We start from the raw sequence: 113826 nt of genomic DNA, 5'->3' as shown, positions 1-113826 counted from the left end.
GGAGACATCGAGCTTGTGATAAATGTTCTTCCGGTGATTTTTCACGGTACCGGGCGCGATGGCGAGATGCCGCGCAATCGAGCCGCTGGAGTGGCCCTGAAGGACGAGCGAGGTGATCTCGATTTCGCGCGGCGTCAGGATGCCGTCGGTCATGCGGGTGAGGGGCTCGCCGATCGGATCGCGCGCCACCTCCGCATCCCATCCCGCCGGTGTTGCGATGGCGGCGTTCCGCCGCCAGTGGCGGTCGGCCAGCGTCTGGATCACCGGCTGGGAAGCGCGGATCGCCGCGATGTCCTGACGCCCGAAGGCCGGGGCAGCCACCGGCCGGGTAAAGCTGATGACGACGCCGGTCCAGCCGTCGGGCCTGCAGATAATGCCGACCTCGTCGCGGATCCCCGTCAGCTTGTAATGGCGCCGGAAATATTCCGACTTGTGGAACTGGTCGGGCGCCATGTCGCGCAGCCGCTTAACGCCCGTGGCCTGCGGATCGGTCGCCGTGTTGTAGAACGGATCCAGGATGTAGGGCCCTGACACATAGGCATCCACCACAGTCCGGGCACGCCTGGAATCGATATTGTGGTAGAGGCAGACTGGCTTCTCCGATCCGGAATAGGCGAACACCATCAGGATATCGAAATCGACGATGCTGCCGAGTGCGGCTTCGAGCCTGTGGGCGAATTCAGCGGTGCCGACCGCGCCGATCGCCTTCGCAATCGCCTCGTTCCACGCTGAAAACGCCTTGTCCACGGACATGCCTATCCTCATCCTGCGCCGAACGGAGCATGGCCGCACCGGCCCGTCTATCCCCATCGGGCTATTTTCTTGCACCGGAACCGGCCCTAACCTCGACAGACGTCGCAATGAGAAACCAGGCCAGGCGCAAGACAAATGCCGATCAATCTGCAGACTGCACTTCAGAAGATCAATGCCGGATCGGTTCATATCGGCATGGTCGACCCGGAAGGCGAGTTCCGGGACAAGCTGGTCTCCGCGGACAAGGCTGTCAAACTTGGCGAGGCCGGCTATCCGTTCTGCGAGGTCCTGTATTTCTGGGACGTTGCGGAAAAGGCCTACAGGGACGGCGCCTTCGTCGACCGACCCGCCACGCTGTTCGCCGACACCGTGCGCAAATATCCGTTTGCCGAGGACAGCGCCATCTGCCTCGCGGATTTTTCCGGCGAGTTCGGCAAACGGTCGCCGCGCAATGTCTGCCTGCGGCTGATGGCCGAGGCCGCGGAAATGGGTTTCGACGTCCTCTCCGCGTTCGAGTTCGAGTTCTTCATCTTCGACGAGACGCCCGAAAGCCTGCGCGCCAAGTCCTACCGGGACCTCACGCATTTCGCGCCCGGCAACCGCACCTATTCGCTGCAGACCTCCGCCCTGCATGGGGCGCTGCTGGAAGGGCTGGATGCCACCATGAAGACCATGGGCATAGGGCTCGACGCGATCCATACCGAGCTGGGCCCGGGCTGCTTCGAGGCGCCGCTGACCTACGCCAAGGGCATCAAGTCCGCCGACGACGCGATGCTGTTCAAGAATTTCGCAAAGGCCTATTTCTCGCGCCACGACCTGACGGCGAGCTTCATGTCCAAGCTGTCGCCATCGCTGTCGGGGCAATCGGGACATCTCCATGTGTCGCTGCGCGACAGTGGCGGCAATCCGGTCTTCGCCAGCCCCGACGCACCCGACGGGTTGAGCCGGACGGGGCGTCATTTCATCGGCGGCCTGCTCAGGCTGATGCCCGAGCTGCTGGCGCTCTGCTCCTCCACCGTCAATGCCTACAAGAGGCTGGTGCCCGGCGCCTGGGCCCCGACATCGGCCAATTGGGGCGTTCAGAACCGGACGGCGGCCATTCGCGTCATCAACGACGTGCCCGAGGCCACCCGGGTGGAATTCCGCGTGCCCTCGGCCGACACCAACCCCTATCTGGCGCTGGCGCTGTGCCTGGGCGCGGGGCTTTACGGCATCCGCAACGAGATCGAGCCGCCAGCCGGCAGCGACGAGAATTTCTATGCCTCCAGGCCCTCCGCCGAAACCGCCTTTCCGCGCGATCTCGGCGAGGCCGCCGCGCGGCTCGACCGCAGCGATGTCGCCCGCGACATCTTCGGGGCCGATTTCGTCGAGTGGTTCGTCGGCGCCCGGCAGTTCGAATATGCCGAGTATCAGCGGCATGTGAGTGAATGGGAAATCAGGCGCTACCTGGGGGTGGTCTGATACCTTTGGGACTTTGTGTTGGACGACAGAAAGGAACGGACATGAAAAAGGGAACAGCAGAGATGAACAAGCTAGCAAACGATATGAACCGCCGGTCGGTTCTCAAGGGCATGGGCGGCATGGGACTTGCCGCCGCAGGCGCCGCCTTCCTGGGGATGCCGCGCGGCGCCCAGGCGGCCGAAAGCCTGAACTACATGTGCTGGGAAGGCTACAACGCGCCGTCGATTCTTGATCCGTTCCAGGCGGCCAACGATGCGACCATTGCCATCGACCTGATCACCGACTCGGCCGGCGGCTTCGCCAAGCTCGCCGCCGGCGCCTCGCGCGATTTCGATCTCGTCTCCTCCGACAGCCCGTGGATCCAGCGCATGGGTCCCGCCGGATTCTGCCGCTTCCTCGACGACGCCGATTTCGCCGAGCAATATGCCGATTTCTATCCCCAGTTCGCCGCGCCCTTCGGGCCGCTGCAGTTCGAGGGCAAGGCCACCGGCCTGCCGACGCGCTGGGGCTGGGTCGGCCCGACCGTCAACACCAAGTTCGACACGCTGGAAGCCTGGTCGAGCTATGCGCCGGTCTTCGACAGCGCCTACAAGGACAAGATCTGCCTGCTCGACTGGGGTGACTGGCCGATCATGCCGCTTGCCCTTTACGCCGGCGTCAACCCCTATGAAGAACTCGACGAGGCCGCCCTTGGCGAAGTCCGCAAGGTGCTTCGCGCGGCCTTCAAGAACACGCGCGCCATCGTCGGCGACCTCGCCATCGCCCAGAAGGGCCTGCTCGACGGCTCGTTCCGGGCGTTGATCGGCGGCGGCACCTATTGCACCTCGTCGCTGCGGCTGAAGGGACACGACTACATCCAGTCGATCGTGCCCGAGCCGAAGGATGGCCTCAAGCAGGGCATCATCTGGATGGAGGCGACGGGCCTCATCGACAACGGCAGGAATTCCGCCATCGCGGCCGACTTCCTCAAATACATCGTCTCGCCGGAAGTCGCCAAGCAACTGGCGATCACCGAGGCCACCTGCAACCTGGTTCCCAACAGCAAGGCCGAAGCGCTGTTCTCCGAGGAAGAGAAGAAGGCGCTGCAGATGGACTACATGTGGACGGCCTGGGAAAACAGCCAGTTCCACACGGTCGCGCCGAACATCGATGATATGCTGGCCATCTGGCAGGAAGAACTCGCCGCCCGCTGATCGGCGACACCGCAAAGCAAGCCGCCCGCTTTCGAGCGGGCGGAGCCCCTGTTGAATGGACTTTACGGCGAGGAAAGCTGGCATTGGCAACCCCGATCATCGACGCGTCTCACATCGTCAAGGATTACGGCAGGGTCCGCGCGCTTCACGGCGTCTCGCTGGAAGTGGGCGCCGGCGAATTCGTCGCCCTGGTCGGCCCGTCCGGCTGCGGCAAGACAACGCTTCTGAAGATCCTCGCCGGCTTCGAGGACATCACCGAAGGACGCCTCGAAATCGAGGGCAAGGACATGCGCGGCGTTCCGGCGGCAAGCCGGCCGACCCGCATGGTGTTCCAGAAACTGGCGCTGTTCCCGCACAAGACCGTTGCCCAGAACATCGGCTTTCCCCTGAAACTGCAGAAGTTCGACAGGGCCGAAATCGACCGGCGGGTCGTCGCCATGCTCGAGCTGATGCATCTCAACCCCGATTATCTCGATCGCTTTCCGGCCCAGTTGTCCGGCGGCGAACAGCAGCGCGTCGCGCTGGCGCGGGCGCTCGTGTCGCACCCGGGCGTGCTTCTGCTCGACGAGCCGATGAGTGCGCTCGATGCGAAACTGAAGAAATCGCTGCAGGCCGAGCTCAAGAAGCTCCACCGCGAACTCGGCACCAGTTTCGTGCTGGTGACCCATGATCTGGAGGAGGCGATGATGCTGGCCGACAAGATCTGCGTGATGCGCGCCGGCCGCATGGTGCAGATAGGCACCCCCACGGATATCTATTACCGCCCGGCCAACATGTTTGTGGCAGGCTTCATCGGCGAGACGAACTTCCTCCCCGTCGATGTCTCCGGCACGCTCGAGGGCGGATTGACGGTGGGATCCCCGCTCGTGGCGGGCCAGCCGGTCGTCATGGAGTCCGGCAATGTCTCGGAGTTCCTCGGCGAGGGCAACAAGGCGTTGCTGATCCGGCCGGAGTCCATCGGGTTCCTCGCGGGCGAACCCGGTCCGGGCCAGTGGATGCTGACCGGGGTGGTCGAGGAGTATTTCATCAAGGGATCGTCGACCCAGTACCGCGTCCGGGTGGCGGGTCTCGACGCTCCCGTCGTCATGGACCTGCCCGGGTCGTTCGAACTTCCGGCGCAGGTCGGCGAAGAGGTCCGCATCGGCTTCGAGCCCATGCGCGCCTTCCTGTTGTCGGAGTGAGCATGAAGAGCCAGTCCAAGACATGGAACGATCCGGTGCTGGTGGCGGCCGTGGCGCCGCTGGCGATCGTCATGCTGGTCTTCTTTCTTGTTCCCCTGGCGATGACCGCGCTTCTGACCTTCCAGACCACGCAATATTACCGGCTGCAATGGACCTGGGACCTGACGATCTGGACCGAGATCTTCTCCAAGCCGCACTACTGGACGATCATGCTGCGCACCGTGGGGATGGCGCTGATCTGCGTGGTGATCTCCATCCTGATCGCCTTCCCGACGGCCTATGCGCTGACCACCCGTTTGAAGACCTACAGCGCGCAGATCCAGATCCTGATCATCTTCGCCTTCCTCACCGATGCGGTGCTCAAGACCTTCGGTTGGATCCTGGTGCTCGACCGGCAGGGCGTGGCCAACTGGCTGCTGTCCTATCTGGGGCTGGGGCCGGAGGCGATGGACATCCTGTTCACGCCGACGGGAACCATGATCGGCATGGTCTACAATCTCGCCGTCTATCCGATGTTCACGATCTATCTCTCGCTGGCGCGGATCGACCGGGATCTCGTCCTGGCCTCCTATGACGCCGGCGCGTCGCGGATCCGCACCTTTTTCGAGGTGACGCTGCCGCTGTCGCGGCCGGGCCTCTATTCCGGCGCCGTGCTTGTCTTCGTGCTCAGCCTCGGCGCTTTCCTGGAGCCCAAGGTGCTGGGCGGCGGCACCTCGCCGCTGGCCTCGGAATTGATCCGGCAGAGTTTCGAGACGCGGGTCAACTGGCCGCTCGGAGCAGCCCTGACGATCGTGCTGATCGTCATCGGCGCCCTGACTCTGGCGCTGGCGGCAGCCTTCGTGTTCCGCCGCACGCCTGCGGCCAGAAGGGAGCTGGCATGATGTCGCAACACTTCAGGAACGCCGTTGTCGACACCGCGCTCGTCGGCAGCGTCGTCCTGCTCCTCCTGTTCTTCTACGCGCCGATCGTGACGCTGGTCGCCTTCTCGTTCACCTCGAGCCGCGTGCTGACGTTCCCGATCGACGGGTTCTCGCTGCAATGGTACGGCGAGCTGATCCGCAAGCCGGACTTCTTCCCCGCCGTCATCAATTCCGCGACGGTGGCCGCCGTCTCGACGATCCTCGCCACGGTGCTCGGAACGGCCGGCGCGATCGCCTGGATCCGCTACCGGTTCCGCTTCCAGAACCTGTTCCGCGTCGTGACCTTCGCGCCGCTGCTTTTCCCGCAACTGCTGCTCGGCGTCGTCATGCTGCTGTGGTTTTCGGTTCTGGGCAACTGGCTGGATTTCTCGACCGGGCTGGCGACCGTGATCATCGGCCATGTCGTCTACATCACGCCTTTCGCGCTGGTGATCGTCGCCGTGCAGGTCTACGGATTCGACGAGACGCTCGAGGATGCGGCGCGCGACGCCGGCGCCAGCCGGTGGGAGGTGTTCCGCGAGATCACCTTCCCGCTGCTGTGGCCGGGCATATTCTCCGCCGCCATCTTCGCCTTCCTGCTGTCCTGGGGCAATTTCTATGTCTCGTACTCGCTTTCGGGCACCGCCCGGACGCTGCCGATCTTCGTCTACAGCGGCATCGCCGTCGGCTCCTCGCCGATCTATCCGGCGCTCGCGACCCTGAATTTCATTCCGGCGCTGCTGCTGGTGGGGCTGGCCGAGTTCATGCGCCGCCGCGCGCTGAAAAGGCAGAATGCCGCCCAACCCGTCTCCTGAAGTCTCGCAACAAGGCACTCCTCATGTTCACGACCAAAGCCGTATCCAGCAACTGGAGCTTTCCTACCGCGGTGCGCTTCGGCAATGGCCGGATCGCGGAGCTTCATGACATCGTCCGCGACCTCGGCTCCAGCCGGCCGCTGGTGGTGACCGACTCCGGCCTCAAGGATCTTCCGCCGGTGCATCGGTCCATGGAGGTGCTGCGCAGCGGAGGGCTGGAGGCGGCCCTGTTCCACGGCGTCAAGCCGAACCCGACGGGAACCAATGTCGCCGACGGCGTCTCGATGTTCCATGCGGGCGGGCACGATCTGGTTGTCGCCGTCGGCGGCGGCAGCGCGCTCGATGCGGCCAAGGCCATCGCGCTGATGGCGCGCCAGACCATCCCGATGTGGGACCTGGAGGATATCGGCGACAACTGGAAGCGGGCCGACACGTCCCGCCCGGTGCCCGTGATCGCCATTCCCACGACCGCCGGAACCGGGTCTGAGCTCGGCCGCTCCTCGGTGATCACCAACGAAGCCGAGAAGCGCAAGGTGATCGTCTTTCATCCGAGAATGATGCCGGACGTGGTGGTGATGGATCCCGAGCTCACCACCGGTCTGCCCGCCGCCATCACCGCCGCCACCGGCATGGACGCGCTGTCCCATGCGCTCGAGGCCTATTGCGCGCCGTCCTTTCATCCGATGGCGGAAGGCGTGGCCCTCAATGCCGTGCGGCTCATCAAGCAGTGGCTGCCCGTCGCCACGCGGGACGGGGGCAATCTCGAGGCCCGGGGGCAGATGCTGATTGCGTCCGGGATGGGGTGCCTGGCGCTGCAGAAAGGGTTGGGCGCCATTCACGCGCTCGCCCATCCCCTCGGCGCGCTCCATGACGCCCATCACGGCCTGCTCAATGCCGTGCTGATGCCTTATGTCGTCGAGTTCAACGCCCCCGCGATCACCGACAAGCTCAATTTCCTCGCGCGTTTTCTCGACCTGCCGAACCCGTCCGCGGCGGGTCTGATCGAATGGATCTACGAGTTGCGCGAGATGCTCGCCATCCCGGGCACGCTTGCCGGCATGGGGGTGCGCGATATCGACATCGACACGGTGGCGCGCATGGGCGTGGCCGATCCCTGCGCGGGCGGAAACCCGGTGCCGCTCGACGAGGCGGCGCTCACGCAGATCCTTCTCGCCGCGAGGGGATGAGGCGGTCCGGCGGCGGGAACCCGCGGGCCCTGGCGAAGCGCCGGGTTTGCGGGGCAGGGCCAAATTTGCAGTATAGTCCTCCGAGGAGCCTCTCATGATCCGGATTTCCGCCTTGCAGATGCAGACCGCCGGCCCCGACACGGCGGCCAATCTCGCCCGTATCGAGATGGCCGCGCGTCAGGCCGCGGACGCGGGCGCGACGCTGCTGGTGACGCCCGAACTTGGCGTGACCAGCTATGGCGGGGGCGCGGCCCTGCTCGATCTGGCCGAACCCGCCGACGGGCCGATCGTCCTCCGGCTGGGCGAGATTGCCCGCCAGACCGGCGTCGCCATCGTCGCCGGATTTGTCGAGACGGCGGGCGGGACGATCTACAATTCCGCCGTCCACACCAATGGGGCGGACAGGCCTTCGGTCTACCGCAAGTCCCATCTCTATGGCGATTATGAGCGCCGCCTGTTCACGCCCGCACCGCCTGCGACCTGCCTGTTTCGCCATCGCGGCATGACGGTCGGCATGCTGATCTGCTACGATGTCGAGTTTCCGGAAAACGTGCGGCGCCTTGCGCTGGCCGGCGCCGAGATGATCCTGGTACCGACCGCCACGCCGCAAGGGGCGTCAGGCACATTCATCGCCGAGAAGATGGTCCCGGTGCGGGCCTTCGAGAACCAGATCTTCATCGCCTATGTCAACAATATCGGCCGTGACGGCGCCTTCACCTATGCCGGCCGGTCCATCCTAACGGCTCCGGACGGATCGGCGCTGGCGACGGCGGGCCTGTCCGAGGCGTTTCTGACGGCAGATATCGAGCCGGGTCTCTATGATCAGTGCCGGAGCGAGAACACCTACCTGAGAGACCTCTAGCCCACGCGTCGCCTATGTTTCTGTGACCCGGTCTTCGAGCGGCGCTTTGCGCAGCCGGGGGAGAGACACGGGCCGTTTCAGCTTCCGGCGAGCAAGGCGTCGATCTCGGCCGCGGAGGGCATGGACGGAGCGGTGCCGGCGCGGGTGACGGAGATCCCCGCCGTGGCGCAGCCGTACCTGACGGCGGATTGCGGATCGAGGCCGCGGGCAAGGGCTGCGGCAAAGCCGCCGTTGAAGGCGTCGCCCGCCCCGGTGGTCTCCATCACCGGTCCGGCGTCAAAGGCGGGCACGTGCGTGCTCGTCCTGCCATCATGGTAGAGCGCACCTTTCTCCCCGAGCGTGATAACCGCGGCGGACGCGCCCATCTCGATCAGCTTCTCCGCGGCGCGGGCCGCCTCCTCGAGCGTGGTCACAGCAAGCCCGGTAAGGGCTTCGGCCTCGGATTCATTGGGCGTCACGTAGTCGCACAGCGCCAGCATGCCGTCTGGCAGGTCCGCCGCCGGCGCGGGGTTGAGGATCGTGATTGCGCCGCCCTCCCTGGCGATCTCGAGCGCGCGCTGCGCGGCATCCATCGGCTGCTCGAGCTGGGTCACGAACACCGATGCCGAGCCGATCAGGTCGGCGCGGGCATCTATGTCTGCGGGCGAGATCTGGCCTGCCACGCCGGGGCAGACGATGATCGCGTTGTTGCCGGTGCCGGCCTCGACGAAGATGTAGGCGGCGCCGGTGTAGCCATCGTCATGCTGGGTGACGGCCGGCGTGACCCCGGCCTCCGCCCAGGTCCTGAGCGCCATCTCGGCGAAGGTGTCGCGCCCCAGCCTGGTTATGAAATGGGTCTCAGCCCCTGCCTTCGCCGCCGCCACCGCCTGGTTCGAGCCCTTGCCGCCGGGTCCCAGCGCGAAGCTCTCGCCCAGGATGGTTTCGCCCATGCGCGGCGGCCGGGCGGCGCGGTAGGCGGTGTCGGCGACGAACACGCCGAGGATCACGACTTTGGACATGCAGGCCTCCTTCTCATCTGGCCGTGACATTCAGGCGTCGGGGCCGATCACGCCCTTGCGGAACATGAAGCAGCCGTAGAACCGCCGCTCGCCGGTCTGGATCACCGCATAGGCCTGCTTGGCAATGTCATAGAAGGCGAAGCGCTCGATGCCGACCATCGGCCGCGGCTTGCCTTCCGCGGCATCGATGGCGCGCTGCACCTCCATCTGCACCGGCGGGACTTCGCCGGGACTGCCGACGATCTCCATCCGCCCGGCGAAATCGTCGACGAAACTGTCGAGCGGCAACACCGACAGCACCGCTTCGGCGGCCTCGCCGGCGGTCAGGTTGTCCATCCGCAGCAAATCGCCCAGCACCGTCTGGCGGGCGATGGAATCGGAGGGAAAGTTGGTGTCGGCGATGATCAGCATGTCGCCGTGCCCCATGGCGCGAAGCGCATAGAGCACCTCGGCGTTCAGGCGTGGATCCAGTCCCTTGAGCATAGTGTCCTCCCGTTGCAGGTCCGGCCGCCGCGCGCGGCCCGTCGTGTCTCATTGCCCCGATCCGGCGTCCCTTTGTCACGCCGGGCACTTCCTTCGGGCCGCGCCGGGCTCCCGCCGATCCTGGGGGCGGGCAGGGCGCCTCCCGCCGTCACCCGATCCGCAGACCCGTCCCCGCGTCGAACAGATGCGCCATCTCCGGCTGGGGCCTGAGCCGGATCATGTCGCCCGGACGGATCATCTGGCGCTCGCGCAGCACGGCGATGAGCTCGCGTCCGGCCGCGCGCAGCACCAGATGGATTTCAGGCCCGGTCGGCTCGACGACGGCCACCGTCGCCTCGAAGCCGCTGTCGTCGATCAGCAGGTGCTCGGGGCGGATGCCGTAGATCACGCTGCGGCCCTCGTCGAGCCCCGGCAGGTCCGGGGCGGCGAGCGACACGCCGTTGGCGAGGACGCTGGCCGCGCCGTCCCCGCGCGTGACGACGCCCTCGACCAGGTTCATGGAGGGCGAGCCGATGAAGCCCGCCACGAACACATTGGCCGGCCGGTCGTAGAGCTCCAGCGGTGCGCCCTGCTGGGAAATATGGCCGTCGCGCATGACCACGATCTGGTCGGCCATGGTCATGGCCTCGATCTGGTCATGGGTGACGTACACCGTCGTGGTCGACAGCCGCTGATGCAGTTCGCGGATCTCGGTGCGCATCTGAACCCGGAGCTTGGCGTCGAGATTGGACAGGGGCTCGTCGAACAGGAACACCTGCGGCTCGCGCACGATGGCGCGGCCCATGGCGACGCGCTGGCGCTGGCCGCCCGAAAGCTCGCGCGGGTAGCGCGCCAGATAGGGCTGAAGGCCGAGGATCTCCGCGGCAGTGGCGACTTTCCGGTCGATCTCGGCCTTGGGCATGCGCTGCATCTTGAGCGCAAATCCCATGTTGGCTGCCACGGTCTTGTGCGGATAGAGCGCGTAATTCTGGAACACCATGGCGATGTTCCGCTCGGCGGGCGGCAGATTGTTGACCACCCGATCGCCGATGATGATCCTGCCCGCCGTCACGCCCTCGAGCCCGGCAATCATGCGCAACAGGGTCGACTTGCCGCAGCCGGAGGGGCCGACGAGGACCACGAACTGCCCGTCCGGAATGTCGACATCCACCCCGTGGATCACTTCCACCGTTCCGTAAGCCTTGTAGAGCTTCTCGATCCTGACGTCCGCCATGCCGTCCCCGTGGTTTGCGCTGCTCCGGTCCCGCCAAGTGGTAACGCAGGTCCTTGCCGCTGTCTATCATCTAGTCATACTAGCATGTTAGATGCTTGACAGCTCCGCGGAAGGCTGAAATGTTTTGCCTCTGTCCGGTGTGTCCGGACCCGGCCGTTGGGAAGACAAGGCGTTCAACGACCAAATCCTGGTCCCGCCGCCTCCCTGGACCGGACCGCGCGAGGAGCGTGTAACGCTTGGGAGGGTGTTTCATGAAAGTTGATCTGTTTGAACATGCAGTCCGGGTGGCGATGAGCCGCCGCAGGCTGCTGCAGGGAGCCGCCGCCGTGGGCGGCCTGGCCGCCATGGGCGGGCTTGGCATGAAGAGTGCCGCCGCACAGGACAATGTGCGCGCCGAAATCCTGAAGATTCCGGGCGTGGGCGCCGGATCGCCCACCGATGCCGACTGGCAGAAGGTCGGCGAGATGTGCCTTGCCGCCACCAAGGCCAATGTGGCCGAGGGCGAGTTCGCCGGCGTGGAGCTCACCTTCATGGGGCTCAACAACCAGAACCTGCACAATTTCCTGTTCCGCGGCTTCCTCAAGCCGTGGGAAGCCTATACCGGCGCGAAGATCAACTGGATCGATCTGGCGCAGGCGGACTACAATGCGCGCCTGCAGCAGTCGATCGCCACCGGCACGGTGGACTTCGACATTCTCGAGATGGGCGCTCCGTTCGAGGGCGACACCGCCGGCCGCGGCCTGCTCGACGAGATGCCGGCCTGGGTGGCCGAGCAGATCGAGGCCGACGATCTGGTGGACTACCTCAAGGCGCCGGTCGGCACCTGGGACGGCAAGGCCTACCGCGTGACCATCGACGGCGACTGCCACACCTTCGCCTACCGGACCGATTATTTCGGCCCCGAGGGCATCGGCGGCGCCGAAGTGCCCAAGACCTGGCAGCAGATCAACGCCGTCACCAAGGAACTCGCCGGCAAGACAGACCCGCTGACCGGGCTGCCGGCCCACGGCTATCTCGACCCGCTCAAGGGCTGGGGCGGCTTCGGCTTCTACTTCGTCGCCAACCGCGCCACCGCCTATGTCAAGCATCCCGACGAGGCCGCCTGGCTGTTCGAGCCGGACACCATGAAGCCGCTGGTCAACAATCCGGGTTGGGTGCAGGCGTTCCAGGACGTGATGGACCTGATCGCCACGCCCGGCGCCTATCCGGCCGACCAGATCAACGCCGACCCGGGCACCACGGCCTTCAGCCAGTTCCTGGCCGGCACCGGCTCGATGCTGATGTGGTGGGGCGACGTGGGATCCTCGGCGCGCACCTCCGACACGTCGGTGGTGGGCGACGTGGTCGGCTTCGGCATCAACCCGGCCTCCGACCGGCGCTACAACTGGCGCAGCGGAGCCTGGGAAGAGGAGATGAACGAGGCGCCGAACATGGCCTATATCGGCTGGGGCATCTATGTCACCAACCGGGTCTCGGGCGACGAGAAGAAGCGCAAGGCGGCCTGGTCGGCGGCGGCGCATCTCGGCGGCAAGGACCTGTCGCTGTGGACCTCGGCCTATCCGTCCGGCTTCCAGCCCTACCGCAACAGCCACTTCAACTACGAGGAGTGGGAAGCGGCGGGCTATGACCGGGCCTTCATCGAGGATTATCTCGGCTCGAACCTCGACAGCTACAACCACCCCAACGCCGCCATCGAGCCGCGCATCCCCGGAATCTTCCAGTACTACTCGGTGGCCGAGGACGAACTGGCCAAGGGCTTTGCCGGCCAGTACGGCTCGGCCCAGGAAACCGCCGACGCGATTGCCGCAGCCTGGGAGAAGATCACCGACCAGATCGGCCGCGAGAGCCAGATCGCGCTCTACAAGGCCTCGCTCGGCATGTAGCCCGAGGGTCCGATCCTGACGCCGGCGGTCATACCGCCGGCGTCTTCATGCAATCCGGGACATGCGCAGTGGCCGAGCAGGGCGATTTCCTCCACGTTGTCACCAATGACAATATCACCCAACGCAGGATGGCGTTCGGGAGGGCGCTGATGTGGGGCTCGGCGCTGGTGCTGGGGCTGGTGGCGCTCGCGCAGACGCTGCAGGAAACCGGCCACGCCGATTTCGGCTTTTCCACCTGGCGGCCGACGCTCTACGCCTATGTGCTCTGGGCGATCTGCCTCTGCTGGGGCCAGGTGCTGATCCGTGGCGAACGGGGCAAGCGGGTGCTGTTCGTGCTGCCGGCGGCGCTGTTCGTCGTCTCCATGGTGGTCTTCCCGCTGCTGTTCGGGCTGGTGATCGCGTTTTCGGACTGGAACCTGTCCTCGCCGACGGGACGGGCCTTCAACGGCCTCGACAATCTTCGCCAGATGTGGACCGACGGCTTCTACTGGAACGCGCTCGCCAACATGGTGCGCTACACGCTGGCCATCATCGTCGAATACGCCATCGCCTTCGGGCTGGCGCTGCTGCTCAACTCGCAGATCCGGGCGCGCAAGTTCTTCCGCGTCGCTTTCCTGATGCCGCTGATGCTGTCGCCGGTGGCCGTGAGCTGGATGATCGGCAAGTCGATGATGGAGGCGCGCTTCGGCCCGCTCGCGCGGCTCGCCCGCGAACTCGGCTGGGAGAACCCCTCGTTCTTCGGAACGCCGGAAATGGCGCGGCTGACGATCATGGTGATGGACGCCTGGACCTATATCCCGTTCATGATGATCATGATCCTCGCCGGGCTGCAGGCGATCCCGAAGGACATCCAGGAAGCCGCCAAGGTGGATGGCGCAAAGGCCTGGCGCGGCTTCTGGGAAGTGACATTCCCGCTGATGCTGCCGGTGTCGATCACGGTGATCCTGATCCGCATCATCTTCAAGCTGAAGCTCGCCGACATCATCATCAACGTCACCGCGGGCGGGCCGGGGGGCGCGACCGACAGCGTCACCAGCTTCATCTTCCGCGAATACCGCGACCGCTCGAATGTCGGCTACGGCACACTTCTGGCGATGGTCTACCTGGTGCTGATCGTGATCGCGATCACGATCGTCATGAAACTCACCGACCGCTGGGCGCGGCCGCGCTACTGACCGGGGAGGCGGGAGAATGAGCCAGCAGATCTTTCACGACAGTCCCGACGATCTCGCCGTCAAGGCGAAATGGTTCTCGGGCCGCGTGGCGATCTACGGCGTGCTGATCCTCTGGGCGATCATCTGCCTGTTTCCGATCTACTGGACCATCACCACCTCGTTCAAGATGGCACCGGACGTGATGAAGGGAAACCTGATCCCGTACTGGGACTACCAGCCGAAATCCTTGGGCTGGAGATCGCTCGGCCTGTCGCCAGACACGATCTGGGCCGAATCCACCGTGCGCGAAGAATTCCTCAAGCGCTTCTACAATTCGGTCATCACCGCGCTCTGCTCTTCGGGGCTGGCGGTGTTCCTGGGTTCGCTCGCGGCCTACGGCCTGTCGCGCTTTTCCTATCGCTTCGGCTTCATGCGCAATTCCGACATCTCGTTCTTCTTCCTGAGCCAGTTGATCCTGCCGCCGGTGGTTCTGGCTCTGCCCTTCCTGGTGCTCTACAAGTCGCTGGCGCTGCTCGACACGCGGATCGGCCTGATCCTGCTCTATACATTGACGGTCCTGCCGATCGTCATCTGGATCATGCGCGACCAGTTCGCGGGCATCCCAAAGGAGCTCGAGGAGGCAGCCCTCGTCGACGGGCTGTCGATCTGGGGGGCGTTCGCCACCATCGTGCTGCCGATCGCGCTGCCCGGCATGGTGGCGGCCTTCATCCTGTCGCTGGTGCTGACCTGGAACGAGTATTTTTTCGCCGCGCTGCTGACCTCGACCCACGCCAACACGCTGCCGGTGATGGTGGCGAGCCAGACCGGCAGCCAGGGGATCAGCTGGTGGTCGATGGCGGCGCTGTCCTTCGCGGCGATCCTGCCGCTGATCGCCATCGGCATCGTACTCGAGCGCTACATCATCAAGGGCATGGCCGCCGGCGCGGTGAAATGAGCCACGGACGGAGGCGGCGAAGCGCGCTTTCTTCGTGCGCAGCTCCCTCTGCGAGGTCTATTCCATGTTGGTGTGCCGCGCCCGCATGGTCTCGCTGGTTTCGCCCAGGCGATCCCTGAGCCGCAGCACCAGGATCTCGAACAGCACGAACAGCGCGCCTTCATAGACCGATCCCATCGGCAGGGTGGAGCTCCCGCCCACGTCCCGCGCCATGGTCTGCGCCGGAACGTTCAGGACCAGATCGGCAAGGCGCGCGGCGGCGCATTCGGGTTCGGCGGTCAGGAACAGGATCCGGGCGCCCGCCGCGCGCGCGACCCGCATCAGCGCGCTAACAGTTGAGAGCTCGCCCGGGCCGGCCGAGCAGAGGAACAGGTCGCCGGACCCGAGCGGCGGCGTGGTCATCGCGTCCTGCATCGAAGCCCTGAGCCCCAGATGATAGAGCCGCATGACGAAGCCCTGGATCTGCAGGCTTTCGCGTCCGCAGCCATAGGCGACAATGGTGTTCGCGGAGGCGATCATCTCCGTGACGCGTTCGATGTCGTCGTCGCGCATGCGTTCCAGCACCGAACCGATTTCATGCAGGGCCTGCTCAAACTGGCTCATGTGTCATGTCCCAAGGCTGCCATGATGTCCCTGGTCCGCTCATAGAGCTGGAGAAACAAGGGGTACTGCCGCGCATAGGCCGCGTGCTCCTGGGCCGCGATGGTCTCGCCCGCCGGGTTCCAGCTCTCGATGTCGTCCGGTTTGACCTGGCCGACGGCGAGCGCCGCGAGAAAGGCGTCGCCATAGGAGGCGCCGGTGGTGACCGAACAGACGATCTGGTCGAGGCCGGTGAGGTCGGATGTCGCCTGCAGCCAGGGCCGGTTCTTGGTGCCGCCGCCCACCGCAAGCACGCGGGCCGGCGTTTGCCCGGCATCCGCATAGGTGTCGGCGATGTGGCGCGTGGCGGAGGCGATGCCCTCGAGCACGGCGCGGTACATGTCGCCCCGGTCATGGGTGAGATCGAGGCCGAAGAAGGTTCCCTTGGCGCTGGAATCATGGATCGGGGTGCGCTCGCCGGAAAAATAGGGCAGGCAGATCAGCCCCCTGGCGCCGGGCGGCGAGGCTTCCGCCTCCCGGGCCAGAACGCCGAAGGCGCCGTCCCGGTCGAGCTCGCGGGCAAAGCGGTCACGGAACCAGTGGGTCAGGGTGCCGGAGGTGGCAAGGCCCGCCATCGCCGCGTGCTGGCCCTGAAACAGCCAGGGCGCATGCCAGAGCCGCGGGTCCGACAGGGGCTTGTCTGACAGCAGGATGATGAAGATGGTCGAGCCATACATCATCATCATGTCGCCCGGTCCCCGGACGCCGACGCTGACGGCTTCCGCCGCCGCATCGATGGTGCCGCAGGTGACCGGCGTGCCCGCGGCAAGTCCGGTCTCGCGCGCCGCCGCTTCGGTGACGTGGCCCGCGATGTCGGTCGACCACATCAGCTTGGGCAGCATCTCCGGCGGGCAGATGTCGCTGAGATCAAAGCACCAGTCCTGCCGCGCCATGTCGTAGAGCGGCGAGAAATTCGCGGCCGTATAGTGGTCGATCACATACTCCCCGGTGAGCCTGGAAGTGATGTAGCTGGTGGACGTCAGGATCCGCGCGGTGCGCACCCAGAGGTCCGGGTGGTTACGCCTGAACCAGAGGATCTTCGGGCCGACCGACTGCGAGGTCAGCGCATTGCCGCAGCGGGCGAGGATCGTGTCCGCGCCGATTTCGGCGTTGAGATCCTCGATCTCGCGGGCCGCGCGCGTGTCGACGCCGTAGAGCACGCCGTTGATGAGCGGCGCGCCGTCCGCGTCGACCGGCAGCATGCAGGGTCCGATCGCCGATGTGGCCACCGCGCGGATCTTCGAAGGGTCGATGCCGCTGTCGGCGATCAGCCTGCGGGTGATGAAGACGAAGTCGCCCCACCAGTTCTCCTCGGCCCGGTGCTCGGCCCAGCCGGCGCGGGGGACGATCATCTCATGCGCGCGGGACGCCTGCGCGACGATGCGTCCGCCATCCTCGACCAGCACGCCCTTGGATTCGAAGGTGCCGATGTCGACGCCCAGCGTGTAGCCCATCTCAGGTCTCCCGCGTCAGCTTGAAGTCCGGGCCGATGCGGCCGATCGCCGCCAGCGCCAGCCTGGTAATCGCCTCGAGATCGCCCAGATCGCAGCATTCGACGGTCGAGTGCGAATGGCGCATCGGAAATCCGATGTCGATCGAGGCCACGCCTTCGCCCACAAGCTGGACATGGGAGAGGTCGGTCAGAACGCCCACCTGGGCCGAGCGCTGCAACGGCATCGCCAGGCTTTCGGAGGTCTGCTCGAACAGCTCGACCATCGCCGGATGGGGGATCACGCCGTTGAGCGTGCCGCGGCCATGGAACGAATAGAGGCTGATGCCGGGCCCGCCGCCGAGCCGCATCTCGCCCCTGTCTTCCATGTCCGGCGTGTCAGTGGCGAGCATCAGGTCGATCTGGATGGCGATGTCGGGCTTGAGCGCCTGGGCCGCCACGAGCGCGCCGCGCAGGTTGAATTCCTCCTGCACGCTGAACACCACATGCACGGACGGTCCATTGCCGTCGCGCGTGGCGAGGCCGCGGGCGATCTCCAGAAGGGAAGCGCAGCCGGCGCGGTCGTCGACCGAGGTTCCGGCGATCCTGTCGCCGGCGAGCTCGATGACCCGGGGCAGGTAGACCACCGGGGTGCCGATCCGGACTCCTGCCGCTTCCACCGCCTGTTTCGAGCCATGGCCGGTGTCGATCCTGATGTCGGGCGCGGTCAGCACCTTGTACTTCTCGTCGGGCGGGGTGGCGTGATGCGCCTTGTTCAAGATGATGCCCGGCACGTCGCGGCCTTCGCCCACGCACAGCGTCACCGCCTGCGCCGCCATCGCGCGTTCGGAAACGCCGCCCATCCGCTCGACCCGGATCAGCCCGTCCGCCTCGATCCTGCGCACGAAGAAGCCCAACTGGTCCATGTGGGTGAAGATCATCACAGAAGGGGAGGACGCGTCGCCCTCGAAGCTGGCGATGACATTGCCCATGCGGTCCACTCGGCTCGAGATGCCCGCATCGGAAAGCCGGCTTCGGATCAGCTTCGCCACCCGTTCCTCGTGGCCCGAAAGGCCCGGCGTCATCATCAGGTCGATCAGGTCCTGCCGCAATCTTTGCCGCATCATGCGCCGCCCCGCGCCGCGCGCGCCCGGTCCATCAGGTCCTGGGCGCGGTGGGGGTCGATCGCCTTCCAGGTGTCGCCGTCGATCTTGAGCGCCGAGCCGATGATGCAGCCGTCGGCAACTGCAAGCACATCGGCGATGGTCGCGTGCTTGACGCCGGTGTTGGCGAGCACAGGGGTGTTGGGCAGCACCTTCTTGACCGCCTCGAGATCGGACAGCGCCGCCGCCTCGCCAGTGATCTGGCCGGAGACAAGCACCGCATCGGGGATCGAGGAGAACACGGCGCTGCGCGCCCGGTCGGCGAGCGGCCGCCGGTCGAGGCTGTCGGCGAATTCGGCCGAGACATTGTAGAGCATCGCCAGGTCGCGCCGGCCGAGGCGATCGCGGTAGCGCATCGCCTTGCCCGCATCCGGCGTCCACGGCCCCATGTCGCTGGCATAGGTTCCGGTGAAGATCTCGCGCACGAAGCGGGCGCCGGTCGCCGCCGCAAGTGCGATCGTGCTCATCGGGTCCCACAGCACATTGACGCCGAACGGTACCGTGATCTCGCCGCGGAGCTGGCCGATCACATAGGCCATGGTGGCGGTCGAGGCGGTGTCGACAGCGAATTCGTAAGGCCGGTCGTTCTCGTTTCCGAACATGACCGCGTCGAATCCGGCCGCTTGAAGCGCCGTGAGGTCGGCGCGGGCGGCGGCCAACAGCCCGTCGAGTCCCGCCTCGCCATCATGGAGCGGCGAGCCCGGCAGCGCGCCCAGATGCACCATGCCGATCACCGGCTTGCCCGGCCCGAACACCTGTCTGAAATTGTCCAAAATACCCCCCTTGCGCCGAAGTCCGCACGCGGGACTATGCAGCCGATCCACAATTATACTAGCATGTTAGCAGGCAGGGAGGTGCGGATGCAATTGAAGACACGACATTGGGACAGGCTCGGACATGGCGGGCTGACCTTCACCGAACTCGGCTTCGGCACGGCGCCGCTGGGCAATCTCTACAGGGCGATTGGCGAGGAGGAGGCCGATGCGGTGCTCTCCCGCGCCTGGGATCTCGGCGTGCGCTATTTCGACACTGCCCCGCTTTACGGCCTGGGTCTGGCGGAGACGCGGATGAACCGGTTCCTGCGGGGAAAGCCCCGCGGCGACTATGTGCTGTCGACCAAGATCGGGCGGTTGCTCAGGCGCTGCGAGGCGGGCGAGGAGCGCGACTGCATCGGCAAGTTCTTCGACGTGCCGGCGCGCAAGGAGGTCTACGACTACAGCTATGACGGGGTGATGCGGTCGCTCGAAGCCTCGCTCGAGCGGCTCGGCGTCGACCGCATCGACATCCTGTTCGCCCATGATCTCGACATCTTCAACCACGGCAGCCAGCAGGCGCTGGACGCGAAGCTCGACGAGCTGATGAACGGCGGTTACCGGGCTCTGGTGGAACTGCGCGAGCAGGGCGTGATCGCCGCCTTCGGTGCCGGCGTCAATGAATGGCAGCCCTGTCAGTGGATGGCCGAGCGGGGAGATTTCGACCTGTTCCTGCTGGCCGGCCGCTACACGCTGCTCGAGCAGGAGGCGCTCGAGAGCTTCCTGCCGCTGGCGGCCGAGCGCGGCATCGGCATCATCATCGGTGGCCCCTACAATTCCGGGATCCTCGCCACCGGCCCCAAGCCCGGAGCCTTCTACAATTACGATCCGGCGCCGCAGGACATCCTCGACCGGGTCGCCCGCATCGAGGCCGTGTGCGATCGGCACAAGGTGCGGATGGTGGATGCGGCGTTCCAGTTTCCACTCGGGCATCCCGCGGTGGTCTCGGTCATTCCCGGCGGCCAGGGGGTCGCCGAAGTCGAAGCCAATCTCAAGGCGGCCACGGCGAAGATCCCCGCCGCGCTCTGGGCGGAGCTCAAATCCGAGGGGCTGATGCGCGCGGACGCACCGGTCGCACACTGAGGGTCGTGCAGGAGACCGATGCGCATCGCTTGTCCCCGTAGGGCGTCGGCGGCGGGTCGTGGCGTACGGGGGGCGGCGCGGCGGCCCGATCCTACCGGCTTGCCGCCTCGGCGATCAGCGTTTCGACGGCTTTGCGCGTGATCACCCGGCGCTGGTCGACTGTGGAGGCGACATGCAGCGCGGCCGCCGCCTGGCCGAAGCGGGCGGCCGCCGTGAGCGCCTTGCCCGAGGCGCTGGCGGCTGCCAGCGCGCCCAGAAACGCGTCGCCCGCGCCATGGGTCGAGACGACCCCGACCGCGTGGCCGGGATGGTGGGTCACCACGCCGGATTCGTAGAGCACCAGACCGTCGCCTCCGAGCGTGACGATGACCGCATGCGGGCCGAGACGGCTCAAGGCCTTCGCGGCCGCAAGCGGATCGAGGGCGGCCTCCGGCTGCGCCAGCAGGTCCGCCGCCTCCACCCGGTTGACCACCAGGATGTCGACCGCGTCCATCAGATCCGGGCCCATCGCCCGGGCGGGGGCCGCGTTCAGAAACACACATGCGCCGGCGTTGCGGCCCTTGAGCGCGACGGCGAGGTTGACCGCTTCGGGCACTTCGTTTTGCAGCAGAACCGTGGTCGCGCCTGACGGGATCTCGATCCGGGACGGATCGATCTCGAGGTTCGCGGCCGAGACGATCACCGCGCCGTAGCCGCCCGAAGGCTCGACGATGGCGACGCTCATTCCCGACGCGCCAGGGTCGCGCTGCACCTGGCTCACATCGACGCCAGCCTCGATCAGGCCCTGCAGCAGCACCTCTCCGGACGCGTCGCCGCCCACCCTGCCGGCGAAGGCCGTGGATGCCCCCATCCGCGCCGCGGCGACGGCCTGGTTGCCGCCCTTTCCGCCGGTCACGTAGCTCACCGCGGAGCCCGCCACCGTTTCGTCGAGCCGCGGCAAATGCGGGGCGTTGACGATGACGTCGTAATGCAGCGAGCCGCAGACGAAAACGCTCACCGGCCCGCCCTGTAGAGCGCGTCGGCGACAATGCCGAGGGAGGCGGTGGCGTCCTGGCGGGCAATGGCCTCGGCGAGCCCCTTGTGACCCGAGAGGCTGGCGGCCACGGCACGCAGCCGCTCGGCCATCTGGATGTTGGCGCGCGCCTCGGCGCGAGGGTCGAGCCCGCCATGATCGGGGAAGGTGTCGAAATAGATGACACCGTCATAGCCCATGCGGTCGAGCTCGACGAACAGCTCCACCGTCTGCACCGGATGCACGGAGCCCACCATCAGGCCGTCGTCGCGCTTGCCGTAGCCGTCGTTGAGATGTACGCCCATGAGTTTCGCGTGGCGGCCGATCAGCCGCGCCGACTGGGCCGGGATCTCGTCGGCATAGAGCACATGGGCGAAATCCAGCGTCACGCCGAGATTGGGCCGTCCGGCTTCGCGGATCGCCAGCAGCGTCGTGCCGATATCGGGCATGAGGGCGAAGGCGCGGGGTTCGTTCGGCTTGTACTCGATGGCGATGTCGAGATCGGGATTGTGGTCGGCCACCGCCTGGATCGCGGCGATGGTGTCGTCCCACATCCGCGCATAGTCGCCCTGGAAGGAATAGTCGACGCCGTCCTGGCCCATCCACAGCGTCATCAGCCTGCCGCCCATCCGGGCCAGCGCGTCGAGGCCGCTTTTGGTGATATCGACCGCCGCCTGGCGGACCTTCGCATCGGGATGGGTGAAGGCGCCGAGCCGGAAGCCGGGATCGGTGTAATAGCGCATCGCCAGTCCGTTGAGCGCCATGCCGTGGGAGGAGAGGATCGCGGAGAGCTCATCCGGCGAATGATCCGCGAAATGGTCCGGATAATTGAGGTCTGCGGCGTCGAGCCCCTCGACCCCGGCGGCGCGGGCGATCAGGTCCGCGGCCGTCGGCTTGCCCGGCAGGCCGGTCTTGAAGGCGTTGAGCCGGGCGGCATAGCGCGGGCGATTGGGAAGATCGGGCATGGCGGGCCTTTCAGAGCTGGGACGCGGCTTCTCCGCCATCAGCCTTTGGTGTCGAACCAGTCCGGATGAGTCTCGACCAGCGGCTCGAGAAACGTGATGAGCTGGCGCAGATGATGCCGCGTCGCCGTGCGCGCAGCCTCGGGGTCGTGCGCCTCGAGTGCCGAGACGATCGCCTTGTGTTCCTCGAGCGTCGCCTCGATGCGGCCGGGCGCCGGCAGGATGAGCTGCCGGGCGCGGTTGACATGCACCCAGGCGGTTTCGGCCATCGTCGCAAGCCGTTTGTAGGTGGTGAACGACAGGATCAGCTCATGCATCTTGGCGTCCATCTGGTAGAAGCCGGCATTGTCGCCGTCCTGCATCAGCGCTTCCTGGATCCGCAGGTTGCGGCGGAGCAGGACCAGTTGCTCCTCGCTGATCGTGGCCGCGACGATCTCGACCGCCGCAAGCTCCAGCGCCTCGCGCAGGAACGCGCCCTCGCGGATCTCGTCCATCGACAGCCGGGCGACGAAGGTGCCGGCCTGCGGCATCACATTGACCAGGCCCTCAGCCGCCAGCCGCGCCACGGCTTCGGACACCGGCGAGCGGGATACGCCGAGCTCGGCGCAGATCTCCTGCTTCTGCATGATTTCGCCCGGCCGGAAGGTCAGCCCCAGGATCGCCTGCTTGAACGACAGGTAGACCTTCTGGGCGAGCGTGCCGGAAAATTCATCCAGCGCTGGCAATGCGGGCCGTGGAGTCGGGGTCTCGGACAGGGGTGCATCCTTCGTTCGGGGCATTCTAAAATGTTAGTCGCATGCCTGATCTGTCAAGCCGGCGGCGGCCGCCGCGGCTAGACCGAGTCCCGCTCGACGATCGTGCATTCCACCTTCAACTGGTCATGGCTGCTCTTGAGGCCGCCGGCGATGTCGTGGATCATTTCCACTGCCATCGCCCCCATCTGGAACAGGGGAAGATGCAGCGTCGTCAGCGGCGGCCGGATGAACTGGGCGATGTCGCGATTGTCGAAGCCGATCACCGACACGTCCCCGGGGACGGACTTGCCGCGCTCCTTGAGCGCCTCGATGCAGCCCAACGCCATCAGGTCGTTGGCGCAGAAGATGGCATCGGGCGGATTGGGCAGGTCCATCAGCACATGCGTTTCCGAATAGCCCGACGACGGTTCCCAGTTGCCGTGGCGCACCAGCTCGGGATCGAAGGTGAAGTCGTTGCTCGCCAACGCCTGCTTGTAGCCGCGCAGCCGGTCGCGCGGATTGTCGAGGCCTTCCTGGCCGTTGATCAGGCCGATCCGGCGACGGCCGGCCTGGATCAGCCGCTCGGTCGCCGTCCGGCCGCCGGCGACGTCGCCCGGCAGGATCGAGGGCAGGCGCCGGTTCTGGTCGTAGCAATTGACCAGCACCGACGGCAGCTTGAACAGCGCCTCCGGCGGGTCAATCTTGCGGGTCAGGATGGTGCCGAAGATATAGCCCATGAGCGGCTGCCGCTGGCATAGCGAGAATACGTCCTCGTTCGGATCCTCGCCTTCGCGGAAAATGCCGAGCGTGACGATGACGCCCAGCTCCAGCGCCTTTTCGCGGGCGCCCTCGAAGGCGAGCGCCATCCAGGGGTCGGTGGTCAATTCGTCGGTGAGGAAGGCGATGACCCGGCTTTCGGACGGATCGGCGGCCACCGACCTGTTGGGAAGCCGGTAGCCCAGCTCGTTGACCGCATCCATCACCTTCTTGCGCGTCGCCTCGCTGAACCGGGCTCCCGAACTGCCGTTGAGAATCAGCGATACCGTGGCCTGCGACACGCCCGCCCGCGCGGCGACATCCATCATTGTCGGTTTCAAGGCATTCTCCATGCTGCGTGCCCTGGCAACCCAACCTCACGCCAACCTAGGTTCGGAAATTCCGGAATCGGTCGAATGCCACGGCCACGATGATGAAGGTACCTATGAACATTCCCTGCCAGAAAGTCGAGATGCCGAGCAGGATGAGGGAGTTGCGGATCACCTCTATCAACAGGGCGCCGACGACCGCGCCGAGCGCGGTGCCCTCGCCGCCGGCCAGATTGGCGCCACCGATCACCGCCGCGGCGATCACCGTGAGCTCCATCGCCTGGCCCAGATTGGTGGTGACGCTACCGAGCCAGCCGGCCATCAGGATGCCGGCCAGGCCCGCCGTGAAGGCGGAAAACATGTAGATGCTCACCTTGAGCCGCTTGACCGGAATCCCGGTCAGCACGGCCGCATTCTCGTTGCTGCCGATGGCGAAGAGATGCTGGCCCCAGCGGGTCCATTTGAAGGCGAGCGACATGACGATGGTCAGGGCGGTGAGAACATAGAGCGGATGCGGCAGGCCGAGCGTGGAGCCGCCGCCGACCCAGAGCAGGATGTCGTGGTCGGGCCCGAACTCCCAGATCATCTTGTTGTCGGATAGCACCATGGCGAGCGAGCGGGCCGCCGAGAGGGTGCCGAGCGTCACCACGAAGGCGGGCATACCCGCATAGGCGATGAGAATGCCGTTGAGCAGGCCGACCAGCAGCGCCGCGCCAAGCGCCAGCAGCGCCGAGAGCCAGAACGGCAGGCCGCCCGACATGGCGACGCTGATCACCATGGCGCTGAGCACGACGGATGAACCCACCGACAGGTCGATCCCGCCCGAGGCGATGACGGCGGTCATGCCGATGGCGATGATGGCGACAAAGGCGAAATTGCGGGCGACGTTGAACAGGTTGCGCTCGCTGGCGAAGGTGTCGGTGAGCAGGCTGAGCGCCAGGCAGGCAAGCACCGCGGCGGTGAAGACCCAGAAGACCTGGAGCCCCCGGATGCGGGAGAACAGGCTGTCGTGCTGGGATCTGCCGATGATGTCGTCGAGTGAAGTCATAGTCTTTCCCCCTCAAGCTGCGTCGATGGCGCCGGTGATGAGCCCGGTCACTTCTTCCGGAGACGATCGGGCTGCCGCCTTGCTGCTGACCAATTCGCCGCGGCGCAGGACGGCGATCCTGTCGGACACGGAGAAGACATCGGGCATGCGGTGGCTGATCAGGATCACGCTGATGCCGCGGTCGCGGAGCCGGCGGATGAGATCGAGGACCTCGGCGACCTGGCGCACGGAAATGGCGGCGGTGGGCTCGTCCATCATCACGATCTTGGGTTCGGACAGCAGCGTGCGCGCGATGGCGACCGCCTGGCGCTGGCCGCCAGACATTTTCCGCACCTGGTCGCGCGGCCGTGTCTCCGACTTGAGCACCTTGAACAGGTCGGCGGAGACCGTGTTCATGCGCCTGTAGTCGATATATCTGAACGGGCCGAGGCGGCGCAGCGGCTCCCTGCCGAGGAAGACATTGGAGGCCGCCGACAGATTGTCGGCGAGCGCCAGGTCCTGGTAGACCATCTCGATGCCTTCGCGCTGCGCGTCGATCGGCTTGTGGAAATGCACCTCTTTTCCGTCGATCCGGAGTTCACCGCCCGATGGCCTAAAATTGCCGGCGATGATCTTCACCAGGGTCGACTTGCCCGCCCCGTTGTCGCCCATCAGGCCGAGCACCTCTCCCGGTTCGATCGACAGCGACACTCCGGACAGCGCCTGAATCGCCCCGAAGTTCTTCGATAAGCCCTTGATAACAAGCCGCGACATTCTTCCTCCTCGTCATGTTCGCCCTCAGGGTGCGGCGTCTCCGCGCCGTTCCCCACACTCCTCCGCCGCGCATTCTAGCACAGTGTATCACTAATAGCTTGACTTAATATTATTAGTAAACAACACTTGTCGATGAACTGACAGACCTTGGAGGACTGGATGAGGCTGCTCGTGACGGGGGCTGCGGGAAAGGTGGGGCAGGTGTTCCTGCCTGCGTTGCTTGCGGATCCGCGGTTTGCCGATTGGGAGATCGTGGCGCTGTGCCACAACCGGCTCGTCGAGGCGGACCACCGCGTCGCCATCGTCTCCGGCTCGATTTCCGACGCGGCAGTTGTCGCCGAGGCCATGGAAGGGGTCACGCATGTGCTGCATCTGGCCGCCGTCAAGGAATCGCCCGACCTGGTCTTCGACGTCGCGCTGAAGGGCCTCTATCTGCTGCTCGAGGCGTTCCGCGGCTTGGCGGATGCGCGCCAGTTCCTCCTGCTCAGCGGCGATTGCGTCGTCGGCCACATCTTCCAGCCCTATGGGGAGCCGATCACGGAGGCATCCCCGCGCAAGGCCTATCCGGGCTGCTACGCGCTGACCAAGGTGCTCGAGGAGACGATGCTGGAGCAATACGGCGTCCAGTACGGCGTGACCTGGACGACGCTGCGCGCGCCCTGGATCATGGAGAAGGACGATTTCCGCTTCGCGCTCGATTTCGGCGACGGCCAGTTCGGCGGTCCGGCCTGGACGGAGATCGTCGACGAGGCGGCGCTCGCGCGCTACCGCAACGGGCGCTACGTGCCGGTGCTGCGCGATGCCGGCGGGGACTACCTGAAGCGCAACTTCGTCCATGTCGACGATCTTGTTGCCGCGATCCTGGCATCGATCGCCAATCCGCGGGCCTATGGCCAGTTGTTCAACATCTCGATGGACCGGCCGGTGGATTACGGCGCGGTGGGGCGGATCCTCAAGGCCAGCAACGAGCTGGAGCCGATCGAGATCGACACCCCGTTTCACAGCAACTGGCTCGACAATTCGAAGGCGCGGATGGTGCTCGGATGGGCGCCGGAGGTGGGGCTCGAACAGCTTGCCGACCGCGCCTGGCGCTACGAACGCAAGGAGAATGACCCGCGCGTCGTTTGGTATCCCGGCTAGGGCAGGAGGCCCGCCGGAGTAAGTGGAGGAGAGAACATTATGAAAACCAAACTGATGGCTGTGACAGCCCTATCCGTGATGATGCTGGCGGCCGGATCGGCCGCCGCGCAGGAAAAGAAGACCCTGGCGATCGTCGTCAAGGGCCTGGACAACCCCTTCTTCGAGCAGATCAATCTGGGCTGCCAGAAGTGGATGTCGGAAAATGCCGACAGCGAATATGAATGTCTCTACACCGGTCCGGCCTCGTCGGCAGACGAAGCCGGGGAAGTGCAGATCGTCGACGACCTGCTGACCCGTGGCGTGGCGGCGATCGCCATCTCGCCATCGAACGCGCCGGCCATGGCCAACCGCATCCGGGACATTGCGCCGAGTGTTCCGGTGATGACGCTGGACGCGGATTTCCTCGAGCAGGACCGCGATCTGCGCAAGACCTATCTCGGCACCGACAACTATCTGATGGGCGTGAAGATGGCCGAGCAGGCGGCCATGCTCAAGCCCGACGGCGGCACGGTCTGCCTGCAGCTCGGCAATGTCGCCGCCGACAACATCAATGCCCGCGCGCAAGGGTTCCGCGACACCGCGGGCGGCGAGAAGGGCATCGACCGCCTGACCGGGCAGGGCGGCTGGACCGAGATCGAGGGGTGCCCGGTGTTCACCAACGACCAGGCCGATCTCGCCAACCAGCAGATGTCGGACGTGTTCACGGCGAACCCGGACCTCGATGCCTTCATCCTGATCGGCGGCTGGGCGCAGTTCGCGCCGCAGGCCTATGCCCAGGTGACCGACCAGGTGATGGACAAGCTCAAGAGCAAGGAGCTGATCATCATCGCCGGCGACACCCTGCCGCCGCAGACGCAGGCCTTCCGCGATGGCCGCAGCCATTCCCAGGTCGGCCAGCGCCCGTTCGAGATGGGCTACCGGGCGCCGGATGTCATGATCCAGCTCATCAACGGCGAGACGGTGGAGGATCCGCTGTTTACCGGTCTCGATGTCTGCAATCTCGAGGATCCGGGCTTCTGCGCCGGCAACTAGGGTCTCCCGAGGGCGATGGGGTTGGCTTGCAAAAGCCGCCCCGTCGTTTCCCCTGACGGGACCGGGAATCATTAATAATATTACTGATTCCCGATGATCAAGCTCACGTATCAATCGCGGCCCGGGAGGAAAAGGGCTGCAGGGAGGAAAGTCATGTACAATCTGAAGTCGATACTCATCGCGAGCGCGGCCGTCCTGGCTTCCAGCGCCGCATTCGCACAGGAAAAGCCCGCGCTCGCCTTCGTGGTCAACGCGGCGTCCGATTTCTGGAAGCTGTCCGAAGCCGGCGTGAAGGCGGCGCAGGCGGAGCTTCCGGGCTATGAGCTGCAGTTCCGCTATCCGGCTCAGGGCACCGCGGCGCTGCAGAACGCGCTGATGGACGACCTGGTCGCCGCGGGCACCGATGCGATCATGATCTCGTCGGCCGATCCGAAGAACTCGATTGATGCGTTCAACCGCATCGCCGCCCAGGTGCCGCTGTTCACCACCGACAGCGATGCGCCGGACAGCAACCGCATCGCCTATCTCGGATCGTCCAACACGGCGGCCGGCGTGCAGGCGGGCGAGATCGCCGTCGAGGCGATGCCCGATGGCGGCAAATGCATGGGCTTCGTCGGCTTTCTCGGTGCCGACAACGCCGTCGAGCGCATCGCCGGCTTCCGCCAGGCCGTCGAGGGCAAGGGCATAGAGCTGGTCGACGTGCGCGGCGACGACGTGGATTTCGCCCGGGCGCGCTCCAATGTTGACGACGTGCTGGCGGCCAATCCGGACATCACCTGCATGGTCGGGTTCTATTCCTACAACCCGCCCAAGATCTATGAGGCCCTGCAGGCCGCCGGCAAGCTCGGCCAGATCACCGTGGTCGCCTTCGACGAGGATCCGATCACGCTCGGCGCCGTCCGCGAAGGCAGCTTCGCGGGCACCGTGGTTCAGGATCCCTATCAGTGGGGCTACCAGGGCATGAAGCTGATGGCCGCCTATCTGGAGGGCGACAAGTCCCAGATCCCGGCCGACGGCCTGATCATTGTTCCCACCAAGAAGATCAACAAGGACAATGTCGACGCATTCGAGGCGGAGCTGAAATCCCGCGTCGGAGGATAATGCGGGTCATCCTACCGCGTTGTCCGAGGCTGCACGCGCCTTCCGGGTTCGTGCAGCCTTCTCCTGCGCCCGTCCCATCCGGAAAGCCCATGCCTGACGTCAGAGACAGACAGATATCGCTCGAACTTTCCGGGATCACCAAGGTGTTTCCCGGGGCTGTCGCGCTCAACAGGGTTTCCCTCACGATCCGCGGCGGCGAGGTGGTCGGATTGATCGGAGAGAACGGCGCCGGCAAATCGACGCTGATGAAAGTGCTCGGGGGGGCGATCGAGCCGGATCAGGGAAGCCTCGTCATCGATGGCGAGACGGTCACGGCGCTGACGCCGGCGCGGGCCACAAGGCTCGGCATCGCCTTCGTGCACCAGGAGCTCAACCCGTTTTCCAACCTCGACGTGACGGCAAACGTGCTGCTCGGGCGCGAGATGCGCAGCGGCATGCTGGGGCTTCTCGACCGCTCCTCCATGGAGAAGAAGGTTGCTCCCATCCTGGAACTGCTGGGGACGCGGTTCGGGCCAAGGGATCCGGTGTCCGCACTTTCGCTCGCCGACCTGCAACTGCTCGAGATCGCGCGCGCCCTGTCGATCAATGTGCGCCTGCTGATCCTGGACGAACCCACGTCGAGCCTGACGATCTCGGAAACCAGCCGGCTGCTGGAGGTCGTGCGCAAACTGCGCGCCGACGGTGTTGCGGTGCTGTTCATCACCCACCGGCTCACGGAAATCGTTGACGTGGCCGACCGGGTGGTGGCGCTGCGCGACGGCTGCAACGCCGGCGAATTGTCTCGCGGGGAGATTACCAGGGACAGGATGGTGCGGATGATGATCGGGCGCGATGTGAGCCAGTTCTACGAGACATCGGATCATGCCGCCGGCCGGCCGGTGCTCGAACTCAAGGGGCTGCGCACCCGGGCCTATCCGCACCAGGCCGTGGATCTGTGCCTGCGCGCGGGCGAAATCCTGTGCCTGGCCGGACTTGTCGGCGCCGGGCGCACCGAGCTGGCGCGGGCCATATTCGGCATCGATCCGGTGGAGGGGGGACGCATCGAGATCGACGGCAAACCGCTCGCCGGCAACTCGGTTCCCCACGCCATCGCCGCGGGCATCTGCCTTGTCCCGGAAGACCGCAAGACCGAGGGACTGTTTCTCGACTTCGCTATCCTGGAGAACATCGCCATGCCGAGCCATGCGGCGCTGTCTCGTAAGGGCTTTGTCGATCTCGGCGCGGAAACCCGGCTGGCCGACGCCGCGAAGCGAAAGCTCCGGATCAAGGCGTCGAGCCTCGGGCGCGCTGTGGCGGAACTGTCGGGCGGCAACCAGCAGAAGGTGGTTCTCGCCAAATGGCTGGCGATGAAGCCGAAGCTGATCATCCTGGACGAGCCCACGCGCGGGATCGATGTCGGCGCGAAGGCGGAAGTCTATCATCTCATGCAGCAACTGGCGGCCGAAGGCGTGGCCCTGCTGATGATCTCGTCGGACATGGAGGAGGTCATCGGCATTTCCGACCGGGTGGCGGTCATGTGCCGGGGCCGGATCGCCGGCGTCCTGGGCCGGGGCGACCTCACCGAGGAAAACATTCTCCGGCTTGCCGTGGAATAGAAAGAGGGGACGATGCAGAAGAAAGACATTGGCCTTGCCACGCTTGTCGTCACCGTCGGCGCCATCGTCGCGATGGTCAATCCACGGTTTCTGTCGCCCGTCAATCTGGCCAATACGGCAAACCTGATCGGCCTGTTCGGCCTGTTCTCCATCGCCGAGGCGTTCGTCATCGTCACCGCAGGCATCGAGCTGTCGATCGGATCGGTGATCGCGTTGATCGGCGTCATCTTCGTCGATCTGATCGCGAGCCACGGCGTGCCCTGGCCCATCGCGCTCTTAATCATCATGGCGCTGTCGGTGCTGATCGGCCTGCTACACGGCTGGCTGATCACCCGCCTCAGGCTGCAGCCCTTCGTCGTCACGCTGTGCGGCCTGCTGATCTATCGCGGCGTTGCCCGATTCTACACCAGGGACGGCACCGCCGGCTTCACCTTCGGATCGGATTTTCCGATACTGGAGTTCCTGGTGTCGGGGCGCACCGCCGGGGTGCCGCATTCGGTGATTGCCTTCGGGCTGGTGGCGGTGGTTGCCTGGTTTCTCCTCCATCGCACCGTCTTCGGCCGGCACCTGTTCGCGGTGGGCAAGAATGCGGAAGCCGCGCGCTATTCCGGCATCAACACCAACCGCGTCATCATCCAGGCCTATGTGCTGTGCATCTTTCTCACCGGCATCTCGGCGGTGTTCTTTGCCATGTACACGCGCTCGGTGCAGCCGTCCTCGCACGGAAACTTCTACGAACTCTACGGCATCGCCGCCGCGGTGCTCGGCGGATTCTCGCTGCGCGGCGGCGAGGGGTCGGTCGTCGGCGTGGTGCTGGGGGTGATCCTGCTGCAGATCCTGCAGAACCTGGTCAACCTGCTGGGCATTCCGTCGTCCTTGAACTTCGCCGTCATGGGCAGCGTCATTCTCGCGGGCGTGATCGCCGACACGCAGTTTTCCCGCTACCGCGAGGCGCGCCGCCAGCAGCTTGCGATGTCGGCAATTCGGGACAGCAAGGAGGACTGATGGGCTCGCGCGGGGCAGTCCCGGCGAGCTCACCCGCCGCGCGTCTTGTTCGGTTCCTCGCCATTGAGCTTCAGCGCGCTGGACCCGAACGGCGATGATCGGCTGCCGGATGCCGTTCTGTGCAATTCAGAGGGTAAGCGACGCGGTCAAGCGGTCTGCGTCCAGGGCGTCGAGCCGGGGAACGGCGCGACCCCGTCAGGGCTCAGGCGCTGGACGGAGAGGAGCTGCTTGAGAAAGGCGGCGCTCCAGCGTCCGACATTGTGCTGGTCGAGATGGGCATAGAGGGCACTGTGCCGCCCGATGCGTTCGGCGAGCGGCATCTCCAGCGCGGTCTTGATGGCCCTGGCGATATCCTCGGGATCGTGCGGATTGATGATCAGCGCCTCCGTCATCTCCTCCGCCGCGCCGGCGAATTGCGACAGGATCAGCACGCCGGGATCGGTTTCGTCCTGGGCGGCGACATATTCCTTGGCGACCAGATTCATGCCGTCAAACAAGGGCGTGACCAGCCCGACACGGGAGAAGCGGAACAACACCGCCAGTTCGTTGCGGGGCATGGCGCGATGGATATATTGCACCGGCGTCCACTCGACGGTGCCGAAGCGACCGTTGATATGGCCGGAAAGATGCTCCAGTTCGGACCGGATCGCCTTGTAGGCATCGACATCGTCGCGCGTCGGCGGCGCGATCTGCAACAGCGCCACCTTGCTGCGGAACTCCGGATGCCTGGCCAGGAAAGCCTCGTAGCCGGCGAGGCGCTGCGGCAAGCCCTTGGAATAGTCCAGTCGGTCAACGCCGATAAGCCGCGGCAGGGGCGCTGGCTCGGTGTTCTCGGCGCCCTTGGCGGCAAGTCGCCTGAAGCCGGACACGTCGATGGAAATCGGGAAGCTGCCCAACGCCACTTCGCGCCCGGCAATCCCCATGGTTCCGTTGGCGCGCAATTCGCCGCGCATGGTGTGACGGAAGATGTTGATCATGTGGCCGAGATCGCGGCGGGTCTGGAAGCCGATCAGATCGTAGTCCGACAACCATTTCGCCAGGTCCTTCCAGTCGGGAATGGCCTTGAAGGTCTGCAGGTCGGGAAGCGGGATGTGCAGGAAGAAGCCGATCCGGCACTTCACGTTGAGCTCCTTGAGCTCGTGGGCGAGCGGGATCATCTGGTAATCATGCACCCAGATCAGGTCGTCGTCGCGCGCCGTCTTGGCGATCAGGGCGGCCAGGCGCTTGGCCACCTCGCGGTAGGCCTTGGCGTAGCGGGGCTGCACGTCGATGAGATCGACCCGGCCATGCAGGGCCGGCCAGAGCACCGAATTGGAATAGCCGAGATAATAGTCGCGGTAGAGCTCCGGCTCCAGCTCGAACAGGCCGATGTCGAAATCCGGACGCTGATGAAAGACGAGATCCTCGGTGGGCGTGTCGCTTTGCTCGGGCGCGCAGCCGATCCACAATCCGCCATTCTTGGCGAGCGCCTCGATGAGCGCCACGACCAGACCGCCGGAATCGCTTGAGCCGTCGACGGATGGGGCGCGGTTGGATACGACGATCAGGCGCCCCACCTCAGGCCTCCCGCCTGGACGCGTCAGGCTGCGAGCGCAGCCATTTCTTGAGCGTGGTGGGGCTCGCGGTCCGGTACTGGGCAATGGTCGGACCGTCGCCGATCTTCACCGACAGGCCGCCATGGGCGTTGACCCAGCCGAAGGCGGTTTCATCGGTCTCGTCGTCGCCGGCGAACAGGATCGTGCGGCCCGCGAATTCCTCGAACTGCATGATGCGCTCGATCGCCTTGGCCTTGGAAATGCCCTTGGGCTTGATCTCGAACGCCATCTTGGCGGACTGCAACTCGAAACCGTCTTCTTCATTGACGAGGCAGGCGAGGAAGTCGTGGACCTTGCTTTCGAGTTCGGGGTGCTGGCGGAAATGCAGCACGATGCCGAAGCTCTTGTCCTCGGCAATGACGCGCGGATCGATGATGGCGAATTCCATCACCGCGTTCTTGATGTGCTCAAGCCGCTCGAAGTCGCAGTCGATGCCGGGAAAATGCTCTCCGGCGTGACGCAGTTCGGCGCCGTGGCCGCCGGAGATGGTTCCTGAAAAATCCTGGAGGAACTTCTCTATCTCATGCAGGTTCCGGCCCGAAATGATGGCCACGGCGTTGGCGTGGCGGCGGCCCAACTGATCCAGCAGCAGTCCGTCGCGGGCGCTGACGGTCACCGCGCTCGGGGTCTCGGCGATGTCGACGAGGGTTCCATCAAAATCGAGAAAGAGGGCCGTGTCATGGGCCGGGACGGCAAGCGTGCCGAGATCTTCCGGCGCTTCCGTTTCGGGCGCGAAACCAATCAGTGTGTAATAATCCAATCTCTGTTCCATGGCCGAAAAAGCTCTCGTTGTTTGGTGTTTCAACGGTCTGGCGGTGCGATCGTTCCTTAATGAAGAGGAAATTTTCCGTTCAACGGCCGGAGCCAGCGCCACATTTGGGGCTGACGGCGCGGGCGAAGCGCATCTGTCCTGGCGGGATGCGGCGACGCCCCTATTTGCGGGAGATGACCCCGCGCGGGCCCTCGCCCGGATCATCGCTCTCCAGCACGACGTGATAGAGCTTGTCGTCGCGAAAGGCGCTGGCGAAATCGGTGGTCGTGCCGTCGCCCGGCTTTGCGCCGATATCCAGAAAATCGATCTCGGCCTGGGCGGCGACAATGCGGGCATCCGCAGGCGACAGCGCCCGAACCAGGATCTCGCCATGGCCGGGGGCATTGTCCCACCGGGGATCATTGGGTTCAGCGCTCGGCGTCAGGCGGTAGAGCTTGAGGTCGCCGCCGATCTGGCCGGTCGAAGCCGACGCGTCGAGCTTGCCCACCGCGGACTGCTGAGTTTCGTCACTCATGGTCATGCGCCTCCATGCGAATGTCTCGAATGCATGGGAAACGCCTGAAGGAGATTTTGGTTGCGGAAGCCGATTCCGGGTCCTCGGAAATTGCACGGAACTTTTTTGCAGGATGCGCGTTTCCAGCTTTCACGCCAGAATTTAGGCTTTCACGCCAGAATTTAGGGGAGACAAGGCATGCGAGTGGACACGTCAGACACCGGCGCTCGCACGCCCGACCCTTATTCGGGTCCGGAGAAGCCTTCAATGTCCTTTGGCTCCATCTACATCACCGTGATTGGCGTTCTCGTGCTGGGCCTGGGGCTCGTCCTCGGCGCCGGCGGCGTCTGGCTGATGGTTCTGGGCGGCTCCTGGTATTACGCCATCGCCGGCCTCGGGCTGGTTCTCAGCGGCGCCCTGCTCACGCGCCGGAATGTGGTCGGCGTGGGCGTCTACCTGCTGGTCTGGATCGGCACGCTGATCTGGGCGGTGTGGGAGGTCGGCTTCGAGATGTGGCCCTTGGTGCCGAGGGTCGTGGCGCCCACGATCATCCTGGTGCTCGTGGCGCTGACCATCCCGGCTTTCGCCGCCCGGCCAGGATCACGCAAATACATCGCCCGCCACGGCAGAGCCTATCAGCCGCTCGCGCTTCTGGCCGCGGCCGGTCTGGCATTTACGGCCCTGGCGCAGGATCCGGCCGCTGCGCAATCGCAGAGGCTCGAGGTCGGTGCGGTCGCGGCCAGTCTCCACGAGGGATGACACCTCCAGGGGATGACATTCGCCTTTCGTCCATCGCGCACGGAGTTCACTCCTTGCGCCGCCTCGCCGATAGGCTGGTGGTCGGCGGCGGCATGGTCTTCCCGTTCTTCCTGATCTCCGGATCGCTCCTCTCCGCCCTGTCGATCATGGCCGGCCAGACGGACGAGGGGGAGGTCGTCCTGGTTATGGCGGCGGGGGAGTGATCTCCTGGTGCACCTGGGCCCAGGCCAGGAAGGTGAAGATCAGGGTTCCGCCGACGACATTGCCCGCCAGCACGGGCAGGAAGAACCCGGTCAGGCCCTGCGTCACACCGATCTGCCCGGTGACCAGCATCCAGGCCATCTCCACCGAGCCCGCGACGATGTGGGTAAATCCGCAGACGCCGATCAGCCAGGTGAACAGCGTGATCAGCCAGAAGCTCGACCCCTCGGCCTGCGGCAGCATCCAGACCAGCGCCGCGATCAGGATCCCGGCGGGAATGGCGCGGGCGAAGCCTTCCATGGCGGGAATGGCCATGGCGTGATGGGCGAGCCCGTCGAACGCAGGTAAGAACGCCTCCGGCAGGACGTGGCCATGGGCAATGGTGATCGCCGCGATGAAGCAGCCGATGAGGTTTGCCAGCAGCACCAGTCCCCAAAGGCGTGCCAGCCGGGCAAACCGGCGGCGGGATGGCTTGGCCACCACCGGCAGGACGGTCATGATCGTGTTCTCAGTGAAAAGCTGCATGCGGCCCAGCATGACCAGCAGGAAGCCGAAGCTGTAGCCGAAATTCTCGACCAGCGGCCGCCAGTCGGTGTCCGGCAGGTAGGTGCGCAGCATCGCCTTGCCGACGATCGAAAAGCTGATGAGGATGCCCGCGGCGATGCCCGCCCAAAACAGCGACCGGAACGGCCGCCGCAGTTCCTCCTCGCCGTCGCGGCGGATCACCTCGTGGATCAGCCGGGGCGAGAGTTTGGCGGCCTTGCCGACGGATTTTTCCTTGGCCTCGTCGACGAGCTCCGCCACGTTGCCGGCTCCATCGCCGGGCGGTCCGTCATTCATGAGACAGCGGTGTCTGCATCTCGCATCCGCGCGTGAGCGGAGTGTCTGGCGCCGAGCTGTTCGCGCAGGATCGCGATGTTGCGCAGATTTGCCTTGAAGCCGATGTCGAAGATGTCGCCGATTACCGGGATCGAGCCGATCACGTAGTCGATGCCGCTGTTGCCGATCATGCGGGCGAGATGCCGCCGGCGGACCCCCATCTTGTATCCGCGCCAGATGATCCAGGCGGAAGGTGCTGCCGTCAGCGTGTCGCCGATGCCGGGAATCAGGCCGACGATCGTATCCAGGCCCAGCCGGATCGAGGTGCCGGGCAGGCGGAAGCGGCTGTCGAGCGTCCTCGCCAACCGGTCCAGGTTGGCAAGTTCCCGTTCAATCGAAATCAGGTCGTGGTCAAGCGTCGAGGTGGCTGCGGACATGGCGTATCAACCCCCTTGCGGGCCTTTGGTTCCGTCTCTTCACGGAACAAAATGTCGGCAAGGAGCGTTGAGTTTCCGACCAGCCAGCCACCCGCGCGGGCCGCCGCCGCTGCGGGCGGGGTCCGTATCTTCCGTCCGGGCGCAGGTTCAGGGACGCGTCCGGGGAGGGCAAGCCTCTCCGACCTAACAACCGAACAGCCATCAGGAGCACCCCATGTCCATCCGAACATTCCGACGCGACACCCTCACGCGGCCAATCTTCGGGTGGGCGCGCACACAGCTTCCGAGCCTGTCCGAGACCGAGCGCGATGCGATCGATGCCGGCGAGGTCTGGTGGGACGCGGATCTGTTCAGCGGCAACCCCGATTGGAACAAGCTTCTCACGGTTACGCCGGCTTCGCTGTCGGAGAAGGAGCAGGCCTTTCTCGACGGCCCGTGCGAAGAGCTGTGCTCCATGCTCGATGACTGGGAAATCACCCGGGCCGGCGACCTGCCGGACTCCGTCTGGACCTTCCTGAAGACGAACCGCTTCTTCGGCATGATCATTCCGGAAAAGTATGGCGGGCTGGGGTTTTCCAACTACGCCCATTCCGAGGTTGTGCGGCGCATCTCCACCTGCTCGGTCACCGCCGGCGTCACGGTGATGGTGCCCAATTCTCTCGGGCCGGGCGAGTTGCTGCTGCAGTTCGGCACGGACGAGCAGCGGGATTACTGGCTGCCCCGGCTCGCAGGCGGCCAGGAGATTCCCGCCTTTGCGCTCACCAGCGAGGATGCGGGCTCTGATGCCTCGGCCATGCGCGACACCGGCGTCGTCTGCAAGGGCAAGTGGAAGGGCAAGGAGACGCTGGGCCTGCGCCTCAACTGGTCCAAGCGCTACATCACGCTGGGGCCGGTCTCCACCGTGCTGGGGCTGGCCTTCAAGCTCGAGGATCCCGAGGGTCTTCTCGGCAATGCCGAGGCTGAGGGCATCACTTGCGCGCTGATCCCGACTGATCTCAAGGGTGTCAACATCGGACGCCGGCATATTCCCTGCGGCCAGGTTTTCCAGAATGGTCCCAACTCCGGCAAGGACGTGTTCGTGCCGCTCGATCACATCATCGGCGGGCCGGACTTCGCCGGCAAGGGCTGGATGATGCTGATGAGCGCGCTGGCCGCCGGTCGCGGGATCTCGCTGCCGTCGCTGTCCTGCGCTGCGGCCTCGCTGTCGGCGCACGCCACCGGCGCCTATGCCCGCATCCGCCAGCAGTTCGGCATCCCGGTCGGCAAGTTCGAGGGCGTGCAGCAGCATCTCGGCCGCCTCGCCGCCAACGCCTATACGCTCGATTCCGCCAGGAAGCTGACCTGCGCCGGGCTGGACGGAGGCCGCAGGCTTGCCGTCATCTCCGGCATCATGAAATCGAACGCCACCTACCGCATGCGCGAGGCGGTCGACGACGCCATGGACATCCATGCCGGCAAGACGGTGATCGACGGGCCGAACAACTATCTCGGCAACCTGCACAAGTCGGTGCCGGTCGGCATCACCGTCGAGGGCGCCAATATCCTCACCCGCAACATGATCATCTTCGGCCAGGGCGCGATCCGCTGCCATCCCTATCTGCTCGATGAAGTTCTGGCGCTCGACACCAAGGACGACGACAAGGCGCTCGACCAGTTCGACAAGGTCTTCTGGGCTCATGTCGGCCATTCCATCAAGACCCTTTTCCGCGCGTGGGGCAGGGCATGGACCGGAGGCGCCTTCGCCCCCGCGCCCACCCATGGCGGCGCGGCCGCGGCAAGCATCTACCGGCGGATGTCGCGCTATGCCGCCGCCTTCGCGCTGATCTCCGATTTCGCGCTGCTGACTCTCGGCGGCTCGCTCAAGCGCAAGGAGATGCTGTCGGCCCGGCTCGGCGACGTGCTGTCCGAACTCTATCTGCTTTCGGCCGTGATGAAGCGCTGGCACGACGACGGACACATGGCCGCCGATTTTCCGCTGGTCGAATGGACGGCGGAGGACTCCTTCGCCAAGATCGCGTCGAGCCTCGACGCGGTTCTCGCCAACCTTCCCAACCGCGCCGCGGCGTTCTTCCTGCGGATGGTCACGCTGCCCGGCGGGTCCAACCGGGGAGCGCCCGACGACCTGACCCGCGAATGCGCCGAATTGCTGCTGACCCCGTCGCCGACGCGCGACCGGCTCACCAGGGGCGTGCGCGCCGTCAGCGGGGACGGGGCGCTCAGGAAGCTCGAAGAAGCGTTCGCCCTGGTCGTCGCGACCGAGCCGCTGCGCCGCAAGCTGCGCGATGCCAAGCTTTCGATCGCTGACGCCGTCGCCAATGGCACGCTGAGCGAGAAGGAAGCGGACCAGTTGCGCAAGACAGAACAGATGGTTGACGCGGTGGTCGCCGTCGATGATTTCGATCCGTCCGAGATCCTGCGCGACGAGAGTCGAGAGCAGCCGCGGGAGGCGGCGCAATGAGCGACCGCCGTCCGGTCTACATCGTCGACGGCGCGCGCACGCCGTTCCTCAAGGCGCGGAGCGGGCCGGGTCCGTTCACGCCGGTGGATCTCGCCGTTCAATGCGGCCGCCCGTTGCTCGCCCGCCAACCGGTGCGGCCGGATGCCTATGACCTGGTGATCCTCGGCTGCGTCAACGTCATCGCCGACGAGATGAACCCGGCGCGCGTCGCCGCCCTTCGCCTGGGCATGGGCGAGGACATGGTCGCCTTCACCGTGCAGATCAATTGCGGCTCCGGCATGCAGTCCATCGACACCGCCTACCGCTATATCCGCGACGGCTCCGCCGACCTGGTGCTCGCCGGCGGCGCCGAAGCGCTCAGCCACGCGCCGCTGGTGCTCCGTCGCGAGGCGGTGGAATGGTATGCCGGCATGGCGCGGGCTAAGGGTCCGCTCGAGCGCATGGCGATGATGACCGGCGTCAAGGCCGATTTCTTCAAGCCGGTGATCGGTCTGAAGCGTGGTCTCACCGACCCGATCACCGATCTCAACATGGGGCAGACCGCCGAGATCCTGGCACATCGCTTCGATATCAGCCGCGAGCAGGCGGATGCCTACGCGATGGAAAGCCATCACCGGCTGGCGAAGGCGCAGGAGGAGGGATGGCTCGAGGGCGAGGTGGAGCCGGCCTTCGACCGCGACGGAAAGGCCTATGCCAAGGATGACGGCGTCCGCCCCGACAGTACCATGGAGAGCCTGGCGAAGCTCTCGCCGGCCTTCGAAAAGCCCTACGGCAAGGTGACGCCCGGCAATTCCTCGCAGATCACCGATGGCGCCTCGTGGGTGATCCTGGCGAGCGAGGACGCGGTCGCGCAACACGGGCTGGAACCGCTGGCGGTGATCCGCGACAGTGAGTGGTCCGCGCTCGATCCCTCCGTCATGGGCCTCGGCCCGGTGCTGTGCTCGACCGAGATGATGCGGCGCAACGGGCTGACGCGCGAGTCGATCGACCTTTGGGAAATCAACGAGGCCTTCGCCGCGCAGGTGCTCGCCTGTCTTGCCGCCTGGGAGGACGAGAGCTTCTGCCGCGAGGTGCTCGATCTGCCGGAGGCTTTCGGCCGGATCGACCGCGACCGTCTCAATGTTGATGGCGGCGCCATCGCGCTCGGCCATCCGGTCGGCACCAGCGGCAATCGGATCGTCCTGCACCTTGTCCAGGCGATGTCCCGGCTCGGCAAGACGCGCGGCATTGCAACCGAATGCATCGGCGGCGGCCTGGGCGGCGCCATGCTCGTGGAGATTGTCTGATGGCCAAACCTGTCCTGTCCGCCCTCGGCGAGATGAAACTCGAACTCGGATCCGGCAAGGAAAAAGCCTTCGGCACCTGGCGGCTCCGCCGGGACGATGACGGAATCGCCTGGGCGATCCTCGATTGCAAGGGCGGCGGCGCCAACACGCTGTCGCAGGCGGTCCTGACCGACCTCTCGAAGCTTCTCGACGCCGTGGAAGGGGACCTGCCCAAGCTTCTGGTGCTGCGGTCGGCCAAGCCCGGCGGCTTCGCCGCCGGCGCCGACATAACCGAATTCCGCGAGGCCAGGGACGAAGCCTCCGTGGCCGAGCGGCTGCGTGCGGGCCACGGCGTGATCGACCGGCTGGAAGCGCTCGGCTGCCCGACGGTCGCCGTGATCCATGGCTATGCGCTCGGCGGCGGCTTCGAGCTGGCGCTCGCCTGCGATCACCGCATCGCCGTCAAGGGCGCGTTCTTCGGATTTCCGGAAGTGCGGCTCGGCCTGCATCCTGGCCTCGGCGGCACGTTCCGCCTGTCCGAGCTGATCGATCCGACCGAGGCCATGACGATGATGCTGACCGGCAAGTCGGCCCATACGAAGAAGGCCAGGGACTTGGGCATCGTCGACACGGTGGTAGAGGAACGCCATGTCCGCGCGGCGGTCGCGGCACTTGTCGGCAAGGGCGAAGACGCCAAGGGCCGCGGGCTCAAGGCCGCCCTCTTCGACATCGGGCCTGCGCGCAAGCTCGCCGCCGGGCGCATGCGCTCGCAGACGGAAAGCAAGGCGCCGCAGGAGCATTATCCCGCCCCGCATGCCCTGATTGACCTGTGGGAAAGCCATGGCGGCGACCGCGACGCGATGCAGGCAGGCGAGATCAAATCCTTCGCCCGGCTGCTGACCAGCGACACGGCGCAGAACCTCATTCGGGCCTTCTTCCTGCGCGAGGGTCTGAAGAAGAATGGCGCCGGCAAGAGTGACATCGAGCGGGTCCATGTCGTGGGCGCCGGGACCATGGGCGCGGAGATCGCGGCCATATGCGCGATCAAGGGCCTCCGGGTCACGATCAGCGACGTCAAGCTCGAGCCGCTGGCGAAGGCGGTCAAGGCGGCGGCCCGGATCGCCCGCGAGGCGCATCTGTCGGATATCGAGATCCGCGATGCGCTCGACCGGCTGATGCCCGACCCGAAGGGCTACGGCCTCGTCACCGCCGACCTGATCATCGAGGCGGCGCCGGAGAAGCCGGAGCTGAAGCGCGAACTGCTCACTTCGATCGAGGCCAGCGCCCGCGCGGATGCGATCATCGCCACCAACACCTCGAGCCTTGAACTGGAAGGGCTGGCCTCGGTCATCAAGAAGGCGGGCCGGTTCGCCGGGCTGCATTTCTTCAATCCTGTGTCGAAGCTGGATCTGGTCGAAGTGGTGTCGCACGACAAGGCTACCAAGAAGACCCTGTCGCGGCTCAACGCCTTCGTCACGGCGATCGACCATCTGCCGGCGCCGGTACGGTCCTATCCCGGCTTCCTGGTGAACCGGGTGCTGACGCCCTATCTGCTTGAAGCGGCGCTGATGGTCGACGAGGGCATCGATCCGGTGCAGATCGACCGCGCCGCCGAAGCTTTCGGCATGCCGATGGGGCCGCTCGAGGTGGCCGACCAGGTGGGTCTCGACATCTGCCTGCAGGTCGCCGACAGCCTGCGCGAGAACCTCGACACGTCCATCCCAGATGTCCCCGAATGGATGCGCAAGCGGGTGGAAGACGGCCATCTGGGCGCCAAATCCGGCGAGGGCATCTATGTCTGGGAAGACGGCAAGCCGAAGAAGGGCAAGCCGGCCGATCATCCGCTTCCCAAGGACGCGCAGGACCGCCTCATCCTTCCCATGCTCAATGCCGCCGTCGAATGCCTGCGCAAGGACGTAGTCGGCGACGCGGATACGCTCGACGCGGCGATGATCTTCGCCACCGGCTTCGCGCCCTTCCGCGGCGGGCCGATCCGGTACGCGCGGCAGCGGGGCGTCGCCGAGGTCGTCAGCGCGCTCGAGGAGCTGGCGTCGCGGCATGGCCCGCGTTTTGCGCCGGACAAGGGCTGGAAAGACATTGGCTGAGGCAGGTACGCCCGGGAAACCCGCGGCTGAGGACATCGCCCGCCGCCTTGTGGACCTGACCGGAGGACAGATCCGGCTGGCGCTGCCGCTTGGTCTCGGCAAGGCCAACGGCATCGTCAACGCGCTGACGCGGGCGGCGCGCGACGATCCCTCCATCAGCCTGACCATCCTGACCGCCCTGACGCTGCAGCGTCCGGAGGCAAAGTCCGATCTCGAGCGGCGGTTTCTGGAGCCGGCCGGAGACCGCCTGTTCGGCCGCTACGAACCGCTGCTCTATGCGAAGATGGTGGAGAAAGGCACGCTGCCCGCCAATATCGAGGTCCGGGAGTTCTTCTTCCAGGCCGGCCGGTGGCTCGGCAACCTCTATATGCAACGGCATCACATCTCCGCCAATTACACCCATGCGTTCGGCTATCTGCTGGATTTCAAGCCGAATGTGGTGGCGCAACTGGTGGCACAGGACGCGGCTGGACGGATCAGCCTGAGCTGCAACACCGACATCACCGTCGACCTCATCAAGGCCCGGCGCGAGGGCAGGGCCGATTTCCATTTCGCGGCCGAGATCCATGACGAACTTCCGTTCATGGACGGCCCGGCCGTAATCGCCGATGCTGACATCGACACGCTCCACGAGCCGGAGGACTCCTTCGAGCTGTTTTCGGTGGTGCGGCGGCCGGTGAGCCTGCAGGACATGGCCATCGGGCTGCATGTTTCCCAGCTTATGGCCGATGGCGGCACGCTGCAGATCGGCATCGGCTCGATCGGCGACGCCATCGCGCAGTCGCTGCTGCTGCGGCACGGGAAGAATGGCGATTACCTGCCCCTGATCTCCGCCAATCCGTTTGGTCCTTCCGGCCCCGAAACGCATCGCGCGCCCTTCGAGACCGGCCTGTACGCCGTCACAGAAATGCTGGTCGGCGGCATTCTCGAACTGTTCGAGGGCGGCGTCATCCGCCGGGAAGTGGACGGAGTGGCGATCCACGCGGGATTTTTCCTCGAATGCCGGGACTTTTACCGGACTTTGCGGGAAATGCCCGCCGAGCGGCGCGCCAAGATCGCCATGATGCCCGTCTCCTTCACCAATTCGCTCTATGGCGACGAGGCCGGAAAGCGCGCGGCGCGGCGCGATGCGCGCTTTGTCAACAATGCGATGCTCGTCACCTGCCTCGGCGCGGTCGTCTCCGACGGGATCGAGAACGGGCAGGTGGTCAGCGGCGTCGGCGGCCAGTTCAATTTCGTCGAGCAGGCCACCGCGCTCGAAGACGGCCGCTCGATCATCACGCTCAGCGCGACCCGCCGGAGCGGCGGCAGGACGGTCTCCAACATCCGCTGGGACTATCCGCACGAGACCGTGCCGCGGCATTATCGGGACATGGTGGTGAGCGAATACGGCGTGGCCGACCTGCGCGGCAAGACGGACGAGGAGTGCATCGCCGCCATGCTGGCGATTGCCGACCGCCGCTTCCAGCCCGGCCTTCTCGCCAAGGCCAAGCAGGCCGGAAAGATCCGGCGCGACTACGAAATTGACCCCGCCAGCCGGCACAATACCCCCGAACGCCTGCGCGCATGGCTGGGGCAGGCCCGGCGCGACGGGCTCATGCCGCCGTTCCCGTTCGGCACCGATTTCACGAAGACCGAACAGCGGCTGCTGCCGGCGCTCGCGATCCTGAAGAACTCCGCCAAGTCCTGGCCCGCTTTGGCGCGGCTGCTTTGGCGCGGCCTTTCGGCGCCGGCCGACGCCGAGTGCCTGGAACGGCTCGGGCTGCGCCAGTGCTCAAGCTTGAAGGAGCATCTGTATCGCTATCTGGTGACAGGCGCGCTGGCGGAAAGCGCGGAAAACTAGGCGGGTGCGGCATCCGGCTGCGAGGTCGGCGGCGCCGCGACGACACTCTCCGCCGTCTGCCAGAAAGTCTTGACGATCCGGCTCTGATTGCCGTGATGCCGGTAGAGGCGGATGTCGAGTTCCATCGTCCAGTCCTCCCTGGCGGAGACCCGGACCAGCGTGCCGGACCGGAGCTCGTCGAGGATCAGGCTCTCGGGAAGCCAGCACATGCCGGCGCCGGTCAGGGCGATGGTCTTCAGGCCGGCGCTGATTGCATTCTCGTGGACCGGCCGCCGGCGGAAGTTCGGGCGCTCGACAAAGAGACGCCCCAGCGCCACGCCGAAGAAGGAACTGAATCCGTAGCTCAGATAGGGCAGCATCAGCCCCTCGGCGACGGCGCGATCGAGCAGGCCCTCTCCGTGGGTCCACTTTCCGCCCTGCAGCCGCACCTTCGGGGCTGCAACCGGAACCAGGCGGTCGCGTCCGACCTCGAGAAAGCCGAACTGCTCGCGGTCGAGGTGGAAGGGCACGCGGGGATGGGCGTAGGTGAGAAAGAAATCGGCCTCGCCGTCGACAAGGGCCGCGAGGTTCGCCTCGATGCCGCCCCGGTCGGGAATGAGCGACAGGCGCGTGTCGGGCGCCTTCTGTTCGAGAAGCTGAAGCCAGGGCGGAACGAAGGTGACGGTGAGCGTGTGGAGTGCGGCGAAGCGCACCATGCCCGCTTCGGTATAGGGCTGCAGCGCCTCGCGGGCGGCATGCAAAGCGCGGATCGTGTTCTGGGCCACAGGCAGGAAATTGCGCCCGGCCAGCGTCAGCTCCGCCGGCAGCATGCCCCTGTTGATCAGCGGCGTTCCGAGCCAGACCTCCAACTGCTTGATCCTTCGGCTGAAGGCCGGCTGCGTCACGTTGCGGATTTCCGCGGCGCGGGAAAAGCTCGATGTGTCGGCGAGCGTGACGAAGTCTTCAAGCCATTTGAGTTCCATCCGTTTGAGGCTCCCGTTGCTCCGACCCGGTAATTTCGACCCGGATTTCACCCATAATATATTGATTTGAATTGCCTATGCAATTTCTGCATGAGAATCTGCCCAATGCGAATTGGACTTGCCCACTGCCCTGTTCATAGTCGCGTCACAGTGGGAACCGCCGGGACCGGACGTGACAATGAACAGAATAGTCTACTGCGCCAATGAATTCGTCTCCGAGAGGCAGGCGCGGATCGGGCTGTTTGACAGGGGCTTTCTTTTCGGCGACGCGGTCTATGAAGTGACGGCCGTCCTTGGCGGTCGCATGCTCGACAATGATCTGCATCTGGCGCGTCTGGAGCGGTCGCTGTCCGAGCTCGACATCCCGCTGCCGCTGCCGCTCGAGCGCATCGTGCATGTCCAGCGCGAATTGATTGCCCGCAACACTCTCGACGAGGGGACCGTCTATCTCCAGGTCTCGCGCGGGGAGGCGGACCGGAACTTCCTGTATGAGAACGGGCTGACACCGGGGTTCGTGGCGTTCACGCAAGCCAAGCAGCTCACCGGCACCAGGGCGCAGCGCGAGGGCATCTCGGTCGCGCTCGCGCCGGACCCGCGCTGGGCCCGGCGCGACATCAAGACGGTCATGCTTCTCGGGCAGGTGATCGCCAAGCGCGACGCCCGCAGCGCCGGCCATGACGACGTCTGGTTCGTCGAAGACGGCCTGGTGACGGAAGGCGCATCGGCCACCGCCTATGTGGTCACCGGCGACGGCCGTATCCTGACGCGCGCAAATTCCCGGGCCATCCTCCCCGGCTGCACCCGCCGTGCGCTCATTCAGTTGTGCGCCGACCACGACGTGGTCGTCGAGGAGCGGGCCTTCACCCTTGCCGAAGCGCAGGGCGCCGCCGAGGCCTTCCAGACATCTGCGTCCAGTTTCGTCACGCCGGTGGTGCGCATCGGCGATGCCGTCCTGGGCGGAGGTAAGCCGGGACCGCTGACCCGGCAATTGCAAGCCTACTACCTCGATGCAGCGGGCGTCGCGGAGGCCATGCCTCTGTAGATCTTCACCACCACCAACCAAAAAGGGAACATAATGAAAAACAAAGCAAAAATCTTCGGCAGCGCGCTCGGCGCCCTCATGATCCTGGCCGCCCCGGCCATGGCCACGGAAGGCTATGGCGACTGCAAGCTTTTCGGCAAGGCCGGCACGGAGCAGATCGAACCGGCCGTTCCCGGCCAGTTCACCGTTGTCATCAACCTGCCGGCGGTGGGCGAGTTCAACGGCGATACGCCCGAAACCATCACCAGCGGCCGCGAATTCTGCATGGCTGTCAACATTGCCCATCGCCTGGGCCTCGACAAGGTCGTGCTGAAGAATGCGTCGTTCGATTCCATCGTGGCGGGCCAGAACAAGGCTTTCGACGTCGCCTTCGCGCTGATCTCGGTGACAGAGCCGCGCAAGAAGGTGGTGGATTTCTCGACCCCCTATGCGCGCGGCGCCTTCGGTCTCGCCACCAGGGCCGATTCCGATCTGGACGAGACCAGCGTCAAGCAGGCCAAGCTCGGCACCCAGGCCGGCACGATCATGGTCGACTGGGCGCAGGAAAACCTGCCGGACGCGCAGCTCTCGGTGTTTGACGACACGGGCGCGATGTTCACCGCGCTCGCCGCAGGCAGCGTCGACGTGGTGATGACCGACATTTCGGTCGTGCTCGGCCAGGTCGCCAATTCCAATGGCAGGCTCAAGGTGGTCGGCCAGTTCGCCGGCGGCCGCGACACGGCGGGGATCTACCCCAAGGGCGCCGAGCAGGCGAAGGTTATCGACAAGATCATCGCCGACATGGCGGCCGACGGCACGCTGGCGGCGCTCGAGGAAGAATATCTCGCAGCCGCGCGCGGCGGGCTGAAGCCGGAAGACGTTCCGGTCTGGGCCCACTGACCCAATGACCGATCAACTCATCTTGGAGCAGCAGGATGAAGCAGGGCGCGCCGCCATATGGCGCGCCCGTCGCTCCACCCGAACCTATCGCGGCCGGGCGGGGTTCACCCTGCTCCTGGCCGCGGTGACCTTTCTGGTCGTGGCCGCTTCGGCCCAGCATATCGGCGGCTACGCGGTCTCGCAGGGCGTCTCTTCCCTCATCGCTGCCCTGCCGGGCATCGTCGCCGCCATCGCCGCGGCGTTCGTGCTGGGCATGGCGGCAAGCGCCTTCCTGAAATCGCTCGCCGCGTCGCGCAACGACGATGTCTATGCCGCCCGGGCGCTGGGCGACGAGGCCTCGACCCGCTCCTGGAAGGCCTTGGCGTGGATCGGGGCGCTGATGATCGTGACCGGGGGCGCCTGGTTCATGGTGGTCAACGACGCGGCGGTCAGCCGCACCTTCTTCGATCTCGCGCTGATCCGCGATTCCGTCGGCAAGGTGCTCAGGGCCTTCGGCACCAACATCCTCATCTTTTCGGTCTCCGCAGTCTTCATCCTGGCCTGGGCGCTGGTGATCGCGCTCGCCCGCACACTGCCGGGGGCGGCGGGCCGGCCGCTGCGCGTGCTCGCCATCGCCTATGGCGATCTGTTTCGCGGCCTGCCGGCGATCATCACGATCTACCTGATCGGCTTCGGCCTGCCGCTGACAAACCTGCCCTTCCTGTCGGACCTGTCGACGACCTCCTACGCCATCATTGCGCTGACGCTGACCTACGGCGCCTATACTTCCGAGATCTACCGCGCCGGCATCGAGGGCGTGCATCACAGCCAGGTCGCCGCCGCCCGCTCGCTCGGCCTCAGCCATGCCAAGACCATGCGCTATGTGGTCGTGCCGCTGGCCATGAGGAACATCATCCCACCGCTGATGAACAACTGCATCAGCCTGCAGAAGGACACCGCGCTGGTCGCCATCATCGGCGCGATCGACGCCTTCAACCAGGCCAAGATCATCGCCGCGAACAATTTCAATCTCTCCGCCGTGACCACCGTGGCGATCCTGTTCATCGCCGTGACCATCCCGCAGGCGCGCATCGTCGACAAGCTCTCCGAGCGCGACCGCCGGCGCATGCGGGCAGGAGGATAGACCATGGCCTTTGTCGAAATCGACCACGTCACCAAGCACTATGACGCGCTTGAAGTCATTTCCGACTTTTCGCTCGCCGTCGACGAGCACGAGGTCATCTGCCTGATCGGCCCCTCGGGATGCGGAAAGTCGACGCTGCTGCGCTGCGTGAACCGGCTCGAGGAGATCTCCTCGGGCGAAATCCGCATCCATGGCGACCGGATCACCGGTCCTGGGGTGGATCTCGACCGTCTTCGCCGGGACATCGGCATCGTGTTCCAGGGCTACAACCTGTTTCCGCACATGACCGTGCTTGAGAACGCGGTGCTGGCGCCGACCAAGGTGCTGGGCATGGGGCGGCGCGAGGCCGAGGAGAAGGCGATGGCCTTCCTCGAGCGGATCTCGCTGTCGCACAAGGCCAACGACTATCCGGACCGGCTGTCGGGCGGCCAGCAGCAGCGCGTCGCCATCGTGCGGGCGCTGATGATGGAGCCGATGCTGCTGCTTCTCGACGAGATCACCTCGGCGCTCGATCCCGAACTGGTGTCGGAAGTGCTCGACATCGTCCGCGACCTCGCCGCCGGCGGCATGACCATGATTCTGGCGACCCATGAAATGGGCTTTGCGCGCGAGGTGGCGGATCGGATATGTTTCCTCCAGGCCGGAAAGGTTTATGAACAGGGACCGCCCGCGGAGGTACTCGGCAACCCGCAGGGAGAGCGCACCCAGGCCTTCCTGCGCAGCCTCCGGAAGGCCGGGCGTCTGTAACAAGGGACCTTCGATGACCACAGCACGGGAACTGGGCCTCTGGACCGAGGGGCGGAACGGCCTTCCCCCCGGGCCGCTCAACGCGATCACCGATGTGCCGGGCGTTCGCGTCGGCCATCGCACCCTGCAGGACGGCGGGCTGGCGACCGGCGTGACCGCGATCCTGCCGCATGGCGGCGACCTGTTCCGCGAGAAGGTGCGCGCGGCGGTCGAGGTGATCAACGGCTTCGGCAAATCGGCGGGGCTGATCCAGGTCGCTGAACTCGGCACGCTCGAGACGCCGATCCTGCTCACCAACACCTTCGGCGTCGCCGCCTGCACCGAGGCGCTCATCCGCCGCGCCATCGCCGCCAATCCCGCCATCGGACGCGAAACCTCGACCGTCAACGCCGTGGTGCTCGAATGCAATGACGGCGCCATCAGCGACATCCAGGCCCTTGCCGTCTCCCGGGACGATGCCGTCTCGGCCCTGGACGCTGCCGCGCCCGGTCCGTTCGCGCAGGGCGCAGTCGGCGCGGGAACAGGCATGACCGCCTTCGGCTTCAAGGCCGGGATCGGCAGCGCCTCGCGGCGGATGCGGATCGGAGCGCAGGACTTCATGCTGGGCGCGCTGGCGCTTGCCAATTTCGGCCGCGCCGGCGATCTCGTCCTGCCCGATGGCCGGCGGCCAGATCCGCGCGGGCCGGCGGCCAGCGAGAAGGGCTCCGTCATCGTCATCCTCGCCACCGACCTGCCGCTGTCGGACCGGCAGTTGCAGCGCGTGACCCGCCGGGCGGGCGCGGGTCTTGCCAGGCTCGGCGCGTTCTGGGGGCATGGGTCGGGCGACATCGCGCTCGGCTTCACCACCGCCGACCGGATCGACCATGACGCACCGGCCTTCCAGCCTGTGAGCCGCCTCGCGGACCAGCACATTGACGCGCCGTTTCGCGCCGCGGCCGAGGCGACGCAGGAAGCCGTCCTCAACGCGCTATGTGCCGCGCCGGCCACGACCGGCCGGTCCGGCCGGATCTACCCGTCGCTCGCCGACTGGGCCAAGGAGAACCCGAAATGAAAGTGTTTCTGTCCGCCGACATCGAAGGAACCGCGGGGATCGCCCATTGGGACGAGGCCGAGCGCACCCATCCGGATTACCAGGAGTTCCGCGAGCTGATGACCGCGGAGGTGCTGGCCGCCTGCGAAGGAGCCCGGGCCGCCGGGGCGAGCGAGATCCTGGTGAAGGATGCCCATGACAGCGGCCGCAACCTGCGCCTGGACCGCTTTCCCGCCTACGTGAGGATCCTGCGGGGATGGTCGGGCCATCCGGACGGCATGATGTTCGGGCTATCGGCGGATTTCACTGCCGCGATCTACACCGGCTATCATGCCAAGGCGGGCTCGGAGGCCAATCCCCTGGCCCATACGACCACGCTGCGGATCTCGCGGCTTCTGCTCAATGGCGAGGTCGCCTCCGAGTTCACCATCAATGCGCTCTGCGCCGCCGGCTACCGCGTGCCATCCGTGTTCCTGTCGGGAGACGCCGAGATCTGCGCCGATGCCCAAGCCCTGGCGCCCGGCATTACGACGGTTGCAACGCTGGAAGGCTTCGGACGCGCGGCCCTGTCGATCAGCCCGGCCTGGGCGTGCGAGGCGATCCGCGAAGGCGTGGAGGCCGCTCTCGCCTCCGCGGCGCCCAGGCCGGTTCCGGCGCTCGAGGGACCGTTCGAGGTGGTGGTGGAATTCGTCAACCCGACGGATGCCTGGCGGGCGTCCTGGTATCCCGGCGCCGTCGCCCGCGGCGGAAGAGCCGTCTCGTTCAAGGCTGATGATTTCTTCGAGATCCGACGGGCCCTGCGGTTCCTCACCGCCTGACACGGGCGGCGGACGGGAAACACCGGCGTCCTGGCTGGCGAGGCCGGGGCATGCCGGGCTGGTATGGTTGCGGGACTTGGGGCTGTTCGGGTCTTGACATTGGGTGAGACCGGGTCGCTATTCCACCGGCGACGATCAGGTGCGGCCCGCCCACTTTTCCGGGGCCGCGTGACTGGGTGGATCTGGATGCAATCGGTGCTGAAGACTTTTCCTGCGTGTTCGCGATCGCATGCTGGCTGGCGCTTGCCCGTGCGGACGCCCGTCGAGGGCCTGCGGCCTTGACCAATCCCGGCGTGGAACACCAGCTCATCCAGTCCTCCGGGCTCGACCGGAAGGACAATTACGAACAGTGGCGCGCCGGCGTCGCCAGCCTGTTCGAGGCGGAGCCCGAATGTGACGACCTCGAGGGGTTCAGCGCCGATCTCGCAAGCTACAATCTCGGACACTTCCTGATCGGCAAGTCATCGGCGAGCGCGCAGCGGTTCTGCCGCTCGAAGGAACTGGTCGCCGCCACCGGCGTCGATCACCTGCTGATCCAGCTCTATGTGAAGGGCGAGTCCGCCTATTCCGCCGATGTCGGCATGGGAAAGGGCTTCGCAGGCGACATCATCTGCTTCGATCTCAGCCGGCCGATGCGCAGCCACACCACCGACATGGACATCATCAGCCTCATCCTGCCCCGGTCGATGATCCGGCTGATGCCCAGGGCCATCGACGAACTGCACGGGGCGCGCCTCGACGGGTCCACGCCGCTCGGCGTCCTTTTGGGCGAACACATGATGTCGATGGCGAAGATCGCGCCGCAACTGGCGGGGCCTGACGGAGGCCTGGCGGCGGAGGTGGCCTCCGTCCTCGTGTCAACCGGGCTGTCGGCGGCGATCGCGGCCGAAAACGGAACGCTGATGGACATCAATCTGAAGACCATCCAGGTCTTCATCGAGCGCAACCTGACCAATCCGGCGCTCTCCACCGACATGATCATGCGGCAGTTCGCGATGTCGCGCTCGGCGCTGTACCGTCTTTTCGAGCCGATCGGCGGGATTGCCGACTACATCCGCGAGCGGCGTCTGAAGGTCGCCAGGCTCAGGCTCGCCTCGGTGGGCACCGGACGCGGCTCGGTGGCGAAGCTCGCCTATTCCACCGGCTTTTCCAGCGAAATCGCCTTCTCGCGTGCCTTCCAGCAGTATTTCGGCATAAGGCCCAGCGAGGCGATCCGCATGGCCGAGGCCTGCATCCAGCTCAGCCGGAAGCCGGAGTCCCGCGAGGACAACTGGATGCAGACCTGGCTCGACAAGCTGCGCGCCAACGCCTAGCCGGCTCCCCGCGAGACCGGCTGGCGCGGGGCCAACCGGCTCGGCGCGCCCCCCGGGGCACTTGCGCGAACGACCCTAGCGGCGCAGGTAGGAGCCGAATTTCACCCAGCTTGCGCCGCGGCGGGAGGAGTCCACGCAGCCCGCGACGAAGGCCACGCCCGCGAGGCCCTCCTCGATTCCGGGGAAATACACCTCGGGCGGTATCGGCTGGCCTGCCTGCATCGCCCGGATCGCCTGCGCGGCCTCGGTGTAGATGTTGGCGAAGCCTTCGAGATAGCCTTCGGGATGGCCGCCCGGAATGCGGCTGACCCGCTGTCCGGCCGCGGTCGCCCCGGCGCCGTTGCGGGTGAGCAGCCGCTTGGGCTGGCCGAGCGGCGTGTACCAGAGATAGTTCGGGTCCTCCTGGGCCCATTCGAGCCCGCCCTTTTCGCCGTAGACGCGCAGCTTCAGGGCATTCTCGTTGCCCGGGGCCACCTGGCTGCACCAGAGCATCCCCTTGGCGCCGCCTTCGAAGCGCATCAGCACATGGCCGTTGTCGTCGACCCGGCGGCCTTCGACGAAGGCGTCGAGATCGGCGCAGAGCTCCTCGAGTTTCAGGCCAGAGACGAAGCTCGCCAGGTTGAAGGCATGGGTGCCGATGTCGCCGGTCGAGCCGCCGAGGCCGGAGCGGTCGGGGTCGGTGCGCCATCCGGCCTGCTTCTGGCCGGTGACCTCGAGATTCTCGGTGAGCCAGTCCTGGGCATATTCCACCTGCACCAGCCGGATCTTGCCGAGGTCTCCGCCCGCGACCATGTCGCGGGCCTGCCTGATCATCGGGTAGCCGGTGTAGTTGTGCGTGAGCACGAACAGCGCGCCCGAGGCTTCGGCCGCCTTGGCGAGCCTGCGGGCGTCGGCAAGCGTCGAGGTCAGCGGCTTGTCGCAGATGACATGGATGCCGCGCTTGAGGAATTCGCGCGCCACCGGATAGTGCATGTGGTTGGGGGTGACGATCGCCACCGCCTCGATGCCGTTCTTCAGCCGCGCCTCGCGCTTGGCCATCTCGACATAGTCGCCATAGGCGCGGTCGGGGCTGACGCCGAGATCGGCGGCCGAGGCCTTCGACTTTTCCGGCGTCGAGGAGAACGCCCCGGCGACCAGCTCATAGCGATCGTCGATGCGCGAGGCGATGCGGTGGACGCCGCCGATGAATGCGTCGCGTCCGCCGCCGACCATGCCGAGGCGGATGCGGCGGGACGCGGTTGCGGTGGAACCTTCGATAGCCATTGTCTCCTCCCGCTCAGGAAATGCCGAGCATGCGGCGGTTGGCGGCGTCATCGGTGCCGCCGTCGGCGAAATCGTCGAAGGCGCGCTCGGTCACGCGGATGATGTGGTCGGAGACGAACTGCGCGCCCTCGCGCGCGCCGTCCTCGGGATGCTTGAGGCAGCATTCCCATTCGACCACGGCCCAGCCGGAGAAATCATTGGCGGCCATCTTCGAGAAGATCGCGCCGAAATCCACCTGTCCGTCGCCGAGCGAGCGGAAGCGTCCGGCCCGGTCGACCCAGGGCTGGTAGCCCGAATAGACGCCCTGGCGGCCGGTCGGGTTGAACTCGGCATCCTTGACATGGAACATCTTGATCCGGTCCTTGTAGATGTCGATGTTGTCGATGTAGTCGAGGCATTGCAGCACGTAGTGCGACGGATCGTAGAGCATGTTGCAGCGGGCATGATTGCCGACGCGCTCGAGGAACATCTCGAAGGTGACGCCGTCATGCAGGTCCTCGCCCGGGTGGATCTCGTAGCAGACATCGACGCCGCACGCGTCGGCATAGTCGAGGATCGGGCGCCAGCGCTTGGCGAGCTCGTCGAAGGCGGTCTCGACAAGGCCCGCGGGCCGCTGCGGCCACGGATAGATGTAAGGCCAGGCCAGCGCTCCCGAGAAGCTCGCCATCGCGTTGATGCCCATGTGCTGCGAGGCCTTCAGCGCCAGGCGCACCTGATCGACCGCCCATTCCTGCCGCGCCTTGGGATTGCCGCGCACTTCGGGAGCGGCAAATCCGTCGAAGGCTTCGTCATAGGCGGGATGCACGGCGACCAACTGGCCCTGCAGGTGGGTTGACAGCTCGGTCACCTCGATGCCGTTCTCCGCGGCGACACCCTTGAAGTCATCGCAGTAGTCCTTCGACGCGGCGGCTTTCGCAAGGTCGATCAGACGACCATCCCAGCTCGGCACCTGAACGCCCTTGTAGCCGCAATCGGCGGCCCATTTGGTGATCGATTTCCAGGAGTTGAATGGCGCGGCGTCGCCTGCGAATTGCGCCAGGAACAGCGCTGGCCCCTTGATGGTTTTCATTGATCGTTTCCTCCATATGTCATTTCGGTCGGCCGTTTGCGGCGCAATGCTCATGATTGTCCCGGCTTGGGCGCGGGACGGTGTCGGTCGTGGATAGCGGAAAACGGTGCATCGGCGCCATGCCTGATATCGTGTTTCCCCTTCCAAGGCCGGGCCCGACGCCTCATGGACCGTCCAGCGAAGTGCTGATGTGGCGGTAGCCCTCTCGATACACCGCCTCCGGGCTTTCGGCAAAGTCCCTCCAGACCTTGGTGGCCGCGGCAAGATCGGGCAGCCCACGCCCGAAGCTTTCGATGGTCAGCCATCCATCGTACCCGATGGCGCGGATGGCGGCATAGGTCTCCGCCCACGGGATGTTGCCGCGCCCCGGCACGCCGCGATCGTTTTCGGAGATATGGATATGGGCGACGTGCCGGGCGTTGCGGGTGAGCGCGCCGATCGGGTCCGTTTCCTCGATATTGGCGTGGAACGTGTCGTACATCGCGCGGATGTTCGGGTGCCCGATCTCCGCCAGATGGGCCGCAAGCCCATCCATGGTGTTGACCAGATAGCATTCGAACCGGTTCAGCGCCTCGAGCGCGACGGTGATGCCGAGCCCGGCGGCATGCTCGCCGATCAGGCGCTGCGACGCGACCGAATGGGCGAACTCCTCCTCCGTCGGCCCGACGCCCGAGAAATGGCCCAGGGTCGAATGCATCGGACCGCAGATCAGTCCGGCGCCGAGCGCGTGGGCCTTGTCCAAGGTGGCGCGCATGTAGTCGACGCCCTTCGCGCGCGCCGCGGCGTCGCCGATCAGGTTCATCGACGGATCGCCCATGGCGGTGACCGCGGTGCGCTCAAGCCCCAGGTCGTCGAGCAGGACCGCAAGCTCCCTGTAATGGCCGACGTCTCCCTCGAAGATCGGGATCTCGACGCCGTCAAATCCGCAGGCCTTCAGCTCGGCCAGCAGCGCCCGGTGCCCGGAGCCGACATGGGTCGTCCACAAGAACATGTTCATTCCGATCTTCATGGCGCCCCCGTGGCTGGCGATCAGATCTGCCTGATCTGGTAATACCAAAATTCCGCTGCCACTACGACACCATTTTTACATTCGTCGCGCAAGGGACAAAATGGCTTGAATATGGGGGTTAATCCCAAAGAAATAGCGAGCCCAGACTTGATTAGATCCAAAATTGAGATTAATTGGTCTAACCAGAATGACAATTGTTATAGGTGGCGGGGCGGAGGAGTCCGGCTGCAAGGGAGGACTGAGATGCATCTGTCGACACACAACTGGATGCGGGCGGAGCCGCTGGAGGTCACGCTGCGGCGGATCAAGAAATTCGGCTATGAAAGCATCGAGATTTCCGGGGAACCGACCCAGTACGACACCAAGGAGACCAGGGCGCTTCTCAAGGAGCACGGCATCCGCTGCTGGGGCGCGGTGACGCTGACGCTGGGCGAGCGCAACCTTGCGGCCAAGGACGAGGGCCAGCGCGCCCGCACGGTCGACTACGTCAAGAGCGTGCTGACCATGGTGAGCGAGCTCGAAGGCGAGATCATCACGCTGGTGCCGGCGACCGTGGGCAAGGTGCAGCCCGACGCGACCGAGGACGAGGAATGGGGCTGGCTGGTCGAGGCCACCAAGGAGTGCTTCGCCCATTCCCAGAAGGTCGGCGTGAAGATCGCCATCGAGCCGCTCAACCGGTTCGAAACCTACATCTTCAACCGCTGCGCACAGGCGCTTGCGCTGGCCGATGCGGTGCATCCCGATTGCGGCGTGTGTCTGGACGCCTACCATCTCAACATGGAGGAATCCAACATCTACGACGCCATCCGGCTGGCGGGTAAGCGGCTCTATGATTTCCACGTCGCCGACAACAACCGCTTTGCCGCCGGTCTCGGCCATCTCGACTGGCCCAGGATCGTGGCAACGCTCAAGGAGATCGGCTATGACGGCGCGCTCACCAACGAGTTCGTCGCGCCGGTGGACCGTACCCCCGCCGCGATCTATCCCGACATGGTGGAGCGCGAGCCGGTGGACATCTCGCCGGAGCAGCTCAAGTTCATCCAGGACCATGGCTCAAGCCTGCTGACCGAGAAATTCTATTCGGACCAGATGCGCATTACGGCGGAAACGCTGCTGCCGTTGATCAAGTAATCCGTGGAGGCGGTCCACCGGGGCGGATGATCCGCCGCCGGGGTGCGAGGGTCCTGTCATGAAAGTCAAATCCGTCCATGCGCGGTGGATCCAGATCCCGATCGAACTCGCGCGGCAGCATACGAGCGACTTCGGGACCTTGCGGACCTTCGACTCGGCGATCCTGCGCATCGAGACCGATGACGGCGTCGTCGGCTGGGGAGAGGGCAAGAATGCCGCCGGCAGCGCCGGAAACTACGCGACACTTGTCCGGCTCCTGAATGAGGATTTCGGGCCGCGCATCATCGGGCGCGACCCGGCGGACATCGCCTTCATCTGGGAGGATCTCTACAACGGCGTGCGCTCGCAAAAGGCGGCGATGGCGGGCCACGCCATGCCGGAAATGGCGCGCCGCGGCCTGACGGTCGCCGCCATCAGCGCCATCGACATCGCGCTGTGGGACATTCTCGGCAAGGCCGACGGCAAGCCGGTGTGGAAACTGCTCGGAGGGCGCAAGGCCGAGCGGATGCAGGCTTACGCCTCGGGCGGATGGGCCGGCGCGGAGAAGATCGGCGAGCAGTTGCAGTCCTATATCGACACCGCCGGGTTCCGCGCGGTCAAGATGCGGGTCGGCGCGATGGACGGATCCCCGCATGTCTCCGCCACGCGGGTCAAGGCCGCGCGCCAGGCGCTCGGCCCGGACATCGAATTGGCCGTGGACGCGCACGGCACCTACACGGTCGCCGAGGCCAAGCGCTTCGCCCATCTCGCCGCGGATTGCGACCTGGCCTGGTTCGAGGAGCCGATCATCGCCGACGACAAGGCGGGCATCGCCGAAGTCCGCGCCGCGATGTCGGTTCCGGTGGCGACCGGCGAAAGCGAGGCCACCCGCTACGCCTTCCGCGATCTCGCCGTCCTGCGCGCGGCCGACATCTTCCAGCCCGATCCGGCCTTCTGCGGCGGCATTACCGAAGCCATGCGCATCGGCACTCTCGCCTCGGCGTTCAACCTGCGGCTGGCGCCGCATCTTTGGGCGGGCGCGCCCTGTTTCTTTGCGGGGCTGCATGTCTGCGCGGCGTCGCCGGCGAGTTTCACCGTCGAGTTTTCCCTTGGCGCCAATCCGATGATACATGATATCGTTGAAGAAACCGTCCAAGCGCGGGACGGGATGATCGAGTTTCCCGAAAAGCCGGGACTCGGCTTCACGATGAAAGAAGCCGTTCTGCAGAAATACGCCAGAGACACATGAAGAACACCGAAAGCGAATTCCTCCCCGGCCTTGTGGCCTACATCGTCAAGACAGCCAGCGCCAATGGAGACAAGGCGCCCTCGGAGCGGGAACTTGCCGAGCATTTCGCGGTCAGCCGCGGCCAGGTGCGGGAATCGCTCGCCATCCTCGAGGCGCTGCAACTGATCGAGCGGCGCGCCAAATCGGGCATCTATCTGACCATGGATTCGGCCGGGCTGAGCTCGATGGCGCTGCTGGCCCGCGCCGGCGTGCAACTGCTGCCGCGCCAGATCTTCGAAGCGGTGGAGTTGCGCAAGATCCACGAAATCAAAGCCGCGGAACTGGCGGCGCAGCGCGCGACCGAGGAAAATCTCGACCGGCTGCGCGACATTCTCGCGCGCTCGGAAAAGCAGATCGCCGACGGCCTCGGCCTGCACCGGCTCGACGGGGAGTTTCATCTCGAGATCGTCCGCGCCACGCAGAACGAGATGTTCTACAAGATCTGTTCGAGCTTCTACGCGGCCAGCGAACAGCGCCTGCCGATCTATTTCGGCAAGGCCGAGCGCAACATCAAGTCGCACAACGAGCACATGCAGATCTTCGATGCCCTGTACCGGCGCGACAGCATCCTGGCCCAGGCGCTGATGAACACCCATCTGGGCCGCGCGCAGAGCTACTGGACCGAGATCCTCGATTCCAATGGGGAAAAGGCCGCGCAGCCGGACCACCTGCCGCCGGCGCATGCCTGACCTTGTCACTCACATCCCGGCGGGATCCGATGTCTCCTATGATCTTCTCCACCCATCCGCTGCACCCGGATGTGACGGCTGAACTCTCCACCCTCGGGTCGCTGGTGACCGCCACGGAACCCTCTCCGGCGGCCATCGTCAAGGAGAGCGCGGGCGCATCGATCATCGTGGTGCGCGCGCCGATCCCGGCGGAGATCTTCCGGCGCGAGAAAGGCCTCCGGGCGGCCGTCCGGCATGGCGCCGGGCTCGACATGATCCCGCTCGATGCCGCCACCGAGGCCGGCGTGCTGGTGGCGAACGTGCCGGGGGTGAACGCGGTAACGGTGGCGGAGCACTGCATCTGGTCGTCGCTGGCGCTGCTGCGCAAATATCCCGAGGTCAGCTCCGACCTGAGGTCGGCCGGGTGGGCTGCCGCGCGGGCGCATTCCGACCATGGCCGGGAACTGAGCGGCCGGACGCTCGGCATCGTCGGCATGGGCAATGTTGGCACCGCCCTGTTCCGGATGGCGCATCACGGCTTTGGAATGAAGGTGCTGGCGGTCACGGCCAGGCCGGATGCCTTGCCGCACGGCGCGGAAGCCAGCGACCTCCAGCGCATGCTCGCGCGCAGCGATGTCGTGGTGCTCTGCTGTCCGCTCAATGACAGGACCCGCGGCATGATCGGCGCCGGGGAACTGGCGCTGATACAGCCGGGCGCCATTCTCGTCAATGTCGCGCGCGGCCCGGTGGTGGACGAGGCGGCGCTGGTTTCGGCGCTCCGCAGCCGGGCCATCGCCGGCGCGGTGCTCGATGTGTTCGACCGGCAGCCGCTGCCGGCGGATCACCCTTTCCTGTCGCTGCGCAATGTGATCCTGACGCCGCACATGGCAGGCATCACCGAGGAAAGCATGCTGCGGATGGGGCAGGGCGTGGTGATGGAAACCAGACGGATCCTGGCCGGCGAGAAGCCGCTGAATTTCTGCAACCCGGACTCATGGGGCGCCTACCAGGCACGGTTTGGCTCCGACTGAGCGCCGGCTCAAGCATCCAGGGGCGGCACATGCCTGCGTCCGGCGACACCTGGCGCGTCCGTCCATGGCAAGAACGGCCCGCCTGGATCCCTCGATCCAGACGAACCGCTCTGCCCCCGGGAGAGTGCGGAGACACGCCTCGGCCGCCAGCCGTCAACCCAGATCCAGATTGCGCTCGCTCGAGGGATCGAACGACAGAACCTTTTCCGGCTTCCAGCCGAACCGGACGGCTTCGTCGATATGGACTTTGGTCTGCGCGGAAACGGTCGCGTGCAGGTGGGTGCCGTCGATGTCGAGCGTCAGGATCTTGATGACGCCGTGGTTCTCGATGTCGAAGATCCGCGCAGAGGCCGGGCCGGCATCGTCGAGGATCACATCCTCCGGCCTGATGCCGAATTTCATCCGGTCTCCGTTTGCCCCATGCCGTCGTGCGATCGGAAGGCTGAACCTGCCGGCGTCGAGAATCGCGTTGTCGCCGTCCAGGACGCCGTCCATGAGGTTCATCGGTGGCGTGCCCACGGAGCGGGCGACGAAGGCGTTGATCGGCTTGGCGTAAATCTCCGACGGCGTGCCGACCTGGATCAGCCGGCCCTTGTTGAGCACGCCGATCTTGTCGCCCATCGACATGGCCTCGACCTGGTCATGGGTCACGAAGACAAAGGTCGCGCCCAGTTCATGGTGCAGCTTTTTCAGCTCGACCCGCAGCACATCGCGCAGGTTGGCGTCGAGCGCCGACAGGGGCTCGTCCATCAGGAACACGCGCGGCTTGCGCACGATCGCCCGGCCGATCGAGACGCGCTGCATCTCGCCGCCCGACAGCCGTTCCACCTTGCGATCGAGCAGGCGGGTGATCTGCAGCGTCTCGGCGACGCGGTCGACCCGGTCCTTGATCTCGGCGGCGGTCAGGTTGTGGGTGCGGGACTTGAGCGGGAACTCGAGATTGCCGCGCACCGTGAGCCGCGGATAGAGCGAGTATTGCTGCAGCACCAGCGCCACGTCGCGCTCGGCGGCGTTCCAGCCGGTGGCGTCCTGGCCGTCGATGATGACCTTGCCCGAATTGGGCTTCTCCAGCCCGGCGATCACCCTCAAAGTGGTGGTCTTGCCGGCTCCGGTCTGTCCAAGCAGAACGAAGAACTCGCCGTCCTTGATGTCGAGGTCCAGGTCGCGCAGCGCGGTGTTGGGGCCGAACTTCTTGGTCACGCCCTGAAATGCGATATCGGCCATCAGTTGGCTCCCCGCAGGTTGAGGCCGGTGGCCGTGTCGAAGAAATGCGTCTGCGCCGGATCCAGCCGCGCCCAGACCCGCTGACCTTCGCCACTGACGAAGCCGCTCGCCGTGCGTGCGCGCAGCACCGTGTCGCCGAGACGGACATCGACGATGTCATGGCTGCCCAGGGGTTCGATATTGGTTGTTTCCACGTCGAGATAGCCTTCGGTCGGTTGGTGCTCGAGCAGCACCGCTTCCGGGCGAGCGCCCAATGCCAGGTCGGCCGGTGTGCCCCGCACACTGGCCAAAACGTCGTCGGGAAAGCTGAAGCTGGCGTCAGCCCCGGCGAGCCGCACGGTGTTTCCCTCGATGCGCACGCCGTTGACGTTCATCACCGGCGAGCCCACGAACCTGGCCACGAACAGATTGGTCGGGTGCAGGTAGACCTCGTCGGGCGCGCCCACCTGCTGCAAGACGCCGTCATGCAGGATGACGATGCGGTCGGCCAGGCTCATCGCCTCGATCTGGTCGTGCGTGACATAGACCGAGGTCGATCCGCGGGCGATGTGCAGTCGCTTGATCTCGGCGCGCATCTGCTCGCGCAGCTTGGCGTCGAGCACGCCCAGCGGTTCGTCCATCAGCAGCGCCTGCGGCCGCCGCACGAGCGCGCGCGCGATCGCCACGCGCTGCATGTCGCCGCCCGACAGCGCCGAAGGCTTGCGGTTGAGATGCTCGGCGATCTGGAGGATCTCGGCCACCTCGTTGACGGCCTTGTCGCGCTCGGTCGCGTTCATGCGCACCGCGCGCAGCGGAAAGGCAATGTTCTCGCGCACGGTCATGTGCGGGTAGAGCGAGAAGGACTGGAACACGAAGGCAATGTCGCGGTCGGAGGCCTTGCGGTCCTGCACCTCGGTGCCGTTGATCAGGATCTTGCCCGAGGTCACCGATTCAAGCCCGGCGATGGCGCGGAGCGCGGTGGTCTTGCCGCCGCCCGACTGGCCGAGCATGACGACGAATTCGCCGTCGGCGATGGTCAGGTTCAGGTTTTTCAGAACCTGCAGATGACCGAAGAACTTCTGCACGTTCTGGATGTCGATTTGCGCCATCAGAAGCTCCCCGCGGTCTTGGAGCCGTTCTTGCCGGCATGGTCATTGATCTCCAGCACGTCGAGCGATTCCTCGAGGTAGCTTTCCTCGTCCTCCGGATCGGGGGCGATCTTGGAGGTGATCATGAAGGCAATGAGGCCGAAGAGGGTCATGGTGACGCCGTATGTGTGCAGGAACTCGCTCCAGGGCTGGCAGAGCGAGATGATGCCGAAGATCATCAGCCCCTGGGCCGCCGGGACAAGATAATGCTGGTTGATGCTGCGAAAGCTCATTTGCGGATCGCTCCGAAGGACATGCCGCGCAGCAGATGGTTGCGCAGGAGGAAGGTGAAGATCGCCACCGGCAGCAGGAACAGGAGCGTGCCCGAGGCGATGACGGTCCAGTCGGGCAGGCCGGAGCCGACCTGGCTCGGGATGAACGGCGGCGCCGTCTGGGCGCGCCGGTTGGTCATGATCAGCGCGAAGGCGTATTCGTTCCAGGCGGTGATGAAGCAGAACACGGCCGTTGCGGCGATGCCGGTGGCGGCCTCCGGCAGCACGATCTTGAAGAAGGCCTGCATGCGGGTGTAGCCGTCGACCAGCGCCGCCTCCTCGTACTCCTTCGGGATCTCGTCGATGAACCCCTTCATCAGCCAGACGGCGAAGGACAGGTTGAAGGCGGTGTAGAGGATGATGAGCCCCAGATGCGTGTCGTTGAGGCCGACGGCGCGATACATCAGGAACATCGGGATCGCCACCACCACGGGGGGCAGCATGCGGGTCGACAGGATGAAGAAGAGCAGGTCGTCTTCGCCTTTGACCTTGAAGCGCGAGAAGCCGTAGGCCGTGAACGTGCCCATGCCAACCGCCAGCACCGTCGAGGTGATGGCGACGATCAGCGAGTTCATGAAGCGGCTCGGATAGCCCGAGAGCTGGACTTCGCCGCGGCCCGAGCGGACCACCTTCTCGCCGCCGTCGAAGACAAGGCGTTCCCACCAGGGGGCCGCCTCATATTCTTCCTGGCTCGGCGGCGCGCGCAGTTGCGAGCGTTTCGTGAACAGCTTCACGAAGGGCGAGATTTCCGGCGTGAAGACGATGGTCGGCGGGATCGTGGTCGCCAGGTTGCGCGGCTTGAAGGCGGTCGAGGCGATCCAGTAGATCGGCGCCAGGAAGATCATGGTGATGATCAGGACCGAGACGATCGCCAGACGGTTGACCGTCCTTTCGCCATTGGTGCGGACGGCAGCCATCTCAGCGTTCCTTCACTTTGTTCAGGTACTTGACGTAGATGTTGGTGATCGCCAGCACCATGATCAGGACGATGTAGGCGAGCGCGCAGGACATGCCGGTCTGCCATTCCTGGAAGGCCATCTTGTAGAGCCGGATCGAGATCACTTCCGTGGTCGGCTGGCTGGTCAGGATGTAGGCGAGGTCGAAGGTCTTGAAGGCCTCCATGGTGCGGAAGATGATCGCGATCATCAGGATCGGCGCAACCAGGGGCAGGGTGATGCGGAAGAACGTGTAGAACGAGCCCGCCCGGTCGATCGCCGCCGCCTCGTAGAGATGCTTGGGCACGGCGGACAGGCCGGCCAGCGACAAGAGCATCACGAAGGGAGACCACATCCAGATGTCGGTGAGCGCGACCGCATAGAGCGCCATGTTCGGGTTGGACAGCCATTCGAAGGTGCCAAGGCCGAGCGCATAATTGATGATGCCGAAGGAGGGATCGTAGAGCAGCTTCCAGAACAGGCCGACGACCGCCATCGACAGCATCATCGGCAAGAGCAGCAGCGTCGTCAGCAGGCCCTTGAGCGGAATGTCGCGGTTGAGGAGCAGCGCCACGCCGAAGCCCACGACCACCTGGCCGACAACCGACACGATCACGTATTTCGCGGTGATGGTGAAGTTGTTCCAGATGAAGGGGTCGGCGAGCAGGTCGCGGTAGTTCTGCAGCCCGACGAAATTCGCCGGCGCGTTGGACGACGCGCGGAAATCGGTGAAGGAATAGCCGAGCGAATAGAGCAGCGGGAAAATGTTGAACACGATCAGGAAGACGATCGTCGGGATGATGAACAGATTGCGGATCGCCAGGTCGCTCATGCCACGGGACGCGGCGCGCGATTTGGGATCCAGCGTCGTCAGGACTGCAGTGGCCACAGCCACCTCCTCTGTGAAATGCAGAAACAAAAACGGAGGGGGCGGGTGCGCCCCCTCCGGACACGTTCGGGATTATTGTACCCGGTTGTACTTCTTGAACGTGGCGTTCCAGTCTCCGGCAAGGGCGTCGAGCGCATCCTTGGCGGTGCCTTCGCCCCCCGTGATGTAGGGATAAAGGCGCTGGTTCATCTGGATCAGCAGTTCCGCATATTCCGGCGTCGCCCAGAAGTCCTTCACCTTGAACATGGTCTCGTAGAAGGCCTTGTTGTAGGGCGTCGCGTTCTGGAATTCCTCGGATTCGAGCACCTTGGCCGAAGCCGTGTAGCCGCCAAGTTCGGCCCAGCGCTTCTGGGTTTCGTCCTTGATGAACCATTCCAGGAACTTCATCGATTCTTCCTGATTCTCCGAATAGGAGATCACGGAGATGCCCTGGCCGCCGAGAGCTGCGAACTGCTCGCCGCCCGGACCGGCCGGGTTGGCGAAGAAGCCGGTGCCGGCGGCGTTCGGGTTCGACGCCTCGTTCACCAGCGCCGGGAAGAAGGCGAAGTAGTTCATGCTCATCGCCGCCAGGTTTTCGGTGATCGCCTGGTTGTTTTCGACAAAGAAGGTCTTGGCCCAGCCCGGAGGCGTGAAGCCATAGAGCTCGCGGTACATCTCCACGGCCTTGATGTTCTGCTCCGAGTTGATGATGCCGTCGACCTTGTAGTTGGCGTAGTCGCCGAGCTCGCCGCCATACGAGAATATCGCGTTCTCGACGCCCATGACGAGGCCGTCATAGGAGTTGTCGGTGTAGATCGCGATGCCGTATCGCTTCTCGTCCGGACGGTGGAAGAATTCGGCGATGTCGCGCATCTGGGCCCAGGTGGCCGGCGGCGCGAGGTCGTAGCCATACTTGGCCTTGAACGCTTCCATTTCCTTCGGATCCTCGAACCAGTCCTTGCGATAGGACCAGCCGACGGCATCGCCCTCTGCCGGGATCGACCAGTATTTGGCCGAGTTGGCCGGATATTCGGAATAGTATTTCACCGTCGCCGGCGCCATCACTTCCGTGAGGTTATGCTTCTGGAAGAACTCGGTCATGTCGACATAGTGGCCGGCTTCCGATGCGGCGCCGATCCACTGGGAATCGCCCACGACCATGTCGTAGGCCGACCCCTTGGCGTTCAATTCGGTGAAGGTCTTGGTCTGGAAGTCCGACCACGGTGTGGTTTCCACCGTCACCTTGACGCCGGTTTCGGCCTCATACTCGTTGACCAGTTCCTGAAGATAGTTGGCTGGGTCCCACTCGGCCCAGAAGATGGTCAGTTCCTGTGCAAAGGCCGACGTGCTGCTTGCCAAGGCAAGGGCAAGCCCTCCGGCGATGCGGATCAGTTTTGTGCGCATTATGATCTCCTCCCATTGATGCACATTCTATTTGACGAGCCGGAAATCCAGATTTCGACCCCGGGCGCCTCTCCGCCCCGGGTTCTGGTTGTTGCCGGTATGCTTTGCATCCTTTGTGCTTCGGGTGACCCTCCACTGTCACGGTTTAATTCCAAATTGGTATTACCAAATTTGACTTCGGTCAACCGCTTCAGTCATACTAATCGCATGGCCATTCGCGGTTTCTGAGATAGATAATGCTGCATAGATTGAAAAAAGTGCTTTTCTGCAGGAATTCGCAGACTAAGCTGCCGTTATGGGTAAACGGGAATTCTCATGATTGGTAAGACCAGATCACGGTCGGTCGTCTGTCTCTCAGGATCTCGCGGCGTCGGCGACGGCCGCCCGAACGAGTGCGCAGGCCGCCCATTTGGCGACTCCGGAGGATTGCGTGTCGGACAGGTCCCAGATGTCCTTGAGGACGGTGAAGAGTTCGACCCCGAAGATCAGCGAGAGAGCCTGGGCGAGGCGGTCGAACTCTCCGGGCGTCAGGGTGCCGCGCAGAGGCGCGAGGGCGTCGTTGAGAAGCTCGACCCGGTGGCCGCGCGTGAAACGCGGCTGATCGCCGGCCGTTCGCTCCTGCGCCCCCTGTTCGAGGGACAGTCTCAGGGCCGCCTTGAAGGTGGCCTCGAACTCGGAGATACGCGGCAGCGCCTTGTCGAACAGATCGACAATGCGCTGCTCGGCGTCCCGGGACTTGCCCTTCCATTTCAGGATCGGCCCCAGAGCCTCGTCCACCACGGCGTGGACGAGCGCCACCTGGTTGGGGAAATACCGGTAGGCGGTGGCGCGCGAGACTTCGGCGGCTTCGGCCACTTCGCTGACCGAGGGCGTCAGGCCCGACTGCATCAGCCGGCTGGCGGTCGTGACCATCAGCTTGCGCGTGCGGGCGCGGGGCCCGTGTTCGCTTTTCGGCTTTGTTCCGGTTGACTGAAATGAGACGTTCATACCAATATGATACCCGCGTCTCAAAAATCGGCAAGCCTGATTTTGAGGGCCATGCAGCGACGGCCTCGGGGAGGAGGACCGCCGCTGTGGAGGGAGGAAAAGTTGAAACATGTCTATGTGGTCGGCACCGCCGACACGAAGGGGCCTGAGCTCGCCTATCTGGCGGACCGGATCGCGGACACCGGCCTGCCGGTCGTCCTCGTCGACGTCGGAACCCGCGTGCCGACGGTCAAGGTGGATGTCCCGGCGCGGGAAGTCGCCACCTATCATCCAGACGGCGCCGGCGCCGTGCTGTCGGGGGACGACCGGGGCGCGGCCGTCGCGGCGATGGGCGCAGCCTTCGCCCGCTTCATCGCCGGTCGCAGGGATATCGCCGGGATCATCGGCATTGGCGGCGGCGGCGGCACGTCGATCGTGACCGCCGGCATGCGGGGCCTGCCTTACGGCCTGCCCAAGCTCATGGTCTCGACGCTGGCCTCGGGCGATGTCGGCCCGTTCGTCGATATCTCGGACATCATCATGATGCCGGCCGTCACCGATTTCGCCGGGCTCAACCGCTTGAGCCGCACGATCCTGCACAATGCCGCCCAGGCGATCTCCGGGATGGCGCGCGCGGCCTATCACGAGAGCGACGGGCAGCGCTCGGTCGGCCTGACCATGTTCGGCGTGACAACGCCCTGCGTTACGGCGATCGTCGAGCAGCTCAGGCAAACCCATGACTGCATGGTGTTTCACGCGACCGGGGTCGGCGGACGGACCATGGAGAAGCTGGTTGACGATCGCGTCCTTTCGGGCGTGCTCGACATCACCACTACCGAGGTCTGCGACCTACTTGTCGGCGGGGTGCTGCCTGCCACCGAGGCGCGGCTCGATGCGATCGCCCGCACGGGCGTGCCCTATGTCGGTTCGGCCGGCGCGCTCGACATGGTCAATTTCTGGGCGCCCGACACGGTGCCCGCCGGTTTCGCCGGACGGCTGTTCTATCATCACAACGCCAATGTCACGCTGATGCGGACCACTCCGGACGAATGCCGCAGGATCGGCGCCTGGATCGGGCGCAAGCTCAGCGCCTGCAACGGGCCGGTGCGGTTTCTCATCCCCGAGCGGGGCGTGTCGGCGCTCGACATCGAGGGCGGAGCCTTCTTCGATCCGGAGGCGGATACGGTTCTGTTCGCCGCCATCGAGGAAGCGTTCCAGGCCACCGCGGACCGGCGCATCGAGCGCCTGCCGCTCCACATCAACGACCCGGCCTTCGCCAAGGCCGCGGCCGATGCGTTCTTGTCCATCATCTGAAAGAGCATCTCATGCCCGCAATTCCACGCAAGGACATTCTCTCCCGCCTCAATGCCATGGTCGCCCAGGGTGTGCCCATCATCGGCGGGGGCGCCGGAACCGGGCTCTCGGCCAAGGCCGAGGAGGCCGGCGGCATCGACCTGATCATCATCTACAATTCGGGCCGCTACCGCATGGCCGGCCGCGGCTCCGCCGCAGGCCTGCTCGCCTACGGGAACGCCAATGAGATCGTCAAGGAAATGGCGGTGGAGGTGCTGCCGGTGGTCCGCCACACGCCGGTCCTTGCCGGGGTGAACGGCACCGATCCGTTCGTGTTGATGCCGCAGTTCCTCGCCGAACTCAAATATATGGGGTTCTCCGGCGTGCAGAATTTCCCGACCATCGGCCTGTTCGACGGCGCCATGCGCCAGAGCTTCGAGGAAACCGGCATGGGCTTCGGGCTCGAGGTCGACATGATCGCCGCCGCGCACGGGCTCGATCTGCTGACCACGCCTTACGTGTTCAACCCGGACGAAGCCAGGGCCATGGCCCAGGCCGGAGCCGACATCATCGTCGCCCATATGGGCGTGACCACCGGCGGCAGTATCGGCGCAACGTCGGCCAAGGGGCTCGACGACTGCGTGCTTGAAATCGACGCCATTGCGGCGGCCGCGCGCAGCGTTCGCGGCGACATCATCATCCTGTGTCATGGCGGGCCGATCTCGATGCCCGAGGATGCGGCTTACGTGCTGGCGCGCTGCGACGGCTGCCACGGATTCTACGGGGCCAGCTCGGCGGAACGGCTTCCCGCCGAAACCGCCATCCGCGACCAGATCCGCAATTTCAAATCCCTGCCGAACCTGAAAGGACCTGAGGCATGAGCGAGAGTTTTTTCGTCTATCCGGAAGCCGTGGACCGCTTCGCCTTCGACTGGGGGCATCTGACGGTCACCTGCGGGCCCTCGGTCAACGGCGCGGGCCGGTTCTCGGCCGGCGTCGTGCATGTTCCGCCCGGCCAGGGCCATGCCCGGCACAATCACCCCGGCGCCGAGGAGATCATCTATGTGCTCGAAGGCAATGGCGAGCAGATGGTCGAGGACACCCAAGGCAATCCGGTGACCGAACAGGTGCGCGCCGGCTGCACCATCTTCGTGCCGGAAAGCCGGTTTCACTCGACGCTCAACACCGGAGACACGCCGATGAAGCTGTTTGTCGTCTACAGCCCGGCGGGGCCGGAGGAGCTGCTGCGCGACCTTCCCGATTTCCGCCTCGTCCCGCCGCCGCACGATTGAACCAGGGAGCCTGTCACCATGCGCGAACTCTCACCCCTGCACGCGGCTTCGTCCGCGGACCTGCCGTACCGGTTCGACGATCTGGACGCCGCCATGGAGGCCGCCGGTCTCGATGCCCTGGTCGCCACCTCCAAGCACAATGTCCGCTATCTGCTGGGCGGCTACCAGTTCATCTTCTTCTCGGCCATGGATGCCATCGGCCAGAGCCGCTACCTGCCGGCCTTTGTCTATGTCCGCGGCAAACCCGACCGCACCGGATATTTCGCCAACAAGATGGAGATCCACGAACACAAGGTGGCGCCGTTCTGGGTGCCCGAGTTCCGTCCCGACCATTGGGGTTCGGTGGACACGATGACATCGGTCGGCGCGCATCTGCAGGCATGCGGCGTGGCCAGCGGGCGGATCGGCTTTGAGGCCGGCTTCATGCCCAAGGACGGCTTTGACGCGCTGGCCGAAGCCCTGCCGCAGGCCTCGCCGGTGGACGCCAGCATGATGCTGACGCGGCTCAGGATGATCAAGTCGAAGCCGGAGCTCGACCTGTTGCGCGAGGCGACCGCACGGATCAGCGCCTCGATGCAGGCGACGATCCTGGCTTCCGGCGAGGGCAGTTCGAAACATGAAATCATCGAGCGCCTGCGCCAGGAGGAGACGAAGCGCGAGCTGGCGTTCGAATACTGCCTTCTCACGCTTGGCGACAGCCATGTCCGGGCCGGTTCCGGCCAGGCCTGGAAAAAGGGCGAGGTCCTGTCGATCGATTCGGGCGGCAATCTCCACGGCTATATCGGTGACATCTGCCGGATGGGCGTGCTGGGCGAACCCGATGCCGAGCTGGTCGATATCCTCGCCGAAGTCGACGCGGTGCAGCAGGCGGCCTTTGCCTGCATCGGGCCGGGGCAGACGGGTGCGGCGATGATCGCCGCCGGCGAGGCCGAACTCCGGCGCGGCGCCAATGCCAGGCACAATGATTTCTTCGCGCATGGCATGGGCCTGATCAGCCACGAGGCGCCGTTCCTGATGACCAACCATCCGGTGGCCTATGAAGGGATCGATGCGGAGCGGCCGTTCGAGCCGGGCATGGTGCTGTCGGTGGAGACCACGATGCAGCATCCGAGCCGGGGCTACATCAAGCTCGAGGACACGGTCATCATCACCGATGACGGCCACGAGCTGTTCGGCGCCGACAACCGCGGATGGATCATCAGTTCTGGCGCGGACGGCTGACATCCGGGCGAGACGGGACAGGAGCTCGACGGGCGCCGCGCAGCCCCGATGCGCTCCCCTTTGCCGCGACCCATGGGTCCAAGCGGGGGGCAGCCGGAAAAAGCAAGGCGAAACAACGGCTTTTGCCGCCGTTCACCTGTCTGACACATAAAATTCATCCGAGGTTCAAAGAACCGACAATCGAATGTCATTGAGCGCTTCCATGTTCATTTGGTTTTCAAATGAACCTGGCAGCCATGGATTTTACCCCAAGACAACTCGAGATCGCGGCCCTCATCCAGTCGAACGGCTTCATGCGCGTGGAAGCGCTGGCCGACCGGTTCGGCGTGACGCCGCAGACGATCCGGCGCGACATCAACCTCTTGTGTGACGGCACGGTGCTGCGCCGCCGGCATGGCGGAGCGGCATCGCTGGTGCTGTCGAACACGAACCTGTCCTATGACCACCGGCAGGTGACGAACCCCGGGCGCAAGCGGATCATCGCCGCACGGGTCGCGCGGCTTGTCCCCAACCACGCTTCCGTGGCGCTCGGAAACGGGACAACGCCGGAATTCGTGGCGCAGGCCCTTGCCGGGCACGAGGACCTGACGGTGCTGACCAGCAACCTCAATGTCGCCATGGCGCTATCCGTCAATGGCTCGCACCACATCATCCTTCCCGGAGGGGCCGTCCGGCTCCCCGATCGCGATCTTCTTGGGCGCAATGTCGAGGCGATGTTTCGCGACTATCGCGTGGATTTCGGAATCTTCGGCGTCGGCGGCATCGAGCCGGATGGCGCGCTGGTGGATTTCGACCGCAGCGAGGTCATGGCGCGCCAGGCGCTGATGGAAAGCTGCCGGACGTCCATCCTCGTGGTCGACGCCAGCAAGTTCGGCCGCCCGGCGCCGGCGCGCGGCGGCCATTTTTCGGACGCCGACATCGTCGTCCTCGACAGCCTTCCGCCTCCATCCCACCTCGCCGGCCACTCTGTCGAAGGCGACGACCAGGGCGGCATCCTTTTGCGCAAGATTCCTTTCACTGGAGATACAGTATGACGACCCTCCCCATTCTCGGCGCCGCCATGACGCTGGACAATGTCGAAACCCATCGCGACTGGCTGTTGGCGCATCAGCGCGATCTGGAGCTGCAAAGCTTCATCGACGCCGACACGCTGTCGGGCGACTGGAGCCCGCTTGCCGAACGCGCCAGGCGGCTGCTCGACGGACACACCGGCCGCCTCGGCATCCATGGCCCGTTCTGGGGCTTCGTCATCGGCTCGCAGGATCCCGACATCCGCGCCGTGGTCGCCCGGCGCCTCGACCAGGGCCTCCAGGTCTGCGAGGCGATCGGCGCGACGCAGATGGTGATCCACAGCCCGTTCACCACCTGGTCCTACAACAATCTCACCAACAATCCGGGCGAGCTGGAAAAGCTGATCGAGCGCTGCCAGATCACCATGGCGGAGGCGGTCAAGCGCGCCGAGGACATCGGCTGCACCATGGTCATCGAGAATATCGAGGACAAGGATCCGGCGCTTCGCTGCCTGCTGGCCGACAGTTTCCAGTCGCCGGCCGTGGCGGTCTCGCTCGACACCGGCCATGCCCATTACGCCTGCGGCTCCACGGGGGCGCCGCCGGTCGACTATTATGTCCGGATTGCCGGCAACCGGCTGCAGCATGTGCATCTGCAGGATGCCGACGGCTATGCCGACCGGCACTGGAGTCTGGGCGAAGGCACCATTCTCTGGCCCAGCGTGTTTGAAGCGCTTTCGCTTCTCGACAGCAATCCGAGGCTGATCATCGAGATCAAGGACAAATCCAAGATCCCCGCGTCGGCCGCCCGTATGGCCGCGCTCGGCCTGGCAATCTGAGGAAACACCGATGCTCAAGTTCCTTGTCCTCAGCGACCTGCACATCGTCCCGGAAGGGGCGGTCTCGCACGGCCTCGACACCGCCGACCGCCTTGCCCAGGCGGTAGCGGCGATCAATCAACGACACGGCGACGCCGCCTTCTGCGTCATCGCCGGCGACCTTGCCGACCGGGGCGAGGCCGCGGCCTATGAACGGCTCAGGCAGGTCCTGTCGCCGCTTGCCGTCCCCTGCCACCTGACGCTCGGCAATCATGACAATCGCGCCACCTTTCTGTCGGTCTATGGCGCGGCGGAGGCGGACGAGAACGGCCACATCAACAAGGTGATCGATGCGGCAGGCTATCGCGTCATCGTCCTCGACAGCACGGAATGGGGTTTTGGCGACCACGGCCATGGCGGCAAGCTTTGCGACCGCCGGCTGGACTGGCTCGCCGTCCGGTTGGCCGAGGCGCGGGACAGGCCGGTGATCGTCGTGCTGCATCATCACGCCAATGATCTGAGGCTGCCGGTCGACAGCATCAAGCTGCGCGAGTCCGACGGCTTCATCGCGGTGCTGAAGACCCATCCCGACATCCGGCAGGTGATTGCCGGCCATGTGCACATCACCACGACGGGCCTCTATCACGGCATCCCCTTCACCACGATTGCCGGCAATCATTACAATGTCGGCCTGCATCTGACCGGCATGCCGGGGCAGCAACCGCGGCTCGAGGGTCCGGCTCAGTATGCGGTCGTGCTGGCGGACGAGCATTCCGTTCTCGTGCATTTCGAGAATTTCATCGACCACCATACCGAGATGGCGCCGGCGCTTTTCGGCGCCGGTTAGGCCACGACCCGACGCCTGGCGTCCAGTCGAGACCGCAGTGCCCTGCCTGGATTACAGGCGGGGCGCTTGCCGTTGTGAATGCTTATGTTATTGAATTTATTCACAAATATTTCACTTGCCCGTTATCTCTCCATCATCTTCCGCCGCTATTGCCCTAGCTGCGTCGGGCGGAGTTCCGCTCAGAGAACAATTTGACCAGGAGACAACGAGATGAACACCAGAGCATTGAGCGCGGCAGTCGCGCTTCTGGCGCTCTCGGCCGGTACGGCCAGCGCGGAGAAGACCAAATTCGAATACTGGTACGGCCTGAGCGGCGATCTCGGCGAGAAGGTGCAGGAAACCTGCAACCGCTTCAACGCCGCGCAGAGCGAGTACGAGATCCTCTGCGTCGGCCAGGACGGGTATGCCCAGGCGGTGCAGAACACGATCGCCGCCTTCCGCGCCGGCAAGCACCCGACCATCGTCCAGGCCTATGACGCCGGCACCGCCGACCTGATGCTGTCGGGCGAGTTCTATCCGGTGCAGAAGATGATGGCCGACTACAATATCGATGTCGACTGGGCCAACTATTTCCCCGGCATCTCCAATTACTACGCCTCGTCGAAGGGCGAGCTGTTCTCGATGCCGTTCAACTCCTCGACCGCCGTCATGTATTACAATGCCGACGACCTCAAGTCGATCGGCATGGACACGCCGCCGGCCACCTGGGAAGAGTTCGAAGCGACGCTGAAGAAGCTCAAGGAAAGCGGCAAGGCCTGCCCCTACGCCTATTCGGCCGATCCCTGGGTCGATCTCGAGCAGTTCTCGATGGCCCACAACGTGCCGGTCGCCAGCAACAACAACGGTTATGACGGCCTCGACAGCAAGATTCTCTACAACACGACGCTGCATGTGAAGCACATGGAGAACATCAAGCGCTGGTTGGATGAGGGCCTGCTGCAGATCCGCACCGCCCAGGGCGGCATCAACGCCCAGTCGAGCTTTGCCCAGGGCGAATGCTCGTTCTACGCCAATTCCATCGCCGGCCACGCCACGGTCTCCAAGACCGCCAAGGAAGGCATGAACTGGTCGGTGACCATGCTGCCGGTCTATGAAGGCACGGAACGCCACAACACCGTCGTCGGCGGCGCCTCGCTGTGGGTGCTCTCCAAGAAGACCGAACCGGAATACCGCGGCGCTGCCGCCTATCTCAAGTTCCTGGCGACGCCGGAATCGGAAGAATACTGGTCGACGGTGACCGGCTACATCCCGGTGACGAAGAAGGGCTTCCAGGGCCTGAAGGACAAGGGCTTCTACGACAGCGCTCCGTTCAAGGGCCGCGAAGTGGCGCTGGAATCGCTGACCTTCACCGAGCCTGGCCCGCTCACCCGCGGCATCCGCCTCGGCGGCTTCATCCAGATCCGCGCCGAGTGGAAGAATGCGGTCGAGGCCGCACTTGCAGGCAATATGCCGATGAAGGAAGCGCTCGACACCGCCGCCCAGCGGTCCGACGACGTGCTGGCCAAGTTCGCCCGCACCTACAAGGGCAAGTCCTTCCCCTGATCGGGCCGTCGACCCTGAAGCCGTGGCGGCCCGTCCGCCGCGGCTTTCCGATCAATTCAGAACGCCGGGACGACCGCCATGCGCCGCGCCTATTTCAAGAACAACTGGATTGCCGCCCTGATGGTGGCGCCGCAATTGCTGATCATCTTCGTCTTCTTCTACTGGCCGACCTCGCAGGCAATCTACTGGGCCTTCACGCTGGAACAGCCCTGGGGCGGCGGCAATGAATGGGTCGGCTTCGAGAATTTCCGGCAGTTGCTGACCGACAGCCAGTACTGGGATTCGGTCCGCGTCTCGGTGATCTACGCCATCGCCACGACCGCGCTGGCCATGGGCATGGCATTGATCCTCGCCCTGTTTGCCGACCGGCAACTGACGGGCTACAAGTTCTATCGCGTCGGCCTGATCTGGCCCTATGCCGTGGCGGCGCCCGCGGTCGGCCTGTCGTTCCGGTTCATCTTCAATCCGTCGGCGGGACTGTTCTCCTACATCAACCATCTCTTTCCGGGTCTGTGGGACCCGATCATGAACGGCAGCCACGCGCTGTTCATGGTGATCGTCGCCGGCGCGTGGAAACAGATCGCCTACAGCTTCATCTTCTTCCTCGCGGCGCTGCAGTCGATCCCGCGCTCGCTCACGGAAGCCTGCGCCATGGACGGCTCGGGCGTGCTGCGCCGCATGTGGGACCTGCAACTGCCGTTGATGGCGCCGACATTCTTCTTCCTGCTGGTCATCAACATCACCGACAGTTTCACCGACAGCTTCGGCATCGTCGACACCCTGACCGTCGGCGGGCCGGCGCGCGCGACCAACCTGATGGTCTACAAGATCTATGAGGACGGGTTCCGCGGCCTCGACTATTCCGGCGCCGCCGCCCAGTCGATCATCCTGATGCTGCTCGTCATCGCGCTCACCTTCTTTCAGTTCCGCTTCGTCGAGCGGCGCATTCACTATAGCTGACGAGGTGGAAACATGATCGAACGCACCCCCATCCTGAACATCGTCACCCATCTCATCCTGTTTGTCGGGCTGCTGATGCTGATGGTGCCGCTGTACCTGACATTCACCGCGGCCACGCTGACGATGGAACAGATCAGCCAGATCCCGCCGCGGCTCCTCCCGGGCGACCAGCTCTTCGTCAACATCGCCGAGGCCTGGACCCGGTCGGACTTCAGCCAGAAATTCGTCAACAGCTTCATCCTCGCCACCGGCGTTGTCACCGGCAAGGTCATCCTGGCGGCGATGACCGCCTTCGGCATCGTCTTCTTCAACCACCGGCTCCGCATGCCGATCTTCTGGCTGGTGTTCATCACGCTGATGCTGCCGCTCGAGGTGCGCATCGTGCCGACCTATGCCGTGGCCGCCAATGCGCTCACGCCGTTCCAGGCCATTCTCGATGCGACCGGCCTCAGCCGGCTGATCGCCTGGATTTCCGGGGTGGAGGTGCATCTCGAATGGAACCTGCTCAACTCCTATACGGGCCTGATCCTGCCGCTGGTCGCCACCGCGACCGGCACCTTCCTCTACCGGCAGTTCTTCCTGACCATACCGGACGAACTGGTGGAAGCGGCGCAGATGGATGGCGCCGGCCCGGTCCGCTTCCTGATCGAGCATCTGGTGCCGCTGTCGCGCACCAACATCGCGGCGCTGGCCACCATCATGTTCGTCTATTCGTGGAACCAGTATCTCTGGCCGCTGCTGGTGGTCACCGACCCCAGCTACGGCGTGGTCGCGGTGGAACTCGGCCATCTCGTGCCCAATTCGAATTCGACCGGCGGCGGAGATCCGCAATGGCACCTCGCCATGGCCGGGACCCTCATCGTCATGGTGCCGCCCGTGCTCGTCGTGATCTTCATGCAGCGCTGGTTCGTGCGCGGCCTCATCAACACCGACAAGTAACCCCGAAAGGATCTCAAGATCATGGCTGACATCAACATTCGCAAGGTGGCCAAGGCCTATGGCAAGACCCAGGTGGTGCACGGCATCGACCTCGATATCCTCGACCGCGAATTCATTGTCATTCTCGGCCCCTCCGGCTGCGGCAAGTCGACATTGCTGCGGATGATCGCCGGGCTGGAGGCGATCAGCTCCGGCGAGATCGCGATCGACGGAAAGGTCGTCAACGACATCGAGCCGCGCGCCCGCGGCTGCGCCATGGTGTTCCAGAACTACGCGCTCTATCCGCACATGACGGTCGCGCAGAATATCGGCTACGCGCTCAAGGTCGCCGGCATCTCGCGGGCGGAGCGCGACCAGCGCATCGCCACCGTCGCCGCCACGCTCGACATTTCCGACTATCTCGACCGCAAGCCCGGGCAGCTTTCGGGCGGCCAGCGCCAGCGCGTCGCCATGGGCCGCGCCATGATCCGCGAACCCAAGGTGTTCCTGTTCGACGAGCCGCTTTCCAATCTCGACGCCAAGCTGCGCGTGCAGATGCGCCTGGAGATCCGCCGCCTGCATCAGCGCCTGAACGCGACGTCGGTTTTCGTCACCCATGACCAGGTGGAGGCGATGACGCTCGCCGACAGGCTGGTGGTGATGAATGCCGGCCATGTCGAACAGGTCGGCAGCGCCGAAGAACTGTACGAGCGTCCGGCTTCCAAATATGTCGGCGGCTTCATCGGCTCGCCGCACATGAACTTCCTCAAGGGACAGATCGCCGACGACGGGTGCAGCGTGGTGCTGGAGGCCGGGCCGACGCTGCCGATCAATCCCAGGATCGGCAGGGCCGCCCCCGGCGCGGCGGTCGATATCGGCATCCGCCCGGAACATGCCAGGCGCACGGGCGAGGGCGCCAATCTCACGGTGCGCTATGATTTTCTCGAGGAACTGGGCAACGGCCGGCTGTTTCACGGCCGGGTCGGCGACAGCGACTTCATCGTCCAATCGGCCGACAAGACGCCGCCGGCCTTTGGCGAGGAAATCGGCCTGCGGATCGATCCCTTTCACATTCACCTGTTCGACGGGGAAACCGGCGTCCGGCTGCAGGAGATCGCATCGGTCGCCCCGGCCAGGACACGGGCGCTCGAACCCGCCTGACGGCGGTCATTGCGGTCCGTCTCCGCCGTGGGTCAGCCGCCCATGTTGACGACTTCGACCCGGCGGTTTTCGCCGGCTTCCGGGTCGTGGGCGTTTTTCAGCCGCTCCTCGCCGAAGCCGATGGCGATCAGCCGGTTGTCGTCGATGGGAAAATGCGAGATAAGGTAGTCGCGGACCGAGGCGGCGCGGCGTTCGGAAAGCTCCAGATTGTAGTCGTTCGAGCCCTTGGCGTCGGTATGGCCGTTGAGGATGATGCGCGACTGCGCCAGCGACGGATGGATGAGCGCCGTTCCCAGGGCATTCAGATCCGGGACGGAGTCCGCGCGCACCGTGTCGGAATTGAAATCGAACTCGATCTCGATGTCGAGCCGTGGCGGCGCGTAGGTGTCGATGATCTCGCCGATCTGCTTTTTCATGCTCACCTTCAGGCCCCGGGTGGGGATCGACCGGATCAGGCTCTTGTCCTGCTCGGAATAGGCCGGGGCGCCAGCGTCCTGCTTGCCGAGGGAGCGGGTCCTCGGCTTCTTCGGGACGCTGAGACTGCGGACGATGTCCTTGGCGTCGAGGTCCTGAGCGTGGCCCTGCGGCGCGCCGGCCAGCAGTCCCGCGGCGAGCAGCGCCAGCAGGGGCAGGCGTGGTGCTGGTCTTCCGGGTTTGTGCATCTGGCTGGTCCTCCTTCAGTGGTCGCGCACGTTGAAGGTGATCAGTTGCAGCGCGGACCGGCCTTTCTGGTCCTGCGGCAGGGCTGCTTCCTGCGCCTTCTTCTTCTCGTGCATCTTGATCAGCAGGCCGCGCGTGGGCTTCTCGGTGCTCGACCTGATCATTGCCCGGGCATCGGCCGCGGTCATGCGATTGTCGCCCAGGCCGCCCTCCTGGCAGAACAGGACGAGAGACTCGTTGTAACCCGGGGTGTCGAAGATCAGGTCTCCCACGGCCGCGTCGGGGATCCGGCGGCTCACGCCGGGTTCGAGATAGGGGGCGCCGATCATTTCCTGCGGGATGACCTCGACCGTGCCGTCGGTCTCCACGTAGAAGATCTGCAGTTCGCAGGACTTGTTGGCGGTGACGGTGAAGGACAGCATGTCGTTCACCCGGACATCCGTCGCCGCCACATCGATGGACAGTTCGAGCTTGCCGCTCTCCGGCCCGGCCTTGTAGCCGTCGTCGCGGTAATCCGGATCCTTGTATTCGGGCAGGGCGGCATATCCCGTTTCGGCGGAGTTCAAAGGCTTCAGGTTCAGCAGCGGCTCGACAAAGGCCGCGTATTGCTCCTCGACTTCGAAGCGCGGGATTTTCGAGCCGCCCTTCAATTGCGTCAGCCAGTCGAGCGCCAGCCTGAGAACATGCGGCTCCTTGATGCGTTGAATGGCGGTGGTGAACTCGTCCGGCGTCATGCCGAACTCCGCCGCCAGCCGCTCGGCGTCCAGATCGCTCTCGTGGGTGTCGGCGAACCAGGTGATGATTTCGGCGCCGCCGGGCCCGGAGCGGCTCTTGAGCGAACCGTCGGGGGCCTTCTCGGTGGCGCCGATGCTTTCGAGCGCCTTGATGAAGGCGGCCCGGTCGCGTTCGAAATAGGCGTCGAGCTCCTCCTGCGGCCGATACATCTGCAGCAGAAGATCCCGCTGGGCGAGGCTGAAATTCGGCGAGGTCTCGATGCTTTGCCGGAGCTGGTCGCGCTTGGCGATCATGCCGTCCGAATGGCAGCTGACGCAGGAGCGCGCATTGATCACCTCGATGCCCTTGCCGATCGGCCGTTCGCGGAAGGACACGATCTGCGTCGGACCGCGATCGATGCGCTTGCCGGTGTGGTCCGAGAGGTAGTAGCCCTGCAGCCCGTTGGGCAGGGAGAAGATCATCTCGCCGCCATCATGGTGGAACGAGACGAGATCCTCGGCCAGCGGCTCCACGTCCGCCGGGCCGTGCGGGTGCAGGCGCAGGCTCTGCAGGCCGCGGCTGCCGGCGAAGTCGTAGGACTTCCAGTAATAGCCGCCATTGGCGGCGTCGTGGCGCTCGAGCATGCGGTTGTGGTCGGACACGCCGGAGGCGCCTTCGAGGAAGGCGGCGCGGACGACGCGCCGGGCGCGGATGTTGCGGTCGACATCGACGCCGATGCGGTCCTCGAGGTCGCGGATGTTCTCGGTCAGATCCAGCAAGTCGTGGTAATTCTGGGGCTGCAACGCGTTGGCCATGAACCATCCCGTCTGCATCACCGGCAGGTCCGTGCGGGTTTCGATCGCCAGCGCGTTGAGCGTCGCGTCGCTCGCCGGATCATAGCCATAGGGATACTTGGCGGCGAGCATGTCCCACTTGCCGGGCTCCCAGCCGAGGTCGCGCAGGTCGACGCGGACAAGCGTGTCGCCTTGAGCCTCAATGCCGGTCGGAACGATCGGCACCGGGCCGAGCGAGACCGAGTTCAGAGCCTTGTTGAAGCCCGCGGAGAACAGCTCCATGCGGCCGGCAAAGACCTCGTCCGTCTCGCAGGGGAAATAGCCATTGTAGAGCTCGCGGTAGCTGAAATAGCGCATGAACGGCCGGTCGCTCTCGTTGAGCGCGGCAATGTCGCGCACGGCAGCTTCGGTCTCCGTCCGCCATCCGATGATCTGCCGCATCCGGGGCGGCTCGGCGCTTTGCGATGTGGCGGCAAAGTCCTCCGCGCCCAGCGAGTCGATCCATCCGCCGAGCGCCTCGACCTCGTCCGCGGTGGGCTTGGGGCCATAGGGCATGCGGCCGCTGGCGACGCTGGTGTAGAGCACCGAGCGGCTGCGGTCACCGGGCGTGACGAAGGCCGCATTGCGGGCGACCGAGGCGAGGTCGCCGGCGGGGAAGCTGCCCTGCGCGCTCTGGCCGGCGCCGTGGCAGTTGCGGCAATAGCGGCCGACGAAATCGTCGGCGGCGGACGCCAGGCCGCCGATGGGGGCGGGACCGCCCGGGGCTTCCGCCCTGCAACTGGCTTCCGCCTGCAGCGCGGGCTTCTCGGCCACCTGCTTCTGGCCGGTGAGATAGGCGGTCAGCGCCAGCCGATCATCCTCGGTGAGCACCGAGAGACCCTCGGTCATGTGCTGCTTGATGGGGGACGCGATCGGGCTGCCCGACAGGCGCAGGCCGTCGCCCAGGAAGGTCTTCAGGAAAGCCTGCGGACCGGCGGCGGAAAGGGCCTCCGGGGTGATCGCCGGGGCGGGGTCGCCGGTCAGCGCAATCTCGCCCTCCAGCGGACGGGCCGCATCGATGCCGTAATCCATCGTCCGCGGCGTGTGGCAGGCGCCGCAGGCGCCGACATGGTCCGCCAGATAGCGGCCGCGGCTCATCTGTGAGCCGTCGCCGGGCTGGAAGGCGGGCGTGTCGAAATTGCCGCGCTTCCACATCGCCCAGAAGAAATTGGTGTTGTAGGGGAACGAGATCTCATGCGCCGGCGGCTTGCTGTCGGACGGCGCAAGCGTTTCGATGTAGGCCTTGATGTCGAGCACATCCTCCGGGTCCATTCCGGCATAGGCGGTGTAGGGGAACATCGGCAGATAATGCCGCCCTTCCGGCGAGATGCCGTTGATGACCGCATTGAGATAATCGGCGTTCGACCAGCCGCCGACGCCGTTCGGATGGCTGGTGATGTTGGGGACGAAAATGGTGCCGGTGTAGCTGTCGATCCGGGCGCCGCCGGCGGGATTGCCCCTGTCGTTGGCGTTGGCGTGACAGCCGAGACATCCCGCGGCATTGGCCAGGTAGCGCCCGTTCTCGGGGTCGGGGGCATAAGTTGAAAAGGAGTCGGGCTCGAACAGATCACGCGCGGACGCGGCACCGGGCACGGTCGCAACGGCCATTCCGGCAACCACGGAAAACAGGCCGGCCAGCGGCAGTCGAACTCGGTCTTGCATGCTCAGTCCTCTTTGTCAGCCCGGATGGCAGGATGGATGCCTCCGGAGGAAGATCCTTCAGTCAACGGAATTCGAACCGCTCGAATTCAACCCGCGCCAGCTTGACGCCCTTGTCCTTGAAGCCCTTGACGATCGCCTTGCGCAGGGAGGCGGGCCCGCAATACCAGAGGTCGGCGCCATCGAGCTCGAAGCCGGCGCCGGCCTTCATCACCTCGGCATTGACGCGGCCATCGGTGCTGGAGCGGTGCAGCGTGTAGCTGAAATGCGGATGCCTGCCGGCGGCTTCGAGGTGGTCGAGACCGATGGCTTCCTCCGCGTCGCGGACGCAGTAGAACAGGTGGATCCTCTTGCCGGCCATGTCCGCGATCGAGCGCGCCATGGCCAGGAACGGCGTCACGCCGATGCCGCCCGCCACCCAGAGCTGGCGCTCGCCGCCGCGCCCGGCCGTAAACCGCCCGTATCCGCCTTCCACCATCAAGGTGTCGCCCGGCTCGATCTCTTCGCGCAGGCGCCGGGTGAAATCGCCAAGCGGCTTGATGGCGAAGGTCAGGCGGGTGACGCCGTCCTCGCCGGTGTCGTGGCCGGCGATGGTGAACGGATGCGCTTCCCGCAGGCCGGGCCGGCTTGCCGAAAGGAAGGCAAACTGGCCGGGGCCGGCCTTGATCGGCCGGCCGGTGGGCTCGGCCGTCACCAGCGTCGCGCTGCCGGTTCTGACGACGTCGGTGATGCGGTAGCTCCGGCGGCGCAGCAGCGCGCGCGCCTGCGTCTGGATGTAGCTCGTGATGCCGATGACGGCAAAGATGTTGAGATAGACGGCGAGCCAGGCCGTGCCGTCGAACGGACGCTTGATGAAATTGAAGTGGATGGCGATGGCGATGAAAAACAGCCCGATGAACCGGTGCAGTTGCCGCCAGACATGATAGGGAAATTCACGGGAGATCTTCGGCAGCCGCTTGAAGATGGACATGCCGCCGAGCACGATCAGGCCGTAGAAGCCGATCTGGCCAAAATCCTGGGCCAGTTCGTTGAGCCCGGTGGTCAGGAGCTTGCCCTTGAAGTTCGGGGTGATGACATAATGCATGAGGATCAGCGCAAGCGCGGCGATGCCGGTCCATTTGTGGGCGCGGTAGATGCGGTCCAGTCCGCCGAACAGCGGCTCGAGATATTTCGGTCGCGTCGCCAGATACTGGTTGATCGCCATGGCGACAAAAGCCGTCGACGCCGAGGCGATCGAGACCCATGTGGCAAGGCCGGTGTGGCTGGCGGCGGGAACCGACAGCACCGCCGCCGTCAGACAGGCCAGGACAATGAGCAAGACGCCCAATATAAGTTCTCCCTAATGGACTGTCGCCGGATCCTGTGACCGGGGCGGATCCATGATCTCCGGACCTTCGCCCGGCGCGGCCCTTCTCGAGGATCGAAATTACCCGCGCCGTCCGACTGCGCCATTCCCCAGATGGGGAAGCGGGAGGCAGGCCGGACCCGGGTCCGGCCACAGGTCTCGATGTCAGGACCGGCCTTGCGGTTTCATCAGCCGGTAGCGCTCGAAGGCCTGGAAGATCTTCTTCTGGCTGTTGAGCTCGGTCTTGCGCATCGCCGACTTGAGCTGCTTCTGGACCGTGTCGAGCCGTATTCCCCGGTCTTCGGCGAAGGCGCTCAGATGTTGGGAGGCAAGCACGGCGCGCATCACCATCGCTTCCGCATGGCTGACGCCGTAGCTGCCGCAGAAAGCCATGACCTCCTCGAGATCGGGCTGTTCATCGAGATCGAGCTTGAGGATCGACACCGCCTGATGGGTCTGCCTGCGTTGCGGGCCGGGGAGGGGCGAGGTCAGATTGTGGCATTGCACCAGATAGGTCACGCCGGCCTCCGGATGCCGCAACACCAGGCAATCCTGGTTCGCGGGATCTCTGTCGCCCGCAAGATGGCGTTGCAGTGTCGTGGCCTGAACCGGATCGGAACAGGTCAGGCTGTCGTTGCGCAGCAGGAAGAACCGGTCCTCCAGGAGCCGCTTGAAGGCCGCGTTGCTTTCCACCACCTGCGGCCCGGCGAGGACCAGAATTCCGGTGTTGACCAGATCCAGCGTCTGGCTGGACAGATCCAGTTCGGCGACCAGGTCCTGCCGGGTGCGGTACAGCTTCATCGCCCGGAACACGTGACCGGAGATCGAGGACAGGAAGGCCCGCTGCCGGTCATCGAAATCATGGCCGGGTCCCCGCGTCGACAGGCCGAACCAGCCAATGCAGCCATCGTGGGTCAGGTTCGTGCCGCTGATGTTGTAGATGTCCTGGCGCGGCAGGAACTCCTGATGGATCGCGCTGCTGGCGGCCTCGTCCCGCGTCACGTAGGTCCGCTCGTCGATGTAGACGCCTGCCTTGTGCGCCATCACCCGCGGCACGCGGAAATCGGTCGGGGCGTAGTCATCAAGATATTCGGTGGCGAAGTCGGGATTGCCGCGCGCCAGGAAATTGACATATTCGCGGCCGGTTTCCAGCGAGCAAAGGAACACATGGACAGGCCCGGCGCCGACCTGATCGCCGAGCGCGCAGGCGGTCTTGTACCAGTCCTCCTCGGCCGCCGCCGACTCGTAGAGCATGTGAATGATGCGGTCGGGTTGCAGTGTCATGACGGTCGCCGCTGCATGGCATCGGCACTGTCGACACCACCACCGCGCCAGCGCGCCTCGGTGCCGTGGCGAACCTTGGCGCGGTACAGGTCAAGAGTTTTGGCAGGCAAGACCGCCGAAAGGCCAAGGGGCGGAAGAAACGCCAGTCTGGTCATCAAGGTCTCTCCTGTCGGTGTGCTGCCGGCCTTCTTGAAACTCCGAGCAAGCAGGGCAAAACCGCGAAGTCTTTGACAATGATGCTTATTCTTTCCATGTGGCGGTGGCCTGTCAATTGCGCAGGGCCAAGCTTTTGCGTTTCGCCGGGCCCTTGCGCACCCAGGTGGCCCGGAAAGGCCCCTGCGTCATCCGATCGGCAAAGCATAGGAAACCTTTGCCCCTGCGCGGATTCCCCATTTGGGGGATAGGTGCGGCGCCGGTCGGCGCTTCGCCCAGGCCGGTGCGATCGGCGATCCGGCCTTCAGGCCCGGCAGGGAGATTGCGCCGAGCTGTATGGGGCAACGGGCCCGGGTTGCCTTGTTTATGCGCCGGCCCGCCAATGGGTCGGCCCCATCGCGCTATCCCGGGCGGCTCCAGTCTCCGGCCGATTGGCGAACCACCCGGGAGATTTCGGCAAGCTGCTTGGCCAGGGGACTGGTCTTGCGCCAGATCATGCCGATGGTTCGCGCCGGTTCGGGCGCGGCAAAGCGGGAAATGGAGACGGGGGCCGAGCGGGTCTCCACCGCGATCGCCATTTCCGGGATCAGGGTGACGCCCATGCCGGCTCCGACCATCTGGACCAGCGTGGCCAGCGAGCTCGCGTCGAGGATCTCGCGCGGGCGGGAGGACTGGATGTTGCAGAAAGACAGGGCCTGATCGCGGAAGCAGTGTCCCTCTTCCAGGAGAAGCAGCTTCATCTCGCGCAGATCCTCATGGCCGGGCACCGGCTTGCCGGCATCCCCGAGAGGCCTGACCAGAACGAAATTCTCTTCGAACAGGGGAATTTCGGACAGCGACGGCTCGGACACCGGAAGCGCCACGATGGCGGCGTCGAGGCGTCCCTCGGACAGTTCCTCGACCAGCTTGGGCGTGACGGTCTCGCGCACCTGGATATCGATCCCATCATTCATGCGGGTCAGGTTGGAGATGATCGCGGGCAAAAGGTAGGGCGCGATCGTCGGGATGATGCCCAGGCGAAGGCGGCCGACCAGACGGTCGGTGGAGGCGCGGGCCAGCTCGCCCAGTTCCTCCACCGACTGCAGGATGGTGCGCACGCGCGAGGCGAATTCCTCGCCGAAATTGGTCAACCGCACCTGACGGCGGCCGCGTTCGAACAGATCCGTCCCGAGCGACTTCTCCAGTTCCATGATCTGCACGGACAAGGCCGGCTGGGAAATCGCGCAGGCGCTGGCGGCGCGGCCGAAATGCTGGTGCTGGGCCAGCGCCTCGAAATAGCGCAACTGCTTGAGCGTCATGTTCCTCATAGTTTCAGGTTATCAATCTCATCAATAAAAACAACTTAAATCAATGGCGCAGCTTTGCTATGCTAGGGACCTATTTGGGAGAGCATTCAGCTTTATCGCTTCGCGCCCGCGCGGACGGAGCAGACTTTGACGGGTCCTGGATCCTGCTGCGACAGGTTCGGGCCTGCTTCGGGCCGGCTTCATCCCGGATGACGAATTGGCTTCGGCCATGAAACCGACACGACAGACCTGACACGATTGGAGATATTTATGAATGTAGTCGCGAAAGTGGGAAAATGCCCCGTGGTGCATGGCGCCACGAACCATAGCATCCGGCAGAACCGCGACTGGTGGCCGAACCAGCTCAATGTCAGCATGCTCCACCAGAATTCGCCCTCGGCCAGCCCGATGGACAAGGATTTCAACTATATCGAGGAGTTCAAGAAGCTCGACCTGGCGGCGGTCAAGCAGGACCTTCACGCCCTGATGACGGATTCGAAGGACTGGTGGCCGGCCGATTTCGGGCATTACGGCCCGTTCTTCATCCGCATGGCCTGGCACAGCGCCGGCACCTACCGGACCGCTGACGGCCGCGGCGGATCGACCTCGGGTGCGCAGCGTTTCGCGCCACTCAACAGCTGGCCCGACAACGTCAACCTCGACAAGGCGCGCCGGCTGATCTGGCCGATCAAGCAGAAATACGGCAACAAGATTTCCTGGGCGGATCTGATGATCCTGACCGGCAACGTCGCGCTGGAATCGATGGGCTTCAAGACCTTCGGGTTCGCCGGCGGTCGCCGCGACGTCTGGGAGCCGGAACAGGACATTTTCTGGGGTTCGGAAGACACCTGGCTCGACGACAAATCCCGCTACGACCCCGAGCGCCCCGAGCGCGAGCTGCAGAATCCGCTGGCGGCCGTGCAGATGGGCCTGATCTACGTGAACCCGGAAGGCCCCGGCGGCCAGCCCGATCCGCTGGCTTCGGCCCGCGACATCCGCGACACCTTCGGCCGCATGGCCATGAACGACTATGAGACCGTGGCGCTGATCGCCGGCGGCCACACCTTCGGCAAGACCCATGGCGCGGGCGATGCCGGCCTGGTGGGCGCCGACCCGGAAGCCGCCGGCATCGCCGAGCAGGGCCTGGGCTGGACCAGCAAGCATGGAACCGGCTTCGGCGCCGACGCCATCGGCAGCGGCCTGGAAGTCACCTGGACGCAGACGCCGACCCACTGGAGCAACAACTTCTTTGAAAACCTGTTCGGCTTCGAATGGGAGCTGACCAAGAGCCCCGCGGGCGCCTGGCAGTGGCAGCCGAAGGACGGCGCCGGTGCGGGGACGGTTCCGCATGCGCATGATCCTTCCAAGCGCATCGCGCCTGCGATGCTGACCTCCGACCTGGCGCTGAGGTTCGACCCGATCTATGAGCCGATCTCGCGCCACTTCCTCGAGAATCCGGATGAGTTCGCCGACGCGTTCGCGCGCGCCTGGTTCAAGCTTACCCACCGCGACATGGGCCCGAAGACCCGCTATTTCGGCCCCGAGGTTCCCGCGGAAGACCTCTTGTGGCAGGATCCGATCCCTGCGGTCGACCATCCGCTGGTCGACGCCCAGGACATCGCCAACCTGAAGGCCAGCATCGCCGCCACCGGCCTTTCGGTCGCCCGGCTTGTCGCCACCGCCTGGTCGGCGGCCTCGAGCTTCCGCGGCTCCGACAAGCGCGGCGGCGCCAATGGCGCGCGCGTCAGGCTTGAGCCCGCCAAGAACTGGGCCGTCAACGAACCGGAAAAGCTGGCCGAGGCGCTTGCCGCGCTGGAAAAGGTCCAGGCCGAGTTCAACGGCAGCCGCACCGACGGCAAGAAGGTGTCGATGGCCGATCTGATCGTGCTGGCGGGCTCCGTCGGCATCGAGAAGGCCGCCCTGGCTGCAGGCAAGAGCATCGAGGTTCCGTTCACGCCGGGCCGCATGGACGCCTCGCAGGAGCAGACCGACGTGGAGTCCTACGCCATGCTCGAACCGGCGGCCGACGGCTTCCGCAACTTCCTCAAGGCCCGCTACACCACCCAGGCTGAGGAACTGCTGATCGACAGGGCGCAGCTCCTGACGCTGACGGCGCCGGAAATGACAGCGCTGCTGGGCGGCCTGCGGGTGATCGGGGTCAACCATGGCGAGGTCAAGCACGGCGTCCTGACCGACAAGCCGGGCGTGCTGACCAACGACTTTTTTGTCAACCTGATGAGCATGGACACCAAGTGGTCCGCCGTCGACGAGGACGAAGAAGAGTTCGAAGGCCGCGATCGCGCCACCGGCGAGTTGAAATACACCGCCACGCGGGTCGATCTGGTGTTCGGATCGAACTCGCAGTTGCGCGCCATCGCCGAGGTCTATGCCCAGAGCGACGCCGGGGACAAGTTTGTCCGCGACTTCGTTGCCGCGTGGACCAAGGTGATGAACGCCGACCGCTTCGACCTCGCCGCCTGATCAGGGCGGCCGGTACGAGCACACGACATTTCGGGCGCGGGTGGTTCCCATTCGCGCCCGAACCATGTCCGGACCCCGCTGCCCGTTACGGGGGCGGCTGCTTGAAGCCGGGCGCTGCCGGGCGCGAACCTGCCGGTTTGACGTTGCGGTTTCGCCGGATCGATGGTCATTTGGCAGGCGATGCATGACAGGCGGCGGACAGGTTCGGCCGCGGCGAGAAGCGGCAGGGCACGGATGCGAGTGAACCGGAACGTGGGACTTGGCCTGCTGGCGGCAATAGCGATCGTGCTGTCGCTGGTGTTTCTCGAACGTGGCCGGTCCGGCCTGGAGATCGTCGAGTCCGACGTCGGCACCACGCCCGTCACGCTCACCCTGAAACACGGCGCCAGCGGCCCGCTGGTCGTCATCGCGCACGGCTTTGCCGGCTCGCGGCAACTTATGCAGGCCTATTCGCTCACACTTTCGCAGTCCGGATACACCGTGCTGTCCTTCGATTTCGAGGGCCACGGGCGGAATCCCACCCCAATGTCGGGAGATGTGACCGCCATCGACGGCACGACCGCGCTTCTGGTCGAGGAGACCCGCCGCGTCCTTGCATTCGGGCGGGGATTGCCGGACGCGACCGGCGGGATCGCGCTCTTGGGACATTCGATGGCGACGGACGTCATCGTGCGTGCGGCGATCGAAGAAGCGCGGCAGGGCACGCCCGTCGACGCGGTGGTGGCGATCTCGATGTTCTCCCAGGCGGTGAGCGCGGACCAGCCGCGGCGTCTGCTGGCGATCAGCGGCCAGTGGGAGAGCAGGCTGCGGCAGGAGGCGCTTTCCGCAGTCCGGCTGGTCGAGCCCGATGCCGGGGAGGGGCAGACGGTGGAGGCCCGCGGCGTCACGCGCCGGGCCGCCGTCGCGCCTTACGTCGAGCATGTCGGTGTTCTCTACAGCGGCACGGCCCTGCGCGAGGCGAGGGACTGGCTGGATGCGGCCTTCGGCCGGCAGAGCGATGGCCCGATCGTGACGCCCGGGCCGTGGATCCTGCTGCTGATGGGCGGGATCGTGCTGCTGCTGCGCCCGCTGGTGGGGCTCTTGCCCGGGACCGCGGGCGAGCCGGCGCCTCTCTCCGCGGGCCGGTTCTGGATCTCGGTCGCGGCGCCCGCGCTGCTGGTGCCGCTGGTCGCCACGACCCTCTATGTGCCGTTCCTGCCGGTGCTGGTCGCCGATTACCTGATGATCCATCTGGCGTTGTACGGCGGGCTGCAACTGCTCGTCGCGCGGGGCGGGCTCGGGCGCGGCGGCTTCTCGCCGGCCGCCGTGCTGGCGCTCGTGGGCTGGGGCGTGGTGGTGTTCGGAGCGGCGATGGACCGCTATGCCGCGAGCTTCATGCCCAATGCCGAACGGCTGGCGATCATCGCCATCCTGGCCATCGGCACCGTGCCGTTCATGGTCAGTGACAGCCAGGTCTCCGGCGCGGGCCGTGGCGCGTGGTGGCGGCGGATCGCGGCGAGGGTGGCGATCCTCGCCTCGCTCGGCGCCGCGGCCATGATCGACCCGGAGCGGCTGATGTTCCTGTTCATCATCCTGCCGGTGCTGGTGCTGTTCTTCCTGGTGCACGGCCTGATGGGGCGCTGGATCGCGCAGCGGTGCGGCGCGTTATCGGCGGGCGTCGGGCTGGGCCTGTGCCTGGCCTGGGCGCTGGGCGTCAGCTTCCCGCTGTTCAGCGGCGGTTGATCGTGGCCTTCAGCAGTAGCTTTCGACGCCGATCGCCTGGTCGGCGGAGTAGCGGGCGCCATGGGCGAAGCCCGTGGGCAGGATCCGCTCGATCTCGGCGAGGTGGTCCGCGGTGAGGTCCAGGGAGACGCCATCCGCGCAGTCCGCGAGGTGCGCGGCGGATCTAGTGCCGGGAATCGGGATGACATGCGGCCCGCGCGACAGGAGCCAGGCGATGGCCAGCGCGATCGGCGTTGCGCCCAGGTCTCGGGCATAGTCCCTGAACGCGGCGATGGCCGCCATGTTGCGGGAGAAATTGGGCTCGAGGAAGCGCGGATTGGTCTTGCGGAAGTCGCCCTCGCCAAACTCCGCCGGATCCGGGGCCTTGGCGCCGAAGACGCCGCGCCCGAGCGGCGAGAAGGCGACAAAAGCGACGCCGAGATCTCGGCAGGCCTGCACCATGCCGAGGTCCGGTTGCCGTGTCCACAGCGAATACTCGCTCTGGACCGCGCTCACCGGGGCAACGGTATGGGCGAGACGGAGCGAGGCCGGCGCGATTTCCGAGAAGCCGATGCCGCCGATCTTGCCTTCCTGCTTGAAGGCTTGAAGCGTGTCCATGACCTCCTCGATCGGCCGCTCCGCCTCGCGCCTGTGAATGTAGAACAGGTCGACATGATCGACGCCGAGATTGCGCAGCGAGTTCTCGAGCTCGCTGCGGAGATGATCCGGCCCGTTGTCGAAGAAGCGGACTCCGGTGGACGGATCGCGGCGGATGGCTGCCTTGGTGGCGATCCTGAATGCGCCCTTGTGCCGCTTCAGGAAGCTGCCGATGACCTTCTCCGACACGCCCATGCCGTAGACATTGGCGGTGTCGATGAAATCGATGCCGAGGTCGCGCGCCGCGGCCAGGGTCTCGTGGCTTTCCTGCTCGGAGGTCGGCCCGTAGGGGCCCGCGAAGTTCCAGCAGCCGAGCCCGATGGCGGAAACGCGGGGGCCGGATGTTCCCAGATGACGATGTTTCATCCCACCCTTCTAGCCGCGGATTCGCCGTTCGACAATTCGCCGCCGCAACTTTGCACATCGGTGCGGCGGAGAACTCCCTCCCTCATGGATCAGCCGCCGAGCGAGCTGACCTGATGGGTGGACCGGTCGAGCCAGAGGGGGCTCACCTCCACGCCCCAGCCGGGCGCATCGGTGACGGTCGCCTTGCCGTCGACGATCTCGTAGGGCGAGGTGACGAAGAGGCCGTCCTGCCAGGGATAGTAGTCCTCGCCCTCGATGGAAAATTCGAGATATTTTCCCGCATTCGGGATGGAGCGCAGCAGGTGCATGGTGAACAGGGTGACCATCGACCAGTTGGCGCAGTGCGGCGTGCAGGGCAGGCCGGCCTTGTGCGCCATCTCCGCAACCCGCAAGGTGCGGGTCAGGCCGCCGAGATAGCAGATGTCGGGCTGGACGATGTCGACGGCCTTCATGTCGATCATCCAGCGCCAGTTCGGCAGTTCGCAATCCTGCTCGCCGCCGGTGACATCGATCGACAGCGCCTCGGTCACCTTCCTGGTCTGCTCGTACTCCCAATAGGGGCAGGGCTCCTCGTAATGGCTGATGCCGTGCTGCTCGAGCATCTTGCCGATCTCGATGGCCTGGTCCGGCGCGTAGCAGGAATTGGCGTCGACCAGCAGCGCGACGCTGTCATCCATCGTCTTGCGCATCAGCGGGACGATCTCCTCGGTCCGTCCGGGCCACTCGTCCCTGCCGCGCCCCACCTCGGCGCCGATGCGGAACTTGAAGGCATCAAACCCGAACTGGTCGCGCAGCCGGCTCAGCCGCGCCGCCTCGTCCCTGGGGGTGATGTCCCGCTTCATCGAGGAGCCGTAGGCGCGGATCGTGCCCGGCGTGCCGCCGATGAGTTCGCACACGGGCTTGCCTTCCAGCCGGCCGCGCAGGTCCCAGAGCGCGGTGTCGAGCCCGCCGAGCGCGCGCTTGACGTAGGAGCCGGGGAACTTGTGCTCCCGTTCGGGGATGAGGTCGACAAGGTGATCGATGTCGAGCGCGGATTGCCCCAGGGCATGCGGCGCGACCTGGCGGTGCACGACCTGTGCGGTGATGTCGGCATGATAGGGCGCCACCTGGCCCCAGCCGATGTCGCCGGTGTCGGTCGTCACCTTGACGAAGCAGACAAACTCGTTGGTGAAGGTTTCGATGCGGGAAATTTTCATGAGGTGCGATTCCATGCCGATGGTGAGGCGGACCGTAGCGGCTCGATTGGACTTACGATAAGGTCCAATCTGGCAAAGCTTGCAAACCAATTTTAAGCGGCGGCGAAGGAATCGGCATGAAGACCAAGGCGGGCGCGATCCTGTCCTCGATCCGGATCGACAGGTCGCAGGACCGGAAAATAAGCGTCCAGCTCTATATGGGCCTGCGCGACATCATCCTGTCGGGCGGACTGAGCGGCGGGGAGCGGCTTCCGGCCACGCGCACTCTGGCCAACGACATCGGCGTGTCGCGGACAACCGCGCTCGATGCGGTCAGCCGCCTGATCTCCGAAGGCCTGCTCGAATCGCGGATCGGCGCGGGGACCTATGTCAGCCACACCATGACGGGACGGGCGAAGGTGAGACCCGAAAAAGCCGAAGGCGAACCCGAAGACCGGCCGCGGCTGTCGTCCTCGACCGAGCGCGCGTGCAGCCTGTTCGCAGAGCGCCGGCGCCTGCCGAACAAGTCGCAGGCCTTCGTTACCGCGCTTCCCGCGCTCCATTCCTTTCCGATGGCGCAATGGGCGCGGCTGTCGGCCCGGCATCTGCGGACGGACCGGGATGCGATCATGGGATATGGCAACCCGTTCGGACTGCAGCGGCTGCGTGCGGCGATCGCCGCGCATCTCAACGCCAGCCGCGGTATCCAGTGCGACCCGGAGCATGTGTTCATCGTCGGCGGCGCCCAGCAGGCTTTCTCGCTCATCGGCAGCATGCTGCTCGATCAGGGCGAGAAGGTCTGGTTCGAGAACCCGGGCGCCATCGGCGCGCGCAACGCGTTCGTCTCGCAGGGCGCCGAGCTCGTTCCGGTCGCGGTGGATGACGAGGGCATCGTCGTCGAGGACGGGCTCGAGAAAGCGCCGGATTTCCGGCTGGCCTTTGTCACGCCGTCGCACCAGCAGCCGCTGAGCAAGGTGCTGAGCCTGTCGCGCCGCCTGGCGCTGCTGGATGCGGCCGACCGGGCCGGCGCCTTCATCGTCGAGGATGATTACGACGGCGATTTCTATTTCGGCGACCAACCGCTTCCGACCCTGAAAAGCATCGATACCCACCACCGGGTGATCTATGTCGGAACCTTCTCCAAGACCTTGTTCCCCTCGCTGCGTCTGGGGTTCCTGGTCGCGCCGCCGAGCATGGTCGAGGCCATGTCGATGGTGTTTACCTCCGCCTTGAGCGGCGTGCCGACCTGGCCGCAGGCCGTCGTGGCGGATTTCATCGACGAAGGGCATTTCTCGACGCACATCCGCACCATGCGGCAGCACTACAAGCGGCGGCACGAGGTCCTGCACAAGCACGCCAGGCAGTTGGAGCCGCACATGCTCGTGCAGCGCGCCTCGGCGGGATTTCACACGGTGGGCTATTTCGCCGATCCGGAACGGGACGAGGCGGCGTTCATCAAGGCGGCCGGCGCGGCGGGCCTCACCCTGTCGGGCATCGGCCGCTATTGCCTGGCGCCGATTACGCGCAAGGGCGTGGTCATCGGCTATGGCGCGGCCAGCGAGGGCGAAATCAAGCAGGGCATGGAGGTCATGGCGCAACTGCTCAAGTAAGAGCCGCCGGCGCGATTGGTATGGAAAAATATCTATAATGGATATGAGGTGCAGGCCAATGAGCGGCTAGGCTTCCTACGATCCGCGCGGGTTATAAGCAAGAATGCGCTGATTTTCAGAGGGTTCAAAGGGAGTCGAACATGATCATGAAATTAGCAATGGCCGGGCTTCTGGCCACAACCGTCATGGCAGCCGCACCGGCGCAGGCAGAAACACTGCGTCTTCTGACATGGGGCTCTTACGCTCCTGATGAGCTGGTCAAGAAATTCGAAGCGAAATATCCCGACATCACCGTCGAGGTGACATTTTCCAACAACGAGGAAATGATCGCCAAGCTGCGCGCCACCGGCGGCGCCGGTTTCGACCTGGCCCAGCCGAGTCACGACCGCATCTTTGCCGTTCAGCAGGAATACAACATCTACAAGCCGCTCGATCTGTCCAAGATCAACACCGACGTGATGCAGACCGAACTGCTCGACGGCGTGAAGGCCAACACCACCATCGACGGCGAAGTCTATGCCGTGCCGCATCAGTGGGGCACGTCGGGCCTGATGACCAACAAGGCGATGGCGCCGGATGTCGCGGCTTGGGGCGATCTCTGCGATCCGCAGTACAAGGGCAAGACCTCCATGCGCATGCGGCGCACGATCCTTCTCGGCATGGCCTTCGACATGGGCGAGGATCCGTTCGCGGCCTATGCCGATCTTAACAAGTACCAGGAGATCCTCGACAAGGTCGCCGACAAGCTGATCGCCTGCAAGGACAATCTCAAGGCCTACTGGAAGGGCGGCGACGATCTTTCGGCGATGATGATGTCGGGCGAAATCGTCGCCTCGGAAACCTGGGACTCGACCGCCTACAAGCTCTATGGCGAGAACAAGGACATCGTCTTCGTGCCGCCGAAGACCGGGGCGCTGGCCTGGATCGACACCTTTGCGATTCCGCGTAAGGGCGAGGCGGACGATGCCGCCTACAAGTGGATCAACTTCGTGCTCGAGCCCGAGAACGTCAAGATCATGTCGGCCAGCACCGGCTCGATGGCGTCCGTCAAGGGCGCCAAGGACCTGCTGCCGGATGACAAGAAGGCCGCCGTCAACGCCGCCTTCTCCGACGAAGACATGAACAACCTCAAGTTTTTTGCCAACATCCCGGCAGGTGTCGAGGACATGGAAGGCAAGACGCTGGAAAAGATCAAGGCCGCCACCGGCGCCGAATGAGCCTCACCGGGGCTTGATTGCCTGCTCAGGGCGGGGCCGCGCGATTCCACCGCGCGCGGCCCTGCCGAAAACTTCAAAGACTTCCGACGACAAGGCGCTGGCGACCTGATGCAATCACCCACCGAGAACGATCTGGAATGTATCGAGATCAAGAAGCACTTCGGGTCCGTGAGGGCCGTCGATGATGTCTCCTTCGAGATTCCCAAGGGATCCTTCTTCTCCATCCTCGGCCCGTCGGGCTGCGGCAAGACGACCCTGATGCGGATGATCGCCGGCTTCGAGCAGCCGTCGTCCGGCGACATCCGGATCAAGGGCAAGTCGGTCATCGGCACGCCGCCCAACAAGCGCAATGTCAAGATGGTGTTCCAGCACCTCGCTTTGTTCCCGATGATGAACGTCTATGAGAACATCGCCTACGGGCTGCGCTGCGCCGGCGCGTCCAGAGATGTGATCCGCACCAAGGTGCACGATGTTCTCGCGCGCATTTCGCTGCCCGATGTCGCCAACCGGGAAATCAGCCAGTTGTCGGGCGGCCAGAAGCAGCGCATCGCCATCGCCCGCTGCATGGTGCTCGATCCGGACGTGCTGCTGCTCGACGAGCCGCTCGGCGCGCTCGACCTGAAACTGCGTGAAGCCATGAAGATCGAACTGAAGCTCCTGCAGCACCAGTTCGACACCACCTTCGTCTACATCACCCACGACCAGTCCGAAGCACTGGTCATGTCCGACAATGTCGCGATCATGGACAAGGGCAAGTTCGTGCAGATCGGCACGCCGCAGGAGCTCTATCACAGGCCCGCGGCCGCCTTTGTCGCGGGTTTCGTGGGCGACACCAATCGTTGGGCGGGCCGGGTCACCCGCGTCGAGAACGGCGCCGTGGAGGTTGCGACCGATGCCGGTCTCATCATCCGCGGCTCGGTTCGCGGCGCGGGTGCTCCCAGCGCCGGCGACGCTGTGCATGTCTTCGTGCGCCCCGAATTCATCACCGCCGCGAGAGCGGGCGGACAGGCCCCGACAGGCGCTGCCGGCCAGAATGTCATCGAAGGCAGGATCGACAGCATCCTGTTCAATGGCGCCAACAGCCGCGTTCTGGTCCGGGACAAAGCAGGAGAACTCATCGAGGCCGATGTGGTGCTCACCGGCGGGGTCGAGGACTTGAAGCCCAAGGACGACGTCACCCTGTCCTGGTCGCCAGAGCAGACCATGAGTTTTTCGGTTTGAGGGCGCGCGGATGAAGCAGAACGACATCAAGCGGCTGTCGCTCTATCTGCTCTTCGCGCCGTTCGCGCTGTGGATCGCGCTGCTCATCATCCTGCCGCATGCGGGCATGCTCTATATTTCGTTGCGCGAGAAGGTCGCGCCGCGCGTCTATGAATTCGGGCTCGGCAATTACATCAACTTCTTCAACGAGCCGATATACTGGAACACGTTGATCCGCACCGGATCGATGTCGCTGCTGGTGACCGTGCTGGCGCTACTGCTCGGGTTTCCCATCGCCTATTACATAGCCAAGATCGCGGGCTATCGCACGCGCGGCGCCTTGTTCCTGATGTGCCTCATCCCGCTCTGGGTGAGCGACCTGATCCGCGCCTTCGGCTGGATCCTTCTCTTGCGGGAGACCGGCATCATCTCGAGCAGCCTGCAATGGGCCGGCGTGATCAGCACGCCGATCGAATTCCTCTACAATGACGCCACCGTCATCGTCGGCCTGGTCTATACCGTCATCCTGTTCATGATCGTGCCGCTGGTGTCGACGCTCGACGGCATGGACGATTCGATGATCGAGGCGGGCTACAATCTCGGCGGCAACGGGCCGACCGTGCTGCGCCGGATCATCATCCCCTACGCCATGCCGGGCATTGTCTCGGGCTGCATCGTGGTCTTCATGCTGACGGCCGGCAGCTATCTCACGCCGATCCTGCTCGGCGGCAAGAATTCGAGCTGGTTCACCGAGCAGATCTACGACCAGTTCATCACCCGCTACAACTGGGAATCGGGCGCGGCCTTCGGGTTCGTGCTCCTGGCCTTCACCTCCCTGGTGATCTGGATCGGGCTCAAGCTTTCCGGCCAGACCCTGAGCAGCACGGTGGCGCGAAGCTGATGGCGATCAAACCCAACATGGTCTTCCTGTCCGGCTACCGGCTCTATGTGGCGGCGTTCTTCCTGTTCCTCGCGGCGCCGCTGGTGGCTGCCGGCGTGTTCGCCTTCAACGATTCGGTGTTCCCGTCGCTGCCCTGGCAGGGCTTCACGCTGGACTGGTTCTTCAACGACACCGAGCCGAAGCTCGGCATGTTTCATGACCGGCGCCTGCTGCGCGGTCTCTACTATTCCTTCGTCATCGCAAGCTGCGTGTCGCTGCTTTCGGTCTTCGTGGGCACCTGCAACGCGTTCCTGTTTGTGCGATGCAAATTTCCGGCGAAGGACTTTTTCTACATCATGATGGTGCTGCCGCTGGTCATCCCCGGCGTCATCCTCGGCATCTCGATCCTGCTGCTCGCCAGCAACATCGCCAATGGCGCGGAAGAGGCCCTGTCGCTGGATCTCGGCTTCCTGCGGCCGGGCATCGTGCTGGTGGTGCTGGGCCAGTTCTCCTTCATCACCACCATCACCTCGCTGGTGATCATCGCCCGGTTGAAGAAGTTCGATGAATCGATGGAGGAGGCAGCCTTCAATCTCGGCGCCAGCCGCGCGCGGGTGCTCAGGACCATCACCCTGCCGTTCCTGTTCCCGGCGATGGCGGCGGCGGGAATCGTCGCGTTCCTCGTCTCGTTCGAGAATTTCAACACCACGCTGTTCCTGGTGGGCTCCGAAGCGCCCTTGACGATCACCATGTATGACCGGATGGTCAAGGTCGGGTCGACGCCGGTGCTCAACGCGGTGTCGTTCTTCCTGATGGTCGGCTCGGCTTTGCTGGCGCTGGTCTCGGTCCTGGTGCAGCGCGACAAACCCCAAACCTGAGCCTCCAACCCGAGAATGGCGCACCCGTGCAAACCTATGACTTCGTGATTGTCGGCGCCGGCTCGGCCGGCTGCGTGCTGGCCAACCGCCTGACCGAGAACGGCCGATACTCCGTGCTGCTGCTGGAGGCGGGCGGGCATGACCGGAACTTCAAGATCTGGATGCCGATCGGCTACGGCATGGCGTTCTACGACAAGCGCATCAACTGGATGTACAAATCCGAGCCGGATCCCAACACCAACGGCCGCGTCAGCTACTGGCCGCGCGGCAAGGTGATCGGCGGCTCGTCCTCGATCAACGCCATGGTCTATATCCGCGGCCATCCCGGCGATTTCGACGACTGGCGGGCGATGGGCAATCCCGGCTGGGGCTGGAGCGACGTGCTGCCCTATTTCAAGAAGAGCGAGACCAGCGACCAGGGCGCGAGCGACTTTCGCGGCGGCGACGGGCCGCTCCATGTCTCGACCATGGAGCGGGACCTGCACCCGACCTGCCAGACTTTCATCCGGGCGGGGGTCGAATGCGGGCTTGCCTACAATCCCGATTTCAACGGGGCCACCAACGAAGGCGTCGGGCTTTACCAGAACACGGCCAAGGGCGGGTTCCGGATGTCGGCGGCGCGCGCCTATCTGCACCCGGCGCGCAGGCGATCCAATCTGACGGTGCTGTCGCGCGCCCATGCGACGCGGATCCTGTTCGAGGGTCAGCGCGCCACCGGCGTCGAATATGTCCGGCACGGCAAGACCGAGCGGGTAATGGCTGGGCGCGAGGTGATCGTCTCGGGCGGATCGGTGAATTCGCCGCAACTGCTGATGCTCTCGGGCGTCGGTCCCGCCGACTTGCTCAAGCGCCACGGCATCGACGTCGTGCGCCAGCAGCCCAATGTCGGCCGGCATCTGCAGGACCATCTGTGCAACGACTACACCTACAGGGCCAGGGTCCGTACGCTGAATGACGAGCTAAGGCCGCTCCTCGGCAAGCTGCGGCACGGGCTGAACTACGTGCTGCGCCGGCGCGGCCCGCTGTCGCTCGGCGTCAACCAGGCCGGCGGCTTCATCCGCACGCGGCCCGAACTCGAGCGTCCCAACATGCAGCTCTACTTCTCGCCGGTCAGCTATACCAAGGCGCCGCCGGGCAAGCGGCCGCTGATGAGCCCCGATCCGTTTTCGGGCGTCATCATGGGAACCCAGCCGACCCGGCCCACCAGCCGCGGGCATCTGGACCTCCGTTCCTCCGATCCCTTCGATGCGCCCCGGATCCATCCCAATTATCTCGCGACCAACCACGATGTGGCCGAGCAGCTCGAGGGCGCGCGGTTCCTGCGCAGGCTTGCCGCGGCGCCGGCCTTCGCGGCGATCCTCGAGGAGGAGATCCGCCCCGGTCGCCAGGTCGAGACCGACGAGGAGATGATCGCCGACATCCGCGCGCGGGCGGGAACCGTGTTCCATCCCGTCAGCACCTGCCGGATGGGCGAGAGCGAGCGCGACACAGTGGTCAATGCCCGGCTCCAGGTTCACGGCCTCAACAATCTCAGGGTGATCGACGCCTCGGTGTTCCCGACCTTGACCTCCGGCAATACCAATGCACCGACGATCATGGTGGCCGAAAAGGGCGCCGACATGATCCTCTCCGACCATGCGGGAGCTTAAGATGCCAGGTCCACACGATTGCTTCAGTGAAGACTTCAAGCCCGACCCCTACTGGTGGGAGGCGAGCCCGCGGCAGCCAGACACGCCCGCCGCGCTGCCGTCTTCCGCCGATGTCGTTATCATCGGGGCGGGCTACACCGGCCTGCACGCCGCGGTGCAGACGGCGCGGGCGGGGCTCGCGACCGTCGTCGTCGACGCGGAAGCCGCGGGTTTCGGATGCTCCACCCGCAATGGCGGGCAGATCTCGACCAGCGTCAAGCCGTCGTTCTCGACGCTTAAAAAGCGCTATGGTGAAGAGCTGGCCATCGGCATCCTCAAGGAAGGGCAGGCATCGCTCGACCATGTCACGGGCTTTGTCCGCGACGAACGGATCGACTGCGATTTCGGCGTGGTCGGCCGCTTCCACGGCGCGCACACGCGCGGCCAGTACGACAAGCTCGCGCGCGATTGCGATAGCCGTCATCCGGCGTTCGAGACCGGCGCCTTCATGGTGCCCCGGGACCGGCAACACGCCGAGCTCGGCACCGACGCCTATTTCGGCGGGATCGTGTTTCCGCGCCATTCCAGCCTCGACCCGGGCAAGTATCATGCCGGGCTCCTGGAGGTGGCGCGCTCGGCCGGCGCAATCGTGGTCAGTCATTGCCGGGTGAACGATCTTGCACGTGGTGCGCAGGGCTTCGAGGTTTCCACCGGCAAGGGCCGCATCCGCGCGGGCAAGGTGATCATCGCCACCAATGGCTATACCGGTCCGCTCACGCCCTGGCACCAGCGGCGGGTGATCCCGATCGGCTCCTATGTGATCGCCACCGAAGAGATCCCACAGGAGACGATGGACCGGCTGTTTCCCACCAACCGCATCCTCTCCGACACAAGGAAGCTGGTCTATTACTACCGGCCCTCGCCCGACCGGAAGCGGATCCTGTTTGGCGGCCGGGTGTCGCTTCAGGAAACCGATCCGCGCAGGAGCGGCCCCAAGCTGCTGGCCGAACTCGTCCGGCTGTTTCCGGAACTTTCCAAAACCCGCATCAGCCATTCCTGGGCCGGCATCGTCGCGTTCAGCTTCGACACGCTGATGCATTGCGGCGAGGACAAGGGGCTCTATTTCGCCATGGGCTATTGCGGCTCAGGCGTGGGCATGGCGGGGTATCTCGGCTCAAGGCTCGGCAAGGCCGCTGCGGGCATCGACAGGGATCTCGGCGCCTTCAGCCGGATTCCTTTCGAGACCCGGCCGTTCTACACCGGCAACCCATGGTTCCTCGGCCCGTCCGTGGCGGTCTACCGTCTGCGCGACCGGCTCGGTGTCTAGCTTCCATTTCGTCATCGGCTGATTTATCCGTGGACGAGGGCTGCGGGCGCGGTCCGGGACCTGTGCGTTTGACCGGAGGGATGTCTGGATCGTGGCTGATGATGGGGAGAAAGCAGAGCCTGCCGTGGCCCGCTTCTTTGTGTTCATGGGGGTGAGCGGCGCCGGCAAGTCGACCGTCGCCAAGGCGGTGGCCGATGCGCTTGGCGGAAGTTTCGTCGAGGCGGACGAGCTTCACCCCACCCGGAACGTCGAGACCATGCGCGCCGGCCTGCCGTTGACGGACGATGACCGCTGGCCGTGGCTCGCGAGGGTCTGCGAAGAGGCGCTCGCCCGCGCCCCGCCGGTGATGATCTCGTGTTCGGCACTCAAGCAGGCCTACCGCAGCTTCATCGCCGCGCGGCTGCCGGGCGTCGTGTTCGTGCACCTGACCGGTCCCGAGGAGCTGATCCGGAACCGCATGGCGAGCCGGAGCGGGCACTTCATGCCGGTCTCCCTGCTCGACAGCCAGCTTGCCATTCTCGAGCCGCCCGAAGAAGGCCCTACGTGTCATCGTCTCTCCATCGGCGGCGCCCGGACAGACACGATTGCGCAGGCTGTCTCGATCTGCCGACGGCATCTGACAGGCCCAGGCGCCTGATTTCGGGCGGAGACCCTAGCCGATCTTCCGACTGACGACCGCCTCGGCCTCGATCTCGACGCGGAAATCGCCGATCAGATTGCCGACCAGGAATGTGGTGTTGGCCGGCGGATGGGCGGCGAAGCGCAGGCCATGGGCGCGGGCTGCATCCTCGACATCCTCCTCGCCGCGCAGATACATGCGGGTGCGCAGGATGTCCTTCGGATCGCCGCCGAGTGCCCGCACGGAGGCTGCGATCTTATCGAGAATATAGGTCGTCTGCGCACCGGCATCTCCAAGGGCCACCGTGCGGTCGACCCCGTGGGTGGCGGTGGTGCCCGAGATCACGATCCGGTCGCCGTCGCGCAAGGCCCGGCAATAGCCGGCGATCGGTTCCCACAGGGAGCCCGAGAAGACGCGTGCGCGGTCGGGAACGTCGGGATCGGCGACGGCCTGCATGGCGCTCGGCATTTCGGCCAGATGATGGCTGAGGTCGCCCGACGCGGTCAGGAACGGCGGCTGGCGATATTCGTCGCCGCAGTCTCCCGGGATCGGCGTGGTGGCGGCGAAGGCCTGGACGAGCAGTGCGTGGTCCTCGGCGTCGAGTTCGAACTGGAACAGCCGCAGATTGTCGGCGCGGTGCTGGTTTTCTCCGAGCCGCGCGCCGATGATGACGCCCGCGACATGATCGTGTTCGAGCACCCAGCGCGTGGCGACATTGGAAATCGAGACGCCATGTTTCCTGGCAATCGTGTCGGCCGCCGACAGGATGCCTTGATAGCCCGCCCAGCCGCCGGCCGCATGGATGAATCTCAAATATTTCGAGCCGCTCCAGTCCTTCACCGCGTCCGGTTCCGGCTTGCCGAGCCAGCGCTCGGAGAGGAACCCACCGCACAGCGTGCCGTAGGCGAGCAGTTGCACATCGTGCTTCCTGCAGGTTTCGGCGAGATGACCCGCGGCACGGCGATCGATCAGCGAAAACGATACCTGGTTGGACACCAGCGGGATGCCGTCGGCAAGCGCAAGATTGAGATGGGCGGCGTCGAAATTCGTCACACCGATCTCGCCGATCAGGCCTTCGTCCCTGAGCTTCGTCATCTCGTGCAGCGCATCGAGCCAGGCCGGATGCTCGAAGCTCCACCAGTGGAACTGCAGCAGATCGACGCGGTCGACGCCGAGACGGTCAAGCCGTTCCTGCACTCCCTTGCGGACGATCTCGGCCGTCATCGGCCCGGGTTCGGGACACCATTTGGTGAAGGCGATCGGCCTGGGCGAGCCCTGCCAGGTGCGCAGCATCTCGCCGGTGATCAGTTCGGAAGTGCCGTAGTGATCGGCCATGTCGAAGGTGTCGAACCCCTCCCGGGCGTAGTCTGCAAGGGCCTTGGCGCCGGCCGATCGATCAAGAAGGACGCCGTCCTTCTCCTGGTCGGCAACCTGCCAGAGGCCGGTGAGAATACGGCTGATCGAAAGGTCGGGAGTAAGGTTCCTTCGTTCAGGTGTCATGGATCAGGTGTCCTTGTTGCGGCGGCCGAGGTGACGGGAGACGGAGCGGACTTCGGGCAGGATGCCTTGCGGCCGCCAGAGAAGAATAAGGCAGAGCATGACGCCGATCACCACGATCTGCAGCGATGCGGCGCGGGCCTGCTGATCGGCCGGAAAAACCTCCGAAATCAGCGCGCCCGACAGCGCCCAGATCGCCCAGACCAGCACGGCGCCGAGCACCGCGCCGCGGTTGTTGCCGGAGCCGCCGACGATCAGCATGGCCCAGACCTGGAAGGTCATCATCGGCAGGTAGTTGCCGGGCGCGATGAAGCCGATGAAATGGGCCTGGACCGCGCCGGCCAGGGCCATGATGGCGCCGCCGAGCGCGAAGGCCTGGATACGCAGGAGAACCGGATTCTTGCCGAGCGCCTGGGCGGCGACCTCGTCCTCGCGCACCGCCCGCAGCGCCCGACCCCAGGGGCTGCGCAACAGGTGCTCGAGCAGCAGGTAGACCACCGCGACGACCGCCACCGTCAGCGCCAGATTGACGAGGTTGAAGGCAAAGGACTGCCCCTGCAACCCGGCGAAGGGACGCGGAATGAAGGCCATGCCGAAGGCGCCGCCGGTCAGGCTTTCGGCGTTCTGGAACACGAGCTGCAGCGCCACGGCAATGCCGAAGGTGGTGATCGCCAGATAATCGGAGCGCATCCTCAGCGTGAGCAGGCCGACCAGCAGCGCCAGCACCCCGCCCGCGATCATGGCCGCCAGCCATCCCGCGGCGATCGGCAGGCCGAACCCGCCGATGCGCTCGGCGGCATCCGGCGTCGTCAGCGCGGCGGAGACATAGGCGCCCAGGCCGACGAAGCCGGCGATGCCGACATTGAACAGCCCGGTCTGGCCCCATTGCACGTTCAGGCCCAGGCACATGATCGCATAGGTGAGGGCGATGGTGAGAAAGAAGGCGGCATAGGCGAGGAGTTCCATCATGCCCCCCTTTGGCCGAAGATGCCCTGCGGACGCAACATCAGCACCAGCACGAGAATGACGAAGGAGACGGCCGCGCGCCATTCGGCGCCGACGATCTGGACCGCGAAGGCCTCGGCGAGGCCGATGATCAGTCCCCCGAGCATGGCGCCTGGAATGGAGCCGATGCCGCCCAGGATGGCGGCGGCGAACAGCGGCAGCAGCAGGTCGAACCCCATATAGGGCCGGATCTGCACCAGCAGACCCGCCATGACGCCGGCGATGCAGGCCATGCCGGCGCCGATGATCCAGGTGACCCGGACGACCTTGCCGACATCGATGCCATAGACGCCGGCGAGGGCCGGATTTTCCGAGACGGCGCGCATGGCGCGGCCGGTGGCGCTGCGGGTGACAACCAGATGCAGGACCAGCACGAGCAGCAGGGTGAGGCCGATCACCAGCAGCTGGTCCGGCGTGGCGCGCATGCCGAGGCCCAGCGGGTTGGCGATTTGCAGCGCCTTGGTGAAATAGGCCGGCTTGGCGGTGAAGATGAACTCCAGCAGCGACCGCAGCGCCATGGAGGCGCCGAAGCTCGCCATGACGATGATGATCGTGTCCGCGCCGCGGGCCCTGAGCCGCCCGAACAGGATGCGGTCGAGCCCCAGCGCCAGGGCGACCGTCAGCGCGACGCCGCCGAGCACCGCCAGCGGCAGGCCCCAGCCGAAACTGAACGGATAGACGGGCGCGCCGAGACCGGCCGCCAGTCCCCCCAGGACGCCTGCAACGGTCAAGGTGAGATAGGCGCCCCAGGCGAGGAAGTCGCCATGGGTGAAATTGGCGAAGCGCAGGATCGAGTAGGTCAGCGTCAGGCCGATGGCGCCCAGGCCGATGGTGGAGCCCGAAATAAGGCCGTCGATGATGGCTTGCGGGTTCATGATCCGGCCTCGGCGGTGCGGTGGCCCAGGAACAATTCGCCCAGCAGCCTGCCGTCATGCAGGGCGTCGGCCGGTCCGTCATGCGCCAACTGTCCGTCGACAAGCACCAGCGCGCGCTCCGTCAGGCCAAGGGCCGCGCGCACATTCTGCTCGACCAGCACCAGCGTCACGCCGGTTTCCGAGATGCGGCGAAGCGTGTCGAAGACCTGGCCGACGAGCTTGGGCGAGAGGCCCGCCGATGGCTCGTCCAGCATCAGCACCCGCGGTTCCGTGAGCAGCGCCCGCGCGGCCGCCAGCATCTGGCGCTGGCCGCCGGAGAGCGCGCCGGCCAGTTCCCTCGGCCGGCTGCCGAGATCGGGGAACATGTCGAACATGGCGTCGATCCGGCCCGCGCGGTCCTGCTTGGGTAGCAGCTGGGCTGCGATCTGCAGGTTCTCGAGAATGGTCAGGCGGGTGAAGATGTTCTCCATCTGGGGGACGAAGCCCATTCCCTTGCCGACCAGGACGTGGGACGCCAGTCCGGTGATGTCCGTTCCGTCAAGACGGACCTCGCCGCCGAAGCAGGGCACAAGTCCGGCGATGGCCTTGATCATCGTCGACTTGCCGGCGCCGTTGGGTCCTAGGATGCAGACGGCTTCGCCCCTTTGGACGGTGAAACTCACGCCTTTGACGATGGGGAGATCCCGGTCGTAGCCGGCGTGCAGACCGGTGAGCGCCAGCGCGGTCATGCCGGCATTCCCTCCAGATAGACGTCGATCACGTCGGCGCGCCGGGTGACCTCGGCGGGCGCGCCTTCGGCCAGCGCCTTGCCCGCGGCCATGACGATCACGCGGGGGCAGAGCCGGGCGATCATCTCCATGTTGTGCTCGATCAGGAGGACGGCGATGCCGAGCCTGTTGATCGCCAGGATCCGGTCGATGATCAGGTCGAGAAGCGCCGGATTGACGCCGGCGGCGGGTTCGTCAAGAAGGATCAACCGTGGATCGGCCATCATCACGCGGGCCAATTCCAGCAGCTTGCGCTGTCCGCCCGAGAGTACCGAGGCGGGCTGATCTTCAAGATGCGAGAGCGAGACGAAATCGAGGATGTCGCGCGCCCGGTTGGCGTTGGCGCGTTCTTGGGCTGCCACCTGGCGCGGCGCGATCAGGGCGGAGAGCAGGCTTTCGCCGCGCTGGCCCTGCGCCGATGTCATGACGTTTTCCAAGACCGTCATCCGCGGAAACGGCCGCGGGATCTGGAAGGTGCGGCCCATGCCGGACTTGATCCGGGCTTCGGGGCGGGCATGGGTGAGATTGACTCCGGCGAGATGGACACTGCCCGCATCGATCGGCACGGCGCCGGCCAGGAGGTTGAACAGCGTGGATTTTCCCGCGCCGTTCGGGCCGATCACGCCCAGGATTTCACTCGTGCCCAAGTCCAGCGAAATGTCATTGACGGCACGAAACCCGCCGAATGACTTGGTCAGGCCGCGGGCTTGAAGAATGGGCGGCTGGCTGGGTTGGGACATTCGCGGAGCCAAAGTTGATCAACAATCATTTATCATTTACAGGAACATGTTTGAGGCCTAAAGTAAAGTCCGGACGAGGCAGGACGGGCAGCGGCAGAATGAATTTTCAAACTTCTTCACCGATGGACGGACCCGGCCTGGACCGGTTGTCTCCGGTCGAGCGCGAGACGGTTCAGGACCGCATCTACAGGCAGTTGCGCGATGCGCTGATCCAGGGACGCTTCGATGCCGGCGAGTTCTTCCTGGCCGGCGACGTCGCCCAGCGCATGTCCGTGAGCTCGATGCCGGTGCGGGAAGCACTGGCGCGGCTCGTGTCCGAGCGGGCGCTCGAGGCGATGCCGAACCGGCGGGTCCGGGTGCCGCTGTTGACGCTGGAACGGGCGCGCGACATTGCCCAGGCTCGGTCGCTGATCGAGGGCGAACTGGCGGCGCGGGCGATGGAAAATCTCTCCGCGGCGGATATCGCCCGGCTCGAGGCGCTGACCGACGCCTATGAGGAAACCCGCGAGACAGGCGACATCGCCACCCTCAATCATGCCTTCCATTTCCATCTCTATCAGGCCGCGGGCTCATCGGTGCTGATGCCGGTCATCGAAAGCCTGTGGATGCAGGCCGGACCCTATGTCCGCGCGGCGGCGAAACTGCACCGGCCGCTCACCGACAGGGCCGCGACGCTGCACCACCGCGGCATCCTTTCGGCGATCGCGGCGGGCGACCGCGCACGGGTTGCGCACGAGTTGAAGGCGGACATCAACCAGGCCTTCGCCATTCTGGAGCGTGCGGGCGCTGATTTCTGGCACAGCGAAAACAGGATTGCATCATGAGCGGGAACGAGGGTTTCGATCTGTGGGACCTCAAGGTCGAGGTGGTTGCGCCCGAAGGGGCGAAGATCTGGTGCGGGGCGAAGGTGGGCGACTATTTCGAACTCAGGGGCGAGATGCTGCATCTGCCGGCCGGCCAGGGGATCTCGATCTATTCGCTGGCCTCGGTGCTGCCGCTGCTTGCCGCCAAGCAGCGGCAGACCGACCGCAATGACTGGATGTCGACCGACGCCGAGGTCGCCTGCCCGGATCCCAACTGCCCGTCGCGGCTGAAGATCACCCGCACGAAGCTGCGCCGTTTCAATCATTCCGACACGACCGCCGTGCCCCTCGGAGACGATCATGCAGACGTTTGACCTGGCGCCCGGCCACCGCATCTCCCGCGTCATCAAGGGCGGCTGGCAACTGGCCGGCGGCCATGGCGAAATCGACCGGGACACGGTGATCGACGACATGATCGCCTTTGCCGATGCCGGCATCACCACCTTCGACTGCGCCGACATCTACACCGGCGTGGAGGCGCTGATCGGCGCCTTCCGGGCGGAGTATCTGAAAGTGCGCGGGCAGGAGGCGCTGGACCGGATCAAGGTACACACGAAATTCGTGCCGGATCTCGGCAAGCTTGCAACGCTGACGAAGGCCGATGTCGCCGCAGCCATCGACACCTCGCTGGCGCGGCTTGGCCTTGAGCAACTGCATCTGGTGCAGTTCCACTGGTGGGACTACGAGGTCGACCGCCAGGTCGAGGTCGCCACCTGGCTCGCCGATCTGCGCCGGGACGGCAAGATCGCCAATATCGGCGGCACCAATTTCGACACGGTGCAGATGCGGCGGATCCTCGATGCCGGCGTGCCGCTGGTCTCGATGCAGGTGCAGTATTCGCTGATCGACGACCGGCCGTCGCGCTCGATGGTCGCGGCGGCGATGGCGGCGGGGATCAGCCTGCTGTGCTACGGCTCGGTCGGCGGCGGGCTGTTTTCCGAGCGGTCGCTCGGCGCGCCCGAGCCGCAGGCGCCGTTCGAGAACCGGTCGCTGATCAAGTACAAGCTGATCGTCGACGAGTTCGGCGGCTGGGCATTGTTCCAGGACCTGCTGCAGGCGCTGGCCAATGTCGCCGCCCGCCACGACAGCGACATCGCCTCGATCGCCAGCCGCGCGGTGCTGGAGCGTCCCGGCGTGGCGGCGGTGATCGTCGGCGCGCGCAACCGCGATCACCTGGCGCGCAATCTCGCCATCCCGGACATCGCGCTCACCCAACAGGATTTTGCCGAGATCAACGCGGTTCTGGCCCGCGCCAACCCGGTGCCGGGCGATGTCTACGCGCTCGAACGCGACCGCAACGGCAGGCATGGTTCGGTGATGAAATACAATCTCAACAAAGAGGGGCACTGAGCCGGTGGATCTGATCGCAAGCGCGCAAGCCGAAGTCATCAAGCGGCACGCCTTCTTCGTGGAGTGGTTCACGGGCCGTGCCGCCGAGGCGGAACTCGCGGCGTCGCTCCGCGCCTTCGCGCCGGACATGGTGATGATCGAGCCCGACGCCAACACCATCGGGCAGGCGGAGATTGTATCGATGATCACGTCGGCCCGCGGCAAGCGCCCGGCGGACTTCGAAATCAGAGTGGAATTGGTCGCAGCGCGGCAGATCGGCACCGGCGCCGCGCTTGTGATCTACGACGAGCATCAGGTGATCGATGGCGAAAAAACCGCCCGTCGCTCTTCTGCGGTGTTCACCGCTGACGCCCATGCGCCCGAAGGCGTGATCTGGCGGCAGCTTCAGGAAACCTGGATACCCACCGAATAAGAACGGGCGAGAGAGGCCCAATAACAAGGAGAGCGAGAATGAACATGATCAGGAAATCCGGCCTTGCGATGGCCTTTCTGTGCGGGTCAGTGCTGAGCGCGCAGGCCTGCGACATCACCATCGGCATGGTGATGGAACTGACAGGTCCCGCCGGCGCCTACGGCCAGGCCGGTGCCAAGTCGGTGGAAATGGCCTTCCGCGACATCAACGAGGCCGGCGGCGTGCTCGGATGCCAGTTGGTGACCGACACCCGCGACAGCCAGAGCCAGGGCAATGTCGCCGTCGACCAGGCGACGCAGCTCGTCAACATCAAGGAAGTTCCGGTCGTTATCGGCGGCATCATCTCCTCGGTGTCGATCCCGATCCTGACTTCGGTCACCGCGGCGGCCGGCGTTGTTCAGGTTTCGCCCGCCTCCTCGAGCCCGACGCTCACGCAGCTCAGCCGCGACGGCAAGACCGGCGGCTATTTCTTCCGCACCATCACCTCGGATGCGCTGCAGGGGATCGCCGCGGCGAAATACGCCATCGATTCCGGACTCAAGAAACTCGCCATCATTCACGTCAACAATGATTTCGGCCTCAACCTGACCCGCGAGTTCACGGCCTCCTATGAGGCGCTCGGCGGCGTGATCACGTCCGCCACGCCCTACAATGAGAACCAGCCCAACTACAGCGCCGAGGTGACCGCGGCGATGGAAGGCGCGCCGGAAGCGCTGTATCTGATCAGCTATCCGGTCGACGGCGCCACCGTGGCGCGGGCCTGGATCAGCCAGGGCGGACCGCAGAAGTTCCTGCTCAATGACGGCATGAACTCCACCGACTTCATCGAGGCCGTCGGCGCCGATTACCTCGAGGGCGCCTATGGCACCTCGTCGGGCACCACCGAGACGGAATCGACCAAGTATTTCTACGCCAACTACGAAGCCTTCTCGGGCGGCATCGCCCCGTCGGCTCCGGCGGCGGACCGGTCCTATGACGCGGGCGCGATCGTCGGCCTCGCCGTGGCCAAGGCCGGCAAGGCGGAATCGGATGCGATCCGCGACGCCATCCGCTCGGTCGTCGATCCCGAAGGCGAGGTGATCTATGCCGGACCCGAAGAGTTCAAGAAAGCGCTGGCGCTGATCAGTGAAGGCAAGCCGATCAACTACCAGGGCGTGATCGGCAATGTCTCGTTCGACCAGTACGGCGACATTTCCGGCCCGTTCCGCCTCTGGCAGATCAAGGGCGGCGAAGTCGTCACCAGCGGCCAGATGTCGGCCGAGGATGTCGCGGCCGTCAAGGCCTCGATGAAGTAACGGCCAACGGCCAGACACGGCCCGAGATGGATGAGGGGCGCCCCTGTGGGGCGCCCTTTCGGGTTTCCGGGGGGAATGGCTGGCAAGGCCGGGGGAGGCCTAAGCCCGGAGCCGCGACATCCAGTTCGAATAGAGGCTCGTCTGCAGGGAGCCGAGTTCGGCTTCGAGCGCCGCCAGATCGTCAAACACCCGATCCACCGCCTCATCACCGATCTCCTGCCGCAGCGTCTCCTCGCACTCCTCGATCTCGTACCAGTCCCGCAGCGTGGCCGCATCCATCTCGGCGTGGAACTGGACGGAGCTTGCGGTCGTGCCCCATTGCATGACCTGCACGCCGCACCGCCCGGACGCGGCGAGAATTTCCGCGCCTTCGGGCAACCGGCTGATCTCGGCGCTGTGCCATTGGAAACACGGAAACCGGCTGGACACGCCGCTCAGCAAAGGCGGGTCGCCGTGCTTCTCCACATGATGCAGCCCGATCTCTGATTCATTTGCCTGACTGACTTTTCCGCCCAAGGCATGGGCGAGCAGTTGATGGCCGAGGCAGATGCCGAAATAGGGCATCTTGCGGTCGAGCACCGCATGGCGGATCACCTCGATTTCGCGGGCAAGCCAGGGCAGTTCTTCCGTCTGCCACACCTGCATCGGCCCGCCCAGCACCCAGAGGCCGTCGACATCGCCGAGGTCGATGTCGTTGATCTCCCGGGGCGCGATGCAGGGGACAAGCTGGTGGCCGTCGCGCGCGAACATGGCCCTGAAGGCGCCCGCATGTTCTTTGTCCGAATGCTGAATGACGAGAAAGCGCATGAAAGTGTCCAGATCGGGGGTGCGGGGCGGGCCTTGCGATGCGGGCTTCAGCCGGCATCGGCAGGACTGAAGCGCACAGTCAGGCGGTTTGCAAGGTCTTGAGGGAGTCCGAAAATTGGGCGGTGGCCATCAGCGACCGGCAGCGGGCGAAGCGGCCGTCGGCATAGGCGCGGAAATCGTCGGCGGGATTGCCGTTGGCGAGCTGGATCAGGCCCCACAGCGTCCACAACAGGTCGCACATGGCCTTGTAGATCACCATCCGGGCCTGGTCGGAGGCGTCGGGTTCGCCGCCGCAATAGGCCTGCATCAGCGCCCGGTCCTGCTCCGCGTCGAAGCCGGCTTCGACGGAGAGGTCACCCAGGTCCCACATCGGGTCGTTCATGCCCGAATATTCCCAGTCGACGATGAAGATGCGGTCGCCGGTGTCGAGAAAGTTCTCGCACAGCGGATCGCAGTGGCAGGCGACCAGCTTGGCGGGATTGCGCGCCAGCGCCACCCGCACCGTCTGCGCCTCGGCGACCACGTCATGATAGCCCTCGGGCAGGGCCACGTCCTTGGTCGACAGGATGCGGAGATAGTCGTCGATCATGGAGAACAGCTCGAAGGTGAAGGGAAACCGCGCGCCGGAGCTGTGAAGCCGGCGAAAGGCTTCGCCGGCGCGCCGGACGGCGCCGATATCGGCGCGGAAGCCTTCGGGCGTCATGGTTCGGGCGCCCTCGATGAAACGGGTGGCCATGATACCGTTTTCGGGGTTGGCGTGGATGACCTCCGGGCTCACGCCGGCTCGCGCCGCGGCGTGGGCGGCTTCGGCTTCATGGGTGCGGTTGATGTATTCCTCGGTGCCGGCACCCGGCAGGCGCACGCAGGCGTCGCCGACGCGGAACACCAGATTGGTCAGGCCTCCCAGCCGTTCGACCGGGCCGCTGTAGCCGGCCAGTCCGGGAATGTCGGCGAGGCTGGCGCGGAGCCGGGTTTCAGGTTCGGTCGACATGGCGGGGGCTCCTTTTTTCTGCTTCGCGGCTTCCGCTACAGTTCCACAATGTCCTTGAAAATTCTATGCTCGCAGGCAGGTCAATCGAAAGCGGAGCCGGACATGAATGCGGAAGACAAGACGTCGAGGCTCGGGGCGGTCTACCAGGCGGCAAGTCCGCAGGATGTTGCGCGCGTCTATGACGCCTGGGCGGAAAAGTATGACGAGGACATGTCGCTGGCCGGATATCGGCACCCGGCCATTTCGCTCGCCATTCTCGCCCGCCACGTGCCCAAGGGCGCCGCGCCGCTGCTCGATGCGGGCGCCGGAACGGGCCTGATCGGCGAATGGCTGGCGATCACCGGCTTCCGTCATGTCGAAGCGCTCGACATCTCCTCCGGCATGCTGGCGGTGGCCGGGCGCAAGGGCGTCTACACCGCGCTGCGCCAGGCGGCGCTCGGCACGCGGCTGCCGTTTGCGGACAATTGCTTCGCCGCGATCATTTCGGCGGGCGTGTTCACCAGCGGCCATGTCGGGGTCGAGGGCCTCGACGACCTGTTCCGGATCTGCGCGCCGGGCGGGGTGATCGTTCTCACGGTCAAGGACGTGCTCTGGCAATCGGGATTCAGCGCGCGGATCGCGGAGCTCGAGGCGGCAGGCGTCTGCGCCCTGATCGACGACACGGGTCCCTATGTGTCGATGCCCGGCGAGGAGGGAACCACGCCGAGCCGCTGCATTGCCCTGAAGGTGCATTGAGGCCCGGAAGCCTCAGGCCTTCACGCGGGTGTTGGCGGGATCCAGGAACGCCTTCAGCCCGATCCTGGCGGGCACCCGGTCGAGCGCGATGACCAGTTCGTAGTCGCCCTCCTCGAGGAACTCGTCGGTGACCCCGTCCGGATTGCGCACATAGCCGTAGCCGATCGACTTGCCGATCGTGTAGCCGTAGCCGCCCGAGGTGAGGTAGCCCACCGGCTCGCCGTTGCGCAGGATCGTCTCGCGGCCCACCAGCAGGGCGTCGGGATCGTCGATGACGAAACCGGCGAAGCGCTTGGTCAGGGGAAGGCCTGCGACGGCAGCCAGGGCGGCATCGCCGATGAAGCCGGTGTTGGATGCGCGCTTGACCGCCCAGCCGAGGCCCGCCTCGAACGGCGTGTCGTTGGGGGTGATGTCGGAGCCCCAGGCGCGATAGCCCTTTTCGAGTCTCAGCGATTCCAGCGCGCGGTAGCCGACGGGGCGGATCTCCCAGGGGCGGCCGGCTTGCATCAGCGCGTCGAAGACATCGCCTGTCGCCTCGATTGGAACATGCAGCTCCCAGCCCAGTTCGCCGACATAGGTCACGCGCAGCGCCCGCACTCTGGCGCCAGCGACCGCGATCTCGCGGACATGGCCGAAGGGGAAGGCTGCGTTGGACACATCGGCGTCCGTGACCTTTTCCAGCACGTCGCGGGCATGCGGCCCCATCAGCGAGAGCGTGCCGAATTTCTCGGTGATGTCGTCGATCCGGACATCGGCGGCTTCGGGCACATGCTCGCGGATCCAGGCCAGGTCATGGGTGCGGAAGCCGGTGCCGGTGACCACGTAGAAGCGGTCCTCCGACAGGCGGGCGACCGTCAGGTCCGCCTCGATGCCGCCGCGGGTGTTGAGAAGCTGGGTGTAGGTCAGCCGCCCGGCCGGCCTGGTCACGTCGTTGGCGCAGATCCGGCTCAGCGCTGCGAGCGCATCGGCGCCGCTGACCTCGTATTTGGCGAAGGAGGACTGGTCGAAAATGCCCACCTTCTCGCGCACGTGCCGGTGTTCCTCGCCCACGGCGCCGAACCAGTTTGGCTGCCCCATGGTGGGAATGTCGCGCGGCTCCATGCCTTCGGGCGCGAACCAGTTGGGGCGCTCCCAGCCGAGCTTGGAGCCGAAGACGGCGCGGTGGGCCTTGAGCCGCTCGTAGAGCGGCGAGACGATGCGCGGGCGGCCCGACTCGTACTCCACATGGGG

At 65.3% G+C, this 113826-nt stretch carries 106 protein-coding genes (1 of these 106 only partly in view); 60 read left to right on the top strand and 46 right to left on the bottom strand.

The genetic code is table 11. The features are described from left to right. A protein-coding gene (locus tag LL06_RS26825; RefSeq protein WP_035524377.1) for a LuxR C-terminal-related transcriptional regulator crosses the window boundary here: on the bottom strand, nucleotides 1–753 show its 5' portion. It extends 51 nt beyond the left edge of the window; the window shows 753 of its 804 coding nt (coding positions 1–753); it begins with the start codon at nucleotides 751–753; its stop codon lies beyond the left edge, outside the window. Nucleotides 754–888: 135 nt separating this feature from the next. Between LL06_RS26825 and LL06_RS07465 the strand changes: the two genes are divergently transcribed. From LL06_RS07465 to LL06_RS07435, 7 genes are all read left to right on the top strand, one after another. After that, nucleotides 889–2214, top strand: coding sequence for a glutamine synthetase (locus LL06_RS07465; protein WP_035524375.1), 1326 nt, complete (start codon nucleotides 889–891; stop codon nucleotides 2212–2214). 62 nt (nucleotides 2215–2276) lie between these two features. Then, nucleotides 2277–3407: a PotD/PotF family extracellular solute-binding protein gene (locus LL06_RS07460; protein ID WP_161784948.1), complete on the top strand. Its 1131-nt coding sequence runs from the start codon at nucleotides 2277–2279 to the stop codon at nucleotides 3405–3407. Nucleotides 3408–3490: 83 nt separating this feature from the next. Next, on the top strand, nucleotides 3491–4588 hold the full coding sequence (locus tag LL06_RS07455; protein WP_035524370.1) for an ABC transporter ATP-binding protein: 1098 nt from the start codon (nucleotides 3491–3493) through the stop codon (nucleotides 4586–4588). Nucleotides 4589–4590: 2 nt separating this feature from the next. Beyond that, the gene (locus tag LL06_RS07450; RefSeq protein ID WP_035524368.1) at nucleotides 4591–5469 is read left to right on the top strand and encodes an ABC transporter permease; all 879 of its coding nucleotides are present in this window, start codon (nucleotides 4591–4593) and stop codon (nucleotides 5467–5469) included. Continuing rightward, nucleotides 5466–6302, top strand: coding sequence for an ABC transporter permease (locus LL06_RS07445; protein ID WP_052161286.1), 837 nt, complete (start codon nucleotides 5466–5468; stop codon nucleotides 6300–6302). The genes LL06_RS07450 and LL06_RS07445 overlap by 4 nt, the downstream gene beginning before the upstream one ends. A 23-nt stretch (nucleotides 6303–6325) precedes the next feature. Continuing rightward, on the top strand, nucleotides 6326–7489 hold the full coding sequence (locus tag LL06_RS07440; protein WP_035524365.1) for an iron-containing alcohol dehydrogenase: 1164 nt from the start codon (nucleotides 6326–6328) through the stop codon (nucleotides 7487–7489). 94 nt (nucleotides 7490–7583) lie between these two features. After that, nucleotides 7584–8351: a carbon-nitrogen hydrolase family protein gene (locus LL06_RS07435; RefSeq protein ID WP_035524363.1), complete on the top strand. Its 768-nt coding sequence runs from the start codon at nucleotides 7584–7586 to the stop codon at nucleotides 8349–8351. A gap of 77 nt (nucleotides 8352–8428) precedes the next feature. Here LL06_RS07435 and rbsK read toward each other — a convergent pair whose 3' ends face one another. The 3 genes from rbsK to ugpC (LL06_RS07420) all read right to left on the bottom strand — a co-directional run bounded on the left by rbsK (nucleotide 8429) and on the right by ugpC (LL06_RS07420) (nucleotide 11045). After that, a complete protein-coding gene (gene rbsK, locus LL06_RS07430) occupies nucleotides 8429–9349 on the bottom strand; it encodes a ribokinase (protein ID WP_035524360.1) in 921 nt (306 codons plus the stop codon). A 30-nt stretch (nucleotides 9350–9379) separates the two neighbouring features. Next, nucleotides 9380–9832, bottom strand: a complete 453-nt coding sequence (locus LL06_RS07425; protein ID WP_035524356.1) for an RbsD/FucU family protein — start codon at nucleotides 9830–9832, stop codon at nucleotides 9380–9382. A 148-nt stretch (nucleotides 9833–9980) separates the two neighbouring features. Next, nucleotides 9981–11045 carry a sn-glycerol-3-phosphate ABC transporter ATP-binding protein UgpC gene (gene ugpC / locus LL06_RS07420; protein WP_035524353.1) on the bottom strand — a complete coding sequence of 355 codons (1065 nt, stop codon included), beginning with the start codon at nucleotides 11043–11045 and terminating at the stop codon, nucleotides 9981–9983. 251 nt (nucleotides 11046–11296) lie between these two features. Between ugpC (LL06_RS07420) and LL06_RS07415 the strand changes: the two genes are divergently transcribed. The 3 genes from LL06_RS07415 (at nucleotide 11297) to LL06_RS07405 (ending at nucleotide 15037) form a co-directional block, all read left to right on the top strand. Then, a complete protein-coding gene (locus LL06_RS07415; protein WP_035524351.1) occupies nucleotides 11297–12928 on the top strand; it encodes an extracellular solute-binding protein in 1632 nt (543 codons plus the stop codon). Nucleotides 12929–13056: 128 nt separating this feature from the next. Next, nucleotides 13057–14103 (top strand): sugar ABC transporter permease, encoded by a 1047-nt coding sequence (locus LL06_RS07410; protein ID WP_244447073.1) that lies wholly within the window; start codon nucleotides 13057–13059, stop codon nucleotides 14101–14103. Between the two features lie 16 nt (nucleotides 14104–14119). Continuing rightward, nucleotides 14120–15037 (top strand): carbohydrate ABC transporter permease, encoded by a 918-nt coding sequence (locus LL06_RS07405; protein ID WP_035524346.1) that lies wholly within the window; start codon nucleotides 14120–14122, stop codon nucleotides 15035–15037. Nucleotides 15038–15094: 57 nt separating this feature from the next. Here the strand turns inward: LL06_RS07405 and LL06_RS07400 are convergent, their stop codons facing one another. The 4 genes from LL06_RS07400 to LL06_RS07385 are packed head-to-tail and all read right to left on the bottom strand — an operon-like array spanning nucleotide 15095 to nucleotide 19041. Then, nucleotides 15095–15640, bottom strand: a complete 546-nt coding sequence (locus tag LL06_RS07400; protein WP_035524344.1) for an SIS domain-containing protein — start codon at nucleotides 15638–15640, stop codon at nucleotides 15095–15097. Then, nucleotides 15637–17130 carry an FGGY-family carbohydrate kinase gene (locus LL06_RS07395; protein WP_035524342.1) on the bottom strand — a complete coding sequence of 498 codons (1494 nt, stop codon included), beginning with the start codon at nucleotides 17128–17130 and terminating at the stop codon, nucleotides 15637–15639. The genes LL06_RS07400 and LL06_RS07395 overlap by 4 nt, the downstream gene beginning before the upstream one ends. A 1-nt stretch (nucleotide 17131) precedes the next feature. Further along, nucleotides 17132–18232: a M42 family metallopeptidase gene (locus tag LL06_RS07390; RefSeq protein WP_244447071.1), complete on the bottom strand. Its 1101-nt coding sequence runs from the start codon at nucleotides 18230–18232 to the stop codon at nucleotides 17132–17134. Then, nucleotides 18229–19041, bottom strand: coding sequence for a BtpA/SgcQ family protein (locus tag LL06_RS07385; protein ID WP_035524338.1), 813 nt, complete (start codon nucleotides 19039–19041; stop codon nucleotides 18229–18231). The genes LL06_RS07390 and LL06_RS07385 overlap by 4 nt, the downstream gene beginning before the upstream one ends. Nucleotides 19042–19134: 93 nt before the next feature. On the opposite strand from LL06_RS07385, the gene LL06_RS07380 reads away from it, so the two are divergent. Further along, nucleotides 19135–20163 (top strand): aldo/keto reductase, encoded by a 1029-nt coding sequence (locus tag LL06_RS07380; RefSeq protein WP_035524426.1) that lies wholly within the window; start codon nucleotides 19135–19137, stop codon nucleotides 20161–20163. A gap of 91 nt (nucleotides 20164–20254) precedes the next feature. Here LL06_RS07380 and LL06_RS07375 read toward each other — a convergent pair whose 3' ends face one another. Genes LL06_RS07375 through LL06_RS07350 form a run of 6 tightly spaced genes read right to left on the bottom strand, consistent with a single transcriptional unit; the run spans nucleotide 20255 to nucleotide 25757 of the window. After that, nucleotides 20255–21160 (bottom strand): PfkB family carbohydrate kinase, encoded by a 906-nt coding sequence (locus LL06_RS07375; RefSeq protein ID WP_035524335.1) that lies wholly within the window; start codon nucleotides 21158–21160, stop codon nucleotides 20255–20257. Further along, complete coding sequence (locus tag LL06_RS07370) at nucleotides 21157–22140, bottom strand: sugar phosphate isomerase/epimerase family protein (protein WP_035524331.1); 984 nt, start codon at nucleotides 22138–22140, stop codon at nucleotides 21157–21159. The genes LL06_RS07375 and LL06_RS07370 overlap by 4 nt, the downstream gene beginning before the upstream one ends. A 38-nt stretch (nucleotides 22141–22178) precedes the next feature. Beyond that, on the bottom strand, nucleotides 22179–22916 hold the full coding sequence (locus LL06_RS07365; protein ID WP_052161285.1) for a GntR family transcriptional regulator: 738 nt from the start codon (nucleotides 22914–22916) through the stop codon (nucleotides 22179–22181). Between the two features lie 53 nt (nucleotides 22917–22969). Continuing rightward, nucleotides 22970–23968, bottom strand: coding sequence for a LacI family DNA-binding transcriptional regulator (locus LL06_RS07360; protein WP_244447070.1), 999 nt, complete (start codon nucleotides 23966–23968; stop codon nucleotides 22970–22972). A gap of 46 nt (nucleotides 23969–24014) precedes the next feature. Next, entirely contained in the window at nucleotides 24015–25004 is a 990-nt protein-coding gene (locus tag LL06_RS07355; protein ID WP_035524325.1) for an ABC transporter permease, read from the bottom strand. Nucleotides 25005–25016: 12 nt separating this feature from the next. Continuing rightward, a complete protein-coding gene (locus tag LL06_RS07350) occupies nucleotides 25017–25757 on the bottom strand; it encodes an ATP-binding cassette domain-containing protein (protein WP_035524321.1) in 741 nt (246 codons plus the stop codon). Nucleotides 25758–25916: 159 nt separating this feature from the next. Between LL06_RS07350 and LL06_RS07345 the strand changes: the two genes are divergently transcribed. The 5 genes from LL06_RS07345 to LL06_RS07325 all read left to right on the top strand — a co-directional run bounded on the left by LL06_RS07345 (nucleotide 25917) and on the right by LL06_RS07325 (nucleotide 31630). Further along, complete coding sequence (locus LL06_RS07345) at nucleotides 25917–26897, top strand: NAD(P)-dependent oxidoreductase (protein WP_035524318.1); 981 nt, start codon at nucleotides 25917–25919, stop codon at nucleotides 26895–26897. Nucleotides 26898–26933: 36 nt separating this feature from the next. Then, nucleotides 26934–27929: a substrate-binding domain-containing protein gene (locus LL06_RS07340; protein ID WP_052161284.1), complete on the top strand. Its 996-nt coding sequence runs from the start codon at nucleotides 26934–26936 to the stop codon at nucleotides 27927–27929. A gap of 153 nt (nucleotides 27930–28082) precedes the next feature. After that, complete coding sequence (locus tag LL06_RS07335; protein ID WP_152599524.1) at nucleotides 28083–29030, top strand: sugar-binding protein; 948 nt, start codon at nucleotides 28083–28085, stop codon at nucleotides 29028–29030. A gap of 89 nt (nucleotides 29031–29119) precedes the next feature. Further along, nucleotides 29120–30625: a sugar ABC transporter ATP-binding protein gene (locus LL06_RS07330; RefSeq protein WP_035524315.1), complete on the top strand. Its 1506-nt coding sequence runs from the start codon at nucleotides 29120–29122 to the stop codon at nucleotides 30623–30625. Nucleotides 30626–30637: 12 nt separating this feature from the next. Then, entirely contained in the window at nucleotides 30638–31630 is a 993-nt protein-coding gene (locus LL06_RS07325; protein WP_035524311.1) for an ABC transporter permease, read from the top strand. 146 nt (nucleotides 31631–31776) lie between these two features. Here LL06_RS07325 and LL06_RS07320 read toward each other — a convergent pair whose 3' ends face one another. The 3 genes from LL06_RS07320 to LL06_RS07310 all read right to left on the bottom strand — a co-directional run bounded on the left by LL06_RS07320 (nucleotide 31777) and on the right by LL06_RS07310 (nucleotide 34511). After that, nucleotides 31777–33186 carry a trehalose-6-phosphate synthase gene (locus tag LL06_RS07320; protein ID WP_052161283.1) on the bottom strand — a complete coding sequence of 470 codons (1410 nt, stop codon included), beginning with the start codon at nucleotides 33184–33186 and terminating at the stop codon, nucleotides 31777–31779. Between the two features lies 1 nt (nucleotide 33187). Next, the gene (gene otsB, locus LL06_RS07315; RefSeq protein ID WP_161784947.1) at nucleotides 33188–33985 is read right to left on the bottom strand and encodes a trehalose-phosphatase; all 798 of its coding nucleotides are present in this window, start codon (nucleotides 33983–33985) and stop codon (nucleotides 33188–33190) included. A 172-nt stretch (nucleotides 33986–34157) separates the two neighbouring features. Continuing rightward, nucleotides 34158–34511 carry a hypothetical protein gene (locus tag LL06_RS07310; protein ID WP_244447069.1) on the bottom strand — a complete coding sequence of 118 codons (354 nt, stop codon included), beginning with the start codon at nucleotides 34509–34511 and terminating at the stop codon, nucleotides 34158–34160. A gap of 246 nt (nucleotides 34512–34757) precedes the next feature. Here LL06_RS07310 and LL06_RS07305 point away from each other — a divergent pair, with 246 nt between their 5' ends. Beyond that, complete coding sequence (locus LL06_RS07305) at nucleotides 34758–35249, top strand: hypothetical protein (protein WP_201772317.1); 492 nt, start codon at nucleotides 34758–34760, stop codon at nucleotides 35247–35249. A 53-nt stretch (nucleotides 35250–35302) separates the two neighbouring features. Further along, nucleotides 35303–35452: a hypothetical protein gene (locus LL06_RS27635; RefSeq protein ID WP_161784946.1), complete on the top strand. Its 150-nt coding sequence runs from the start codon at nucleotides 35303–35305 to the stop codon at nucleotides 35450–35452. On the opposite strand, the gene LL06_RS07300 is transcribed toward LL06_RS27635, so the two are convergent. Together LL06_RS07300 and LL06_RS07295 are read right to left on the bottom strand one after the other, a co-directional pair. Further along, entirely contained in the window at nucleotides 35433–36290 is an 858-nt protein-coding gene (locus tag LL06_RS07300; protein ID WP_052161282.1) for a formate/nitrite transporter family protein, read from the bottom strand. The genes LL06_RS27635 and LL06_RS07300 overlap by 20 nt on opposite strands. Then, nucleotides 36287–36706 carry a DUF4112 domain-containing protein gene (locus LL06_RS07295; protein WP_052161281.1) on the bottom strand — a complete coding sequence of 140 codons (420 nt, stop codon included), beginning with the start codon at nucleotides 36704–36706 and terminating at the stop codon, nucleotides 36287–36289. The genes LL06_RS07300 and LL06_RS07295 overlap by 4 nt, the downstream gene beginning before the upstream one ends. A gap of 214 nt (nucleotides 36707–36920) precedes the next feature. Between LL06_RS07295 and LL06_RS07290 the strand changes: the two genes are divergently transcribed. Genes LL06_RS07290 through LL06_RS07275 form a run of 4 tightly spaced genes read left to right on the top strand, consistent with a single transcriptional unit; the run spans nucleotide 36921 to nucleotide 44377 of the window. Beyond that, entirely contained in the window at nucleotides 36921–39164 is a 2244-nt protein-coding gene (locus LL06_RS07290) for an acyl-CoA dehydrogenase (RefSeq protein ID WP_035524306.1), read from the top strand. Further along, nucleotides 39161–40450 carry an acetyl-CoA C-acetyltransferase gene (locus LL06_RS07285; RefSeq protein WP_035524305.1) on the top strand — a complete coding sequence of 430 codons (1290 nt, stop codon included), beginning with the start codon at nucleotides 39161–39163 and terminating at the stop codon, nucleotides 40448–40450. The genes LL06_RS07290 and LL06_RS07285 overlap by 4 nt, the downstream gene beginning before the upstream one ends. Further along, entirely contained in the window at nucleotides 40450–42534 is a 2085-nt protein-coding gene (locus LL06_RS07280; protein ID WP_035524302.1) for a 3-hydroxyacyl-CoA dehydrogenase NAD-binding domain-containing protein, read from the top strand. The genes LL06_RS07285 and LL06_RS07280 overlap by 1 nt, the downstream gene beginning before the upstream one ends. Further along, nucleotides 42527–44377 carry an acetyl-CoA hydrolase/transferase C-terminal domain-containing protein gene (locus tag LL06_RS07275; protein ID WP_035524300.1) on the top strand — a complete coding sequence of 617 codons (1851 nt, stop codon included), beginning with the start codon at nucleotides 42527–42529 and terminating at the stop codon, nucleotides 44375–44377. Before LL06_RS07280 ends, LL06_RS07275 begins: the two co-directional genes overlap by 8 nt. Here LL06_RS07275 and LL06_RS07270 read toward each other — a convergent pair. Then, nucleotides 44374–45339, bottom strand: coding sequence for a LysR substrate-binding domain-containing protein (locus tag LL06_RS07270; RefSeq protein ID WP_052161280.1), 966 nt, complete (start codon nucleotides 45337–45339; stop codon nucleotides 44374–44376). The two genes, LL06_RS07275 and LL06_RS07270, sit on opposite strands and share 4 nt — an antisense overlap. Nucleotides 45340–45517: 178 nt before the next feature. Here LL06_RS07270 and LL06_RS07265 point away from each other — a divergent pair, with 178 nt between their 5' ends. The 7 genes from LL06_RS07265 (at nucleotide 45518) to LL06_RS07235 (ending at nucleotide 52291) form a co-directional block, all read left to right on the top strand. Continuing rightward, on the top strand, nucleotides 45518–46381 hold the full coding sequence (locus tag LL06_RS07265) for a D-amino-acid transaminase (RefSeq protein WP_035524298.1): 864 nt from the start codon (nucleotides 45518–45520) through the stop codon (nucleotides 46379–46381). Nucleotides 46382–46414: 33 nt separating this feature from the next. Next, on the top strand, nucleotides 46415–47260 hold the full coding sequence (locus LL06_RS07260; protein ID WP_035524295.1) for an ABC transporter substrate-binding protein: 846 nt from the start codon (nucleotides 46415–46417) through the stop codon (nucleotides 47258–47260). 4 nt (nucleotides 47261–47264) lie between these two features. Next, the gene (locus tag LL06_RS07255) at nucleotides 47265–48383 is read left to right on the top strand and encodes an amino acid ABC transporter permease (protein WP_035524292.1); all 1119 of its coding nucleotides are present in this window, start codon (nucleotides 47265–47267) and stop codon (nucleotides 48381–48383) included. Nucleotides 48384–48386: 3 nt separating this feature from the next. Then, the gene (locus tag LL06_RS07250) at nucleotides 48387–49130 is read left to right on the top strand and encodes an amino acid ABC transporter ATP-binding protein (protein ID WP_035524289.1); all 744 of its coding nucleotides are present in this window, start codon (nucleotides 48387–48389) and stop codon (nucleotides 49128–49130) included. 13 nt (nucleotides 49131–49143) lie between these two features. After that, a complete protein-coding gene (locus tag LL06_RS07245) occupies nucleotides 49144–50181 on the top strand; it encodes a P1 family peptidase (protein ID WP_035524286.1) in 1038 nt (345 codons plus the stop codon). Then, complete coding sequence (locus LL06_RS07240; RefSeq protein WP_035524283.1) at nucleotides 50178–50978, top strand: M55 family metallopeptidase; 801 nt, start codon at nucleotides 50178–50180, stop codon at nucleotides 50976–50978. Before LL06_RS07245 ends, LL06_RS07240 begins: the two co-directional genes overlap by 4 nt. Nucleotides 50979–51193: 215 nt before the next feature. After that, a complete protein-coding gene (locus LL06_RS07235) occupies nucleotides 51194–52291 on the top strand; it encodes a helix-turn-helix domain-containing protein (protein WP_244447068.1) in 1098 nt (365 codons plus the stop codon). A 75-nt stretch (nucleotides 52292–52366) separates the two neighbouring features. On the opposite strand, the gene LL06_RS07230 is transcribed toward LL06_RS07235, so the two are convergent. From LL06_RS07230 to LL06_RS07220, 3 genes are all read right to left on the bottom strand, one after another. Continuing rightward, complete coding sequence (locus LL06_RS07230; protein WP_035524279.1) at nucleotides 52367–53554, bottom strand: Gfo/Idh/MocA family oxidoreductase; 1188 nt, start codon at nucleotides 53552–53554, stop codon at nucleotides 52367–52369. 13 nt (nucleotides 53555–53567) lie between these two features. Next, on the bottom strand, nucleotides 53568–54623 hold the full coding sequence (locus LL06_RS07225) for a sugar phosphate isomerase/epimerase (RefSeq protein WP_035524277.1): 1056 nt from the start codon (nucleotides 54621–54623) through the stop codon (nucleotides 53568–53570). Nucleotides 54624–54786: 163 nt separating this feature from the next. Further along, the gene (locus LL06_RS07220; protein ID WP_035524274.1) at nucleotides 54787–55632 is read right to left on the bottom strand and encodes a sugar phosphate isomerase/epimerase family protein; all 846 of its coding nucleotides are present in this window, start codon (nucleotides 55630–55632) and stop codon (nucleotides 54787–54789) included. Between the two features lie 243 nt (nucleotides 55633–55875). Between LL06_RS07220 and LL06_RS07215 the strand changes: the two genes are divergently transcribed. The 4 genes from LL06_RS07215 to LL06_RS07200 are packed head-to-tail and all read left to right on the top strand — an operon-like array spanning nucleotide 55876 to nucleotide 59729. Then, nucleotides 55876–56763, top strand: a complete 888-nt coding sequence (locus tag LL06_RS07215) for a sugar phosphate isomerase/epimerase (protein WP_035524271.1) — start codon at nucleotides 55876–55878, stop codon at nucleotides 56761–56763. Between the two features lie 58 nt (nucleotides 56764–56821). Beyond that, a complete protein-coding gene (locus LL06_RS07210) occupies nucleotides 56822–57991 on the top strand; it encodes a mandelate racemase/muconate lactonizing enzyme family protein (RefSeq protein WP_035524268.1) in 1170 nt (389 codons plus the stop codon). Beyond that, nucleotides 57988–58719 (top strand): FadR/GntR family transcriptional regulator, encoded by a 732-nt coding sequence (locus LL06_RS07205; RefSeq protein WP_035524266.1) that lies wholly within the window; start codon nucleotides 57988–57990, stop codon nucleotides 58717–58719. Before LL06_RS07210 ends, LL06_RS07205 begins: the two co-directional genes overlap by 4 nt. A gap of 29 nt (nucleotides 58720–58748) precedes the next feature. Further along, entirely contained in the window at nucleotides 58749–59729 is a 981-nt protein-coding gene (locus LL06_RS07200) for an NAD(P)-dependent oxidoreductase (RefSeq protein WP_244447067.1), read from the top strand. A gap of 153 nt (nucleotides 59730–59882) precedes the next feature. Here LL06_RS07200 and LL06_RS07195 read toward each other — a convergent pair whose 3' ends face one another. From LL06_RS07195 to LL06_RS07165, 7 genes are all read right to left on the bottom strand, one after another. After that, the gene (locus tag LL06_RS07195; RefSeq protein WP_035524261.1) at nucleotides 59883–60953 is read right to left on the bottom strand and encodes an ABC transporter ATP-binding protein; all 1071 of its coding nucleotides are present in this window, start codon (nucleotides 60951–60953) and stop codon (nucleotides 59883–59885) included. Then, the gene (locus tag LL06_RS07190) at nucleotides 60953–62041 is read right to left on the bottom strand and encodes an ABC transporter ATP-binding protein (RefSeq protein ID WP_035524258.1); all 1089 of its coding nucleotides are present in this window, start codon (nucleotides 62039–62041) and stop codon (nucleotides 60953–60955) included. The genes LL06_RS07195 and LL06_RS07190 overlap by 1 nt, the downstream gene beginning before the upstream one ends. Further along, nucleotides 62041–62313, bottom strand: a complete 273-nt coding sequence (locus LL06_RS07185) for a hypothetical protein (RefSeq protein ID WP_244447066.1) — start codon at nucleotides 62311–62313, stop codon at nucleotides 62041–62043. Before LL06_RS07185 ends, LL06_RS07190 begins: the two co-directional genes overlap by 1 nt. Then, a complete protein-coding gene (locus tag LL06_RS07180; RefSeq protein ID WP_035524256.1) occupies nucleotides 62310–63269 on the bottom strand; it encodes a carbohydrate ABC transporter permease in 960 nt (319 codons plus the stop codon). Before LL06_RS07180 ends, LL06_RS07185 begins: the two co-directional genes overlap by 4 nt. A gap of 1 nt (nucleotide 63270) precedes the next feature. Further along, entirely contained in the window at nucleotides 63271–64176 is a 906-nt protein-coding gene (locus tag LL06_RS07175; protein ID WP_035524400.1) for a sugar ABC transporter permease, read from the bottom strand. 72 nt (nucleotides 64177–64248) lie between these two features. Then, on the bottom strand, nucleotides 64249–65559 hold the full coding sequence (locus LL06_RS07170) for an extracellular solute-binding protein (protein WP_035524253.1): 1311 nt from the start codon (nucleotides 65557–65559) through the stop codon (nucleotides 64249–64251). Between the two features lie 354 nt (nucleotides 65560–65913). Next, nucleotides 65914–66546: a TetR/AcrR family transcriptional regulator gene (locus LL06_RS07165; protein WP_035524250.1), complete on the bottom strand. Its 633-nt coding sequence runs from the start codon at nucleotides 66544–66546 to the stop codon at nucleotides 65914–65916. A 102-nt stretch (nucleotides 66547–66648) separates the two neighbouring features. Here LL06_RS07165 and LL06_RS07160 point away from each other — a divergent pair, with 102 nt between their 5' ends. From LL06_RS07160 to ugpC (LL06_RS07110), 11 genes are all read left to right on the top strand, one after another. Further along, on the top strand, nucleotides 66649–67839 hold the full coding sequence (locus tag LL06_RS07160) for a Tm-1-like ATP-binding domain-containing protein (RefSeq protein ID WP_035524247.1): 1191 nt from the start codon (nucleotides 66649–66651) through the stop codon (nucleotides 67837–67839). A gap of 11 nt (nucleotides 67840–67850) precedes the next feature. Then, complete coding sequence (locus LL06_RS07155) at nucleotides 67851–68699, top strand: phosphoenolpyruvate hydrolase family protein (protein WP_035524245.1); 849 nt, start codon at nucleotides 67851–67853, stop codon at nucleotides 68697–68699. Next, nucleotides 68696–69109 carry a cupin domain-containing protein gene (locus tag LL06_RS07150; RefSeq protein WP_035524243.1) on the top strand — a complete coding sequence of 138 codons (414 nt, stop codon included), beginning with the start codon at nucleotides 68696–68698 and terminating at the stop codon, nucleotides 69107–69109. The genes LL06_RS07155 and LL06_RS07150 overlap by 4 nt, the downstream gene beginning before the upstream one ends. Before the next feature lie 18 nt (nucleotides 69110–69127). After that, on the top strand, nucleotides 69128–70330 hold the full coding sequence (locus LL06_RS07145; RefSeq protein WP_035524240.1) for a Xaa-Pro peptidase family protein: 1203 nt from the start codon (nucleotides 69128–69130) through the stop codon (nucleotides 70328–70330). A gap of 221 nt (nucleotides 70331–70551) precedes the next feature. Continuing rightward, on the top strand, nucleotides 70552–71364 hold the full coding sequence (locus LL06_RS07140; protein WP_052161279.1) for a DeoR/GlpR family DNA-binding transcription regulator: 813 nt from the start codon (nucleotides 70552–70554) through the stop codon (nucleotides 71362–71364). Next, the gene (locus tag LL06_RS07135; protein WP_035524238.1) at nucleotides 71361–72179 is read left to right on the top strand and encodes a sugar phosphate isomerase/epimerase family protein; all 819 of its coding nucleotides are present in this window, start codon (nucleotides 71361–71363) and stop codon (nucleotides 72177–72179) included. The genes LL06_RS07140 and LL06_RS07135 overlap by 4 nt, the downstream gene beginning before the upstream one ends. A 10-nt stretch (nucleotides 72180–72189) precedes the next feature. Next, the gene (locus LL06_RS07130) at nucleotides 72190–73005 is read left to right on the top strand and encodes a metallophosphoesterase (protein WP_035524234.1); all 816 of its coding nucleotides are present in this window, start codon (nucleotides 72190–72192) and stop codon (nucleotides 73003–73005) included. Nucleotides 73006–73215: 210 nt separating this feature from the next. Further along, nucleotides 73216–74547, top strand: coding sequence for an extracellular solute-binding protein (locus LL06_RS07125; protein WP_035524232.1), 1332 nt, complete (start codon nucleotides 73216–73218; stop codon nucleotides 74545–74547). Nucleotides 74548–74625: 78 nt separating this feature from the next. Next, on the top strand, nucleotides 74626–75507 hold the full coding sequence (locus LL06_RS07120; protein WP_052161278.1) for an ABC transporter permease subunit: 882 nt from the start codon (nucleotides 74626–74628) through the stop codon (nucleotides 75505–75507). Nucleotides 75508–75519: 12 nt separating this feature from the next. Beyond that, a complete protein-coding gene (locus LL06_RS07115; protein WP_035524230.1) occupies nucleotides 75520–76446 on the top strand; it encodes an ABC transporter permease subunit in 927 nt (308 codons plus the stop codon). A gap of 21 nt (nucleotides 76447–76467) precedes the next feature. Beyond that, nucleotides 76468–77586: a sn-glycerol-3-phosphate ABC transporter ATP-binding protein UgpC gene (gene ugpC, locus LL06_RS07110; RefSeq protein WP_035524227.1), complete on the top strand. Its 1119-nt coding sequence runs from the start codon at nucleotides 76468–76470 to the stop codon at nucleotides 77584–77586. A 32-nt stretch (nucleotides 77587–77618) separates the two neighbouring features. Here the strand turns inward: ugpC (LL06_RS07110) and LL06_RS07105 are convergent, their stop codons facing one another. The 6 genes from LL06_RS07105 to LL06_RS07085 all read right to left on the bottom strand — a co-directional run bounded on the left by LL06_RS07105 (nucleotide 77619) and on the right by LL06_RS07085 (nucleotide 85541). Beyond that, nucleotides 77619–78248, bottom strand: coding sequence for an OmpA family protein (locus LL06_RS07105; protein ID WP_052161277.1), 630 nt, complete (start codon nucleotides 78246–78248; stop codon nucleotides 77619–77621). 15 nt (nucleotides 78249–78263) lie between these two features. Beyond that, nucleotides 78264–81455, bottom strand: a complete 3192-nt coding sequence (locus LL06_RS07100) for a c-type cytochrome (RefSeq protein WP_035524225.1) — start codon at nucleotides 81453–81455, stop codon at nucleotides 78264–78266. 61 nt (nucleotides 81456–81516) lie between these two features. After that, entirely contained in the window at nucleotides 81517–82779 is a 1263-nt protein-coding gene (locus tag LL06_RS07095) for a ferredoxin reductase family protein (RefSeq protein WP_244447065.1), read from the bottom strand. A 183-nt stretch (nucleotides 82780–82962) separates the two neighbouring features. Then, a complete protein-coding gene (locus tag LL06_RS07090) occupies nucleotides 82963–84081 on the bottom strand; it encodes a hypothetical protein (protein WP_152599521.1) in 1119 nt (372 codons plus the stop codon). Beyond that, entirely contained in the window at nucleotides 84078–84236 is a 159-nt protein-coding gene (locus LL06_RS27630) for a hypothetical protein (RefSeq protein WP_161784945.1), read from the bottom strand. The genes LL06_RS07090 and LL06_RS27630 overlap by 4 nt, the downstream gene beginning before the upstream one ends. A gap of 399 nt (nucleotides 84237–84635) precedes the next feature. Then, on the bottom strand, nucleotides 84636–85541 hold the full coding sequence (locus LL06_RS07085; RefSeq protein ID WP_035524219.1) for a hydrogen peroxide-inducible genes activator: 906 nt from the start codon (nucleotides 85539–85541) through the stop codon (nucleotides 84636–84638). Nucleotides 85542–85790: 249 nt separating this feature from the next. Here LL06_RS07085 and katG point away from each other — a divergent pair, with 249 nt between their 5' ends. Both katG and LL06_RS07075 read left to right on the top strand, forming a co-directional pair. Further along, complete coding sequence (gene katG / locus LL06_RS07080; RefSeq protein ID WP_035524216.1) at nucleotides 85791–88001, top strand: catalase/peroxidase HPI; 2211 nt, start codon at nucleotides 85791–85793, stop codon at nucleotides 87999–88001. A 240-nt stretch (nucleotides 88002–88241) separates the two neighbouring features. Further along, nucleotides 88242–89723 (top strand): alpha/beta fold hydrolase, encoded by a 1482-nt coding sequence (locus tag LL06_RS07075; RefSeq protein WP_244447064.1) that lies wholly within the window; start codon nucleotides 88242–88244, stop codon nucleotides 89721–89723. Nucleotides 89724–89732: 9 nt separating this feature from the next. Here LL06_RS07075 and LL06_RS07070 read toward each other — a convergent pair whose 3' ends face one another. Both LL06_RS07070 and LL06_RS07065 read right to left on the bottom strand, forming a co-directional pair. Next, nucleotides 89733–90725, bottom strand: a complete 993-nt coding sequence (locus LL06_RS07070; protein WP_035524211.1) for an aldo/keto reductase — start codon at nucleotides 90723–90725, stop codon at nucleotides 89733–89735. Nucleotides 90726–90814: 89 nt separating this feature from the next. After that, nucleotides 90815–91921, bottom strand: coding sequence for a mandelate racemase/muconate lactonizing enzyme family protein (locus LL06_RS07065; RefSeq protein WP_035524208.1), 1107 nt, complete (start codon nucleotides 91919–91921; stop codon nucleotides 90815–90817). Nucleotides 91922–92037: 116 nt separating this feature from the next. Between LL06_RS07065 and LL06_RS07060 the strand changes: the two genes are divergently transcribed. The 8 genes from LL06_RS07060 (at nucleotide 92038) to LL06_RS07025 (ending at nucleotide 101277) form a co-directional block, all read left to right on the top strand. Continuing rightward, the gene (locus LL06_RS07060; protein WP_035524205.1) at nucleotides 92038–93510 is read left to right on the top strand and encodes a PLP-dependent aminotransferase family protein; all 1473 of its coding nucleotides are present in this window, start codon (nucleotides 92038–92040) and stop codon (nucleotides 93508–93510) included. A 140-nt stretch (nucleotides 93511–93650) separates the two neighbouring features. Further along, nucleotides 93651–94727: an extracellular solute-binding protein gene (locus tag LL06_RS07055; RefSeq protein ID WP_035524203.1), complete on the top strand. Its 1077-nt coding sequence runs from the start codon at nucleotides 93651–93653 to the stop codon at nucleotides 94725–94727. Between the two features lie 108 nt (nucleotides 94728–94835). Beyond that, complete coding sequence (locus tag LL06_RS07050) at nucleotides 94836–95948, top strand: ABC transporter ATP-binding protein (RefSeq protein ID WP_035524201.1); 1113 nt, start codon at nucleotides 94836–94838, stop codon at nucleotides 95946–95948. 10 nt (nucleotides 95949–95958) lie between these two features. After that, a complete protein-coding gene (locus tag LL06_RS07045; protein WP_035524199.1) occupies nucleotides 95959–96828 on the top strand; it encodes an ABC transporter permease in 870 nt (289 codons plus the stop codon). Beyond that, nucleotides 96828–97685: an ABC transporter permease gene (locus LL06_RS07040; RefSeq protein ID WP_052161275.1), complete on the top strand. Its 858-nt coding sequence runs from the start codon at nucleotides 96828–96830 to the stop codon at nucleotides 97683–97685. The genes LL06_RS07045 and LL06_RS07040 overlap by 1 nt, the downstream gene beginning before the upstream one ends. Nucleotides 97686–97711: 26 nt before the next feature. Beyond that, complete coding sequence (locus LL06_RS07035) at nucleotides 97712–99334, top strand: GMC family oxidoreductase N-terminal domain-containing protein (RefSeq protein WP_035524196.1); 1623 nt, start codon at nucleotides 97712–97714, stop codon at nucleotides 99332–99334. Between the two features lies 1 nt (nucleotide 99335). Continuing rightward, nucleotides 99336–100640 carry an FAD-binding oxidoreductase gene (locus tag LL06_RS07030; protein ID WP_035524194.1) on the top strand — a complete coding sequence of 435 codons (1305 nt, stop codon included), beginning with the start codon at nucleotides 99336–99338 and terminating at the stop codon, nucleotides 100638–100640. 124 nt (nucleotides 100641–100764) lie between these two features. Continuing rightward, entirely contained in the window at nucleotides 100765–101277 is a 513-nt protein-coding gene (locus tag LL06_RS07025; protein ID WP_152599520.1) for a gluconokinase, read from the top strand. Between the two features lie 15 nt (nucleotides 101278–101292). Here LL06_RS07025 and LL06_RS07020 read toward each other — a convergent pair whose 3' ends face one another. Genes LL06_RS07020 through LL06_RS07000 form a run of 5 tightly spaced genes read right to left on the bottom strand, consistent with a single transcriptional unit; the run spans nucleotide 101293 to nucleotide 106143 of the window. Next, nucleotides 101293–102759, bottom strand: a complete 1467-nt coding sequence (locus LL06_RS07020; RefSeq protein ID WP_035524192.1) for an aldo/keto reductase — start codon at nucleotides 102757–102759, stop codon at nucleotides 101293–101295. A 3-nt stretch (nucleotides 102760–102762) separates the two neighbouring features. Continuing rightward, complete coding sequence (locus tag LL06_RS07015) at nucleotides 102763–103725, bottom strand: branched-chain amino acid ABC transporter permease (RefSeq protein WP_035524191.1); 963 nt, start codon at nucleotides 103723–103725, stop codon at nucleotides 102763–102765. Beyond that, nucleotides 103722–104636, bottom strand: a complete 915-nt coding sequence (locus LL06_RS07010) for a branched-chain amino acid ABC transporter permease (protein ID WP_035524189.1) — start codon at nucleotides 104634–104636, stop codon at nucleotides 103722–103724. The genes LL06_RS07015 and LL06_RS07010 overlap by 4 nt, the downstream gene beginning before the upstream one ends. Further along, entirely contained in the window at nucleotides 104633–105364 is a 732-nt protein-coding gene (locus LL06_RS07005; protein WP_035524186.1) for an ABC transporter ATP-binding protein, read from the bottom strand. Before LL06_RS07005 ends, LL06_RS07010 begins: the two co-directional genes overlap by 4 nt. Then, nucleotides 105361–106143 carry an ABC transporter ATP-binding protein gene (locus LL06_RS07000; protein WP_035524183.1) on the bottom strand — a complete coding sequence of 261 codons (783 nt, stop codon included), beginning with the start codon at nucleotides 106141–106143 and terminating at the stop codon, nucleotides 105361–105363. Before LL06_RS07000 ends, LL06_RS07005 begins: the two co-directional genes overlap by 4 nt. Nucleotides 106144–106241: 98 nt before the next feature. On the opposite strand from LL06_RS07000, the gene LL06_RS06995 reads away from it, so the two are divergent. The 5 genes from LL06_RS06995 to LL06_RS06975 all read left to right on the top strand — a co-directional run bounded on the left by LL06_RS06995 (nucleotide 106242) and on the right by LL06_RS06975 (nucleotide 110063). Continuing rightward, the gene (locus LL06_RS06995; protein WP_161784944.1) at nucleotides 106242–106967 is read left to right on the top strand and encodes a GntR family transcriptional regulator; all 726 of its coding nucleotides are present in this window, start codon (nucleotides 106242–106244) and stop codon (nucleotides 106965–106967) included. Further along, entirely contained in the window at nucleotides 106964–107320 is a 357-nt protein-coding gene (locus tag LL06_RS06990) for a TIGR04076 family protein (RefSeq protein ID WP_035524180.1), read from the top strand. Before LL06_RS06995 ends, LL06_RS06990 begins: the two co-directional genes overlap by 4 nt. Further along, a complete protein-coding gene (locus LL06_RS06985) occupies nucleotides 107307–108356 on the top strand; it encodes an aldo/keto reductase (RefSeq protein WP_035524177.1) in 1050 nt (349 codons plus the stop codon). The genes LL06_RS06990 and LL06_RS06985 overlap by 14 nt, the downstream gene beginning before the upstream one ends. A 4-nt stretch (nucleotides 108357–108360) precedes the next feature. Then, on the top strand, nucleotides 108361–108768 hold the full coding sequence (locus LL06_RS06980; protein WP_035524173.1) for a hypothetical protein: 408 nt from the start codon (nucleotides 108361–108363) through the stop codon (nucleotides 108766–108768). A gap of 68 nt (nucleotides 108769–108836) precedes the next feature. Then, nucleotides 108837–110063 (top strand): ABC transporter substrate-binding protein, encoded by a 1227-nt coding sequence (locus tag LL06_RS06975; protein WP_244447072.1) that lies wholly within the window; start codon nucleotides 108837–108839, stop codon nucleotides 110061–110063. 99 nt (nucleotides 110064–110162) lie between these two features. Here the strand turns inward: LL06_RS06975 and LL06_RS06970 are convergent, their stop codons facing one another. Both LL06_RS06970 and LL06_RS06965 read right to left on the bottom strand, forming a co-directional pair. Then, nucleotides 110163–110870, bottom strand: coding sequence for a type 1 glutamine amidotransferase (locus LL06_RS06970; protein WP_035524167.1), 708 nt, complete (start codon nucleotides 110868–110870; stop codon nucleotides 110163–110165). Nucleotides 110871–110949: 79 nt separating this feature from the next. Beyond that, nucleotides 110950–111861: a phosphotransferase family protein gene (locus tag LL06_RS06965; protein WP_035524164.1), complete on the bottom strand. Its 912-nt coding sequence runs from the start codon at nucleotides 111859–111861 to the stop codon at nucleotides 110950–110952. A 102-nt stretch (nucleotides 111862–111963) separates the two neighbouring features. On the opposite strand from LL06_RS06965, the gene LL06_RS06960 reads away from it, so the two are divergent. Continuing rightward, nucleotides 111964–112596, top strand: coding sequence for a class I SAM-dependent methyltransferase (locus LL06_RS06960; protein ID WP_035524161.1), 633 nt, complete (start codon nucleotides 111964–111966; stop codon nucleotides 112594–112596). A gap of 12 nt (nucleotides 112597–112608) precedes the next feature. Here LL06_RS06960 and LL06_RS06955 read toward each other — a convergent pair. Further along, on the bottom strand, nucleotides 112609–113826 hold a 1218-nt coding region (locus tag LL06_RS06955), incomplete at its 5' end, for an aminomethyltransferase family protein (protein WP_035524158.1).

The organism is Hoeflea sp. BAL378 (genome assembly GCF_000759435.1).
In the GTDB taxonomy this organism is placed as follows: domain Bacteria; phylum Pseudomonadota; class Alphaproteobacteria; order Rhizobiales; family Rhizobiaceae; genus Hoeflea.
Note: the sequence above shows the minus strand (reverse complement) of the source record. Positions and strands in the feature narration are given on the sequence as shown.

What these genes read in the sequence shown, in the direction of transcription:
- LL06_RS07020 (WP_035524192.1), bottom strand. Translation starts at nt 102,759, where the DNA reads ATGACACCTGAACGAAGGAACCTTACTCCCGACCTTTCGATCAGCCGT.
- LL06_RS07100 (WP_035524225.1), bottom strand. Translation starts at nt 81,455, where the DNA reads ATGCAAGACCGAGTTCGACTGCCGCTGGCCGGCCTGTTTTCCGTGGTT.
- LL06_RS07370 (WP_035524331.1), bottom strand. Translation starts at nt 22,140, where the DNA reads ATGCCCGATCTTCCCAATCGCCCGCGCTATGCCGCCCGGCTCAACGCC.
- LL06_RS07115 (WP_035524230.1), top strand. Translation starts at nt 75,520, where the DNA reads ATGATCGAACGCACCCCCATCCTGAACATCGTCACCCATCTCATCCTG.
- LL06_RS06985 (WP_035524177.1), top strand. Translation starts at nt 107,307, where the DNA reads ATGCAGACGTTTGACCTGGCGCCCGGCCACCGCATCTCCCGCGTCATC.
- LL06_RS07125 (WP_035524232.1), top strand. Translation starts at nt 73,216, where the DNA reads ATGAACACCAGAGCATTGAGCGCGGCAGTCGCGCTTCTGGCGCTCTCG.
- LL06_RS07290 (WP_035524306.1), top strand. Translation starts at nt 36,921, where the DNA reads ATGTCCATCCGAACATTCCGACGCGACACCCTCACGCGGCCAATCTTC.
- LL06_RS07335 (WP_152599524.1), top strand. Translation starts at nt 28,083, where the DNA reads ATGTACAATCTGAAGTCGATACTCATCGCGAGCGCGGCCGTCCTGGCT.
- ugpC (WP_035524227.1), top strand. Translation starts at nt 76,468, where the DNA reads ATGGCTGACATCAACATTCGCAAGGTGGCCAAGGCCTATGGCAAGACC.
- LL06_RS07105 (WP_052161277.1), bottom strand. Translation starts at nt 78,248, where the DNA reads ATGCACAAACCCGGAAGACCAGCACCACGCCTGCCCCTGCTGGCGCTG.
- LL06_RS07200 (WP_244447067.1), top strand. Translation starts at nt 58,749, where the DNA reads ATGTCTCCTATGATCTTCTCCACCCATCCGCTGCACCCGGATGTGACG.
- LL06_RS06970 (WP_035524167.1), bottom strand. Translation starts at nt 110,870, where the DNA reads ATGCGCTTTCTCGTCATTCAGCATTCGGACAAAGAACATGCGGGCGCC.
- LL06_RS07435 (WP_035524363.1), top strand. Translation starts at nt 7,584, where the DNA reads ATGATCCGGATTTCCGCCTTGCAGATGCAGACCGCCGGCCCCGACACG.
- LL06_RS07130 (WP_035524234.1), top strand. Translation starts at nt 72,190, where the DNA reads ATGCTCAAGTTCCTTGTCCTCAGCGACCTGCACATCGTCCCGGAAGGG.
- LL06_RS07345 (WP_035524318.1), top strand. Translation starts at nt 25,917, where the DNA reads ATGAGGCTGCTCGTGACGGGGGCTGCGGGAAAGGTGGGGCAGGTGTTC.
- LL06_RS07405 (WP_035524346.1), top strand. Translation starts at nt 14,120, where the DNA reads ATGAGCCAGCAGATCTTTCACGACAGTCCCGACGATCTCGCCGTCAAG.
- LL06_RS07215 (WP_035524271.1), top strand. Translation starts at nt 55,876, where the DNA reads ATGCATCTGTCGACACACAACTGGATGCGGGCGGAGCCGCTGGAGGTC.
- LL06_RS06990 (WP_035524180.1), top strand. Translation starts at nt 106,964, where the DNA reads ATGAGCGGGAACGAGGGTTTCGATCTGTGGGACCTCAAGGTCGAGGTG.
- LL06_RS07300 (WP_052161282.1), bottom strand. Translation starts at nt 36,290, where the DNA reads ATGAATGACGGACCGCCCGGCGATGGAGCCGGCAACGTGGCGGAGCTC.
- LL06_RS07460 (WP_161784948.1), top strand. Translation starts at nt 2,277, where the DNA reads ATGAACAAGCTAGCAAACGATATGAACCGCCGGTCGGTTCTCAAGGGC.
- LL06_RS07015 (WP_035524191.1), bottom strand. Translation starts at nt 103,725, where the DNA reads ATGATGGAACTCCTCGCCTATGCCGCCTTCTTTCTCACCATCGCCCTC.
- LL06_RS07060 (WP_035524205.1), top strand. Translation starts at nt 92,038, where the DNA reads ATGAAGACCAAGGCGGGCGCGATCCTGTCCTCGATCCGGATCGACAGG.
- ugpC (WP_035524353.1), bottom strand. Translation starts at nt 11,045, where the DNA reads ATGGCGGACGTCAGGATCGAGAAGCTCTACAAGGCTTACGGAACGGTG.
- katG (WP_035524216.1), top strand. Translation starts at nt 85,791, where the DNA reads ATGAATGTAGTCGCGAAAGTGGGAAAATGCCCCGTGGTGCATGGCGCC.
- LL06_RS07395 (WP_035524342.1), bottom strand. Translation starts at nt 17,130, where the DNA reads ATGGGCTACACGCTGGGCGTCGACATCGGCACCTTCGAATCCAAGGGC.
- LL06_RS07355 (WP_035524325.1), bottom strand. Translation starts at nt 25,004, where the DNA reads ATGACTTCACTCGACGACATCATCGGCAGATCCCAGCACGACAGCCTG.
- LL06_RS07450 (WP_035524368.1), top strand. Translation starts at nt 4,591, where the DNA reads ATGAAGAGCCAGTCCAAGACATGGAACGATCCGGTGCTGGTGGCGGCC.
- LL06_RS07090 (WP_152599521.1), bottom strand. Translation starts at nt 84,081, where the DNA reads ATGACACTGCAACCCGACCGCATCATTCACATGCTCTACGAGTCGGCG.
- LL06_RS07190 (WP_035524258.1), bottom strand. Translation starts at nt 62,041, where the DNA reads ATGGCGCAAATCGACATCCAGAACGTGCAGAAGTTCTTCGGTCATCTG.
- LL06_RS07010 (WP_035524189.1), bottom strand. Translation starts at nt 104,636, where the DNA reads ATGAACCCGCAAGCCATCATCGACGGCCTTATTTCGGGCTCCACCATC.
- LL06_RS07445 (WP_052161286.1), top strand. Translation starts at nt 5,466, where the DNA reads ATGATGTCGCAACACTTCAGGAACGCCGTTGTCGACACCGCGCTCGTC.
- LL06_RS07295 (WP_052161281.1), bottom strand. Translation starts at nt 36,706, where the DNA reads ATGTCCGCAGCCACCTCGACGCTTGACCACGACCTGATTTCGATTGAA.
- LL06_RS07070 (WP_035524211.1), bottom strand. Translation starts at nt 90,725, where the DNA reads ATGAAACATCGTCATCTGGGAACATCCGGCCCCCGCGTTTCCGCCATC.
- LL06_RS07240 (WP_035524283.1), top strand. Translation starts at nt 50,178, where the DNA reads ATGAAAGTGTTTCTGTCCGCCGACATCGAAGGAACCGCGGGGATCGCC.
- LL06_RS07440 (WP_035524365.1), top strand. Translation starts at nt 6,326, where the DNA reads ATGTTCACGACCAAAGCCGTATCCAGCAACTGGAGCTTTCCTACCGCG.
- LL06_RS07045 (WP_035524199.1), top strand. Translation starts at nt 95,959, where the DNA reads ATGAAGCAGAACGACATCAAGCGGCTGTCGCTCTATCTGCTCTTCGCG.
- LL06_RS07195 (WP_035524261.1), bottom strand. Translation starts at nt 60,953, where the DNA reads ATGGCCGATATCGCATTTCAGGGCGTGACCAAGAAGTTCGGCCCCAAC.
- LL06_RS07030 (WP_035524194.1), top strand. Translation starts at nt 99,336, where the DNA reads ATGCCAGGTCCACACGATTGCTTCAGTGAAGACTTCAAGCCCGACCCC.
- LL06_RS07305 (WP_201772317.1), top strand. Translation starts at nt 34,758, where the DNA reads ATGTCCTTTGGCTCCATCTACATCACCGTGATTGGCGTTCTCGTGCTG.
- LL06_RS07265 (WP_035524298.1), top strand. Translation starts at nt 45,518, where the DNA reads ATGAACAGAATAGTCTACTGCGCCAATGAATTCGTCTCCGAGAGGCAG.
- LL06_RS07425 (WP_035524356.1), bottom strand. Translation starts at nt 9,832, where the DNA reads ATGCTCAAGGGACTGGATCCACGCCTGAACGCCGAGGTGCTCTATGCG.
- LL06_RS07000 (WP_035524183.1), bottom strand. Translation starts at nt 106,143, where the DNA reads ATGTCCCAACCCAGCCAGCCGCCCATTCTTCAAGCCCGCGGCCTGACC.
- LL06_RS07225 (WP_035524277.1), bottom strand. Translation starts at nt 54,623, where the DNA reads ATGAAAACCATCAAGGGGCCAGCGCTGTTCCTGGCGCAATTCGCAGGC.
- LL06_RS07185 (WP_244447066.1), bottom strand. Translation starts at nt 62,313, where the DNA reads ATGAGCTTTCGCAGCATCAACCAGCATTATCTTGTCCCGGCGGCCCAG.
- rbsK (WP_035524360.1), bottom strand. Translation starts at nt 9,349, where the DNA reads ATGTCCAAAGTCGTGATCCTCGGCGTGTTCGTCGCCGACACCGCCTAC.
- LL06_RS07230 (WP_035524279.1), bottom strand. Translation starts at nt 53,554, where the DNA reads ATGGCTATCGAAGGTTCCACCGCAACCGCGTCCCGCCGCATCCGCCTC.
- LL06_RS07050 (WP_035524201.1), top strand. Translation starts at nt 94,836, where the DNA reads ATGCAATCACCCACCGAGAACGATCTGGAATGTATCGAGATCAAGAAG.
- LL06_RS07400 (WP_035524344.1), bottom strand. Translation starts at nt 15,640, where the DNA reads ATGAGCCAGTTTGAGCAGGCCCTGCATGAAATCGGTTCGGTGCTGGAA.
- LL06_RS07055 (WP_035524203.1), top strand. Translation starts at nt 93,651, where the DNA reads ATGATCATGAAATTAGCAATGGCCGGGCTTCTGGCCACAACCGTCATG.
- LL06_RS07220 (WP_035524274.1), bottom strand. Translation starts at nt 55,632, where the DNA reads ATGAAGATCGGAATGAACATGTTCTTGTGGACGACCCATGTCGGCTCC.
- LL06_RS07260 (WP_035524295.1), top strand. Translation starts at nt 46,415, where the DNA reads ATGAAAAACAAAGCAAAAATCTTCGGCAGCGCGCTCGGCGCCCTCATG.
- LL06_RS07120 (WP_052161278.1), top strand. Translation starts at nt 74,626, where the DNA reads ATGCGCCGCGCCTATTTCAAGAACAACTGGATTGCCGCCCTGATGGTG.
- LL06_RS07205 (WP_035524266.1), top strand. Translation starts at nt 57,988, where the DNA reads ATGAAGAACACCGAAAGCGAATTCCTCCCCGGCCTTGTGGCCTACATC.
- LL06_RS06960 (WP_035524161.1), top strand. Translation starts at nt 111,964, where the DNA reads ATGAATGCGGAAGACAAGACGTCGAGGCTCGGGGCGGTCTACCAGGCG.
- LL06_RS07210 (WP_035524268.1), top strand. Translation starts at nt 56,822, where the DNA reads ATGAAAGTCAAATCCGTCCATGCGCGGTGGATCCAGATCCCGATCGAA.
- LL06_RS07180 (WP_035524256.1), bottom strand. Translation starts at nt 63,269, where the DNA reads ATGGCTGCCGTCCGCACCAATGGCGAAAGGACGGTCAACCGTCTGGCG.
- LL06_RS07170 (WP_035524253.1), bottom strand. Translation starts at nt 65,559, where the DNA reads ATGCGCACAAAACTGATCCGCATCGCCGGAGGGCTTGCCCTTGCCTTG.
- LL06_RS06995 (WP_161784944.1), top strand. Translation starts at nt 106,242, where the DNA reads ATGAATTTTCAAACTTCTTCACCGATGGACGGACCCGGCCTGGACCGG.
- LL06_RS07410 (WP_244447073.1), top strand. Translation starts at nt 13,057, where the DNA reads ATGGCGTTCGGGAGGGCGCTGATGTGGGGCTCGGCGCTGGTGCTGGGG.
- LL06_RS07365 (WP_052161285.1), bottom strand. Translation starts at nt 22,916, where the DNA reads ATGCCCCGAACGAAGGATGCACCCCTGTCCGAGACCCCGACTCCACGG.
- LL06_RS07145 (WP_035524240.1), top strand. Translation starts at nt 69,128, where the DNA reads ATGCGCGAACTCTCACCCCTGCACGCGGCTTCGTCCGCGGACCTGCCG.
- LL06_RS07280 (WP_035524302.1), top strand. Translation starts at nt 40,450, where the DNA reads ATGGCCAAACCTGTCCTGTCCGCCCTCGGCGAGATGAAACTCGAACTC.
- LL06_RS07350 (WP_035524321.1), bottom strand. Translation starts at nt 25,757, where the DNA reads ATGTCGCGGCTTGTTATCAAGGGCTTATCGAAGAACTTCGGGGCGATT.
- LL06_RS07165 (WP_035524250.1), bottom strand. Translation starts at nt 66,546, where the DNA reads ATGAACGTCTCATTTCAGTCAACCGGAACAAAGCCGAAAAGCGAACAC.
- LL06_RS07065 (WP_035524208.1), bottom strand. Translation starts at nt 91,921, where the DNA reads ATGAAAATTTCCCGCATCGAAACCTTCACCAACGAGTTTGTCTGCTTC.
- LL06_RS07465 (WP_035524375.1), top strand. Translation starts at nt 889, where the DNA reads ATGCCGATCAATCTGCAGACTGCACTTCAGAAGATCAATGCCGGATCG.
- LL06_RS07390 (WP_244447071.1), bottom strand. Translation starts at nt 18,232, where the DNA reads ATGATGCGGCAAAGATTGCGGCAGGACCTGATCGACCTGATGATGACG.
- LL06_RS06975 (WP_244447072.1), top strand. Translation starts at nt 108,837, where the DNA reads ATGGCCTTTCTGTGCGGGTCAGTGCTGAGCGCGCAGGCCTGCGACATC.
- LL06_RS07135 (WP_035524238.1), top strand. Translation starts at nt 71,361, where the DNA reads ATGACGACCCTCCCCATTCTCGGCGCCGCCATGACGCTGGACAATGTC.
- LL06_RS07140 (WP_052161279.1), top strand. Translation starts at nt 70,552, where the DNA reads ATGAACCTGGCAGCCATGGATTTTACCCCAAGACAACTCGAGATCGCG.
- LL06_RS07330 (WP_035524315.1), top strand. Translation starts at nt 29,120, where the DNA reads ATGCCTGACGTCAGAGACAGACAGATATCGCTCGAACTTTCCGGGATC.
- LL06_RS27630 (WP_161784945.1), bottom strand. Translation starts at nt 84,236, where the DNA reads ATGACCAGACTGGCGTTTCTTCCGCCCCTTGGCCTTTCGGCGGTCTTG.
- LL06_RS07150 (WP_035524243.1), top strand. Translation starts at nt 68,696, where the DNA reads ATGAGCGAGAGTTTTTTCGTCTATCCGGAAGCCGTGGACCGCTTCGCC.
- LL06_RS06965 (WP_035524164.1), bottom strand. Translation starts at nt 111,861, where the DNA reads ATGTCGACCGAACCTGAAACCCGGCTCCGCGCCAGCCTCGCCGACATT.
- LL06_RS07250 (WP_035524289.1), top strand. Translation starts at nt 48,387, where the DNA reads ATGGCCTTTGTCGAAATCGACCACGTCACCAAGCACTATGACGCGCTT.
- LL06_RS07310 (WP_244447069.1), bottom strand. Translation starts at nt 34,511, where the DNA reads ATGAGTGACGAAACTCAGCAGTCCGCGGTGGGCAAGCTCGACGCGTCG.
- LL06_RS07255 (WP_035524292.1), top strand. Translation starts at nt 47,265, where the DNA reads ATGACCGATCAACTCATCTTGGAGCAGCAGGATGAAGCAGGGCGCGCC.
- LL06_RS07040 (WP_052161275.1), top strand. Translation starts at nt 96,828, where the DNA reads ATGGCGATCAAACCCAACATGGTCTTCCTGTCCGGCTACCGGCTCTAT.
- LL06_RS07085 (WP_035524219.1), bottom strand. Translation starts at nt 85,541, where the DNA reads ATGAGGAACATGACGCTCAAGCAGTTGCGCTATTTCGAGGCGCTGGCC.
- LL06_RS07245 (WP_035524286.1), top strand. Translation starts at nt 49,144, where the DNA reads ATGACCACAGCACGGGAACTGGGCCTCTGGACCGAGGGGCGGAACGGC.
- LL06_RS07155 (WP_035524245.1), top strand. Translation starts at nt 67,851, where the DNA reads ATGCCCGCAATTCCACGCAAGGACATTCTCTCCCGCCTCAATGCCATG.
- LL06_RS07270 (WP_052161280.1), bottom strand. Translation starts at nt 45,339, where the DNA reads ATGGAACTCAAATGGCTTGAAGACTTCGTCACGCTCGCCGACACATCG.
- LL06_RS07285 (WP_035524305.1), top strand. Translation starts at nt 39,161, where the DNA reads ATGAGCGACCGCCGTCCGGTCTACATCGTCGACGGCGCGCGCACGCCG.
- LL06_RS07325 (WP_035524311.1), top strand. Translation starts at nt 30,638, where the DNA reads ATGCAGAAGAAAGACATTGGCCTTGCCACGCTTGTCGTCACCGTCGGC.
- LL06_RS07005 (WP_035524186.1), bottom strand. Translation starts at nt 105,364, where the DNA reads ATGACCGCGCTGGCGCTCACCGGTCTGCACGCCGGCTACGACCGGGAT.
- LL06_RS07415 (WP_035524351.1), top strand. Translation starts at nt 11,297, where the DNA reads ATGAAAGTTGATCTGTTTGAACATGCAGTCCGGGTGGCGATGAGCCGC.